Here is a 115,343-nt window from a genome sequence, read left to right as displayed (position 1 = left end):
GCCCTCTTCACGCTCGCCATCAGCCTGTGGCTGTGGTTTACCGTGCTGTTCGCCAACTTTGCTGAAGCGCTGGCAGAAGGCCGCAGCAAGGCACAGGCGAACAGCCTGAAAGGGGTGAAAAAAACCAGTTGGGCACGCAAACTGCGCAGCCCGCAGCATGATGCGCAGGTGGACCACATTCCGGCGGCCGATCTGCGTAAAGGCGACGTCGTGCTGGTGGAAGCCGGGGACATCATCCCTTGCGATGGCGAAGTCCTTGAGGGCGGCGCGTCGGTGGATGAAAGCGCCATCACCGGGGAATCCGCCCCGGTTATCCGTGAGTCCGGCGGCGACTTTGCCTCGGTGACCGGCGGGACGCGCATTCTGTCCGACTGGCTGGTCATCCAGTGCAGCGTTAACCCAGGGGAAACCTTCCTCGACCGCATGATTGCCATGGTGGAAAGCGCCCAGCGTCGTAAAACGCCGAACGAAATCGCCCTGACTATCCTGCTGGTAGCGCTGACAATCGTCCTGCTGCTGGCGACCGCAACCCTGTGGCCGTTCTCTGCCTACGGCGGCCAAGCGGCTAGCGTAACCGTGCTGGTAGCCCTGCTGGTCTGCCTGATCCCAACCACCATCGGCGGCCTGCTTTCCGCCATCGGTGTGGCCGGGATGAGCCGCATGCTGGGTGCGAACGTGATCGCCACCAGCGGCCGGGCGGTAGAAGCCGCCGGGGATATCGACGTCCTGCTGCTGGATAAGACCGGCACCATCACGCTCGGTAACCGCCAGGCCTCCGCCTTCCTCCCTGCCCCTGGCGTGGATGAAAAAGAGCTGGCCGATGCCGCGCAGCTGGCCTCACTGGCGGATGAAACGCCAGAAGGCCGCAGTATCGTGGTGCTGGCAAAACAGCGCTTTAACCTGCGTGAACGCGACGTGCAGAACCTGCAGGCAACGTTTGTGCCGTTTACCGCGCAAACCCGTATGAGCGGCATCAATATTCAGGACCGCATGATCCGCAAAGGTTCTGTGGATGCCATCCGCCGCCACGTAGAAGTGAACAACGGCCACTTCCCGGCCCAGGTCGACACGCTGGTTGAAGGCGTGGCTCGCCAGGGCGGTACGCCGCTGGTGGTTGCCGAAGGCGCTAACGTGCTGGGCGTAATCGCGCTGAAAGACATCGTGAAAGGCGGCATTAAAGAGCGTTTCGCACAGCTGCGCCAGATGGGCATCAAAACGGTGATGATCACCGGGGATAACCGCCTGACCGCCGCGGCGATTGCCGCCGAAGCCGGGGTGGATGACTTCCTTTCTGAAGCCACACCGGAAGCCAAGCTGGCGCTGATTCGCCAGTATCAAGCCGAAGGACGTTTGGTGGCGATGACCGGCGACGGCACCAACGACGCCCCTGCCCTGGCGCAGGCCGACGTAGCGGTAGCCATGAACTCCGGGACTCAGGCAGCGAAGGAGGCCGGGAACATGGTTGACCTGGACTCTAACCCAACCAAGCTGATTGAAGTGGTGCACATCGGGAAACAAATGCTGATGACTCGCGGGTCACTGACCACCTTCAGTATTGCTAACGACGTAGCGAAATACTTCGCCATTATCCCGGCGGCGTTTGCGGTGACTTACCCGCAGCTGAACGCGCTGAACGTGATGCACCTGCACTCCCCGGCTTCGGCCATCTTGAGCGCGGTGATCTTCAATGCGCTGATCATCATCTGCCTCATTCCGCTGGCGCTAAAAGGCATTAGCTACAAGCCGCTGAGCGCTGCCGCGATGCTGCGCCGCAACCTGTGGATCTATGGCCTGGGCGGCATCGTCGTGCCGTTTATTGGTATCAAAGTGATTGACGTGATCCTGACCGTACTCGGTCTGGTCTAAGAGGAAAAGAACATGGCTACGTTACGCCCCGCTTTATTACTGCTGATTATCCTGACGCTGATTACCGGAGGGGTTTATCCCCTCCTCGCCACGCTGCTGGGGCAATGGTGGTTCCCGGCTCAGGCCAACGGCTCGTTAATCGTTGAAGACGGCAAGGTTCGCGGTTCAGAACTGATTGGTCAGGACTTCACTAACGCAAAATATTTCCAGGGCCGCCCCTCTGCCACCTCGGATAGCCCCTATAATCCAATGGCATCCGGCGGCAGCAACCTTGCGGCCAGCAACCCGGAGCTGGACAAAGAGGTTAAGGCTCGCGTTAGTACGCTGCGTGCGGCTAACCCGGAGGCTAATCCAGCGGTACCCGTTGACTTAGTCACCACCTCCGCCAGCGGCCTGGACGGGCAGCTTTCTCCTGAGGCGACCGCGTGGCAAATCCCGCGGGTAGCGAAAGCCAGAAATCTGCCGGTGGAGCAAATCGCTCGCCTGGTGGCGGAAAACACCACCACGCCGCTGGTGAATTTTATCGGCATGCCGGTAGTGAATATCGTTAAGCTGAACCTGGCGCTGGACCATCTCCAGGCGAAGTAAAAAGGACGTGTTATGACCGAGGAGCCGCTGCGCCCCAACCCCGATAAGCTGCTGGAGAAAGTCAACCGCCAGCCGCGTGGGAAACTGAAAATCTTCTTCGGCGCCTGTGCAGGCGTCGGGAAAACCTACGCGATGCTTCAGGAGGCGCAGCGCCTGCGGGCGCAGGGCCTCGATGTGCTGGTAGGCGTGGTGGAAACCCACGGCCGCCAGGAAACTGCCGAACTGTTAAAGGGGCTGACGATTCAGCCCCCTCGTCGTATTCACCACCGGGGGCGTCTGGTTCAGGAGTTTGACCTGGACGCCGCCCTCGCCCGCAACCCTGCCCTGATTCTGATGGACGAACTGGCGCACAGTAACGCGCCAGGCTCGCGCCATCCTAAACGCTGGCAGGACGTGGAAGAGCTGCTTGAAGCCGGGATCGACGTCCTGACATCCGTCAACGTTCAGCATCTGGAAAGCCTGAATGACGTAGTGGGCGGGGTAACCGGGATCCAGGTACGCGAGACCGTCCCCGACCCTATTTTCGACGCCGCCGACGAAGTCGTGCTGGTTGACCTGCCGCCGGACGATCTGCGCCAGCGCCTGCACGAAGGCAAAGTTTATATCTCCGGCCAGGCCGAACGCGCCATCGAGCACTTCTTCCGTAAAGGCAACCTGATAGCGCTGCGAGAGCTGGCCTTGCGACGCACAGCCGACCGCGTTGACGATCAGATGCGCGCCTGGCGGGACAACCAGGGGCAGGAAAAAGTCTGGCACACGCGGGACGCCATTCTGCTGTGCATCGGCCATAGCAACGGCAATGAAAAACTGGTTCGCACCGCCGCTCGCCTTGCCGCCAAGCTCGGCAGCGTCTGGCACGCCGTCTACGTCGAAACGCCGCAGCTTCACCGCCTGCCGGAACATCAGCGCCGGACCATTTTAAGCGCTCTGCGGCTCGCCCAGGAGCTGGGAGCCGAAACCGCCACGCTTGCCGACCCTAATGAAGAAAAAGCGGTGTTGCGCTACGCCCGCGAACACAATCTCGGCAAAATCATTATTGGCCGTCATACCACGCGCCGCTGGTGGCACCGTACGTCTTTCGCCGACCGGTTAGCCAAACGCGCTCCGGACCTCGATCTGGTGATTGTTGCGCTGGATGAAAAACCGCTCCCCTCCCCGACCAGAGCACCGGACACCAGAACGCTAAGCGAGAAATGGCGCATTCAACTGCGCGGCTGCGCCGTGGCGGTGGTGCTCTGTGCGTTTATTACCTTTATCGCCAATCAGTGGCTGGTGGCCTTTGATGCCGCCAACCTGGTGATGATCTACCTGCTTGGTGTGGTGATGGTAGCGCTGTTTTATGGCCGCTGGCCGTCCGTCCTCGCGACGGTCATCAACGTGATTAGCTTCGACCTGTTCTTTATTGCGCCGCGAGGCACGCTCGCCGTGTCGGATGTTCAGTATCTGCTGACCTTCGGCGTAATGCTCACCGTCGGGCTGGTGATCGGTAATCTGACCGCCGGGGTACGTTATCAGGCACGCATCGCCCGCTACCGGGAACAGCGCACCCGTCATCTGTATGAAATGTCTAAAGCTCTGGCCGATGACCGCACGCCGCAGGACGTCGCCGCCACCAGCGTGCAGTTTATTAACAACACCTTCCAGGCCCGCAGCCTGCTGCTGCTGCCGGACGATCACGGGAAACTCAGCCGTATCGCAGCCGAAGGGGAACCCGCTCAGTGGGATGAAGCGATTGCCCGCTGGAGCTTTGATAAAGGCCAGCCCGCCGGTGCCGGAACGGACACGCTGCCGGGCGTGCCCTACCGCATCCTGCCGCTTAGCACCACGGAAAGGACCCTGGGTCTGCTGGTCGTTGAGCCGGAGAATCTGCGCCAGCTGATGATCCCCGAACAGCAGCGCCTGCTGGAAACCTTTACCCTGCTGGTGGCCACCGCGCTCGACAGGCTGCTGCTCACCGCCAGCGAAGAACAGGCCCGGCTTTCCAGCGAACGGGAGCAAATCCGCAACTCGCTGCTGGCCGCGCTTTCGCACGACCTGCGCACGCCGCTGACCGTGCTGTTTGGCCAGGCAGAAATCCTCACGCTGGATCTCGCCAGTGAGGGATCAAAACATGCCCCGCAGGCCAACGAAATCCGTCAGCATGTGCTGAACACCACCCGGCTGGTGAATAATCTGCTGGATATGGCCCGCATTCAGTCGGGCGGTTTTAACCTTCGCAAGGAGTGGCTGACGCTAGAGGAAGTCGTCGGCAGCGCGCTGAAGATGCTCGAACCGGGCCTCGGCGGCCGCCATATCGCCCTTAATTTGCCTGATCCGCTGATGCTGATTGAAGTCGACGGCCCGCTGTTCGAACGCGTGCTGATCAACCTGCTGGAGAATGCGGTTAAATATGCCGGTTATAAAGCCAACATCGGTATTAAAGCGACCTCGACAGCAGACAAGCTGGACCTGGAAGTTTGGGACAGCGGCCCGGGGGTTCCCGCTGGTAAAGAGCTGCTGATTTTTGATAAATTTGCCCGCGGTAACAAAGAGTCAGCTATTCCAGGCGTTGGGCTTGGGCTGGCTATCTGCCGGGCGATTGTTGAAGTTCACGGCGGCACAATTTATGCGCTTAACCGCCCGGAAGGCGGTGCCAGCTTCCACGTTGTGCTACCTTTATCGCCTCCCCCCGAACTCCCTGAAATGATTGAGGTGCTGTGACAACGGTTCTGATAATTGAGGATGAAAAAGAGATCCGCCGCTTTCTGCGCACCGCGCTGGAAGATGAATCGTTGCGCGTGTTTGATGCCGAAACCCTGCAGCGCGGCCTGATTGAAGCCGCCACCCGCAAGCCGGATCTGGTGATTCTGGATCTCGGCCTGCCGGACGGCGACGGCATCGATTTTATTCGTGACTTTCGCCAGTGGAGCCAGACGCCGGTCATCGTCCTGTCGGCCCGGAGTGACGAGCAGGCGAAGATTGCCGCCCTGGATGCTGGCGCAGACGATTTTCTCAGCAAGCCGTTTGGCATCGGTGAACTGCAGGCCAGGCTTCGCGTCGCCCTGCGCCGCCACGCCAGCACCGTTCAGCCCGATCCGGTTTATCAGTTTTCCGAAATTCGGGTCGACCTCGCCTCGCGCCGTATTACCCGCGGCGAAGAGGAAATTCACCTGACCCCCATTGAGTTCCGCCTGCTGGCAACCCTGCTGAATAATCACGGCAAAGTCCTGACCCAGCGCCAGTTGCTTAATCAGGTTTGGGGCCCGAATGCCGTGGAACACAGCCACTATCTGCGCATTTATATGGGCCACCTGCGCCAGAAGCTGGAGAGCGACCCCGCTCGCCCTCGCCATCTGCTCACCGAAACCGGGATCGGCTACCGTTTTATGCTCTGAAGGAGTAATCTCTGGCTCGTTCAAGAGGAGCCCGTTATGAGCGCATGGTTAGTCTACGCCCTGTTGTCTGCCGCTACGGCAGCGCTGGTCGCTATTTTTGGCAAAGTTGGTTTGCAGCATCTGGATGCCAATACCGCCACAGCCGTTCGCGCTGTGGTCATGGCGTTATTTTTAGTTGGGGTGGTCGTCGTTCAGGGAAAACTGAATCTTGTTAGTACGGTGTTTGCCGATAAAAAAGCGCTGCTGTTTATTTTGTTAAGCGGCGTGGCCGGGGCGCTGTCCTGGCTGTTCTATTTTATGGCAATCAAAAGTGGTGACGTGTCGAAGGTCGCCCCTATCGATAAGCTAAGCGTGGTGTTCGCGGTTATTCTGGCGGTGATTCTGTTTGGTGAGAAAGTGTCGCTGATTGCCGGGATAGGCGTGGCGCTTATCACCTGCGGCGCACTGATGGTGGCTTTGGGTTAAAAGAGAAAGGCTCCCTGGGGAGCCTTTTTGCATATTACTTCGCGCTTTTCAGCACTTCGCTGACAATCTCTACCGCTTCTTTCTCGATCTGCTCGCGGTGCTCTGCGCCGAAGAAGCTTTCACAGTAAATCTTGTAGGCGTCTTCGGTGCCGGACGGACGAGCGGCAAACCAGCCGTTCTTGGTCATCACCTTCAGGCCGCCAATGGAAGCGCCGTTGCCCGGAGCCGCCGTCAGACGCGCGGTGATCGGGTCACCTGCCAGCGTGTCTGCACTCACCATTTCAGGTGACAGCTTGGACAGCGCGGCTTTCTGTGCAGAAGTGGCTGGGGCCTGAATACGGTTATAGCTCGGTGCGCCAAAGCGCGCGGCTAACTCATCGTAATGCTGCTGCGGGTTTTTGCCCGTCACGGCGGTGATTTCGGCCGCCAGCAGACACATGATGATACCGTCTTTGTCGGTCGACCATGGGGTGCCGTTGAAGCGCAGGAACGATGCCCCGGCGCTCTCTTCGCCCCCGAAGCCGAAGCTGCCGTCGAACAGGCCGTCAACGAACCACTTAAAGCCAACCGGGACTTCCACCAGCTTGCGGCCCAGATCTTCTACCACGCGGTCAATCATCGCGGAGGAAACCAGGGTTTTACCGACGGCCACATCTTTGCCCCACAGCGGACGGTGCTGGAACAGATAGTTAATAGCCACAGCCAGGTAATGGTTCGGGTTCATCAGGCCCGCCGGCGTGACGATGCCGTGGCGGTCGTAATCCGGGTCGTTGGCAAACGCCAGATCGAATTTGTCGCGCAGCGCCAGCAGGCCCGCCATCGCACATTCGGAGGAGCAGTCCATGCGGATTGCGCCGTCTTTATCCAGGTGCATAAAGCGGAAGGTCTGGTCCACCTGATCGTTCACGATGGTCAGATCGAGGTTGTAATGCTTCGCGATACGGTGCCAGTATTCGATCCCGGAACCGCCGAGAGGATCAACCCCCAGCTTCAGGCCCGCTTTTTGAATCGCGGCCATGTCGACGATATCCACCAGCCCTTCGATGAACGGCTGAATCAGATCCTGCGCCTGAACGTGACCGCTTTCCCAGGCTTTATCCAGCGTAATGCGCTTCACGCCTTTCAGGCCGTCGGCCAGCAACGCGTTAGCGCGATCTTCAACGACTTTGGTGACGTTAGTATCAGCCGGGCCACCGTTTGGTGGGTTGTACTTGATGCCGCCGTCGTCCGGTGGGTTGTGGGATGGCGTGATAACAATCCCGTCCGCCTGAGGGCCGCCCTTTTGGTTATGCACCAGGATGGCGTTAGAAATCGCAGGCGTCGGCGTATAGCCGTTATCCTGCTGCACAATGACGTCCACGCCGTTAGCGGCCAGCACTTCCAGCACGGAGATAAACGCAGGTTCGGACAGCGCGTGGGTGTCTTTGCCCACATAGCATGGACCGGTGATCCCATTCTTTGCGCGTTCTTCAGCGATAGCTTGCGCAATCGCCAGAATATGAGGTTCGTTAAAGCTATGCCGTGCTGCACTGCCGCGGTGGCCGGAGGTCCCGAATTTCACCGCGTGTTCGCTATTCCCCACCACTGGCTTAAGCACGTAATACTGCGCCGTAAGCTGGGCTACGTTAATCAAGTCGCTCTGTTGTGCAGGTTGGCCCGCACGATAGTGGTTAGCCATTGGCTCTTCCTTACTGACGCCAGGTTTTTAAATAGTGCCGCAAACCTTTTCAATCAGCTCCGCAGGGAACTGCATTGACTGCATGATGTGTTCGATCATGCTGCATTTACGACCAGTATTCGTATTGGTGATCACCCAGTATGGGGTGCCCGGAACATGTTTCGGCTTGGTTTGATTGCCGTTTGCCAGCAGAGTTTGCTCATCGCCAGCAAAATAGACGCGGGTGCGACCATGCAGCGATTCAGTGGCTTCGCCAAAGGTTTTTGCATCCAGCATATACAGCGTGGACAGCACCATCATAAAGCGGTTTACGGCTTTATTCTGGGCAGCGTACTCGTCGGAAAGCAGCAGCTCACGAACGGCACGCACGCGATTACGAGCGGTGTTCGCAGGTTTTTCTTCAACAACGGGAGCCGCAGCGCGCTCAGGCGCAGCGGGCGTAGAAGTGGCTGCTGGTGTTTGCCCGGCGGTAAATTTAAGCATACGCCGTAAAATGTCTGACGCGCTCTCGCCGATGTGTTTAGTCTGGCTGGCAATATAGCGGTAAAGCTCGTCATCAACTTCGATTGTTTTCATCTTAATCCAGTGCGATATCTTTTCTGAATACAAGTCGTTGGGATTATAGGGTCAAATCCCAACAGCGAACAGGAGAGGCGACTCAAAGTCAGAGTAAACTGAATATTTGCCGCACGCCCGCGAGAATGCCAACATGATACCCTAACCAAACGAACCAAAATAAAGAACTTTGCCATGAAATTAAATGCTCGCCTGCAAACTGCGCAACAATTGAATAGCAATTCCCCTATCGTACTGATCCACGGCCTGTTCGGCAGCCTGGATAACCTGGGTGTCCTGGCACGTGATCTGGGTAAAGATCATGCGTTGCTGCAGATCGATCTGCGCAATCACGGGCTGTCACCGCGCAGTGATGATATGAGCTATGCCGCAATGGCCGGGGACGTTCTGGACACGCTGGACGAATACGGCATCGAGAAGGCCACATTTATTGGCCATTCCATGGGCGGCAAAGTGGTGATGGCGCTTACCGCAATAGCCCCTCAGCGTATTGATAAGCTTGTGATGATAGATATTGTGCCGGTTAACTATCAGGTTCGCCGTCACGACGAAATTTTCGCGGCTATTCGCGCGGTCACCGAAGCGGGCGTAAAAACTCGCCAGCAGGCGGCGCAAATCATGCGCGACCACGTAGCTGAGGAAGGCGTCATTCAGTTTCTGCTGAAATCCTTTGCTGACGGCGAGTGGAAGTTCAACGTGCCCGTGCTTTGGCAGCAATACGAAACTATCGTTGGCTGGCGGCCTGTTCCGGCCTGGCCATATCCTGCACTATTTATTCGCGGCGGGAATTCTCCATATGTTGATGAAAGCCACCGCGAGGCGCTGCTAAGTCAGTTCCCACAGGCCCGTGCTCACGTCATCGCTGGAGCGGGTCATTGGGTTCATGCGGAAAAACCGGATGCCGTTCTACGGGCGATCCACCGATTTATCGACGCAGAGTAGAAAAACTGATTAAAAACAGACCGACCGGGCAGCTGAAGTCGCTAACGCGTTGGCGCGAATGGCGCGCTGATGTATGATGGCGCGCTTAATTGCACCGGCACCCTGCCCCTGCAGCCAGAATTTCCTGTCAGTATTCTAATCATGGCAAAAGAACAAACGGACCGTACTACATTAGATCTGTTCGCGGACGAGCGTCGCCCCGGGCGGCCGAAAACTAATCCGCTCTCGCGCGATGAGCAATTGCGTATCAATAAGCGCAATCAGCTGAAGCGCGATAAAGTGCGTGGTTTGAAGCGGGTTGAGCTAAAACTGAACAACGAGGCGGTCGATGCCCTCAACCAGCTGGCTGACGCCCGTAACATCAGCCGCAGCGAACTGATCGAAGAGATGCTGCTCGAGCAGCTTAAAAATCTCGGGTAACGCCTTCAGCCACCCTGCGGGTTATCTGAAATCTCAAAAGGGTGAGCAAAACCATGTTGCAGACTGTGCACCCGGGCGTGATAGCTGTTTCCGCTGCTGGAGCTGTTCTGCTATGATTGCCCTATACGTGGGCATTGAACGGCCAGCATACTATTAAGTTTCAAGAGGTTATTTTACTCATGGCAATCGTAGGCATTTTTTTCGGCAGCGACACCGGTAACACCGAAAATATCGCGAAAATGATTCAAAAACAGCTCGGTAAAGACGTTGCTGAGGTGCATGACATTGCTAAAAGCAGCAAAGAAGATCTCGAAGGTTTCGACATTCTCTTGCTCGGCATCCCGACCTGGTACTACGGCGAAGCCCAGTGCGACTGGGATGACTTCTTCCCTACGCTTGAAGAAGTCGATTTCAACGGTAAACTGGTGGCGCTGTTCGGCTGCGGCGACCAGGAAGACTACGCGGAATATTTCTGTGATGCGCTGGGCACCATTCGCGACATTATCGAACCGCGCGGCGCGGCGATTGTGGGCCACTGGCCAACCGCGGGCTACCACTTTGAAGCCTCCAAAGGCCTGGCGGATGACGACAATTTTGTCGGCCTGGCCATCGATGAAGATCGCCAGCCGGAACTGACCGCTGAGCGCGTTGAGAAGTGGGTTAAACAGGTTTCTGAAGAACTGAATCTGTCGGATATCATTAACGCCTGATTTCTCTGGCGCAAATACAGCATTTGCGCCATCTTGATAGATTGTAGCAATGAAAATAATTGCTACAAGTTTGTAACTTTCTCGTACATCCCTGTACAATGTCTTCCTGATAGCTTGGCTGATAATTACTGTAAATGGCGACGCCGCCACGATTTTTCAGCCTTATTTTGCACCATACTTGCGGTTCCCATTTAGAAGTAGCAGTTCTATAATGAGACGCATTACTCTTTACGCTCACTGCAGTTTGAGCGAATCGTTAAGCAACAGGACACTTTCCGCATGACTGACAACAATACCGCATTAAAGAAGGCCGGCTTGAAAGTCACGCTTCCGCGATTAAAAATCCTCGAAGTGCTGCAAGAGCCGGTAAATCATCACGTCAGCGCGGAAGACTTATATAAACGTCTGATCGACATGGGCGAAGAAATCGGCCTGGCGACCGTCTATCGCGTGCTGAACCAGTTTGATGATGCAGGGATCGTGACCCGCCATAATTTTGAAGGCGGCAAGTCCGTTTTTGAGTTGACCCAGCAGCATCACCACGACCACCTGATCTGCCTCGACTGCGGTAAAGTGATCGAGTTCAGCGATGATTCTATTGAATCCCGCCAGCGTGAAATTGCCACTCGCCACGGCATCCGCCTGACTAACCACAGCCTCTATCTGTACGGACACTGTGCTGAAGGTGACTGCCGCGAAGACGACACGGCCCACGATCCTAAATAAGTAATCCGCATTAACAAACGCTGCTTCGGTGGCGTTTAAAAGCAAAAACCGGCAGGTTTCCCTTGCCGGTTTTTTTATTGACTGAAAAAGGCTATCAGCTGTTATTGGCGCGAATCTCCTGCCAAATCTTATCGCAGCGTACCTTCGCGGCTTCATCATTGCCGCTCTTTCTTGCCTGGATACATTTCTGGTAATCCAGCACGTTCACCGTCTCTTTCTCAACAAACGCTTTATGCTGTTTTTCCTGGCGCAGTACGTTCAGCACGCTCTGGCAGGCTTCAATTTTATCCGGATTGCCTTCCGCCGTATTGATACAGGCGCTATAGGCCTGCTTCAGGCGTGAATCTTCCGGAGGTGCAGGAGGTTGAACGCAGGCAGACAGCGTGAATACAGCGGCGGTAATCAGCAGAATCTTTTTCATGTTCGGTTCCTTATAAAAAAACGGGCGCTTGCGCGCCCGGTTTCACATCAGAAGATGGTGAACGGAGCAATCACGATGAATTTCACGTCACGCTCATCCTGGAAGATGTTGCCGTACCCACCGCCCCAGCTTGGGATGTCGGAGTGGTTGTCGTACTGAGTGAAGTGCAGTTTGAACAGCGTGCCTTTCGCACGGCCTTCCTGCACGGTATACATGGCGTCGAGGCTGTAAGAAGACTCTTTGATCTTGTTGGAAGCGAGATCCTGGCGGTTACCGGAAGCATCAAGCGCCCATGTAGATGGTTTTGCGTCCCATGCATAAACGTAAGAAGCACCGACTGCCCAACCCGGCAGGTTCCAGTTGCTCAGGTCATACATTGCACCGAAGAACACGGCTTTTTCACCGTTGGCGTTGAAGTCAGAGCGGTTATCCCACCACACATCCAGACGACCGTTGGAAGACGCGTAGGTTGGCGTCATACGCTGCAGGAAGTAACCCTGCTGGCCTTCTGCCTTCACCATGGTCCCTTCCAGACGCAGGTCGACCTGGCCAATTTTATAGCCAAATGTCAGCGCCTGGAGCCATGCGGTGCCATCGTAGATATCATTGATGGTGTTGTTCGCGGCTTTATCACGGGTGCCGTAGAACTGGTAGCTGGTGCTCAGCGGGCTGCCTGCAACGTCGAATTTGTAGCTGGCTTTAGCAAAGTACTGATCAACAAAGCCCTGAGCCTGACCGAATGCGGCTTCCAGAATCAGATCGTTTTTGAAGTCATACTTCGCGCCGATGGAGTGCAGATAGTCAACTTTGGTCTTTTTATCGTTCTGGTAGAACTTGTCGGTTTCAAGGTGCCATGGCGCCTTGTACTCGTTAGTCCACATGTAGGAGAAGCTCAGCGCACCGGCATCACCGTAGTCAAATGCAGCTCCCGCTTCAGCCCCCTGATAAGTACCAGGCATGAAGCTCCAGTGTGGTGCTAACAGCGTTTGACCGGTTGGCTGAATGTAACCTGCGCGAGCCCAAACCGGGCCGTATTTGAATTTGGCCGCCGCTTTATAAAGGCTGATGCCACCTTTATCGCCGGAGTAGTCTTCGTCGTAGGTTTTATTTTTAGAGGAGAATGCGATTTCGTTCGGGTGACCGCTGGCGCTGTCTTCGGCCATTTCAATGGCGGTGAAAGCGGCAATATCAAAACCAAACATATCGGCCGCATAGCCAGACTGGAAGTCGAGGTTGGCGTTCCAGGTTGAGTGCGACAGGTTAGTTTTGTACTTACCGTCGGACACGTCTTTACGGTCACGTTCACGCTGCCAGTAATAGATGCCGCCAGTCAGCGTGGAGTCATCAACAAAGCCCGCGGCGCTAGCCTGCGGAGCCACGACAAAACCTGAAAGAGCGGTAACGCTTGCAATAGCAAGAGCAAGCGCACTACGTTTGCCACTAAACGTACGCATAGTTAAATTCCTCTTTGACGTAAAAATCATCGTCTGACGTGAAAAGCGCCAATGACGAAAAAAAGTAAAATTGCCTGACGGCTAAAAGCGGTTTTTGCCTAACACACCCGCATTACTGCTGCTCATAGACTATTTTTCGCGACGCGAATTATCAATGACTTTGTATCAGAGATTTCCTGGAGTATGACAGAGAGCACATAATCTATGTGCATTTGTAACAAAATTGCGCAGCAGATTATTAACCCTGATTACGATTGATTTTAAGAATAAAACTTCATTGAGAGCGCTTTCATTATAAGCATCAGGAGATTACGGGGAAGGCATGACTTCCTGTGAGGAAATTTTCACAGAAATGTGAATGAGAATTAATTCGCATCGCGAATGTGTATATAAGGTTAATGACTGGTAATCAAAAAGAAAAAACGCCGCATTTAGCGGCGTTTTCATCAGGCAATAAACGGCAATTATTCGCCGATTTTAGCCCAGGTATCACGCAGGCCAACTGTGCGGTTAAACACCAGTTTTTCCGCCGTCGCATAGCGGCTGTCCAGGCAGAAGTAACCTTCACGCTCGAACTGATATGCCTTACTTTTTTCCGCGTTCTGCAGACTAGGCTCAGCGAAGCCCTGGCGAATGACCAGGGAATCCGCATTAATGGTAGACAGGAAGTCTTCCGCAGCCCCTGGATTCGCGACGCTAAACAAGCGGTCGTACAGACGAATTTCAACCGGCAGCGCGTGTGCCGCGCTCACCCAATGAATAACACCCTTCACCTTGCGACCGTCCGCCGGATCCTTGCTCAGGGTTTCCGGATCATAGGTGCAGTAAAGTTCGGTGATATTACCTTCTGCGTCTTTTTCTACGCGTTCGGCTTTGATCACATAGGCATTACGCAGGCGAACTTCTTTACCCAGCACCAGGCGCTTGTACTGCTTGTTTGCTTCTTCGCGGAAGTCAGCGCGATCGATATAGATCTCGCGGCTGAACGGCACTTCACGGCTACCCATTTCAGGTTTGTTAGGATGATTCGGCATGGTAACCGTCTCTTCTTCACCTTCAGGGTAGTTAGTGATAATAACTTTTACCGGATCCAGCACGGCCATTGCACGCGGCGCATTCTCGTTAAGATCGTCACGGATGCAGGATTCCAGAGAAGCCATTTCAACGGTGTTGTCCTGCTTGGTTACGCCAATGCGCTTACAGAACTCGCGAATGGATGCTGCGGTATAGCCGCGGCGACGCAGGCCGGAGATAGTCGGCATACGCGGGTCGTCCCAGCCTTCTACAATCTTCTCGGTCACCAGCAGGTTCAGCTTACGCTTGGACATAATGGCGTATTCGAGATTCAGGCGAGAAAATTCGTACTGACGCGGGTGAGCAGGAATGGTGATGTTATCCAGCACCCAATCATACAGACGGCGGTTGTCCTGGAACTCCAGGGTACACAGCGAGTGCGTAATGCCTTCCAGCGCATCGGAAATACAGTGGGTGAAGTCGTACATCGGGTAGATGCACCACTTGTTGCCGGTCTGGTGGTGATCGGCAAATTTAATGCGGTACAGCACCGGGTCGCGCATAACGATGAACGGCGAGGCCATATCGATTTTGGCACGCAGGCAGGCGGTACCCTCGGCAAACTCACCGTTGCGCATTTTCTCGAACAGCGCGAGGTTTTCCTCAACGCTACGATCGCGGAACGGGCTATTTTTACCGGGCGCAGTCAGAGAGCCACGGTATTCACGAATTTGTTCCGGACTCAGCTCATCAACATACGCCAGTCCTTTATTTATCAGCTCAACGGCATAATTAAAAAGCTGGTCAAAATAGTCAGACGAATAACGCACGCTGCCGGACCAGTGGAAGCCCAGCCATTCAACGTCGTGCTTGATGGACTCTACGTATTCGATGTCTTCTTTTACCGGGTTTGTGTCATCGAAGCGCAGGTTGCATTGCCCCTGGTAATCCTGGGCGATGCCAAAGTTCAGGCAAATAGACTTGGCGTGACCAATATGCAGATAGCCATTTGGCTCAGGCGGAAAACGGGTGCAAATACTGGTGTGCTTCCCGTTCGCCAGGTCTTCATCAATAATCTGACGAATAAAGTTAGTTGGGCGGGCTTCAGCCTCACTCATCGCGGGTTCCTCAAAGCGTGTACCTTAGTTAACGGCGTATGATCTAATAAGCGGCCTCGGGAAACAACCTTTAGTTGCATAAATTAGGGTTATCCATGTCGGCTAACGGCACGCAATAAAAAAGCGGCTGACGATTTACGTCAGCCGCTTAAGGCACAAATGCTTACTCAGGAGCGATTATTTGCCTTTAATCTCATACAGTGGCGTTTGGCCTGCAACCACCTGACCTTTAGCCTGGATAACCAGACCGCTGAAGTCGTCGATGTTGCTGCAAACTACCGGGCTAATCATGGAGCGTGCGTTAGCGTTCAGGAAATCGAGATCCATTTCCAGAATCGGCTGGCCGGCAACCACTTCGGCCCCTTCTTCCACCAGACGCGTGAAGCCTTTGCCACCCAGAGCAACGGTATCGATGCCCATGTGAACCACAATCTCTGCACCTTTTTCTGTTTCAAGGCAGAACGCGTGGTTGGTGTTGAAGATTTTCACGATGGTCCCGGCGGCAGGAGAAACCACGGTTTTGTCCGTTGGCTTAACGGCTACGCCATCACCGACTGCTTTGCTGGCGAAAGCTTCGTCAGGCACCTGATCCAGCTCAACCACGTCGCCAGTGACTGGAGAAACCAAAGCGGCAATAGTTGTGCTGGTCGCGTTTGGAACAGCCTGTGGTTTAGCCGCAGGAGCCGGTGCCGCAGCAGCAACAGGCGCCGCTGCTTCTACAGTGCCAGCTGTTTTCATTGCGTTAGCAATTTTTTCTGCAGCAAAGCCAACGATGATTTGCACGCTGGTTTTGTTCAGGCGAATAACGCCTGTCGCACCGAGACGCTTAGCCAGCGCTTCGTTAACAACGGAAGAGTCTTTCACGCTCAGGCGCAGACGAGTGATACAGGCATCAATACCGGTCAGGTTTGCAGAGCCACCTACCGCAGAGATGTACTGACGAGCCAGACCAGAAACGTCCTGGTTTGCGTCACCGCTCACGTTCACGTCCTGACCATCAGCTTCGTCACCGGCTACAGCCAGTTCACGGCCTGGCGTCAGCAGGTTGAATTTGGTGATAGTGAAACGGAACACCACGTAGTAAAGAACGAAGAACACCAGACCCTGAGGGATCAGCATCCACCAGTGGGTTGCCAGCGGGTTACGGGAAGAAAGCACCATATCCACCAGGCCCGCGGAGAAGCCAAAGCCCGCAATCCAGTGCATGCTTGCTGCGATAAATACGGAGATACCGGTCAGCACTGCGTGAATCACGTACAGTACCGGTGCAACGAACATGAAGGAGAACTCCAGCGGTTCGGTGATACCGGTGAAGAACGCAGCGAAAGCAGCGGCCATCATGATACCGGCAACTTTTGCTTTGTTTTCAGGACGTGCACAGTGGTAGATGGCCAGCGCTGCACCCGGCAGACCGAACATCATGATTGGGAAGAAGCCCGCCTGGTAGCGACCGGTGATACCGACAACCGCTTTACCTGCTTCGATGGACTGAGCGCCACCCAGGAAGTTAGGGATGTCGTTAATCCCTGCCACGTCAAACCAGAACACGGAGTTCAGAGCGTGGTGCAGGCCAACCGGGATCAGCAGACGGTTGAAGAAGGCGTAGATACCTGCGCCCGCAGAACCCAGCTTCTGAATGTGCTCCCCGAAGTTCACCAGACCGTCGAAGATCATCGGCCAGACGTACATCATGATGAAGGCAACAACAATCATCAGGAATGAGGTGAGGATAGGAACCAAACGGCGACCGCTGAAGAACGAAAGCGCTTTCGGCAGCTCAACGCCGCTGAAGCGATTGTACAATTCCGCAGAGATAATACCGACCAGAATACCTACGAACTGGTTTTCAATTTTACCAAATGCCGCCGGAACCTGATCCACCGGAATTTTCTGGATCATAGCAACCGCTGCCGGTGAGCAGAGGGTGGTCAGAACCAGGAAGCCAACAAAGCCGGTCAGTGCCGCGGCACCGTCTTTGTCTTTGGACATACCGTAAGCGACGCCGATGGCGAACAACACGGACATGTGATCGATAATGGCGGAACCGGATTTAATGAAGAGCGCGGCTAACGCGTTGTCTCCACCCCAACTAACTGGGTCAATCCAGTAACCAACCCCCATTAATATTGCTGCTGCTGGCAGTGTAGCCACCGGCACCATAAGTGCCCGGCCCACGCGCTGTAGATAACCTAGAATACTCACTTTATTCCCCCTATGAGACCCCGTTAAGGCTCGCTCAAGCAGTGTTTTTATTGTCTTACTTACATTGAATACACGGCGACGATTCACATCACACGGTGAAGTGTGAAAAAAATTAATTCGTACCGCAAATTAAACGCACCTTTTTTGTGATATTTATCACCAAATATCGCTTCAACCCTCCCCCTTCACTGGCTATCTCCGAAAACTTATTTTATGATTCAAAAAATCAAGGCGGATTGATCCCTGTCGGTTCAGTATAAAAGTGGTTTACCCTTATGCTTATCGAGATCGATTCAGCTAACCCTATTTTTACTCTTAAACTACGAGGTGAATGATGAGACTGATTCCCCTGGCTACCCCGGCACAAGTCGGCAAATGGGCAGCTCGCCATATTGTAAATCGCATCAATGCATTCAAACCGACCGCGGACCGTCCTTTTGTTCTGGGTCTGCCAACCGGCGGCACGCCGCTGGAGGCTTACAAAGCTCTGGTTGAGATGCATAAAGCAGGCCAGGTTAGCTTTAAGAACGTCGTTACCTTCAACATGGATGAATACGTCGGCCTGCCGAAAGAACACCCGGAAAGTTATTATACTTTCATGCACCGCAACTTCTTTGATCACGTTGATATCCCTGCAGAAAATATCAACCTGCTGAACGGCAATGCGGAAGACGTTGATGCAGAGTGCCGCCGCTACGAAGAGAAAATTCGCTCCTACGGTAAAATTCACCTGTTCATGGGCGGCGTGGGTAACGACGGTCATATCGCGTTCAACGAACCAGCGTCTTCTCTGGCTTCCCGCACCCGTATTAAAACCCTGACCCATGACACACGCGTGGCAAACTCCCGCTTCTTCGGCGGCGACGTGACTCAGGTACCTAAATACGCGCTGACCGTTGGCGTAGGCACCCTGCTGGATGCAGAAGAAGTGATGATCCTGGTGCTGGGTGGCGTCAAAGCGCTGGCGCTGCAGGCGGCCGTGGAAGGCAACGTTAACCATATGTGGACTATCACCTGCCTGCAGCTGCATCCGAAGGCGGTGATCGTGTGTGACGAGCCGTCCACCATGGAGCTGAAGGTGAAAACGTTGAAATATTTCAACGAGCTGGAAGCAGAAAACATTAAAGGCCTTTAAGGCCTGGTCGGCCACTGATGCGTCTCAAACGGCAACCGCTGAGGGCGTCAGTAGCTCTGGAAAATCAATGCATTGGTTTTCTAAAGTCAGTCATAAAGAGGAAGGTGTTTCGGCTTTTCCTCTTTATTAGCGATCTTACAGTCTTAAAGCACGACGTTATTACCGGGGGTAGGATATGTATGCATTAATCCACGGTCGGATTTATACCGGCCACGAAATTTTGGATGACCAGGCGGTAGTTATTGCCGATGGCCTGATTGAGCGCGTTTGCCCTGTTGATGCACTGCCAGCAGGTATCGAAACGCGCGATGTGGGCGGTGCCGTCATTGCCCCCGGTTTTATTGATGTACAGCTGAACGGCTGCGGCGGCGTGCAGTTTAACGACACCGCAGAAGCCGTTTCCGTTGAAACGCTGGAAATCATGCAGAAAGCAAACGAACGCTCAGGCTGCACCAGCTACCTGCCAACGCTTATCACCACCAGCGACGAGCTGATGATGCAGGGCGTGAAAGTCATGCGCGACTATCTGGCGAAATACAGCCATCAGGCGCTGGGCTTGCACCTTGAAGGGCCGTGGCTCAACATCGTGAAAAAAGGGACGCACAACCCAGGCTTCGTCCGCAAGCCGGATGCGAAGCTGGTTGATTTCCTCTGCCAGAATGCCGATGTGATCACCAAAATCACCCTCGCACCTGAAATGGTTGAGCCAGAAGTCATTCAGAAACTGGTTGCTGCAGGCATCATCGTTTCTGCGGGTCATTCCAATGCAACGATTAAAGAAGCCAAAATTGGCTTCCGCGCAGGGATCACCTTCGCAACCCACCTTTTCAACGCGATGCCTTATATTACCGGCCGTGAACCTGGCCTTGCGGGCGCAATTTTTGATGAAGCCGACGTTTACTGTGGCATCATTGCTGACGGTTTACATGTGGATTATGCGAACATCCGCACCGCAAAACGCGTGAAGGGCGATAAACTGTGCCTGGTTACCGACGCAACCGCGCCGGCAGGTGCCAACATCGATCAGTTCATTTTTGCTGGCAAAACAATATACTACCGTGACGGTCTGTGTGTAGATGAGAACGGTACGCTGAGTGGGTCTGCATTGACCATGATTCAAGGCGTTCGCAATTTGGTGGAGCACGCGGCCATCGCACTGGATGAAGTTCTGCGAATGGCAACCCTCTACCCAGCTCGCGCCATGGGCGTGGATAAACACCTGGGCGCAATCGAAGCCGGTAAAGTGGCCAACCTCACCGTGTTTAACCGCGACTATAAAATTATCAAGACCATCGTTAATGGTAACGAGGTCGTAACTGAGTAAATAGCATGACGACTGGCGGACAAGCCCAAATTGGTAACGTTGACCTGGTAAAACAGCTGAATAGCGCGGCGGTCTACCGCCTGATTGATCAGCACGGTCCTATCTCGCGCATCCAGATTGCCGAACAAAGCCAGCTTGCGCCCGCCAGCGTCACAAAAATTACTCGCCAGCTTATTGAGCGCGGCCTGATAAAAGAAGTCGATCAGCAGGCCTCCACCGGCGGCCGCCGCGCTATCTCTATTACGACTGAAACACGTAACTTCCACGCTATTGGCGTGCGTCTTGGTCGCCACGACGCCACTATCACCCTGTTCGACCTGAGCGCGAAATCCATCGCCGAAGAGCACTATCCGCTGCCGGAACGCACACAGGAAACGCTCGAGCATGCGCTGCTTAACGCCATTAGCCACTTCATCGAAACCTGGCAGCGTAAAACCCGCGAACTTATCGCTATTTCCGTCATCCTGCCAGGGCTGGTTGACCCCGAAAGCGGCGTGATCCGCTATATGCCGCACATCGCCGTCAACAACTGGGCGCTGGTCGACAGCCTGGAAAAACGTTTCAAGGTGACCTGTTTTGTCGGCCATGATATTCGCAGCCTGGCGCTGGCCGAGCACTACTTCGGTGCAACCCACGACTGCGAAGACTCTATTTTGGTGCGAGTCCATCGCGGCACCGGGGCGGGAATTCTGTCAAACGGGCGGATTTTTATCGGCCGTAATGGGAACGTGGGTGAGATTGGCCACATTCAGGTCGATCCGCTGGGCGAGCGCTGCCACTGCGGTAATTTTGGCTGCCTGGAAACCATTGCCGCGAACGCCGCCATTGAAAAACGCGTCCGCCATTTGCTGGAGCAAGGCTACAACAGCCGCCTGACGCTGGATGATTGTAGTATTCAGGCCATCTGCAAAGCGGCCAATAAAGGCGATGCGCTGGCCTGTGAAGTGCTGGAACATGTTGGCCGCCATCTGGGGAAAGCCATCTCCATCGCCATTAACCTGTTTAACCCGCAAAAAGTCGTCCTTGCCGGCGAGATAATCGAAGCCGAAAAAGTGCTGCTGCCTGCCATCGAAGGCTGCATCAACACCCAGGTATTGAATGCCTTCCGTAAAAACTTGCCTATCGTCTGCTCAAAGCTGGACGACCGGTCGGCAATTGGCGCCTTTGCGCTGGTTAAGCGCTCAATGCTAAACGGCGTCTTGCTTCAGCATTTGCTGGAAAGTTAATGCTGCCCAGGCAGCATTTTACGCTATAGTTACCGACTTCATTCCGTGAGCCAGAGTTGTTAATGACCACCATCCAGAACGTAATTTGTGATATCGACGGCGTGCTAATGCACGACAACGTCGCTGTGCCGGGCGCTAATGAATTTCTGGCACGTATTCTTGAAAAAGAAATGCCGCTGGTGCTGCTAACCAACTACCCTTCCCAGACCAGCCAGGATCTTGCCAACCGCTTTGCCTCCGCGGGCATCGACGTGCCGGAGAGCGTGTTTTACACCTCGGCCATGGCCACGGCTGATTTCCTCCGTCGTCAGGAAGGTAAGAAAGCCTACGTCGTCGGTGAAGGGGCGCTGATTCACGAGCTCTATAAAGCTGGATTTACCATTACCGACATTAATCCCGACTTTGTCATCGTCGGTGAAACCCGCTCTTTTAACTGGGAGATGATGCATAAAGCCGCTTACTTTGTGGCAAACGGGGCGCGTTTTATTGCCACCAACCCTGACAGCCACGGCCACGGATTTAGTCCGGCCTGCGGCGCGCTTTGCGCTGGCATTGAGAAAATCTCCGGGCGCGAGCCGTTTTATGTCGGCAAACCAAGCCCGTGGATTATCCGCGCGGCGCTTAACAAAATGCAGGCGCATTCCGAGCAAACCGTTATCGTCGGCGATAACCTGCGGACGGATATTCTCGCGGGCTTCCAGGCCGGTCTTGAAACCATCCTTGTGCTGTCTGGCGTCTCCAGCCTGAACAACGTTGACGATATGCCCTTCAGGCCGAGCTGGATTTACCCCTCTGTGGCTGAAATCGATATCTTCTAATTCAGAATGCCGGCCCAGAGCCGGCATTTTTATATCGATAAAAAATCGCCGCGTAGCAGAAGCAAACCTCAGTGCGAATTGTTAAAAATTGACGATCCGTTAATTTTAACGCCCAAAACATCGTCATTTTTCATCAATCAGCAATCCTCACTGCACTATTTATTAGCTGAAAGCTAAAAGCCTTGCATTCCCTTCAGCGATTGAGCATTTTCATTACTAAGCAACGCAGCAAAGCCGCAGTAAAAGCAAAAATCGGCAACGCAGCACCACAACTCAAATCGCTCAGGCAAGTGTACGGAGAAGTTATATGTGTTCTATCTTTGGCGTTCTGGATATCAAAACTGATGCAGTTGAATTGCGCAAAAAAGCGCTGGAATTATCGCGCCTGATGCGCCACCGTGGTCCGGACTGGTCAGGTGTTTACGCCAGCGATAAAGCGATTCTTGTGCACGAACGTCTGTCCATCGTTGACGTCAACGCGGGTGCTCAGCCGCTGTACAACACCGAAAAAACTCATGCCCTGGCGGTTAACGGCGAAATCTACAACCACCAGGCTCTGCGCGCCGAATACGGCGACCGCTATACCTTCCAGACCGGTTCAGACTGTGAAGTCATCCTGGCGCTGTATCAGGAAAAAGGCCCTGACTTCCTTGATGAGCTGCAGGGGATGTTCGCCTTCGCACTTTACGACAGCGAGAAAGACGCTTACCTGATTGGCCGTGACCACATTGGTATTATCCCGCTGTATATGGGCCACGATGAACACGGCAACCTGTACGTCGCTTCAGAAATGAAAGCCCTTGTGCCTGTTTGCCGCATCATCAAAGAGTTCCCGGCGGGCAGCTACCTGTGGAGCAAAGACGGCGAGATTCGCAGCTACTACCAGCGCGACTGGTTCAGCTACGAAGAAGTAAAAGACAACGTCACGGACAAAAACGCGCTGCGCCAGGCGCTGGAAGATTCCGTCAAGAGCCACCTGATGTCCGACGTGCCTTATGGTGTTCTGCTGTCCGGCGGGCTGGACTCTTCCGTGATTTCCGCGATCACCAAGAAATTTGCCGCACGTCGCGTAGAAGATGAAGAGCGCAGCGAAGCGTGGTGGCCGCAGTTGCACTCCTTCGCCGTCGGCCTCGAAGGTTCTCCTGACCTGAAAGCCGCGCAGGAAGTCGCTAACCACCTGGGCACGGTTCACCACGAGATCCATTTCACCGTGCAGGAAGGTCTGGATGCTATCCGCGATGTTATCTATCACATCGAAACTTACGATGTGACAACGATCCGCGCTTCAACACCGATGTACCTGATGTCGCGTAAGATTAAAGCGATGGGCATCAAAATGGTGTTGTCCGGGGAAGGCTCTGATGAGGTATTCGGCGGTTACCTGTACTTCCACAAAGCGCCAAATGCCAAAGAACTGCATGAAGAAACCGTGCGTAAACTGCAGGCTCTGCACATGTTTGACTGTGCCCGTGCGAACAAGGCGATGTCTGCCTGGGGCGTTGAAGCCCGCGTCCCGTTCCTGGATAAAAAATTCCTCGACGTGGCAATGCGCATCAACCCGCAGGACAAAATGTGCGGCAACGGCAAAATGGAGAAGCATGTCCTGCGCGAGTGCTTCGAATCCTACCTGCCGGCAAGCGTGGCGTGGCGCCAGAAAGAGCAGTTCTCTGACGGCGTGGGCTACAGCTGGATCGATACGCTGAAAGAAGTGGCCGCTGAACAGATTAGCGACCAGCAGTTGGCGACCGCCGCCTACCGCTTCCCGTACAACACTCCGGGCTCGAAAGAAGCCTATTTGTACCGCGAAATCTTTGAAGAGCTATTCCCGCTGCAAAGCGCGGCAGAATGCGTACCTGGCGGCCCGTCAGTAGCCTGTTCTTCCGCAAAAGCAATCGAATGGGATGAGTCGTTCAAAACCATGAACGATCCATCAGGACGCGCGGTAGGTGTGCACCAGGCCGCCTATTAATCGCTGATTTAGCTTAAAACAACGGGCCTTATGGCCCGTTGTCGTTTCTGTATTCCTGTCGCGGCTTTATCCCTGTTTTTAAGCGGAATTAAAAACAAAAACGTGCGTTATTGTCGATATTTCAAGCAAGCTGTTCGCAAGTCATTCAAACGAGCATTCTGAGCGGGTTTTCGGGAAAAAACTAGTTGACGCTGTAGAGTCAACTCAGCATAATGCGCCCCGCAACGCCGATAAGGTAGCGCGTAAAAAGATGGCTACGTAGCTCAGCTGGTTAGAGCACATCACTCATAATGATGGGGTCACAGGTTCGAATCCCGTCGTAGCCACCATCTTTTTTATGCGGGAGTGGCGAAATTGGTAGACGCACCAGATTTAGGTTCTGGCGCCGCAAGGTGTGCGAGTTCAAGTCTCGCCTCCCGCACCATTTATCTCTCGCGTTGCACGGATGGGGTATCGCCAAGCGGTAAGGCACCGGTTTTTGATACCGGCATTCCCTGGTTCGAATCCAGGTACCCCAGCCATTATTTTTCGATACATGCGGTTCACCGCGACAGTTATTGGGGTATCGCCAAGCGGTAAGGCACCGGTTTTTGATACCGGCATTCCCTGGTTCGAATCCAGGTACCCCAGCCATCGAAAAATATGATAGAGTTTGGCTACGTAGCTCAGCTGGTTAGAGCACATCACTCATAATGATGGGGTCACAGGTTCGAATCCCGTCGTAGCCACCATACAAAGGAATTATTGATTAACTTCGATAAATCCAAAAAAATTGTTGGGGTATCGCCAAGCGGTAAGGCTCTGGTTTCTGATACCAGCATTCCGAGGTTCGAATCCTCGTACCCCAGCCAATTTCAAAAGTCGTTCACTCTGTGAGCGCACCCTGTTGGGGTATCGCCAAGCGGTAAGGCTCTGGTTTCTGATACCAGCATTCCGAGGTTCGAATCCTCGTACCCCAGCCACACACTGAAAAGCCCGCGCAAGCGGGCTTTTTGCTATCTGGCATTTAGCTAGCATGAGCAGAGCGGGAAACCGCCCTGCTCATCTTCATTATAATCCCAGGGCGTATTTCAGCGCTTTACGCTTCAGGCCACCGGCTCTTTCCGCCGCCATCAGCCCAATATTTCGCACCACGCGCAGCGGCCCCAGGTTATTGCTGAATCCCGCATAGAACAGATCCATTCCACTCTGCATCAGGAAGTTATCCGCCTGACGGCGCCTCTGATAACGTTTCAGTATAGCCTCGCTCGCCCAGGCTTCCGCATGGCTACGGGCACCGATCAGGACATCAAGCAAAGCATCCACGTCACGATATCCCAGATTAACGCCCTGCCCGGCCAAAGGATGAATCGTATGCGCTGCGTCCCCTATCAGCGCCAGCCCTGGCTGGACGTACTGCAAAGCGTGTCGACGAGTCAGCGGAAATGCCCCACTGGCAACCGGCGTAACCGCCCCGAGTCGCTGAGGGAAAGCGGCCGTAATCGCTTTTTGCAGCTGGGGCATGTTCATTCCCTGCAGCTGCCGAATACGTGCCGGGGTGTCATACCAAACCAGAGAGGCCCAGTTATCGAACAGCGGCAGGAAAGCGTGCGGCCCTGTCGGCGTGAAATGCTGCCAGGTGCTGTCCCCCGGCTCAAACTCGCATTTAACGGTAATCAGCATACAGGCCTGACGATACTGCCAGGCATGTACGCCAATCCCCGCCCATTTTCTGACCTGGGAATTCGCGCCATCCGCACCAATCACCATTTCAGCATTGAGTGAAGCGCCGTCATCAAACTCGAGCGTCCAACCTGCTGCCTGGCGATGGATTTGCCGCAGCCTCGCCGGGCAGCGTAAAGAGATATTCGGATGCGCCTCAAGCGCTTGCCAAAGCACGCGCTGCAGCACGTTATTCTCGACCATGAAGCCCAGCTCGGGTAAGCCCAGTTCTTCGGCATTAAAGCTAACGTGTGCGCTCTCCCATTCCCAGGTTTCCAGCCGGCGATAAGGATGTGCGCGCATCGCTAAAACGCTGTCCCAGACGCCAAGAGACTTGAGCAGGCCAACCGATGCGCTGCTGATGGCCGAAATGCGGACGTCAGGCTGGCAACCTGGAACAAAAGCCTCAGGGGCATGATGTTCAATCACCGCCACACGAAAACCGTGCTGTGCCAGCCCCAGCGCTGCCGCCGCGCCGACCATACCGCCGCCAACAACGGCTACTTCAATTGGTTGATTTACCATAAGTCTCTTTCCTTCATTCATCTTTGCTGATTCTACTGGCTTTTCCCAGGCTGGTCACATCCATAGCAAAGCATTACACTATCCGGCTTAATTCCTGACTTCACCTTGAGCAATGGCAAGTCGATGACAAAAAAACTCCATATAAAAACCTGGGGCTGCCAGATGAACGAATACGATTCATCGAAGATGGCCGACCTGCTGGACAGCACCCACGGCTTTACGCTGACCGATAACGCGAATGAAGCGGACGTTCTGCTGCTGAACACTTGTTCTATTCGCGAAAAAGCCCAGGAAAAGGTGTTTCACCTGCTGGGGCGCTGGAAGCATATCAAAGCCAAACGCCCGGACGTGATCATTGGCGTCGGCGGCTGCGTTGCCTCTCAGGAAGGAAAAAAAATTCGCCAGCGGGCGCACTATGTAGATATCGTCTTTGGGCCACAAACCCTGCACCGCCTGCCGGAAATGATCAACCAGGTTCGCGGCACCCGCAGCCCGGTGGTGGACGTCAGCTTTCCGGAAATCGAAAAATTTGACCGCCTGCCGGAGCCAAAGGCCGACGGCCCGACCGCCTACGTCTCCATCATGGAAGGCTGCAACAAATATTGCACCTATTGCGTGGTGCCTTATACCCGTGGCGAAGAAGTGAGCCGCCCTTGCGACGATATTCTGTTTGAAATCGCTCAACTGGCGGAACAGGGTGTGCGTGAAGTTAACCTGCTGGGTCAAAACGTTAACGCATACCGCGGCGCGGCTTATGACGGCGGCATCTGCTCGTTTGCCGAGCTCCTGCGTCTGGTTGCCGCGATTGACGGTATCGACCGCATTCGCTTCACCACCAGCCACCCGATTGAATTTACCGATGACATTATCGAAGTCTACCGCGACACGCCGGAGCTGGTGAGTTTCCTGCACCTGCCGATTCAAAGCGGCGCCGACCGTGTGCTGAATATGATGGGGCGCACGCATACCGCGCTGGAGTATAAATCGACTATCCGCAAGCTGCGCGCAGCGCGCCCGGACATCCAGATCAGCTCAGACTTTATCGTCGGCTTCCCAGGCGAAACCAGCCAGGACTTCGAGCAAACCATGAAGCTGATTGCTGACGTCAACTTTGACACCAGCTTTAGCTTTATTTTCTCCGCTCGTCCGGGCACCCCGGCGGCCGATCTGGTTGATGACGTGCCGGAAGAAGAGAAAAAACAGCGCCTTTATATCCTACAGGATCGTATTAACCAGCAGGTAATGGAATGGAGCCGTAAAATGCTGGGTACGGTACAGCGTATTCTGGTGGAAGGGACTTCGCGTAAAAGCATTATGCAGCTGTCCGGCCGTACCGAAAATAACCGTGTGGTGAACTTCGAAGGGACGCCGGATATGGTAGGGAAATTCGTGGATGTCGAAATCACCGAAGTCCTGACTAACTCCCTGCGCGCGAAGCTGGTGCGCACAGAAAGCGAAATGGGCCTGCGTATTGCTGAAACCCCGGCTTCCGTTATCGCTCGTACCCGCAAAGAGAATGACATTGGCGTTGGGACTTACCAGCCTTAATTCTCTCCACGGCCTGCCGGAACGCTAATTCCACGTCCCGGCAGGCCGTCTCATTGTTTGCACTTGCATTCTGAAGGCATCACCCAAATATCAATTGTGACGCTTGCGCCATCACGCTGCGGGATAAATAATTTCCCTGTAGCCGAACCGTATTTTCGGCTACGCGAGACCGTTTACTCTAACTGGCCCCGAGTGACCAAGAGGATAAGTTTGAATATCGAAACACGTGAATTAACGCTGGAACCGGCGGATAACGCCCGTCTGCTTAGTCTGTGCGGCCCTTTTGATGACAACATCAAACAGCTGGAACGCCGACTGGGGATTGAAATCAACCGCCGTGACAATCACTTCAGGCTCACCGGTCGTGAGCTTTCCGTTAACGCCGCGGCGGATATTCTGCGACATCTGTACGTAGACACCGCGCCAATGCGCGGCCAAAGCCAGGATATCGACCCGGAACAAATTCATCTGGCTATTAAAGAAAGCCGGGTGCTGGAGCAAACGGCCGACAGCGTGCCGGATTACGGTAAAGCTATCCATATTAAAACTAAGCGTGGCGTCATTAAGCCGCGAACGCCTAATCAGGCGCAGTACATCGCGAATATTCTCGACCACGACATCACATTCGGCATAGGGCCGGCAGGGACAGGGAAAACCTATCTTGCCGTTGCCGCCGCGGTTGATGCGCTGGAGCGCCAGGAGATCCGCCGCATTCTGCTGACCCGCCCGGCGGTTGAAGCGGGCGAAAAACTGGGCTTCCTGCCCGGCGATTTAAGCCAGAAGGTTGACCCATACCTGCGCCCGCTGTACGACGCGCTGTTTGAAATGCTGGGCTTCGAGAAAGTCGAAAAGCTGATTGAGCGCAACGTTATCGAAGTGGCCCCGCTCGCCTACATGCGTGGCCGAACCCTGAACGATGCCTTTGTCATTCTCGATGAAAGTCAGAACACCACCACCGAACAGATGAAAATGTTCCTGACCCGTATAGGCTTCAACTCCAAGGCGGTGATTACCGGCGATGTGACGCAGATAGACCTGCCACGTAACCTCAAGTCCGGCTTACGTCATGCTATCGACGTCCTGTCCGAGGTGGATGAAATCAGCTTCAACTTCCTTAACAGCGAAGACGTGGTACGCCACCCGGTTGTGGCCCGCATTGTTAACGCCTATGAAGCCTGGGAAGCCGCCGATCAAAAACGCAAAGACGAGCTTGCCGCCGAGCGTAAACGCGAAGCCCTTGCCCTGCAGGCTACCGCTCAGGAGAGCAAATGAGTCAGGTTATTTTAGATTTACAGGTTGCCTGCGAAGCAGAAAGCGGCCTGCCGGATGAAGCACAAATTCAGCGCTGGCTGGATGCGGTTATTCCTCAGTTTCAGCCAGAGTCTGAGGTCACCGTTCGTCTGGTAGACGAAGCCGAAAGCCACGACCTGAACCTGACCTATCGCGGGAAAGATAAGTCCACCAACGTGCTTTCTTTTCCGTTTGAAGCCCCGCCAGGGATCGAGCTTCCGCTGCTCGGCGATCTGATCATCTGCCGTCAGGTGGTTGAGCAGGAAGCCAAAGAACAAGAGAAGCCGCTGGAGGCCCACTGGGCACATATGGTTGTACACGGCAGCCTGCATCTGCTCGGTTACGACCACATCGAAGACGATGAAGCCGAAGAGATGGAAGCGCTGGAAACAGAGATAATGCTTGCTCTTGGGTATGCCGATCCGTACATTGCCGAGAAAGAGTAGTCGGCTCAGGGCTTTCCCTTTGCCGCCGTCACGCGCAGGCAGTGCACCATCAGGCTGCCTGTTAGTTTTTGATTTATATGAGGCCTAAAACCTAACGCCATGAGCGACGACAATTCACAGAATAGTGACACGCCGGAAGCCAAAAAGGGATTCTTCTCCCTCATTCTCAACCAGCTGTTTCACGGTGAACCGAAAAACCGTGACGATCTGCTGACGCTTATTCGTGATTCTGAGCAAAATTCTCTGATAGACCAGGACACCCGCGACATGCTCGAAGGGGTGATGGATATCGCCGACCAGCGCGTCCGCGATATCATGATCCCGCGTTCGCAGATGGTGACGCTCAAACACAACCAGACGCTGGACGAGTGCCTCGATGTCATTATCGATTCCGCTCACTCCCGTTTCCCGGTGATAAGCGAAGACAAAGATCACATCGAAGGGATTCTGATGGCGAAAGATCTGCTGCCGTTCATGCGCAGCGACTCTGAGCCTTTCAGCATGGAAAAAGTGTTACGTCAGGTGGTTGTCGTGCCTGAAAGCAAACGGGTTGACCGCATGCTGAAAGAGTTTCGTCAGCAGCGCTATCATATGGCGATTGTCATTGATGAATTTGGCGGCGTTTCAGGTCTCGTGACGATCGAAGATATTCTCGAACTGATTGTCGGGGAAATCGAAGATGAGTACGACGACGAGGAAGACGGTGATTTCCGTCAGCTGAGCCGCCATACGTGGACGGTGCGCGCCCTCGCCTCTATTGAAGACTTCAACGAAACCTTCGACACGCACTTTAGCGATGAAGAAGTCGACACCATCGGTGGTCTGGTGATGCAAGCCTTTGGGCACCTGCCAGCCCGTGGCGAAACCATTGAAATAGATGGTTACCAGTTCAAAGTCGCCATGGCCGATAGCCGTCGTATTATTCAGGTTCATGTCAGAATTCCGGACGACTCGCCGCAACCTAAACTGGACGAATAACTCAGCTATGGCTATAGCTCAACTTCTTCAACGCCAGCGCGTTCGCCTGCTGCTGGCGCTTTTCTTTGGGGCCTGCGGAACGCTGGCTTTTTCCCCTTATGATTTCTGGCCTGCAGCTATTGTTTCTCTTGCTGGCTTGCAGGGCCTGACGCTTAACCGTCGCCCGGTACAAAGCGCCGCGATTGGCTTCTTCTGGGGGCTTGGGCTGTTCGGCAGCGGGGTCAACTGGGTCTATGTCAGCATCGCACAGTTTGGCGGCATGCCGGGCCCGGTGAACGTGTTCCTGGTGGTTCTGCTGGCCGCTTATTTGTCGCTCTACACAGGTTTGTTCGCCGGTATTCTCAGCAGGCTGTGGCCAAAAACAACGTGGTGGCGCGTAGCTATTGCCGCGCCGGTCGTCTGGCAAATTACCGAATTCCTGCGTGGCTGGGTACTGACCGGCTTCCCCTGGCTGCAGTTTGGCTACAGCCAGATCGATGGCCCACTAAAAGGCATCGCGCCGATTTTGGGCGTCGACACCATTACCTTCCTACTGATGATTATCAGTGGCCTTCTGGTGTACGCCCTGCAGGCACGGAAATGGGCTCCTGCGGTGGTTTCTGCGGCTTTACTGTTATTACCCTGGCCACTGCGCAACATTCAATGGTTCCAGCCTCTGCCAGAGCGTTCCGTTGACGTAGCGATGGTACAAGGCAACATTCCCCAGTCTCTGAAGTGGAATGAAAGCCAGCTGCTGGACACGCTGAAAATTTATCTGGATAAAACAGAGCCGGAGATGGGCAAAGCCAAGCTTATCATCTGGCCGGAATCGGCTATCTCCGATCTGGAAATTAATCAGCAGCAGTTCCTCGCCATGATGGATGACCTGCTGCGGGCAAAACACAGCTCATTAATTACCGGTATCGTCGATGCGCGTCTGAATAAGCAAAACAGGTACGATACCTACAACACCATTATCACGCTCGGTGAAGGTAGCCCTTACAGCTACACCAGCAGCAATCGCTACAACAAAAACCACCTTGTGCCATTCGGTGAGTTTGTGCCACTTGAATCGATTCTGCGCCCACTGGCCCCGTTCTTCGATCTGCCCATGTCATCATTCAGCCGTGGGCCCTATGTTCAGCCGCAATTGCTCTCTAACGGCGTCAAGCTGACGGCGGCAATCTGCTACGAAATTATCCTGGGTGAACAAGTTCGGGACAATTTCCGGCCAGACACTGACTTCCTGCTGACTATCTCCAACGATGCCTGGTTCGGTAAATCCATCGGCCCATGGCAGCACCTGCAAATGGCGCGTATGCGCTCGCTGGAGCTGGGGCGGCCTTTGCTGCGCAGCACTAACAATGGCGTAACTGCCGTGGTCAACGCCGAAGGTGAGATCACTAACATCATCCCGCAGTTCACTCGCGAAGTGCTGGAAGCGAAAGTCACACCGACCACTGGCTTAACGCCTTATGCACGCTTCGGCTTCTGGCCGCTGTGGATGGTGACCGCTTTATTCGGTTTCACCGCACTGGTGATAAGCCTGCGTAACCGCAGCAAAAAGTAGCACACCCTTCTCGCTCATAGAGGCCGGCAAATTTGCTGGCCTTTTTCATTTCTGGCACAAGCTTTGCTAGATATAAACAGTTGAAATCAAATAGCTGGCGCAAAGACGCCCTGTGGCCTGGCCGTATCGGGCAGTGAAAAATGCATGCACCAAAAAGCGACATCGCAAGCACCGTTATAGTGCACTGGCATATCTTTGCCTTTGAATGGTGCGGCGCGCTTCGCAAAAATAAACATCTTATTAGCAATTTCTTTACATTCAGCTAGGTTAGATGCTAACAAAAGGGCATTGCATGACGCTTTTAGCAGCATGAAAAAACAACAAAACACAACACTCACATCGGATACCGGTGCCTCCTCTGGCACTAAGATTAAGGAGTTGGATATGCAACTACGTAAACTGGCCACGGCAATGCTGGTGATGGGCATGAGCGCCACAATGGTTCATGCAGAAGACGCGACGCCTCAGCAGTCAACGCTGGATAAAATCAAAGCCAACGGCGTTATCGTGGTCGGCCACCGTGAATCATCTGTACCTTTCTCTTACTACGACAATCAGCAAAAAGTGGTTGGCTACTCTCAGGACTACTCTAATGCCATCGTAGAAGCGGTGAAAAAGCAGCTGAATAAGCCCGATCTGCAGGTAAAACTCATTCCTATCACCTCTCAGAACCGTATTCCGCTGCTGCAAAACGGCACTTTCGATTTTGAATGTGGTTCCACCACCAACAACGTAGAACGTCAAAAGCAAGCCGCATTCTCCGACACCATCTTCGTTGTCGGCACCCGTTTGCTGGTGAAAAAAGGCGGCCCAATTAAAGACTTCCCTGATCTGAAAGGGAAAACCGTTGTTGTGACCTCTGGCACCACTTCCGAAATCCTGCTCAACAAGCTGAACGACGAGCAGAAAATGGGCATGCGTATTATCAGCGCCAAAGACCACGGTGACTCCTTCCGTACCCTGGAAAGCGGCCGTGCCGTTGCCTTTATGATGGATGATGCCCTGCTGGCCGGTGAACGTGCGAAAGCTAAACAGCCGGATAACTGGGAGATCGTCGGCAAGCCACAGTCCCAGGAAGCCTACGGCTGTATGCTGCGTAAAAATGACCCAGAGTTTAAAAAGCTGATGGATACCACCATTGCGCAGGCACAAACCTCCGGTGAAGCCGCGAAATGGTTCGATAAATGGTTTAAACAGCCAATTCCACCGAAAAACCTCAACATGAACTTCGACCTTTCTGACGAAATGAAAGCGCTGTTCAAGGAACCAAACGACAAAGCTCTCAACTAATTAGAAACACAGGGGCTGGAAAAATCCGCCCTCCCGATTGACGAACTGAAGCCAGGACAGACTATGCGTTGGTGGGTCGTTCCCCCACCAGCGTGAAGGTGCCCAAAAATGCAGACAAAGATCTGCTTCAGGGCACCGGCTTCTCATCAATCTTCGAGGGTAGCCTGCGCTACCCTCTTTTTTTATCTCGGAGTAAGTTATGTCTATAGACTGGAACTGGGGAATCTTTTTACAGCCCGCCCCGTTCGGCAACACAACCTATCTGGGCTGGATTTGGAATGGCTTCCAGGTCACCGTCGCCCTGTCAATAACCGCATGGATCATTGCTTTTCTGGTCGGGTCTCTGTTTGGTATTTTGCGTACGGTCCCTAACAAATTCCTGTCCGGGCTAGGTACGCTCTACGTTGAACTCTTTCGCAACGTTCCCCTGATCGTCCAATTCTTTACCTGGTATCTGGTGGTGCCTGAACTGCTGCCGGAAAACATTGGCATGTGGTTTAAGTCCGAGCTGGATCCCAACATTCAGTTCTTCCTCTCGTCAATGATTTGCCTCGGGCTGTTTACCGCCGCTCGCGTTTGTGAACAGGTACGAGCCGCCATTCAATCCCTGCCTCGCGGCCAGAAGAACGCGGCTCTGGCAATGGGACTGACGCTGCCTCAGGCCTATCGCTACGTGCTGTTGCCTAATGCCTATCGCGTTATTGTGCCGCCGATGACCTCCGAAATGATGAACCTGGTGAAGAACTCGGCCATCGCTTCAACCATTGGTCTGGTGGATATGGCGGCGCAGGCTGGCAAGCTGCTGGATTACTCGGCACACGCCTATGAATCCTTTACGGCGATTACCCTTGCCTATGTACTGATCAACGCCGTCATCATGGGCGTGATGTATGTGGTAGAACGTAAAATTCGCCTGCCTGGCAATATGGGGGGCAAATAATGCTCAATCTTGACTGGAGTTCTATTCTTCCTGCCCTGCCTTACTTAATGCAGGGGCTGGTCATTACGCTCAAAATCACCGTTACCGCCGTGGTGATCGGTATTGTCTGGGGCACGCTGCTGGCCGTCATGCGCCTGTCGAGCTTCAAGCCGATCGCGTGGTTTGCTACCGCTTACGTGAACGTTTTCCGCTCCGTGCCGCTGGTGATGGTACTGCTGTGGTTCTATCTGGTGGTGCCTGGCTTCCTGCAGTCGGTGCTTGGCCTGTCGCCAAAAACCGATATCCGCCTGATTTCCGCGATGGTCGCCTTCTCCATGTTTGAAGCCGCCTACTATTCGGAAATCATTCGCGCCGGTATTCAGAGTATTTCCAGAGGGCAGTCAAATGCCGCCCTGGCGCTGGGCATGACCCACTGGCAGTCGATGAAACTCATCATCTTGCCGCAGGCCTTTCGCGCGATGGTGCCGCTGCTGTTAACCCAGGGCATCGTTTTGTTCCAGGATACCTCGCTGGTGTACGTTTTAAGCCTGACAGACTTCTTCCGCACCGCCTCCACCATTGGCGAGCGTGACGGTACACAGGTCGAGATGATCCTGTTTGCCGGCCTGGTCTATTTTGTGATTAGCCTCAGTGCATCGCTGTTGGTCAGCTACTTGAAGAAAAGGACTGTGTAATGATTACCCTGAAAAATGTTTCTAAATGGTATGGTCACTTTCAGGTGCTGACCGAGTGCTCCACCGAAGTGAAGAAAGGCGAAGTAGTCGTCGTGTGCGGGCCTTCTGGTTCAGGCAAATCCACGCTGATTAAAACCGTCAACGGCCTTGAGCCCGTACAGAAAGGCGAAATCCTGGTGAACGGCACCCAGGTGAACGACAAGAAAACTAATCTGGCGCAGCTCCGCTCCCACGTTGGCATGGTGTTCCAGCACTTCGAGCTGTTCCCTCACCTGTCGATTATCGAAAACCTGACGCTTGCCCAGGTCAAAGTGCTGAAACGTGATAAAGCCGCTTCCCGCGCCAAAGGGTTAAAATTACTTGAGCGCGTAGGGCTGGCCGCACACGCCGATAAATATCCGGCGCAGCTTTCCGGCGGCCAGCAGCAGCGTGTGGCGATTGCCCGCGCCCTGTGCATGGATCCGATCGCAATGCTGTTTGACGAACCAACCTCAGCGCTCGATCCGGAAATGATCAACGAAGTACTGGACGTTATGGTTGAGCTGGCCAATGAGGGCATGACCATGATGGTGGTGACCCACGAAATGGGCTTTGCCCGCAAAGTGGCAAACCGCGTGATCTTTATGGATGAAGGGAAAATTGTCGAAGACTCAAACAAAGACGACTTCTTCAATAATCCTCAGTCTGAACGTGCCAAAGACTTCCTGGCGAAAATCCTGCACTAAACGTAACGCGCCACAGTAAAAAGCCTTCCCTGCGGAAGGCTTTAATGTTGATGACAAAGAGGAAAAAAGCGTGGTTTTTCCCTCTTTGTGGTTATCAGCCGAAAATCAATGAATTGATTTTCCAGTTGTTTAACGAGCCGCCGGCTGTTTTTTCTCTCGCCAGAGGTTTGCCATTCGTCTGAAAGCCTTCCTTACGGAAGGCTTTTTTTTAAGGCTCAAACGGCCGACGATGAAACTGATTATGGCCGCATTTCGGGCAAACCGGCAGCACATCAGGCGTGTAAATCGCAATGTGATGATGACAGTTTTCACACACCAGATTGCCTAACCCAACAACTTCCCCGCTGTGATACACCCCGTGATGGCTGAGATCTTTAAACACTTCCCGCCACTCAAGCTGCGTTTTGTCGGTAATGTCCGCCAGCTCCTGCCATAAACTCTCTTTAATCACCCGCATAAAAACGCTGTCGGTGAACTCTTCCTGACTTTCCCCGTAGCTACGAGCAAACTCTTCAAGGTCACGGCGCACCGCACGCGTTACCTCTTCTATCTCCGTTCGGGTCAGCTCGCCTGTATCATTCATCTGCTTACGGGCGCTGGCAACCAGCGCATCAATATCGCGCTCACCCTTGCGTAGCCGTTCACTTAGCGATTCGACCAGTTCCCGATAAAATTGAGCAACCTTGTTCATCGTTAGCCTGCCTCCTTGAAGGATTCCCGCGTTTGCGGCGTGGTAACTGACTCTAATAGTAGACGTTAATCCGGCAACGCTTTGTTAGATTAGCCACACCCTGGGTAAAAAACTGCAAGCGTTACGGAACGGTGAAATGGTTACTGAGGGCGTTGAAAGGCTGTTTTGCCGCTGTCGAATCGGCTATGCTATGGCGATCTAAACTCGAATTCATTAAAGGCTACGTTTCGTAGCCGTCTTTCATACACAGGACTACTGGCTGCCATGCAAGAGCAATACCGCCCGGAAGAGATAGAATCCAATGTCCAGCAACACTGGCAAGAGAACCGTACTTTTGAAGTGACCGAAGACGAAGGCAAAGAGAAATACTACTGCCTCTCCATGTTGCCCTATCCTTCCGGCCGACTACATATGGGCCATGTCCGTAACTACACCATCGGCGACGTTATCGCACGCTACCAGCGTATGCTGGGTAAAAACGTCCTGCAGCCGATCGGCTGGGATGCCTTCGGCCTGCCGGCTGAAGGCGCCGCGGTAAAAAACAACACCGCGCCAGCCCCGTGGACCTACGACAACATCAATTACATGAAGAACCAGCTGAAAACGCTGGGCTTCGGTTACGACTGGAGCCGTGAACTGGCTACCTGTACGCCTGAATACTATCGCTGGGAACAACAGTTCTTCACTCAGCTGTACAACAAAGGTCTGGTTTACAAAAAAACCTCCGCGGTTAACTGGTGCCCGAACGATCAGACCGTGCTGGCGAATGAGCAGGTTATCGACGGCTGCTGCTGGCGCTGCGACACCAAAGTTGAGCGCAAAGAGATCCCGCAGTGGTTCATCAAAATCACCGCCTACGCCGACGAACTGCTGAACGACCTGGATACCCTGGATCACTGGCCGGATCAGGTTAAAACCATGCAGCGCAACTGGATTGGCCGTTCCGAAGGCGTGGAAATCACCTTCGACGTACAAAACAGCGCCGAGAAGCTGACCGTTTACACAACTCGCCCTGATACCTTTATGGGTGTGACTTATCTGGCCGTTGCCGCCGGTCACCCTCTGGCGCAGCAGGCTGCAGTCAATAACCCTAGCCTTGCCGAATTCATTGAAGAATGCCGTAACACCAAAGTGGCCGAAGCCGACATGGCGACCATGGAGAAGAAAGGCGTCGCCACCGGCATTAACGCCATTCATCCGCTGACCGGCGAAAGCGTTCCGGTTTGGGTGGCCAACTTCGTGCTGATGGAATACGGCACCGGTGCCGTAATGGCCGTTCCAGGCCACGATCAGCGTGACTGGGAATTCGCCACAAAATACAGCCTGCCAATCAAGCCGGTAATTCTGAATGCCGACGGCAGCGAGCCGGATCTTTCCGCCTCCGCAATGACCGAAAAAGGCGCGCTGTTTAACTCTGGCGAGTTCGACGGTCTGGACTTCCAGCAGGCGTTTAACGCCATTGCCGATAAGCTGGCCGCTAAAGGCGTGGGCGAGCGTAAAGTGAACTTCCGTCTGCGCGACTGGGGCGTTTCCCGTCAGCGTTACTGGGGCGCCCCCATCCCAATGGTCACCCTGGAAGACGGCACAGTGATGCCAACCCCGGAAGATCAGCTGCCGGTTATTCTGCCGGAAGATGTGGTCATGGACGGTATCACCAGCCCGATTAAAGCCGATCCTGAGTGGGCGAAAACCACCGTCAACGGCATGCCTGCGCTGCGTGAAACCGACACCTTCGACACCTTTATGGAGTCCTCCTGGTACTACGCGCGCTACACCTGCCCTCAGTACGACAAAGGCATGCTGGATTCCAAAGCTGCTAACTACTGGCTGCCGGTGGATATCTACATCGGCGGGATTGAACACGCCATCATGCACCTGCTTTACTTCCGCTTCTTCCACAAGCTGATGCGCGATGCGGGCATGGTGACGTCCAACGAACCAGCCAAACAGCTGCTTTGCCAGGGCATGGTGCTGGCGGACGCCTTCTATTACACCGGCGTTAACGGCGAGCGTAACTGGGTTTCCCCGGTCGACGCTATCGTTGAGCGCGATGATAAAGGCCGCATTGTCAAAGCCCGTGACGCAGAAGGCCGTGAACTGGTCTATGCTGGCATGAGCAAAATGTCGAAGTCGAAAAACAACGGCATCGACCCACAGGTCATGGTTGAACGCTACGGCGCGGATACCGTGCGTCTGTTTATGATGTTTGCTTCACCTGCAGACATGACGCTTGAGTGGCAAGAATCCGGCGTTGAAGGCGCCAACCGCTTCCTGAAACGCGTCTGGAAACTGGTCTACGAACACACCAACCGTGGTGCTGCGCCAGCGCTGGACATTGCTGCCCTGGGCGAAGATCAAAAAGCCCTGCGTCGCGATGTGCATAAAACCATTGCTAAAGTGACCGACGATATCGGCCGCCGTCAGACCTTCAACACCGCCATCGCTGCCATCATGGAGCTGATGAACAAACTGGCAAAAGCACCGCAGGACGGCGAACAGGATCGTGCGTTGTTGAACGAAGCACTGCTGGCCGTTGTACGTATGCTGTATCCGTTCACCCCGCACGTTTGTTTCGATATGTGGCAGTCGCTGGGCGGTGAAGGTGATGTGGATAACGCACCGTGGCCGCAGGCTGACGAAAAGGCAATGGTCGAAGACTCTCGCCTGGTGGTCGTTCAGGTTAACGGTAAAGTACGCGGTAAAGTCACCGTGCCTGCCGATGCCACTGAAGAACAAGTGCGCGAGCGCGCCGGTCAGGAACATCTGGTCGCGAAATATCTTGAGGGTGTAACCGTACGTAAAGTGATTTACGTTCCGGGTAAACTGCTCAACCTGGTTGTGGGCTAAGCGCAGGAGGAAGCGTGCGACATCCCTTTATCACCCTGTTAGTAACCCTGGCGGTGCTGGTCACCGCTGGATGTGGTTTTCACCTGCGTGGCAACACGCAGGTCCCCTCAGAGATGAAGACGCTGATCCTCAACTCTGGCGATCCTAACGGTCCGCTAACGCGTGAAATTCGTAAACAGTTGCGCTTAAACGGCGTCACGATTGTTGACGATACCGGCACTGGCGTGCGTAAGGATATTCCGTCCCTGCGCGTGGGCGCCTACGGTCTTAGCCAGGACACCGCTTCAGTATTCCAGAACGGCCAGACCGCGGAATACCAGATGGTGATGGTTGTTAATGCTCAGGTCCTGATCCCAGGGCACGACATTTATCCGATCAGCGCGAAGACCTACCGTTCGTTCTTTGATAACCCACTGACTGCCCTGGCAAAAGACGCCGAGCAGGATTTGATTATCAAAGAGATGTACACCAACGTTGCCCAACAGCTGATCCGTAAACTGATGGCAGTACACGCGGCCGATCTTGCAGCAACGAAAGACGAAGTAAAGCCCGTTAGCGCAGAGAAACCAGCCGTACCTGCAGGCCGGGTGTCCACCACTCTGCCGGCAACCTCTGGTAGCAAATGATCCGAGTGTATCCGGAACAACTCCACGCGCAGCTCAATGAAGGGCTGCGCGCGGCGTATCTGCTGTTAGGTAACGATCCTCTCTTATTACAGGAAAGCCAGGATGCGGTGCGCAAACACGCCCAGCAAAACGGCTTTGAAGAACATCACGCCGTTCAGATAGATGCCTCCACTGACTGGCAGGCTCTGTTTGCTATTTGCCAGGCGCTCAGTCTGTTTGCCAGCCGCCAGACGCTGCTCTTATTGCTGCCGGAAAACGGCCCAAATGCCGCCATTAACGCTCAGCTAGAAACGCTGGTGAGCCTGCTTCACGACGATATTCTGTTACTGGTTCGCGGCAACAAACTGACCAAAGCGCAGGAAAATGCCGCCTGGTTTACCCAACTGGCAAACCGCTCCGTGCTGGTGACCTGCCAGACGCCAGAACAGGCCAATCTGCCCCGCTGGGTATCTCAGCGCGCAAAACAGATGAATCTGACGCTGGACGAGGCTGCTAATCAGCTGCTCTGCTACTGCTATGAGGGCAATTTGCTGGCGCTTTCTCAGGCATTAGAGAGGCTGTCGCTCATCTGGACAGACGGTAAATTGACGCTACCGCGCGTTGAGCAAGCCGTAAACGATGCCGCCCATTTCACGCCTTTTCACTGGGTAGATGCGCTGCTTGCCGGAAAGAGCAAACGAGCACTGCATATATTGCAGCAGCTTCGTCTGGAAGCCAGCGAGCCGGTCATTCTGCTGCGAACCCTGCAGCGGGAACTGCTGCAACTGGTCAATCTCAAACGTCAGTCGGCAACGACGCCCTTACGGACGCTGTTCGATCAGCAACGCGTGTGGCAAAACCGCCGCCAGTTGGTTACTGAAGCGCTCAATCGCGTTTCTTCGGAACAGCTTTATCAGGCTGTTCGTTTACTGACGCGTATCGAACTGACGCTGAAGCAGGACTACGGGCAGTCAGTCTGGGACGAACTCGAAGGCCTTTCTCTGCTGATCTGCCATAAAGCCTTACCGGAAATCTTCATTGATGCCTGATTCATCTCTTCTGGCGCTGTATGGCGGCACCTTTGATCCTATCCACTACGGTCATCTGAAATCCGTTGAAGCCCTTGCCAGGTTGGTGAAGCTGAAAAGCGTCACCATCATGCCCAATAATGTGCCGCCGCATCGCCCACAGCCGGAAGCGAGCAGCGCGCAGCGCAAAGAGATGATTGAGCTAGCAATAGCAGGCAACCCGCTTTTCACGCTGGATGACCGGGAGCTGAGCCGGTCGACACCGTCATGGACCGTGGAAACGCTGGAGCAGATTCGCGCCGAGCTGGGGCCAAAACAGCCGCTGGCCTTTATTATTGGCCAGGACTCATTGCTCAGCCTGCACCGCTGGCACCGCTGGGAAACGCTGCTCACGCTGTGCCACCTGTTGGTCACCCAGCGGCCCGGCTATCCGCTAACCATGGAAACGCCCGAACAGCAAACGTGGCTCGCGCAAAACGTCACTGATTCAGTCGTAACACTGCACCAGCAGCCCGCCGGGAAAGTCTTTCTAGCCCCAACCCCACTCTACGATATCTCCGCAACCACCATTCGCCATCGGCTTGAGAGCAATCAGCCTTGCGACGATCTGCTCCCGCCTGATGTACTGGCTTTTATTCTCCAGCACGGGCTTTATCGCTAAGCGTTGGGGCTCGTCTAAATTACGGGAGGAGAACAGTGAAGCGCACTGGATTACGCTATTATGATTCACCGGGAAAGCCAGCCATTGACACCACTTCTCAGGCTGTTATGCTCCGCTGCCATAATTTCCTGCCCGTAATCCGGCTTTTCTGAAATAGTTTTACAAAAATGGCAATGCAAACTCCGGCGCGCAATGGGATGATAGCCCGCGATTCACGCTGGTCGGCCAATTTTTCAGCCAAAGCCGCCTGCCCTGCTGGTCCAGGGTTATTACGGGCTAAACCAAACACTCTCATTCTCTCAGGGGGAACACTTGCAGGGTAAAGCACTTCAGGATTTCATTGTCGATAAAATCGACGACCTCAAAGCCCAGGACATCATCGCAATTGATGTTAAAGGCAAATCCAGCATCACCGATTGCATGGTTATCTGCACCGGGACATCCAACCGCCACGTCATGTCAATTGCTGAACACGTTGTGCAGTCCTCCCGCGAAGTTGGCCTGTCGCCGATGGGCGTGAAAGGCATCAACGCTTCCGACTGGGTTGTTGTCGATCTTGGCGAAATTATCGTTCACGTCATGCAGGAAGAGAGCCGTCAGCTGTACGAACTGGAAAAACTCTGGAGCTAACGGGTGAAGCTGCAACTGGTGGCCGTTGGAACCAAAATGCCTGACTGGGTGCAGACAGGCTTTACCGAGTACCTGCGTCGCTTCCCGAAAGATATGCCTTTTGAGCTGGTAGAAATTCCGGCTGGAAAACGCGGCAAAAATGCCGATATCAAACGTATCCTCGAAAAAGAGGGTGAAATGATGCTGGCCGCCGCGGGCAAAGGTAATCGAATCGTGACGCTGGATATTCCCGGTCAACCGTGGGATACCCCCCAGCTTGCCACGCAGCTCGAGCGCTGGAAGCAGGATGGCCGCGATGTCAGCCTGTTAATCGGTGGCCCCGAAGGATTAGCACCAGCCTGTAAGGCCGCTGCCGAGCAAAGCTGGTCGCTCTCCACGCTAACCATGCCTCATCCGCTGGTCAGAGTGCTGGTGGCGGAAAGTCTCTATCGGGCGTGGAGCATTACCACCAACCACCCTTACCATCGTGAGTAAACCTGAGCGGGTAATACTAAGCAGCGAATGAAATTACAGAATTCTTTTCGCGACTATACTGCTGAGTCTGCGCTCTTTGTGCGCCGGGCGCTGGTCGCTTTTATCGGCATTTTGCTGCTTACCGGCGTGCTGATCGCCAACCTTTATAATCTGCAAATCGTTCGCTTTAACGACTATCAGACGCGGTCCAATGAAAACCGCATCAAGCTGGTGCCCATCCCGCCCAGCCGCGGCATTATTTACGATCGTAACGGCACCCCGCTGGCGCTAAACCGCACCATCTATCAAATCGAGATGATGCCGGAGAAAGTCGATAACGTTCAGGATACGCTGGAGGCGCTGCGCCCGGTGGTTGACCTGACCGATGACGACATCGCGAATTTCAAGAAAGAGCGTGCCCGCTCGCACCGCTTCACCTCCATTGCGGTCAAAACTAACCTGACGGAAGTTCAGGTTGCCCGCTTTGCCGTAAACCAGTACCGCTTCCCGGGTGTGGAAGTGAAAGGCTACAAACGCCGCTTCTATCCTTATGGCTCCGCGCTAACCCACGTCATTGGCTATGTTTCTAAAATCAACGACAAAGACGTTGAGCGCCTGGATAAAGAAGGCAAGCTGGCCAACTACGCCTCGACCCACGACATCGGCAAGCTCGGTATCGAGCGCTATTACGAAGATGTCCTGCACGGGCAAACGGGCTACGAAGAGGTTGAGGTTAACAACCGTGGCCGCGTCATCCGCCAGCTTAAAGAAGTGCCGCCTCAGGCCGGGCATGACATTTATCTGACCCTCGATCTGAAGCTGCAAACCTACATCGAAACCCTGCTCGCAGGGAGTCGTGCTGCGGTGGTCGTTACCGATCCGCGTACGGGCGGCATTCTGGCACTGGTTTCTATGCCAAGCTATAACCCGAACCTGTTCGTCGACGGTATCTCCAGCAAAGACTACTCTGGCCTGCTAAACGACCCGAACACGCCGTTAATTAACCGTGCGACTCAGGGTGTGTATCCACCGGCCTCTACCGTGAAGCCTTATATGGCAGTTTCTGCATTGAGCGCCGGAGTGATCACCCGCAACACCTCGCTGTTTGACCCCGGCTGGTGGCAACTGCCCGGCTCGGAAAAACGCTACCGCGACTGGAAAAAATGGGGCCACGGCCGCCTGAACGTCACAAAATCCCTGGAAGAATCGGCGGATACCTTCTTCTACCAGGTCGCCTATGACATGGGGATCGACCGCATTGGCGAATGGATGAGTAAGTTTGGCTACGGTCACCTGACGGGCATCGACCTTTCAGAAGAGCGCGCGGGCAACATGCCGACGCGCGAGTGGAAGCTGAAGCGCTTTAAAAAACCGTGGTATCAGGGTGACACCATTCCGGTCGGTATCGGCCAGGGTTACTGGACGGCCACGCCAATCCAGATGAGCAAGGCAATGATGATCCTGATCAACGACGGCATCGTTCGCGTTCCGCACCTGCTGATGAGCACCACCGAAAACGGTAAACAGGTTCCCTGGCAGCAGCCGACTGAAGCGCCGGTGGGCGACATCCACTCGGGCTATTGGGAAATTGCCAAAGACGGGATGTATGGCGTAGCCAACAGGCCTAACGGTACTGCGCATAAATACTTCGCGAATGCGCCTTATAAAGTGGCAGCAAAATCTGGTACTGCGCAGGTCTTTGGCCTGAAAGCCAACGAAACGTATAACGCGCATAAAATTGCCGAACGCCTACGTGACCACAAGCTGATGACAGCATTTGCGCCGTATGACAACCCACAGTACGCCGTGACCATGATTCTGGAGAACGGCGGCGCAGGCCCGGCCGTCGGGAGCATCATGCGTCAGATCCTCGACCACGTCATGTTAGGGGATAACAATACGGTACTGCCGTCGGAAGCACCGGCCGCCTCGGCCGCAGAGGATCAATAAGCATGACTGACAATCCTAATAAAAAAACAATTTGGGATAAGGTTCACCTCGACCCGACCTTCCTGGTGACCATCCTCGCGCTGCTGGTGTTCAGCGCCCTGGTGGTATGGAGCGCCAGCGGCCAGGATATGGGCATGATGGAGCGTAAAATCGGCCAGATCCTGATGGGGCTGGTGATCATGGTCGTCATGGCGCAAATTCCGCCTCGCGTCTACGAAGGCTGGGCGCCCTATCTCTATATCTTCTGTATTATTCTGCTGGTGGCGGTTGATGCCTTCGGGGCCATTTCAAAAGGGGCCCAGCGCTGGCTCGATCTGGGCTTCGTGCGTTTCCAGCCTTCGGAAATCGCCAAGATTGCCGTTCCGCTAATGGTTGCCCGCTTTATTAACCGCGACGTTTGCCCGCCCACGCTGAAAAACACCGGCATTGCGCTCGTCCTGATCTTCATGCCGACCCTGCTGGTCGCAGCCCAGCCGGACCTGGGCACCTCCATTCTGGTCGCCGCATCGGGCCTGTTTGTGCTGTTCCTTTCCGGCATGAGCTGGCGACTTATTCTGGTTGCCGTTCTGCTGGTAGCCGCCTTCGTGCCGATCCTGTGGTTCTTCCTGATGCATGACTACCAGCGCGCGCGCGTGATGATGCTGTTAGATCCAGAAAGCGATCCGCTCGGCGCGGGCTATCATATAATTCAGTCCAAAATCGCCATCGGCTCCGGGGGCCTGCGCGGCAAGGGCTGGCTGCACGGCACGCAGTCGCAGCTAGAGTTCTTGCCCGAACGTCATACGGACTTTATTTTCGCGGTGCTTGCGGAAGAGCTAGGCTTAGTCGGCATTCTGGTGCTGCTGGCGCTCTATCTGCTGCTGATCATGCGCGGCCTGTTTATTGCCGCTCGGGCACAGACCACCTTTGGCCGCGTAATGGCCGGCGGGCTGATGCTGATCCTGTTCGTCTATGTATTTGTAAATATTGGCATGGTTAGTGGTATCTTACCGGTGGTCGGCGTACCGCTACCGCTCGTCAGCTACGGGGGGTCGGCGCTAATCGTGCTGATGGCCGGGTTTGGTATCGTCATGTCGATACATACTCACAGAAAAATGTTATCAAAAAGCGTGTAACTGGATGAGGTGCGCAATGGGTAAGCAAAAACGGTGGGCTGGCGTCTGCATCGCAGCAGCGTTACTGGCAGCATGTTCGTCAAATGATGAGAGTCAGCAGCCGGTTAATCAGGCGCCACAGCCGGCCGTGTGCAACGGTCCAGTCGTGGAAATCAGCGGCGCCGAGCCACGTTACGAGCCGCTGAATACGTCAGTTAACCAGGATTACCAGAACAACGGCAAAAGCTACAAAATTGTTCAGAATCCGGCAAACTTCAGCCAGGCAGGCTTCGCGGCTATCTACGACGCCGAACCGGGCAGCAACCTGACCGCCTCTGGCGAAGCGTTCGATCCTAATGCGCTGACCGCAGCACACCCAACGCTGCCTATTCCAAGCTATGCGCGAATCACTAACCTCGCGAATGGCCGCATGATTGTGGTTCGCATCAACGATCGCGGCCCTTACGGCAACGATCGGGTGATCTCGCTGTCTCGCGCGGCAGCAGACAGGCTGAACACCTCAAACAATACTAAAGTCCGTATCGACCCTATTATCGTTGCACAGGATGGCACCATGTCCGGTCCAGGTACGGCCTGTACGACTATCGCCAAACAGACCTATGCGCTGCCGGCCCGTCCGGATCTTAGCGGCGGCATGGGAAGCGCCTCCTCCCCTTCTCAGCCAGCGGCACCACAGGGCGATGTGCGCGCCATCAGCAACTCGACGCTGCAAAGCGCAGATACCACCGGCGCACCTGTTCAGAGCAGCGGTTTTCTCGGTGCTCCTACGCCACTTGCGGCAGGCGTGATAGAAACACCTGATGCTCCGGCCACGGCTGCAGCAGCCCCCGCGACGCAGCAACCTGTCGCAGCAACAGCGGCACCAGCCGTGGCGCCTACTCCGCCAGTAGCCCCACAGCCAGCGCCGATCGTTGAGCAGCCAGCGCCTGCCGTTTCTGCGCCAGTCACCGCACCAGGTTCAACTCAAGGTCACGTTCAGCGCAGTGCAGCTACAGCAAGCGTACCCGCCAGCAGCGGCCGTTACGTTGTTCAGGTCGGTGCCGTGAGCGACGGCGCACGCGCCAGCCAGTGGCAGCAAAAGTTAAGCCAGCAGTTTGGCGTGCCGGGCGCAGTGTCTCATAACGGCACCGTGTATCGCGTTCAGCTTGGCCCGTTCAGCAGCCGCACTGAAGCCACCGCCCTGCAGCAGCGCCTGATGTCGGAAGCGCAACAGCAGTCATTTGTGACCAACGCTCCCGCTATGTAAAGCTATGACTGGCCTGTTTCTTGCCCGTAAATTTGTGTAAAGACCATTAACAAACTCACGCGCAAAGTCAGATGCCAGTCAAAAATGCTTTTGCTATAGTAAGGCACTTTTTTTAATTCCATCACGGACGTCGTAGTTCCATCATGAATACAGCTCCTTCTGCACGTTTTGTTAAGCGCCTGGCGCTCACCTCGGCTTTCGCTCTTGCGACTATGGCCTCTGCTCAAGCTGACGACCTCAACATTAAAACTATGATCCCGGGCGTCCCGCAGATTGATGCAGAAGCGTATATCCTGATTGACTACAACTCAGGCAAAGTGCTGGCCGAATCAAATGCTGACGCACGCCGCGACCCGGCCAGCCTCACCAAGATGATGACCAGCTATGTCATTGGCCAGGCGATGAAAGCCGGTAAATTCGACGACAATGCGATGGTCACCATCGGCAAAGATGCCTGGGCCACCGGTAACCCGGTGTTTAAAGGCTCCTCGCTGATGTTCCTGCAGCCGGGTATGCAGGTACCGGTCAACAAACTGGTTCGCGGTATTAACCTGCAGTCAGGTAACGACGCCTGTGTGGCGATGGCCGACTTCGTCGCCGGCAGCCAGGATGCTTTCGTAAGCCTGATGAACGGCTACGTTTCTGCCCTGGGCCTGAAAAACACCCACTTCCAGACCGTGCACGGCCTGGACGCTGAAGGTCAGTACAGCTCCGCGCGTGATATGGCGCTGATCGGCCAGGCGCTGATCCGCGATGTGCCGAACGAATACGCTATCTACAAAGAAAAAGAGTTCACCTTCAACAACATTCGTCAGACCAACCGTAACGGTCTGCTGTGGGATACCAGCCTCAACGTTGACGGCATTAAAACCGGCCACACCGATGCCGCAGGCTATAACCTCGTGGCTTCCGCTACCGAAGGCCAGATGCGCCTGATCTCTGCGGTTCTTGGCGGGCACACTTACAAAGGCCGTGAAACAGAAAGCAAAAAGCTGCTGACCTGGGGCTTCCGCTTCTTTGAAACGGTTTCTCCGCTGAAAGCCGGCAAAGAGTTTGCTTCTGAGCCAGCCTGGTTTGGCGATAACGACCGTGTTTCTCTCGGCGTGGATAAAGACGTTTACCTGACCATTCCTCGCGGCCGCATGAAAGATCTGAAAGCCAGCTACGTGCTGACCACCACTGAACTGCATGCCCCGCTGCAGAAAAACCAGGTTGTGGGCACCATCAACTTCCAGTTGGACGGTAAAACCATCGAGCAGCGTCCGTTAGTTGTGTTGCAGGAAATGCCGGAAGGGAATTTCTTCAGCCGAATCATTGATTACATCAAGCTGATGTTCCACCACTGGTTCGGTTAATTATTGAACACTTGAAAGTGTCGAACCTGACCCCATATACTTAGCATCAAAGCAACTCCCGCCCGCCGGCGGGAGTTATTATTTTTATTGCCGTAACGCTGGAGCTACCATGAAAACCAAACTGAACGAACTGCTCGAATTCCCCACCTCTTTTACTTACAAAGTAATGGGCCTGGCGAAACCGGAGCTGGTTGATCTGGTCGTTGAGGTGGTGCAGCGCCACGCCCCTGGTGACTACACGCCGCAGGTTAAACCAAGCAGCAAAGGGAACTACCACTCAGTTTCTATTACCATCAATGCCACCCACATTGAGCAGGTTGAAACCCTGTATGAAGAATTAGGCAACATCGAAATCGTTCGTATGGTGCTGTAATCTGATAACCCGGCTCAGGCCGGGTTTTAGCTGTGATATACTTCCCGCCACCCTTTTCTCCCGGAGACGTTGTTTTGTCTCAAGACACTATCCTGATCCGCACCCTTGGCCTGCAGCCTTATGAACCTGTCTCGCAGGCAATGCATGACTTTACCGACACCCGTGATGAGACGACGGCCGACGAGATCTGGCTGGTTGAGCATCCTCAGGTTTTCACCCAGGGCCAGGCTGGTAAAGCCGAGCACGTCCTGATGCCGGGCGATATTCCCGTTGTGCAAAGCGATCGCGGCGGCCAGGTGACCTTTCACGGCCCTGGCCAGCAGGTTATGTATTTCCTGCTGAACTTAAAACGACGCAAGTTGGGCGTACGGGAACTGGTCACCATGCTGGAACAGACCGTGGTGAACACGCTGGCAGAATATGATATTGAGGCTTACCCCCGCGCCGACGCGCCGGGCGTGTATGTCGACGGACGCAAAATTTGCTCTCTGGGGCTTCGTATTCGGAGGGGATGTTCCTTCCACGGTCTGGCGTTAAACATCAACATGGATTTATCCCCTTTTTTGCGGATTAACCCCTGCGGCTACGCCGGGCTGGAGATGACCCAGGTCAGCCATTTTGCAGAAGGCATCACCGTAGCGGATATCCAGCCCCGGCTGGTAGAAAACTTTATCTCCCTGCTAAACCATCCGCCATACGAATACCGCGAAGTGGAGTAAACGTCAGGCCTGCCTCCCGCAGGCCTGATATTGTCTTTTTATCACTTTTTCGCCCATCGGTTATAATCACTAATTGGATAATTCAGCAACGTCATTATTTAAATAATATGACAGCTGGGAATAGCTTCTGAGGCTTAATTTTTCTCATTCGTGCTTGGGTTGGCAAAATAACTATGCTAATTCCCCCAAACGGTCTATTTGTATCTATAAATATAATATTCTTTATTTTTTAGCGGAGACCTGACATGGGGCAAAACCCACTGTCTGAGAAAAAAATCGTGGATCGCGATGGTGAAAACAACTATCCCGTATTCAAGACATTACGCAACATAGATTTAAACTTGCTGACCATTTTTGAAGCTGTCTACATTCATAAAGGCATCGTCAATGCAGCCAGAGTGCTAAATCTCACGCCCTCGGCTATCAGCCAGTCTATCCAAAAGTTGCGCTATATTTTTCCCGATCCTTTATTCATTCGCAAAGGCCAGGGCGTCACGCCGACGGCGTATGCGGCACACCTGCATGAATATATCAGCCAGGGCCTGGAATCCATTCTCGGCGCGTTGGATTTCAACAACAGCAATGACCAGCAGCGCACCATCACCATTGCCACCCAGCCGTCTATTGGGGCTTTAGTTATCCCCAAAGTCTATTCGGCGATCCGCAAGGTCAATCCAAATCTGCTTATTCGCAATGTGCCCATTAACGATGGTGAGTCCCAGCTCAGCCAGTTTCAAACCGATTTGATTATTGACACAAGTCGCCACTATGCACGCACCATCACCAGCGTGCCGCTGTATCAGGAAAGTATCGCCGTGGTCTGCCGGGAAGGTCATCCCTGTCTTGAACAGCGGCTCACTCGCGAAGATCTGCAAAATATGGAGCACACCTTCCTGATCATGCAGGATGATTTGCTGCGCGACCTACGCCAGGAGATCAGCGAGCGGCTGCCCAACAGGCAGATAGCGTTTAGCAGCTACAACTATGTCACCCTGTCTTCATTACTTGGCAGCAGCGATTTGCTGGGTTTCATGCCCTGGCGGCTGTACGAAATGTTCAAAGAGACCTGGAACCTGCGAGCCGTTGATTGCGATCTGTTTGCTGATAAAACAATGGAAACCAGCATGCATTTTAACAAGCTAAGCATCCGGGACACGGTTCTGCAGGAGATAATCAAAGCCATTCACACCGAGTTCGCTTGATCCTCAGTGGTTTTCACCTCTTGCCGGACGTTTCAGAGGTGAACACCATGCCCGTTAACCTCGTATTTAGCACAAAACAACAACCCATTTACAATTCTTTCTCCATTTCACGTTGGGGTATACTGATTCTCCCTGGCCGTGATGATATACTTCCGGCCATTAATTCAAAAATAGTTGATAGATCCTAACTTAGCTTGAATTAGCCTGACTTCATTATCCGCAACTGGAACACGCACCCTATGAGCAAACCCATTGTGATGGAACGCGGCGTTAAATACCGCGACGCCGATAAAATGGCTCTGATCCCGGTTAAAAACGTGGCGACAGAGCGCCAGGAGCTGTTGAGAAAACCAGAATGGATGAAAATCAAACTCCCGTCTGACTCAACCCGTATCCAGGGCATTAAAGCGGCGATGCGCAAAAATGGTCTGCACTCCGTTTGCGAAGAAGCTTCCTGCCCTAACCTCGCTGAATGTTTTAACCACGGCACCGCGACCTTCATGATTCTGGGCGCCATTTGTACCCGCCGCTGCCCATTCTGCGACGTAGCACACGGTCGCCCTGTTGCGCCAGATGCTAACGAGCCCGAAAAACTGGCACAGACCATCGCCGATATGGGTCTGCGTTACGTCGTAATTACCTCCGTTGACCGGGACGATCTTCGCGACGGCGGTGCCCAGCACTTTGCTGACTGCATCCGCGCTATTCGCGAAAAGAACCCGACCATCAAAATCGAGACGCTGGTGCCTGACTTCCGTGGGCGTATGGACCGTGCGCTGGATATTCTGACCGCAACGCCGCCGGACGTGTTCAACCACAACCTGGAAAACGTACCGCGCGTCTACCGCAACGTTCGCCCAGGTGCTGACTACAACTGGTCTCTGAAGCTGCTTGAGCGCTTTAAAGAAGCTCATCCGAATATTCCAACCAAGTCCGGCCTGATGGTGGGCCTGGGTGAAACGAACGAAGAGATCATCGAAGTGATGCGCGACCTGCGTCGTCACGGCGTAACCATGCTGACGCTGGGCCAGTATCTCCAGCCAAGTCGTCACCACTTGCCTGTACAGCGTTACGTTAGCCCGGATGAGTTTGAAGAGATGAAAGCCGAAGCGCTGGCCATGGGCTTCACCCACGCCGCCTGTGGCCCGTTTGTTCGCTCCTCTTACCATGCGGACCTGCAGGCAAAAGGGATGGAAGTGAAGTAAGACTGGTTACATCTTGTTACTTATAAACTGACATTCATAAAAAAACCGGCCATTCTGAGCCGGTTTTTTTATTTTGCCGTCGTCGTTCAGTCTTTATGAACGATGCGTTGCTCTGCAGCGGCTTCAGCTTCGGTATCGGGCTTTTTGCCATTGTCGTCTTCAGCCATCGCTTTCTTAAAGCCTTTGATGGCAGAACCGAGATCGCCGCCCAGCGTGCGCAGCTTCTTGGTACCAAACAGCAATACGATCAGCGCGCCGACAACCAGCAGCTTAGTAATACTAATCTCTCCCATACCTACCTTCTTTTGTGATGCGTGCCGTGGCAACGGCGAATAAAAGACCTGATTGCATTAACGGACATTTGTCCGCGCGACACAATAGCAATCTGTAACAAGGTGAATCAAGATTTGATTAAAAAAACATCATAACATTTGCGGTGGCGCAAACCGCCGGTTACGCAGCACCGGCAGCATTTGCCTGACGTCCAGCACTCGCTCTGCTGTCATCTCGGCAAAAATCAGCGCAGGCACCTCGGCTGCAGCCGCAACGGTCACGCCCAGCGGGTCAATGATTCGGCTCTGGCCGATATTTTTATTGCCGCACTCCCCGGAAGCAACCATGTAGCAGGTTGAATCCAGCGCGCGAGCGGCGAGCAGTGTCGCCCAGTGAGCCTCTTTATGCGGCCCTTTTAGCCACGCTGCAGGCAAAACCAGCACTTCTGCTCCGCTAAGCGCCAGGCTCAACGCCATGTCAGGAAAACGAAGATCGTAGCAGGTCATCAGCCCGACGTTCATGCCGGCAACCTTAATCAAGGGGGCCAGGCTTGCTCCGGCATCCACCTGCTTAGATTCCTGCACGCTGAAAGCGTCATACAGATGAACCTTCTGGTAGCTCGCCACAATCTCACCGCCACGAATGGCCAGCAAAGTGTTTGCCGCCCGTCCATCACGGGTAGGGACATGCAGCGTTAGCACCGTTGTCATCTCGTTCTTCCGGCTTTCAGCCCGCAGCTGTTGTACATAGCCGTCATCCAGCTTCTGCGCGGACTTGACTGACATATCCGGGTCAGTATCACTCCGGGCTAGCACCGCTTCGGGTAAGACTAACAAATCGGCCTCTTTGGCCGCCGCTTGCGCCATAAGACTGACGCAGGTCGTCGCATTTTCCTGCCAGACTGGCCCCACCACAAACTGCCCGACCGCCACCTTCATATTCGCCTCGCCGTTCAAAGGATTAATTACAGCACATTGGGTATAAATCTCCCGACCTGAACGCTACACTTTTCCCATTGTTGATGTTTAATAAGGATTAACCGTGATTCAGATGCTATTCGCCGTCTTTATCGGCGGCGGGATGGGCAGCGTAGCACGCTGGTTTCTTAGTATGAAGTTCAATCCCCTGCATATGGGGATCCCCATCGGGACGCTAATCGCTAACCTGACCGGGGCGTTTATCATCGGCCTTGGGCTGGCGCTGTTCAGCCGCTTCAGCAACGTCGATCCGATGTGGAAGCTGCTGATAACCACCGGTTTCTGCGGCGGCCTGACCACGTTTTCGACGTTTTCTGCGGAAGTGATTTTGCTGCTGCAGGATGGGCGATTGATGTGGGCCAGCATGAACGTCCTGCTCAACCTGGCCGGCTCGTTTATCATGACCGCGCTCGCATTTTGGCTGGTTTCTCTCTTCGTGACCCAATAAGCCCTGAAGCGTTAATGTTAGCTTAATTTTTCTCTGCCACTATCCCAGCCATATCTTTGGGGGAGCGGGCAATGAAAGAGCAAATAACCGGCTGGGCGAGCGTGCTGATAAGCGTCGTTATCGTTGGGCTGTTTTTGAAAACTTATCTGTTTGCCTAAAATCACAGGCAAAAAAAAACCCGCCTTGGCGGGTTTTTATATTCTACTGGTAATGACTTAGATAGGCATTACGTTTGCAGCAGAAGGGCCTTTGGCACCGTTAGTGATTTCAAACTCAACGCGCTGGCCTTCAGCCAGGGTTTTGAAACCATTGCTCTGGATTGCAGAGAAGTGTACGAACACGTCTTTGCTGCCATCTTCCGGAGTAATGAAGCCGAAGCCTTTGGATTCATTAAACCACTTAACGTTACCTTTAATCTTAGACATCAAAATTACCTTTACATGAAAAAACGACACAAATGCTGTGTCGGGCATCAGTACAACAATTGTGGTGGCTTTTGTCCAGTCCAGAATTGCTAAAAAGTGATAAAAGTCGCTAACTTTTTACTAGCTTGCGCATTACACCTTGTTTTTTAAGGGGTATAAAAACCCTCAGTTTTCACCGGCTTCAGGCCGACAAAATCAGAACTGGAAACGCATCCACGCGAAGTAGACGTTACCGTTGTTATAGGTGCCTGGAATGTAGGTCATCTGGAAGGTTGCCGGGCCGTAGCCAATAGACGCCAGCGGCAGCACTACCGGGATTGGGATGTATTTCCAGTTGTCGCGAGCAGTAACCCCGACGGTGTACCCCAACCCTAAATGGAAATTATCATCGCTCAGCGGGCGCCAGGTTTTCTCCCAACCATAGCCGCCGATTGGCTCCCACTTATTGAAGGAGTCCTTGAACGCCATCAAATAGATGCCGTTCCAGTTACCATTCTCATCCCAACGGGACTGGCCAAAACCCGCGCCCCACGGCCGCTCGTTGTAGCGATCCGTTTTTTCTTTGTCATAGGCAAAGCGGGCGTGCCAGGTAATCGCCGGCACGTAAAGATCGTAGTGTTCTGGCTCACTCCAGGTTTTAGACACCTGGCCCGAGAAAGTTTCCCATGCATTGCTGAAAAAGCCGCCTTCCGCAGCGGCAGAAGCGCTCAACCCAAGCGTGCAAACAAAAATCAAAATTGAGAACAGTTTATTTGCGTAAGTCACGTCTTTATTACCATATTAAAATTCGACAGGTACCTTACTGAATTATATCTCAATGAAAGCTAAATCAGCACATGACTTGTAAAGAAAATTGTCCACTGCCTGTTGTCAATACGCTGAATTCCCAAATAGATGTCAGACAACGTTGAATAAAATTGCAAGCCGGAGCGCATAACTATATCCGCCCCGGCGAACAACACTTATTTCCGTTTTTTAATCAGCATATATACCGCAGGGATAACCAGCATCGACAGCAATGGCGCCGTCACCATCCCCCCAATCATCGGGGCGGCAATACGTCGCATCACTTCCGATCCGGTCCCGTTGCCCCACATAATCGGCAGTAAACCCGCCATAATAGTGGCCACCGTCATCACCTTCGGCCTGACGCGCAGGACAGCCCCCTCGTGAATGGCACGCCGCAGCATACCGTCATCCTGTACCTCATCGGCTTTTTGATGCTTAGTCAGTGCCTGATTTAAATAAAGTACCATGATCACGCCAAATTCAGCGGCAACCCCCGCCAGGGCAATAAAGCCTACGGCTCCGGCCACCGACAGGTTATATCCCAACAGGTAAAGCAGCCACACGCCGCCAATTAGCGAGAACGGTAAAGTCCCCATAATTAATAGCGCATCCTTCACTCGCGAGAAGGTGACATATAACAGTACAAATATGATTAACAAGGTAAAAGGCAGAACAACTTTTAATTTCGCCGTCGCACGTTCCAGGTATTCAAACTGCCCTGACCATGAAAGAGAAACGCCTTCTGGTAATTTCACCTGCTCGGCCACCGCACGCTGCATATCCTCCACGGCGGACTTCAAATCACGGCCACGCAGATCGACATAGATCCAGTTTGAAAGACGCGCATTTTCGCTTTTCAGCATCGGCGGCCCTTCTGTAATCGCAATATTTGCCAGCTCAGAAAGCGCCACCTGGCTGCCGTTGGAGGTAATAACCGGTAAATCACGCAGTTTCTGCAGGTTATCGCGCAGTTCACGCGGGTAGCGCACATTTATTGGGAAACGCTCACGCCCTTCGATAGTTTCACCCATGTTTTCCCCCCCGATAACCGTGGCAACCAGCGACTGCAGTTCTTTAACCGAAACGCCATAGCGCGCCGCTTTACGCCTGTCGATGTCAATGTCCACATAGCGCCCGCCGCCCAGGCGCTCAGCCAACGCGGACGTCACACCCGGTACCTGCTTGACCACATGTTCAATCTGCTCGGCAACCGACTCAATGGCGGCAATATTATTGCCGTTCACCTTTATCCCTACCGGACTTTTAATCCCGGTGGCCAGCATGTCCAGTCGGTTACGAATAGGCGGCACCCACACGTTGGCAATGCCCGGCACCTTCACCACGCTGTCCAGCTCATTCACCAGCTTGTCCATCGTCATTCCCGGCCGCCACTGGTCGCGTGGCTTAAAGCGAATGGTGGTTTCAATCATTGTTAGCGGCGCAGGGTCGGTGGCCGTTTCGGCGCGTCCCGCTTTGCCAAAAACGGTTTCAACTTCCGGCACCGTTTTGATCAGGCGATCGGTCTGCTGCAGCAATCGTCCTGCCTCACGCGCCGAAATACCTGGCAACGTGGAAGGCATATACAGTAAATCCCCCTCATCCAGCGGCGGCATAAATTCGCTGCCCAGTTTGCTCAGCGGCCAAAGCGTGGCGACCAGCAACACACCGGCTACCGCAAGCGTGGTTTTCGGCCTGTCGAGCACCTTTTCCAGTACAGGCTCGTAGGCCGCAATCAGCCAGCGGTTAATCGGGTTGGCCTTTTCATCGGGGATCTTGCCGCGAATAAACCAGCCCATCAGCACCGGCACCAGCGTAATTCCCAGCCCCGCGGCCACCGCCATAGAATAAGTCTTGGTGAAGGCCAGCGGCGAAAACATCCTTCCCTCCTGCGCTTCAAGAGAGAACACCGGGATAAACGACAGGGTAATAATCAGCAGGCTGCAAAATAATGCCGGCCCCACTTCTACCGCCGCCTGCTGGGAAATTTGCCAGTAATCTTCGCTGCGCGGCTGCTCTCCCGGATGATCGTGCCGCCACTGCTCAAGCACTTTGTGCATGTTTTCAATCATCACTATCGCCGCGTCGACCATCGCGCCAATGGCAATTGCTATCCCGCCCAGCGACATGATATTGGCGTTCACGCCCTGGTAATGCATGACGATAAACGCCCCTAAAATCCCCAGCGGCAAAGTAATAATCGCCACCAGCGCAGAGCGGAAGTGGAACAGGAACAGCGAACAAATAATGGCGACCACGATAAACTCTTCCAGCAGCTTGTGGGAGAGCGTTTCAATCGCGCTTTCAATCAGGTGCGAGCGGTCGTACACCGGCACAATTTCAACGCCGGCGGGCAAACTCTTCTGCAACTGAGCCAGCTTTGCTTTTACCGCGTTAATCGTTTCAAGGGCGTTTTTGCCGTAGCGCATCACGATAATACCGCCGGCGACTTCGCCTTCACCGTTAAACTCCGCCACGCCCCGACGAATTTCAGGCCCAAGCCTCACGGAAGCGACATCGGAAAGCAGCACCGGCACGCCGTCCCGGCTGGTGATAACAACCTGCTTGAAGTCATCCAGATTTTTGAGATAGCCAGAGGTCCGCACCATATACTCGGCTTCGCCCATCTCGATCACCGAACCGCCGCCTTCCTGGTTGGCGCTTTTCACCGCGTTAATAATCTGCTCATGGGTAATATTCAGCGCCTTCATGCGCTCCGGATCGAGCACAATCTGGTACTGACGCACCATGCCGCCGACGCTTGCCACCTCAGAGACGTTGGGCACGGTTTTCAACTCAAACTTCAGCGTCCAGTCCTGAAGAGCTCGCAGATCCGCCAGGCTGTGCTTGCCGGTTCTGTCCACCAACGCATATTCGTATACCCAGCCAACCCCGGTAGCATCTGGCCCCAGCGAGGCTTTAGCCTCCGGCGGCAGCTGAGACTGCACCTGGCTCAGGTATTCAAGTACCCTGGAGCGCGCCCAGTAAGGATCGGTCCCATCGTCGAACAGAATGTAGACATAAGAATCGCCAAACATGGAGAAGCCACGCACCGTTTTGGCTCCCGGAACGGACAGCATGGTGGTGGTCAGCGGATAGGTGACCTGATCCTCCACGATTTGCGGTGCTTTACCCGGATAGCTGACCCGCACAATTACCTGCACGTCGGAGAGATCCGGCAGCGCATCCAGCGGCGCTCTCTGCAGCGACCAAAGCCCCCACGCCGCCATAATGATGGCGGCCAGCACCACCAGCAGACGATTTTTAAGCGACCAGCGAATAACGGCGGCAATCATTTGTGCGCCCCCGCCATCGGCATCAGGTGAGTAATAACGGCCCCTTTTTCATCGTCCATTGTAAAGCTGAACATGACTGCATCACCCGGTTTCAGGCTGGTCGGCGATGTCAGCGCGAAAGGCATCACCATAGCGCCCCAGTTCAGCGCGGGGATAGGATGATGGGCAATAGTAATAACGTCCGCGCTCACCGCCTTGACCACGCCTTCGCCGTCGTAGGTCTTTGCTGCAGGCGGCGCTTTTGGCTGAGCGTCTGTTTCAGGCAACGCGCTGCGCAGGCTCGCCTCTGAGTCGATAAGGAACTGGCCGGAAGTGACCACTTTCTCGCCCTCATTCAGCCCGGAACGAATCTCCACCCAGCCCTTGTCGCTGATGCCCGGCACCACGTTCACCGGGCGGAAATGGCCGCCGTCTTCGGCAACCAGCACGCGGCTTTGGCTTCCGGTTTCAATCAGCGACTCCTCCGGCACGGCCAGAACCGCAGCGCGGGGCTGCTGATTTGCCAGATGCACACTGAGGTACATGCCGGGCTTGAGCTTCATTTGCGGATTATCCAGCACAATGCGCGCCTTCAGCGTGCGGGTGGTGGTTTCGAGGTTCGGCAGCAGTTCGCTTACTCGCCCGTGGAATACCTCTCCAGGCCAGCTGTCGGCGGTCGCCACAATCTCGCTTCCCGGCTGCAATGCCTGAGCCTGAGACTGCGGGTAATCCACCACAATCCAGACGGAATCAAGGCTTGCCACTTCGAACAGCGGGGCATTCGCGGTCACCTGCTGCCCTTCCCGCGCCTCCAGTTTATTTACATACCCGGCAAGCTTTGCGCGAACGGTAACGCGGGTTTGCGGCTTGCCGCTACGCTCAACCTGGCGAATCACTTCCGTGGGCATAAACTGCAGCTGAAGCCGCTCTCTGGCCGCCGCGGTTAAAGCGCTGTCTCCAAGCTTGCGCACCGCCAGAAACTCCTGCTGTGCGGCGGTCCATTCCGGGAACCACAGCTGCGCCAACGGTTCCCCGGCTTTCACGTACTGCTGAGGGGCTTTGACATACAGCGTTTCCACAATACCGTTAGCGCTGGCCGGGATGATTTGTACGCTGCGTTCGTCCAGCGTTACGGTGGCAAAAGCGGCGAATGGCACGCTCAGAGCCTTGCGCTCAACGGCGGCAGTCTTAATGCCCAGGTTTTGCTGCTGGCGGTTGCTGACCGTCACGCCGCCATCGTTGGCCACTTCATCGGCATAGCGCGGGACCAGCGCCATATCCATAAACGGCGATTTCCCCGGCTTGTCGAACCGCTGACCGGGCACCATAGGATCGTACCAATACAGCACTTTGCGGCCGCTTTCCTGCTGGGGCTGAGCTTCGGCATGTTGGTGAAAGGTTGGCTGCTTCCCGGCGTAATATCCCGCGGCCAGCGCGGCAACAACCGCCCCTGCCAACAGGGAAAAAGTGAGTAATTTTTTCATTGGTTAACGTCCTGAGGCGTAAGGTAGCGGATCGCCGCCCAGTTGGTGGCCACGGCTTTTTCCGCACTGCTGGCGGTCAGCTCGGTGTCCAGAAGATCCCGGCGAGCGGCCAGCAGCTCAGTCAGAGAGGATTGTCCGGCGCGGTACTGCGACGCCAGCAGAGACAGGCGTTGGCGCTGAAGCGGTAAAGCCTGATCCTGCTGCCGCTGCCAGACGCTTTGCGCAGCCTGGTAATTAGCCACCAGCGAGTGAACCAGCGCAACACGCTCCCGACGAGCCAGTGCCAGTTGATCGTTCGCTTCCATCGCACGGGAAACGTCGGCGGAGTAATCTTTATCCTGCCGCTGAGGCTTAAACAGAGGCAGATCGACGGTGAACATCACGCCCGCCATATCGTCATAACCTTCAGCGCGGCGTCCGTAATACACCTCAATCCCAACATCAGGTTTAGCGGCTACGGCGGACTGGGCTGATTTCGCACGAGCAACGTCGGCTTCACGGGCGGCTTCAATCACCTCCGGATGCTGCATCACGCCTTCTTCAAGCACTGCCGGATCGGCCGGTAACCGCTGGTAGCGGGGCAATGTCCCCACCACGCTATCGACCGTCTGCCCGGTCAGCTGCAGAAGCCGGGTCTGCGCCAGGGTGACATCCCGCTCGGCAAGCGTGACTTTGTCCTGCATGGAGAGCAGCGTCATACGAATATCTACCACGCCGGAAGCGGGCGAGCTGCCGCTGGCCACGGTGGCTTTCTGGACGCCAATCTGCCGCTCGGTTTCGCTCACCAGCTTACGGGCAGCCGTCAGCACTCGCTCAGATAAAGCAAGATCCAGCCACGCCTGCGCGGTATCGCGCTGAAGGTTGGCGCGAATCACCTCCGCTTTGGCCTGGCTGCTGGCCGACTGCGCCAGAATAGTGTCCGCTTTACGGTCGCGTTTATCTTCGCTGACGTAGTCCTGCATGATGCCGATACGCTGCATGGTCATGCCGTCACGGCTAAAGCGATGGTTATTACTTCCCCCCACCGGCACGTTTTCGATACCAAACTTCAGCTTTGGATCGGGCAATTGCCGGGCAGAGTCAGCCATGGCGTTCAGCGCATCGCTCTGATTACGGTTGGCGGACAGCGCCGCAGAATAGTGCTCGGCGGCCAGCAGAGTCTGTTGCAGGCTGAGCTCCGCCGCCTGAGCGGCGGAGACAGACGTAGCCAACAGCACCCCACCAAGCCAGAGGCTCAGGGTGTGTTGTTTCATAGCAACCTCGGTTAGTTAAGCGGGGTTGCGGAAGCCAGCTGATACCCGGCCGCATGCTGGGTGAAAGAGAAGGCAATCTTCTCCCCCACCTTAAACGCCGGCAGCGAACCGTCTTTCGGCAAAGTGAACGTCATCGTCATGGCTGGCCAGCCAAGCTCGGCGACGGGATGATGGGCAATAGACACGCTATCGGCGGTGATGGTCTTCACCACGCCTTCGGTTTTGTAGACCTTGATCGCCGAACTCGCATCAGAAGACATCGTCATGCCAGGCATGTCAGACATCCCCTTCATAGAGGACATATCGTGGGAAGTTTCAGCGGAAAAAGCAGGGAAAGCGGCAACAACAAGCAGCGCACCGGCCGCAGCAGAACGAATAGCGTTAAACATGATTTATCTCCAAAACACAGTCAAAAAGGGAATGGGCAAAGCCCCAAAACATTGACGGTGCTGGAGTTATTCTCTAAAGCGGCAAAAACGAATGGTTGCCGGAGGTCCTGTTGCGGGAGGGGTAACATAAGGGGCGGATTCAACGACCGTTGAACACTGAGGCTCAACCAGCGCAAGGGTATCTGCAACCGGTAACGCCACCAGCGAGCTATGCCCGTTGTCTTTTTGCATTACGTCAGGCACGCAGTGTTTTTCACACAGCGGGTTACTGAGTTTCGCCTGCATCGCCTTGTCAGGCATCTGCATGGTGTCGGCATGCGGGGCTGCCATGGGGCCAGCGGTCATATCAACCGGGCAATTGTAGGATGCTATCGCCACCTGACTGTTGACAAAAAACCAGCCCAACGCCAACAGCAGCATCAAAAGATGCTTCCTGATAAAGCGCCAGCGGCTTGTCGACCAGAGGGAGGTGTGCAGCATAAAAACCCCGACATAAAAGAGATCGGCAGTATAGGCGGCAGCCTGTCGCGTTTTAAAGTTTTTTTTAACTGCTTTACGAAAAAGCCATTCGTTAACAATCAGGCAAAACAATCATTGTTTTTACATAACCGATCGCCGGTTATACCGCCAAAACTCGCACAATTTTTATGCCTTATTTTTTATCGGCCACGTCGATAAATGTAATGCAGCCAACAAAAGCTTTGCCTAAAGTTGATCCGTTGCAACGAAAGTTGATGCTTATCAGAAACTCCAAACGGGTTCTGAGGCAAATTCTTAGCCCTTTACAGTCGCCTGTAAAAAATCACTATTTTAATTTCTGAGAGAAAACCACTTACAGCCGCAAGCGTAAGGACGCCGAAGAGCGCCTTAGCGTATCAGGGGATATCATGCTTACCATTCTGGAACTTATTATCGGGGTCGTGGTGATTGTGGGCGTTGCCCGCTACATCATCAAAGGCTATTCCGCCACCGGCGTGCTGTTCGTCGGCGGGTTATTGTTACTTATCGTCAGCGCGTTGATGGGGCATAAAGTGTTGCCCGCCAGCGCGGAAAGCACCGGCTACACCGCCACAGACATCTTTGAATACGTCAAAATCCTGCTGATGAGCCGCGGCGGCGATCTTGGCATGATGATCATGATGCTCTGCGGGTTTGCCGCCTACATGACCCATATCGGCGCCAACGATGTGGTGGTCAAACTGGCCTCTAAGCCGCTGAAATTCATCAACTCGCCTTACTTACTGATGATTGCCGCCTACTTCGTCGCCTGCCTGATGTCGCTGGCGGTCTCTTCCGCAACCGGGCTTGGGGTGTTGTTAATGGCTACGCTGTTCCCGGTCATGGTCAATGTCGGTATCAGCCGCGGAGCTGCCGCAGCCATTTGCGCTTCTCCGGCGGCGATTATTCTGGCTCCAACGTCCGGAGACGTGGTGCTGGCCGCTCAGGCTTCTGAAATGTCGCTGGTCGATTTTGCCTTTAAAACGACCATTCCTATCTCCATCGCTGCCATCATCAGCATGGCCATCGCGCATTTCTTCTGGCAGCGCTATCTCGACAAGAAAGAGCACATCAACCACGAAATGCTGGACGTGAGTGAAATTCAGACTTCCGCGCCCGCTTTCTACGCCATCCTGCCGTTTACGCCGATTGTCGGGGTACTCATTTTCGACGGCAAATGGGGCCCGCAGCTGCATATCATTACTATCCTGGTGATATGTATTCTGATTGCCGCGCTGATTGAGTTTTTCCGCAGCTTCAATACGCAGCACGTCTTCTCCGGGATGGAAGTTTGCTATCGCGGCATGGCGGACGCCTTTGCCAACGTGGTGATGCTGCTGGTTGCCGCCGGCGTTTTTGCCCAGGGCTTAAGCACCATCGGCTTTATTCAAAGCCTGATCTCTATTGCCACCTCGTTTGGTTCCGCAAGCATTATTCTGATGCTGGTGCTGGTGGTGCTGACCATGCTGGCGGCCATGACCACCGGCTCCGGTAACGCACCGTTCTATGCCTTCGTCGAAATGATCCCGAAACTGGCTCACTCTTCCGGGATTAACCCGGCATACCTGACCATTCCGATGCTGCAGGCTTCCAACCTGGGCCGCACCATTTCTCCAGTTTCCGGCGTGGTAGTGGCCGTTGCCGGGATGGCAAAAATCTCACCTTTCGAAGTGGTGAAGCGTACCTCTGTGCCGGTCGCCGTCGGTCTTATTGTGGTGATTATCGCCACGGAGATTCTGGTTCCTGCTGCAGCGATCGTTCACTAACCCGCAGCCATCATTGTTTCAAGCGCCTGCATCAGGCGCTTTTTTTATGCCTATAATAAGCCCGCCTCCAGGACAGATAAGAGAATAATGATGAATTTCACACCGCGACATTTACTGCTTTGCACGCCGCTTTTACTTAGTCCACTTGCGTTTGCCGACGCCCTGCAGCCCAGCCAGTACGGGGATTTTGATCGCTACGTACTGGCGCTCTCCTGGCAAACCGGCTTCTGTCAGAGCATGCACGACCGCAATCGCAACGAACCCGCGGAGTGTAAAGCCCAGCAGGAACAGGCGGATAAAAGTGCCTTCCTGACCGTTCACGGCCTCTGGCCCGGTCTGCCAAAATCTGTCGCGTCACGCGGCGTCGATGAAAAACGCTGGATGCGCTACGGCTGCGCCACTCGCCCGGTGCCGAATATGGCCGAAGCCAGGGCTTCAAACAAATGCGCCGCGCCGGATACCGGGCTTTCCGTTGAAATGGCCTCAAAGCTGGCCGGCGTGATGCCCGGCGCCGGGGGCCAATCCTGCCTGGAGCGCTACGAATACGCCAAGCACGGCGTTTGCTTTGGCTTTAACCCCGACGATTACTTCGGCACGATGGTGCGCCTGAATGGAGAAGTGAAACACAGCGCTTTTGGCCAGTTCCTGGCTCAGCACTACGGCCAGGTGGTGACGCGTAAGGCGTTTAACCAAGCCGTGAAGCAAACCTGGGGCAGCGATGCGGTGAATGCTATCAAGCTAACCTGTGACGGTAATCCCGCCTACCTCACGGAAATGCAGATCTCCCTGCTGGCAGACAAGATTAACCAACCGCTGCAAACCGCCTCCTTTGCCCCGCAAAAACACCCCGGCAACTGCGGGAAGAGCTTCCGCCTGGACGCAGTTGGCTACTGACAGAATAAATACTGAAGTCAAAAATTAATCGCATCACTATTTGTTCCGGTTTTTTGATTATAGCCTTCAGGTAACGAACCTGGAGGTGACCATGAACAGAACAAAACGGTACTTACTGCAGCTGAGGGCGCAGTTCGAGCGTGAAGGCAGCCAGCAAAAACTGCTGGGGTTTATCTGGCTCTCGCCGCAGCAGCGCTATGAAATTCTCAAAGAGCTCTTGTTGCCGATAGCGGAACACCCTGCTCGTTAAAAGCAGCCGGGCCCCGTGCTACACGGTGGCCCCCGCAGTATTTCGCTCCCTGATGGTGTAAGTCAGGCGCGTGTCAGACTTTTCCCAGCCAAACAATTCCCCCGCTCACCTTTCGCACTGATTATTTTGATTGTTTGAACTTCGTCCCAGAATGTTAACAAACATTACAGAGTTCATTTACAGGCAACCGGATGTTACCGATATCATGTTACCGGTATCAGCATCACCCAATAACACGCTTTTGGTGCATTCATCTGAGAATTTGCCACTGGGGAAATAAAATGACCGAAATAACAACAAGTTTAGGCGCAGGAAGCCTGCTGGGTATTGCCGCCTGTTCCGTCGTGCTCCTGCTCGTATTGATCATGCGCTTTCGCGTACATGCCTTCCTGGCGCTGACCCTGGTCAGCGTCATTGTGGCACTCGTCACAGGCGTGCCGTTCGACAAAATTGTACCCACGATCCTGGGTGGCTTTGGCAGCACCCTGGCAGGCGTCGCTTTATTAGTTGGGCTCGGCGCCATGATTGGCCGCCTGTTGGAAATTTCCGGCGGCGCAAAGGTGCTGGCGGACACCCTGGTTGGGACCTTTGGCGCTCACCGGGCACCTTTTGCCCTTGGCGTCGCGTCACTGCTTTTTGGCTTCCCGATCTTCTTTGACGCGGGTCTGGTGGTGATGCTGCCGATCATCTTCAGCGTCGCCAAGCAATTCGGCGGCTCAACGCTGAAATATGCGCTCCCGGCGGCCGGTGCTTTTGCGGTGATGCACGCGCTTCTGCCGCCGCATCCAGGCCCGGTGGCCGCCAGCGAACTGCTGGGGGCGAACATCGGCCTGCTGGTTGTGGTAGGGCTGATTATCGCCATCCCGACCTGGTATCTCGGGGCCTATCTCTTCGGGCTGTATGCCGGGAAGAAATTCGATATTCCTCTGCCGAGCTCTTTCCTCGGTAAAGTCGAAGTGGATCAGAATCACCAGCCGCCGTCATTCGGCATGGTCATGACAATTTTACTGATGCCGCTGGTGCTGATCTTCCTCGATACCGGCCTCAACACCGCCACTGTGCTCGGCTGGGTCAGCGCCGACAATACGCTGGTGAACTTCTTGCGCATGCTGGGCAAAACGCCTATTGCACTGCTGATTACCGTCTTTTTTGCCCTGATGGTCTTCAGCGGCAAACATAGCCGCCAGCATCTTGAAAAGGTATGTGACGGCGCACTCGGCCCGATTTGCGGCATTATCCTGGTGACCGGAGCGGGCGGTATGTTCGGCGGCGTGCTACGCGCAAGCGGCATTGGTGACGCGCTGGCTGGCGTCCTCTCAGACACCGGCATGCCGGTTATCGTTGCCGCCTTTGTTATCTCGACTGCGCTTCGCGTTGCTCAAGGGTCAGCCACCGTTGCCCTGACCACTACCGCCGCGCTGGTCTCACCGATGGTCGAAGCCACCACGGGCCTGAGCCAGTTTGACCTGTGCTTTATCGTTATCGCGATTGCCGGGGGCGCTACCGTCCTGTCTCACGTGAATGACTCCGGCTTCTGGCTGGTGGGGCGTTTCCTGGAAATGGATGAGAAAACGACGCTGAAAACCTGGACCGTGATGGAAACGCTGATCGGCACCATCGCCTTCCTGCTGGCGGCGCTGGGGAGCGTGATTCTGTAAGGGAATCGGGGGAAGTCAAAATGTGACTGATCTCGCTTTCAACTCCGGGCTAAGCTCAGTATCATCGGTCCTACGTGAACAACCCTCGCCGGTTTCGGTGGGGGTTTTTCTTTGTACGATTTCAGCACATGAGTGCCCTGCTTTTTTACACGGAGAGAACTATGTCCAGACCTGCCATCATCATTAACGAACTAGACGCCGAACGCCTTGACCGCCTGCTGGAACAGCCGCAGTACGCCAAAGCCCCGGTGGCAGAGGCGCTCAACGCCGAACTGGATCGCGCGGAGATGTGCAGCCCGGAGAAGATGCCGTCGGATGTGGTGTCCATGAACAGCCGCGTAGAGTTTCGCGATTTAAGCACTCAGGAAGTCCACGTACGCACGCTGGTTTACCCGGCGAACCTGACCGACAGCGATAACCAGCTTTCTGTTATGGCTCCAGTCGGTGCCGCGCTGCTCGGCCTGCGGGTTGGCGATAGTATCAACTGGACGTTGCCAAACGGCAGTCAGACTCACCTTGAAGTGCTCGCTTTGCACTACCAGCCTGAATCTGCCGGTGAATTTCACCGCTAATTCAATTCGCGGCGGCGGTCTCTCTTTCGGGAGGGACGGCTTCTTACCCTCTCCCTAAAAGGGAGAGGGGAAAGATTGCGTCCTGTCCCGCCCTGTTATTTTCCCCCTCTCCCTCTGGGAGAGGGCCGGGGTGAGGGGTCTGACCTCACAGAACAGCCTCCTCGGTCAAAATACGCTTCGCCCCCAGGAAATGATCCTGCCAGTAATTGTCTGCCAGTTGGCTGATGCGGATATTCAGCCCGGTTCTGGGCGCCTCGATAAACTGCCCTTCTCCTAAATAAACCCCGACGTGATCGGCGCGATCCTGGCTTTTGATACTGAAAAACACCAGATCGCCACGCTGAAGCTGGCGCTGACTTATTCGTTTTAATCGCCGATCCTGAAACATACCGTTGGCGGTACGCGGCAGCTTTTGGCTAAGCAGCTTGTTATAGGCGTAATAGATTAGCCCGCTGCAGTCGAAGCCCTGCTCGGGCGTCTGTCCACCCCAGACATAGGGTTTGCCCAACTGTTGCTTGAGCCGCGCTATCACTTTGTGGAGAGTGGCTTCCACACGCGGGCTTACCATCTCAGCCATAAGCGCTTCGGTCGCCAACGGCCACAGACCTTCTGAGCCCCCCATCAGCCCAGGACGCCAGCGAGTGTGCATGGCGAGCTGCTCACGGTTCAGGGCACGAGCGACCAGTTTTTCAGCAGCCTGACGCTTTTTCTGTTCGGGCGTAGGCGGGACAACTGCAAGGCGATTTTTGGCACGGGTAAGCAGCCTTGCACGATTTTTCATCCGTTCACGGGCTTCTTTACTCTGCGGCTGCGCGATCTGTGTGCGCTTCACGCTTGCTTTAGACTTTTTCGCGGGTGAAGCCCAGGCCAGGGACGAAAACAGGACGAATAGCAGCAGAAAAAAAAATCCCGCCCTACGCCGGGAGAGTTCGGACGCAGGCGAAAAAGTGGAGACAATTGAGGTGGAAATAGACTTAAGCAACACAAATACCTGAAAACTTAGCGTGCCGCGGAGGGCTGCTGCGCCACGCGCTCGGCCAGCGGCTTAAGCACTTTTTCGCCATGCTGACCAAAGAATTGATACAGCGAAGCGCTAGCGGAATGGGTCAACACCATGATTTCAATACGGCGGTTGGCCGAACTGAGCGGATGGTCAGGATCGAGCAACATCTGGTCAGCCATCCCGCTAACCTGCAGCACTTTTCCGGTATCCAGCCCGCCCTTCGCCAGCGCTTTGCGCGCCTGCATGGCACGCTCGCCGGAAAGGTTCCAGTTGTTGTAAAGCTCCTGGTCACGAAAACGCGTCGCATCGGTGTGTCCGGTAATAATAATTTTGTTGTCAATGGCGTTCAGCGCCGTAGCAAACTCCGTCAGCAGGCGGTTAAAAAAGGGAGTCAGAATGGCGCTGCTGCGCTGGAACATTTCTCGTTTTTGATCATCCTGCACCAGAATACGCAGCCCCTGCGGCACGATCTCGATTTGCAGATTAGACTGCGCCTCATAGGCTGAAGTGATCTTCATGATCACCCGGGCCAAATCTTCAATTTCCTGCTCTGAGCGGCGGTTCACGTCTTCCAGACTTTCCCCCTGGCTTGCCGCATTGGTCAATGCCTGTAGCGCAGCAACATCCTGCTGAATAGCCTGGCTGGCATCATCCGGCTTTGGCTTCCCGGCCAGAACAGTAACGCTGCCTCCGGAGCCGTTTAGCTGGGTAATCGGCATCCCGGACATGCCGTCAAACAGCGAGTCGCTGTTAAGCAAAGAGACAATCTCTTTCCGCTCTTCTTCGGTGACCGCCCCCATAATTAACTTCGTGGTGGTCACCAAAGGCGCAGAACGTATTTCTGAAGTGTCCGCCCGCTTTACCCTTGACGCCCTGCCCGGCAAACAGATGGCGATCGATGCCGACCTGAATGCCGGATTAATCAATCAGCAACAGGCCAAAACCCGGCGTAAAGACGTTGCCAACGAAGCCGATTTCTACGGCGCGATGGACGGGGCCTCAAAGTTCGTGCGCGGCGACGCCATTGCCGGGATCATGGTGCTTATCATCAACGTGATCGGCGGGATTTGTATTGGTATTTTTAAATACGATCTTGATGCCAGCCACGCCTTCCAGCAGTACGTGTTGCTGACGATTGGTGATGGCCTGGTCGCGCAGATCCCATCCCTGCTGCTGGCGACTGCGGCCGCTATTATCGTGACCCGAGTAAGCGACGACGCCGACGTTAGCCACGAAATTAAAACGCAATTGCTCGCCCGCCCGAACGTACTTTATACCGCTGCGTTCGTGATGTTTATTCTGGCCATCGTGCCGGGTATGCCGCATATCGCCTTCCTGAGCTTTACCGCTCTGCTGCTGTTTGCCGCCTGGCGGCAGAGCAAAGTGGTACAGCCTGCGCAGCAGCAGGATGATGACATTCTGGCGATTCAGGAGGCGCTCAGCCCCGACACGGAACCTACCGTCAGTTGGGACAGCATTCCGCTGGTCGAGCCGATTGGTCTGAACCTTGGCTACAAGCTGGTTTCGCTGGTGGATACCGCCAAAGGCAGCCCGCTTTCGCAGCGTATTCGCGGGGCGCGACAGGTTATCTCTGAGACCTGCGGCGTGCTGTTGCCAGAGATCCGCATCCGTGAGAACTTCCGCCTCAAACCCGCCCAGTACGCCATCCACATCAATGGTATTCGAGTGGCGCTGGGGGAAGTTAACTCGGAAAAACTGATGGCGATCCCCGGCAGCGAACTGTACGGCGAGATTGACGGCGTGCTGGATACCGATCCGGCTTACGGCATGGCTATCGTCTGGATTGATCCCGACCAAAAAGCGCGGGCGTTAAATCTTGGCTATCAGGTGGTGGATTGCGCCAGCGTGGTGGCCACGCACGTCAACAAAGTGGCGCGCCAGCATTTGCCCGATCTGTTTAATTATGACGATATCACGCATCTCCATGCGCGCCTGGCGCTGCAGGCTCCCAAGCTTGCGGAAGACTTAAATGCTGCGCTGAATTTCAGCCAGTTGCTGAAAGTGTACCGGCAGCTTCTGCTGGAACAGGTGTCGCTGAAAGACATTGTCACCATTGCCGCCACGCTGCTGGAAAGCGCCGCGGTGACCAAAGATCCGCAGCTGCTGTGTGCCGATGTGCGTTACGCCCTGCGGCGCGCTATTTTGCATAACATCAACGGCGACCGCGGTCAGCTTGCCGCCTACACCATGGATAACGAGCTGGAAAACCTGCTGCTGAACGCCCTGAATCAGGCCCAACAGGCCGGGAAAGTGGCACTGGACAGCTTCCCGGTTGACCCCAATATTCTGTCGCAGCTGCAAAATACCATGCCGATGATTTACGAGCAGATGAGGGCGAAAAGCCTGCCGCCTTTGCTGCTGGTTACCCCACAGCTTCGCCCGATTCTGGCGCGCTATGGCCGCCTGTTTAGCACCGGGCTGCATGTGTTGTCTTATAACGAGGTGCCGGACGACAGTGATTTGAAGATTGTCGGGACATTGGCGTGATTTCCCCCTCACCCCGGCCCTCTCCCCATAGGGGAGAGGGGGGAAACAAAAGCTACGGGAAACATTGTTTATCCCCTCTCCCTTCCAGGGAGAGGGTTAGGGTGAGGGTAACGACCTGAAGCGACGTTAAGTTTGAAAGAAGTGGCGGCTTGAGCAAAGCTACTTATCTAAAAACCGCAGCTTCCAGCCCCGGATAGTGCGCGGCAGCGGGTCTGCCTCATTGCTCTTCGAGCGGTAAAACTTGGCTTCCTGCCCCCCTTTTTTACCCGGCGACGTTCGCGCCGCCCACATTTTACCTTCCGGGGTGTACATGATAATTGCCGTATGGCGATTGGCTTCACCACGTACCCACATGGCAATCACCTTCGCGCCAATATTATCTATATCATCCTGATAGATATAGACATTTGCGGCATCCACAAAATTCTGGTAGTCATTGCCCACCATCTCTCTGAAGCGATTGTCGGTTTCAACATCCGGGAATATACCAATGGACAGCAACGTGGCTTTCGGACGTGGGTCCTTGGCGCTTTTCACATAGCGTCCGTCAACAAATACCCCCACCGGCATCGACAATTTACAGCCCCATTCGCCATTACTGTGCACCTGGATTGAGCCATTCTGCCTCGGGATAAGCAGCAGTTTACAGTTACTGGTGCTTTGTACTTTCTCCACTATCACCATGCCGTATATTTTCTGGGCCTCAGCGGTGAAGTCGTCATGGTTTATGCCAGCCCAGGCTCTGATATCAAGGGTTAATGACCATTCTGCATTACGGCTAAAGGTTAATTTGCCCCCGCTTCGATTAGCTGCCGTGATGTTCCACCATGTACCCTGCCAGTCAAAGCCCTCTTTCACCCCGGAAATTCGGCTGATGCCTTCATAGTAGGCTCGTTCAATACAGCCGTCGGTGGTACAGTTTTCAAGCGATTTTTCCCACTCCAGATAGTCTTTATGCACCTGCGCGCCATTACCCTTCACCAGCATAGAGCGATAAATGGCGCCCATCGTGCTGTCCAGCCAGTGCAGGGTGTCGTTATTGCAGATGGTGTTTTCCAGCGGCCTGGCCGCTCGCTGGCAATCAACCGCCAGCGCGTTTCCGGTATAAAAACCCAGCATTAATAATAGAGAGAGAAGAATTCGCTTGAGCATATTTAAGAGAAAATTCTGAAAGAGAAGCGACTATTCTGACCAGAATATATGCGGTTTGCAATCTCAGGCTGATTTCATGATTAATTGAAATAAAAATGAAAATAATGCGTTAATAATATGCCATTAATGTGGGTGGAAGGGATTAATAGCATAATAATAACGGACGGATAATATACTTCCCGTTATGCAGATTCGCGCGGCACCAGTTCACCAGAAATGATAATTCTCTGGGCAGGAAGTTCCGGCTGTTTAATTTTGCTGACAATTAATGCGGCGGCTTGTCGCCCGGTCTCTTCACTGGAGGCAGAAACATAGGTAAAGCTCGGCGAGGTCAGATTAATGTACATCATATCCTCAAAACCAATCAGCGAGACCTGCTGCGTTAAGAAAACGTCTTTCCCAACGGTACGACCCACTTGCTGAATACCGGTGATGGCGCCAATGATCGCCGCCGGAGAATGACACAGCATGGCGGTAATTTGGTTGCTCTTTTCCAGCATCAGGCGCGTGGCAAAAGCCGAAGCCGATGTGTCGTCCGCACATTCCGGCGCCCACTCTTCTCTGAACGGCAAGCCATACTGCTGCAGGGCGCTGCGGTAGCCAGACAGCCGCTCGGCGCGGATGAGACAGCTTTTTGTGCCTCCCAGCCAGGCAATATTGCGGTGGCCGCGCTCAATGAGAAAACGCGTGGCCTGGTTACCGGCCTGACGATTATCCCGCCCAATCACATCACGGGTGCTGGTAATGGTTGATTCAGAGATAACCACCGTGGGCAGCGGGCAGTCGGTAATGGCCTGGGGAACCTCAGCGGAGTGGCAGTCGGCGGCCAGATAAATGACCCCGGCTACGCCCTGCTGGCTAAACGAGGTCAGACAGTTGCGCAGCTGTTGCTCTCCGTCGCGCGGCTGGCCAAGAAACACCATGTAGCCTTGTTTTTCGAGCTGCTGAACAACGCTCGCGGTGACGTTGACGGAGAAAGAGTTGTTAAAGTCACGAATAATCAGGCCAATCAGGTTAGAGGTGCTGGAACGAAGGTTGGCGGCGGCAACGTTATGCACATAGCCGAGTTCCTTGATAGCGGCATTGACCTTATCAATGGTCGCCTCAGAGATCTTGCCCTTCTGGCGAAGCACCAGCGAAACCGTCGAAACCGATACGCCCGCAAGCTCAGCGACATCAATGATGTTGACCTTTTTCATTCCACCCCTGTAACCGCACATCCATAAATTTCAGCCCCCTGAAACATACAGGAGGCCGAAAGGTATTACATTATTTACCGATCATCGTCGACATTGTCTGTGCAATAAATTGCGCTCTGGCACCAAATATGACCTGGATACCCGAATCGCCGACGAATACCACGCCGCGAGCGCCCAGGCTGTTCAGGCCGTCCTTGTCGACCATCGAACTGTCGTCCACTTCAAGGCGCAGGCGGGTAATGCAGGAGCCCACAGAGTTGATGTTTGGTGCCCCGCCCAGCAGGCCGATGATATCGCCCGCCAGTTCGGTGTCGGTTTTGTCTCCCGCGTTAGCGGTGACTTCGGTACGGCCCGGCGTTTTCACGTCGAAACGGCGAATCACGAAGCGGAAAGTGAAGTAGTAAATCAGCGCCATCGGCACGCCCACGACCACCGCCATCAGGAAGTTAGTCTGGTAGCCGTTGAACGACGGCAGGATCCCGAAGGAGATGTAGTCGATCATCCCGGCGGAGAACGATTTGGCGATATGGGCATGCAGCAGGTACATGCACATATAAGACAGGCCGGCCATCACCGCGTTGAACACATACAGAATCGGAGCCACGAAGATGAAGGTGAACTCAACGGGCTCGGTGATCCCGGTGAGGAAGCAGGTCAGCGCCGCGGAGAACAGAATACCGGAGGCAATTTTCTTATTCTTGGTGTTGGCTTCATGGTACATCGCCAGACAGGCCGCAGGCAGCGCGAACAGCATCAGCGGGAACTCGCCCTGCATGAATTTACCCGCATTCTGGTAGCTGTCGCTGCTGAAGGACTTCACGCCCTCTTCCAGCATTTTGAACCAAATCGTCTGGTCGCCGTGAATCACCTGCCCTGTATGAGTGGTGTATTCCCCGAAGGAGTACCAGAAGGACGGATACCAGATGTGGTGCAGGCCCAGCGGGATTAAAGCGCGCTCAACCAGCCCGAAGATAAAGGTTGATGCGGCCTGATTATCCCCGTTAACCACCACCGACAGCGCATCAATACCGGACTGAATGTACGACCACACCCACGGCAGCACCATCCCCAACAGGAAGGAGAGAAACGCCGTCGCGATGGCGACAAAACGCTTGCCGGAGAAGAAGCCGAGGAATTCCGGCAATTGCATGGTGTGGAATTTGTTGTAGCACCACGCCGCCAGGATACCGGAGATTAGCCCGCCAAAAACGCCCATTTGCAGCGTCGGGATGCCGACCACCATGGCATATTTCCCGCCCGCAGAGGCCATTTCCGGCGTGATGTGCATGACGGTGCCAATGGTAATGTTGATGATAAACACCGACACCGCCGCCGACAGCGCGGCAATACCCGATTCTGCAGCAAGACCCACGGCAGAACCGATGGCAAACAGCATTGGCAGGTTATCGAAGATAACCCCGCCCGCATTCATCATCAGCGGTAAGTGAAACTTATCGCCGAACGCCAGCAGTAAACCTGCGGCAGGCAGCAGAGAGATAGGCAGCATTAACGCACGGCCAATCATGGAAAGCTTTGATAACGATTTAACAACACTGGACAACAGACTCATGGACGTTTCCCCCGGTGCAGACGCAGTAACCGCGTTTTGTCTGTTCACGCGTTTTTATGATAGGTAGAACGTTCTAGTAGAACGTTCTACCTAGAGTGCCGAAACGGTTTTTGCCCCGCAACTGAATTCTGCGCTGTTGCCATATTGTTATCGAATATTTGAAGTGACGCAGGTTTTTAAGCCTGGTATTGATAAGGTAATTTGGTTCTGAGGCGGGAAAGGCTCTGCAACTCTCCTTCACCCAAACGGCAAGGAGAGTTGATGCCAGCCCTTTTCGTTCTGAAAAGGGCGCGCGCGATTAAGGCTGAACGGTAATGCTCAGGCTCTCAAAGACGACGGTCTGCCCCGCCACAATTTTGCAGCGCTTGCGGGTTTCAACTTCACCGTCCACCTTCACGAGGCCTTCGGCAATCACCGCTTTTGCCTGCGCGCCGCTTTCACACCAGCCTTCCAGCTTGAGCAAGTCGCACAGTTCAACGTGAGGGTGTTTACCTAATGAGAAGGTCGCCATTATTACTCTCCATCAACATCATGATATTCCTCGCAGGCCTGCAAGGTATTCTGAATTAGGGTGGCAACCGTCATTGGGCCTACGCCACCCGGAACCGGCGTAATATACGAGGCTTTGGCGGCTGCTTCATCATAAATTACGTCCCCGACCACTTTCCCGCTTTCCAGACGGTTGATGCCGACGTCCACCACAATAGCGCCTTCTTTAATCCATTCACCCGGAATAAAGCCAGGTTTGCCCACGGCGACAATCACCAGGTCGGCGTTCTCAACGTGCTGGCGGAGGTTTTTGGTGAAACGGTGCGTTACGGTCGTGGTGCAACCGGCCAGCAGCAGTTCCATGCTCATCGGGCGACCCACGATGTTGGACGCGCCAATGATGACCGCGTTCAGGCCGTAGGTGTCGATGTTGTAGCGCTCAAGCAGCGTCACGATACCGCGCGGGGTACATGGACGCAGGCGCGGCGCACGCTGGCACAGGCGGCCAATGTTGTATGGATGGAAGCCATCCACGTCTTTGTCCGGGTCGATACGCTCAAGCACTTTGACGTTATCGATCCCGGCAGGCAGCGGCAGCTGTACCAGAATGCCGTCAATCTCGGCGTCCGCGTTTAGCGCATCGATCAGCCCTAACAGCTCCGCTTCGCTGGTGGTTTCCGGCAAATCATAAGAGCGGGAGACAAAACCAACCTCTTCGCAGGCTTTGCGTTTGTTCGCGACATAAATCTGGGACGCAGGGTTCGCTCCCACCAATACAACGGCCAGACCAGGGGCACGTTTTCCTGCGGCAACTCGGGCTTTTACTTTTTCAGCAACTTCAAGCCGGACCTGCTGCGCAATCGTTTTACCGTCAATAATCTTTGCTGCCATCAGAGAGAGAATTCCATCTGTAAACTTAAAGGAAGGGGGTTGCTGCTATTTTGTCAGATGCGCGGCCCGCTGTCAGGCACTGATGTAGGTTTATGCTCATTTGTCGCGCAGGTGGTTGAAAAGCCATTGACTCAAGAGGTGCTGACCGTATAATCCACCCCGCATCAAACCGTAATGTTTCTCTGCATTACTCCGTGCGCCCTTAGCTCAGCTGGATAGAGCAACGGCCTTCTAAGCCGTAGGTCACAGGTTCGAACCCTGTAGGGCGTACCATTTTGACGTCAACACACCTCTACTGAATTCTTTTTTTTCTCTGCCCCATTATCGTTCAGGCTCCCTTGTTGCAAGTCACTGTGAAACAACGCCACCACCGCATTGTCCATTCTTTTTTGCCAGAACGTCCTGCTGCATGGCCTTGTTAAGGCTCAAGCCTGCCCCCCTATTTAAGGCGAAAATTTTCCTCTTAGAGCAACCTATATGTTTCCGTTCTGAAGGAGAGTGAGACGTTTCCATTCTTACCCACCCGGCATTGAATTAAAAAGCAAGAACCAGGGTTTTTATTGCACAACCCGAACACAGGCTTACGGATAACCCGTTGAAATCATCCGACGACACACATCAGGAAAATTAACAGAAAGATTCATATTGAGATTCGGAATTTCATGAATGAAATGGGGAACGTTATGAAGTTACTTGCCGGTAAAGTCGTTGCTATTACTGAGCCTTCGGCCGGGCGGTTGCCGTTTTGTTTGCCCTGCCGGTTTGTCAGTTTTGATTAATGATGTTCCGACCCAGTATTTCAAACCGCCCCCGGCTATTCTGGCCGGGGGCATCCAGCCTTTATGGAAACCAGCGTCTGCGATGACGTGCCGTTGAGATCAGACCGTATGCACCACCGGCCTGGCTTCCCTTACTTGCTCTTCTGTAGTTAATCCTTTGATGTATCTGTTGTATTTCCACCATGCGAAGCCCAGGAAAATCACTATTCCCCCCACGTTATAGAAAACGATCGTCAATATATTGCCGCCGGTTGGGAACGTGGAGGCGATAAAACCGACGGTGAAAATCGCAATGAGCATTGAGACGATGGCCATGCCGGTTCTCTGCGATCCCATTTTAAAATCACGCGGCAGATGATCGTATTTACGGCGTAAATTGAGATACGCCAGCATGATGAACAGCGGGGGTAACATGGAAGCAGCGGCTGTCATGTTGATTATGGTGTTCATTAAATCCTGGACGGTGCTGGAGCCCAGCATGGGGATAATCATCAGCGGGATCACAATCAGGAACTGAATCCAGGCGGCACGCGCGGGCACGCCGTTTTTATTTAGCGCCACGGTTTTTTCACCAAAAATACCGCCGGGGATTTCCGAGAAGAAGATTTTCACCGGCGTTGCCGTCCACATCAGCAGCGACCCAAACATCGCGGTAAATGACACCAGGCCCACGAAGCGGTTGACCACGATTTCCGGGAGACCGAAATAGACCGCCATGCCGTGGAAAACCTGTACCGATCCCCCGGTAAATTTCAGCTCTTTACTGCTGATAAAAACATTAATCAGCACCGAGGAGACGGAATACAGTACGCCGATAAATATTCCGGCCAGGATTATCACTTTCACAAAGGATTTAGACCCGCCTTTCACGTCGTTGACGTACACGGCCACCGATTCGGCCCCGCCCGCCGCCATAAATATCCAGGTTGTGATCCCAAGAAATGCCCAGTTAAAGTTGGGAATCATCGCCTCTACGGAGATGGGGTCTGCCGGTTGAATACCGCCCACCAGCGCCGCCCCTGACAATAAGACATAGGAGAGCGTCAGCAGTAGCATCAGGGAAGATGTCACCGAGGTGATTGGCCCCAGCATTTTTGCCCCATTGGTTGAAACCCACGTTGATAAGGCGAACAGCGCCATGCTCAGCACCGTGGTGGCGACCGGCGTCAGCATGTATTCATACCCGAGGAACGCGTAGGATGCATAGGCGATAACGCGCGGCAGCAGAGAAGTGAAAAAGAACAGGTTAACAAACCAGTAAGTGTAGGCCGTAATAAAAGCCCAGCGGCCCCCCAGCGCGCTTTTAACCCAGGCATAAACCCCGGCCTCCGAGTTTTTATTCAGCGAAACAAACTCGGCGATGATTAAACAGAACGGAATGAAATAAAGCAGCGTGGCCAGGAAAAACATCGGCGCCGACGCTAACCCAAGCTCGATATTGTTATTAATGACGTTATTAAAACTGTACACGGCCGCGAACGTCAGGGAGAGCAGACCGAATTTACCGATAGTATTACGCTTCGTCTCAGACATAACACATCTCCACGCAGTCTTCAGGGCTGCGTTCTTTTGTAGGGAAGAGGACGTTAATTTTTAGAATTTATTTTGGTAAAAATTTAGTAAAAAACAAAAAACCAGTTTGCTTTAACCCCATCGCGAAAATGGCGGGAGGGTGAAGGCTTAGCCAGCCGCAAAACGGCTGGCCAGGGGCGGAATTATTTCGATGGTCGGGAGGCGAAATCCGGGCTGCTCTGCCGCTTTGCCTTCTGTTTATTCTCAAAGCGACTGATCCACCACCAGGCCAGGCCCGAGAATACTGCCGTCATAAAGACGTTAATAAAGAATGCGTTGACCAGATCGACCCCCGGTGGGAATGCCGAGGCGGTCATGCTGACGACAAAGATCAGCATCAGCATGGAGACAACGCCCATCCCCACTTTTCTTGACCCCATACGGAAATCTCGCGGCGTGTCATCGTGTTTCCAACGGAAGACAAAGTAAGCTGCCATAATAAATATTGGCGGCAGCATGGCCGTGCCCGCCGTCAGGTTAATGGCCGTGTTCATCATTTGCTGGACGCTGGCGGAGCCAAAACCGTTGACGATAAGCATTAACAGTACGAAGACAAACTGCCACCAGGCCGCCCGTACCGGCACGCCGTGCTCATTCAGCTCAGTGGTTTTCTTGCCATAAATGCCTTCCGGAATTTCCGAGAAATGGATTTTGACCGGCGCGGCGGTCCACATCATCATGCTGCCGAAAATGGCAATAAACAGAATAATGCCGACAAATCGCCCCATTAATGCTTCAGAAACATGGAAATATGCGCCCAGGCCGGTGAAGATTTCTACCATACCGGCCGCATAGGTGAGATCTTCCCGCGCGACAAAAACGTTCACCAACAGCGAGCCCAGCGCGTACATGCCGCCAATCAGCACTCCGGCGGTAATGATCACTTTGATGAAGGATTTCTGGCCCCCTTTGGTGTCATTCAGATACGCCGCAACGGTTTCTGCCCCGCCTGCCGCCTGAAAAATCCAGCACATAATGCCCAAGGTGGCCCAGTTGATGGTTGGTGCCATCGCTTCCAGCGTGATCGGCTGCGCAGGAACGTGCCCGCTGCCCAACGCCGTTAATGCCCCGACCACGTAGATAGCAAACAGCGCAAAGACACCATAGGCCACGCACTCTGAGATTTTCCCCAGCCACGTCGCCCCTTTGGTCGAGATATGCGTCGCCATCGCAAACAGCACAATCGAAATCAACGACGTGATCATCGGTGAGAACGGAATGGCGTAGCCCATGATGGCGTAGGAGGCATAGGCCACCACGTTTGGCAGCAGCGACAGGAAAAAGAACAGGTTCACAAACCAGTAAAGAAACGACCCCAGATAGGCCGCCCGCGTGCCCAGCGGCTGTTTCAGCCAGGCGTACATGCCTGATTCAGAATTTTTATTCGCCGAAACAAATTCGGCGATGATAAAGACGAAGGGAATGAAGTACACCACCGTCGCAAATAAGAAAATCGGCGCCGAGCTTAGGCCTAACTCAATGTTGTTATTGACGATGTTTCGTACGTTAAAGACCGCCGTAAACGCCATCGACAGCAGGGCAAACTTGCCTATTTTTGCCCGAATGGATGTGGACATACGTCCTCCGAAAATTCACATCCCCGTCATGGGGAGGGTACAGGGAAGACCAGCGGAGTATACCGCTGGCCGTGGTACGCATCGAAACTGGCGTTATTTATTAAGGAAATAGCCGTCTTCAATCGTGACTCTGAGGACCACTTTTTTTACCCACTCATCGCTGATGAAACGGTAAGCTTCCTCGGGGTCGCAGATCACCATCTGCCCTTCGGTCACCGTCACGATGTCGCCGATGCCTTTCAGGTATTCCCGGTCGGTTTCGTCCCGGTAGCAGGCCACCGTTTTCAACTGCTCTTTCGGCGCAAACTCAATTTTTTGCCGACCCTGCAGGTAGTAGTGCACGTCAAAATAGCGACGACTCCCCACAAACAGCGCGTCGGTGCAGCTGTCGGTACTCACCCGGTATGAGAGGGAATCACCAATGGAATGGGCCACGCCGGGACGAATGTTGTCGACGTTATTGATAGCTTCCACGCAGCGCTGCCACTTCCGGCCGCTGTGATAGATCTGCTTAAACTGTTCTAAATTCTCGAGAACTCTCATTGTTCAGCCTCGCTATGTGAAACAGGAGAAAAGAAATCTGCGCCGAAATCGTGATTAACCAGCGCCTGCGAGGTGTTACGCCCGCCTTCCAGCGGCAACAGCGTAAAACCGTAGCTGAAGGCGTGGAGCCACACGCGCCAGCTGTCCAGCACCTCGCTTCCCCACGAGTTGGAGCCGAGTCCGAGCAGTTGAACGTCAAGGTTTAGCGTGATGTCGTCGCTGCGCTGCAGCGCATTGCAGTGCTGCGCGGCATGCAGATTTTCAGCGGTGTAATGCCAGGCACTGAGGTTGATAGGCTGGCGCGGCACAACCAGCAGGCCGCTGCCGTGGCGATCGGTCAATGAAGCCCAGCGCACGTGCTGGCGATTGCCGTTATTCTGTGGGAAGGGATAATTGACGAACATGTCGTCCACGGTGGTATGCCAGAGGTCAATGATGTTGCTTTGCTGGCTGTCGGCGTAGTTCTCGCCCGGGCCACGGCCGTAATAATCCACCTGTTCAAAGGCGCCGTTAATCCCTAACGTAAAGCCAATGCACGGCACGATATGCGGGTAATCACCGTAGCGCTCGCCCTGCACTTCGACGTTGATATGCCCTTGCGGGGTGACCTGCCAGCGGTAGGTACAGCGCATACCAAAATCAAACACCGGCGGGGCGATGATAGTCTGCGTAACGATCGTCACGGCATCGCCGTGCATTTCAGCGCTGAATCCGCGTAAATGCTCCTGCATAATCGGCAAATGTGCCGGCTGCCACAGCCCCTCGAACTCCTGCTTGTGGTTATCTATCATGGGCTTGAAGAAGTTAATCTTCGGCTCACGCGTCACCTGTTCGACCCCATTGACCAGCCACGCCGTAAGCTTGCCGCTGACTTTTGAGAACACAGCCTGGAAATTGTGGCCGATGACACGATAGCTCAGGCGGTCATCAACGATTTGCAGCGGCGTCGCGCTGGTATTGCAGTGCGGTACTTTTGCCAACGTGCTCGCTTTTAACGGGAACTGATAAACCGCAATCGGGTGGTTGGCTTCGCTATAGAGCGTGCGGCAGTCTTTGGTCACGGTGATATTGACGAAGGTTTCGCGTTCGTCGAGCGCCGGCAATGTTATGGCTACATCGCGGCCGCTGTTGGCCGCCAGCCCCTCAACTTTTAGCCGCTGGCTGGAAAGTGTCTGGCCTTCGGCGCGCACTTCGACGTTCAGGGTGTAATCGTCCAGGCTTGAGAACCACAGTTTATTTTCAACGTGCAGCAAGCCGCGCGGAAGATCTTCGGCCCGGACTTTAACCGGCGCAATAACCTGTTTGTATTCCTGCAGCCCCGGCCCGGGCGTTTGATCGGAGAAAATCAGCCCGTCCAGGCAGAAGTTATAGTTGTTAGGGTAATCCCCATAGTCACCGCCGTAGTTGTACCGCACCGCGCCAGTTTCATCGGTGGCCTGGATACCATGATCGCACCATTCCCAGACGTAATGCCCCTGGATACTTTCGTGCTGATAAAAGACGTTCTGGTACTCCGTTAACCCACCGGGCCCGTTGCCCATGGCGTGGGCGTATTCACAGATAATGCGTGGTTTGGCATGGGGATATTCGCCAAACTCATTCATCAGCGGAACGCGGGTATACATGGTCGAGATAATATCGACGACCTCCGCATCACGATCTTCTTCGTAATGCACAAGCCGGGTGTCATCCAGCGCCTTTGTGGCGCGATACATCGCGCGGATATTGCAGCCGTAGCCAGATTCATTTCCCAGTGACCAGATGATGATCGACGGGTGGTTCTTCTGGGCATGGACGTGACGCACAATGCGCTCTACGTAGATGTGCTCCCAGGCGGGGTCGTCCGTGATGCGGCTCAGGTCACCGACGTTGGCAAAACCGTGCGATTCCACATCCGTTTCCGCCATGACGAACAGGCCATAGATGTCACACAGCTCATAGAAACGTGGATCGTTTGGATAATGTGCCGTTCGCACTGAGTTGATGTTGTACTGCTTCATTAGCTGCAGGTCTTTTTCAACGCGATCCATCCCCACGGCCCGGCCTTTGAGGTGATCATTGTCGTGGCGGTTAACGCCGTGCAGCATCACATAGTGATTGTTGATGTAGAAAAGGCCATCGCGCACCTTGATATCGCGGAATCCCACGCGCTGGGGAATGATTTCCAGCACCTCACCCATCGCATTTTTGAGCGTTATCACCAGTTGGTAAAGATAAGGATTTTCCGCCGACCACTGCTGAGGTGCTTTGACGTCAATCGAAAAGTCGATATTGAGCTGCCGATCAACCGTTAAATGCTCTTTCACCCCGCGATAAAGCGCGGTGTCGCCATCAAACAAGGTGTATTCCAGCGTGGCTCCTGCAGCCTGGGTTGTGAGGTTTTCCAGCATCAACTGGCAGGCAAGGGTCGCGTTGCGGTAGTCGTCGCTGAAATCGGTACGCAGCGTGAAATCCTGAACATGCAGGGGATGCTTCCCAACCAGGTAAACATCGCGGAAAATCCCCGCCGTCCACCACATGTCCTGGTCTTCAATATAGGTCGAGTCCGCCCACTGCATGACGCGGACAGCCAGCAGGTTATCGCCGGTTTTCACCGCCGCGCTGATATCAAACTCGGCCGTCAGGCGGCTCCCTTTGCTGAACCCAACGTACCGGCCATTCACGTAGACTTCAAAGTAAGTTTCTACGCCATCAAATTTGATAATCGTTTGTTTATCCTGCCAGTTTTCGCCCAGCGTAAACATCCGCTGGTACGCCCCCGTTGGGTTATCGCTCGGCACAAACGGCACATCAATAGGGAAAGGAAAACCTTCGTCGGTGTACTGCAGCTGGCCGTGGCCTTCCATCTGCCACATTCCCGGCACGGTAATCGTGCCCCACTCCGCCATCAACTCTGTGCTAAATGCCTCTGGAACTAAGAGCGGATTAGTAAAGAAACGGAAGTTCCACTGCCCGCTAAGGGACAAAAAGTGGCTACTGTTTTCACGTACAAACGAGCGGGCCTTCGCCAGTGAATCATAAGCGAAGAAATAGGCGCGCGGCGGCAGCCTGTTTTCATGAGTAAGTTGCAGATTTTCCCAGCGATTCATCTCGCCTCCCTGTACTGACTAAATAATTACGCTTAATTTTAGTAAAATTTTTACTAAATAAAACGAGCGAAGGCGATTTGCTTTAACTCGATCACAAAATGAGCGTTCAGGACAGGGGGATATCGACAGACCAGGGAGACCACCGGAAAACGATTGTTCTCCGGCGTGAAAGTAAGCTAGTGCGTGGTACCGCGTAGTTTAAGCACGCTGGGAACAAAGACATTGAGCGGCAGGGCTCGGCCATCACGGGCTTTTTCAACCAGCAGATTAACGCCCTGGCTGCCCATCATTTCGGAATGGATACGCACCGTGGAAAGCGGCGGGAAGGTAAAACGTGCGGTGGGGATATCGTTCACGCTGATCAGCGAAATATCGTCCGGGATCTTTAGTCCGCGCTCGTGAATGGCACGTAATACGCCAATCGCAATGGAATCAGATGCCACAAATAGCGCAGAGGGGTAATCTTCCTGGGCGAGCATCGCTTTTGCCAGTTCGTAACCTGATGAGCTCGAGAAACCACCGCGCCAGATGTCGTTCTCGGACACCACTCCCTTCAGGCGGCCATATTCAGCAAATGCTATCTCACGAATATCGGCTTTTCCCGGCCTATCCTGACCGCCAATAAAACCGATGCGCGACATGCCCTGGGCAATAAAGAAATCGATCACCTCTTTAGCAATACGCACCAGGTCAATGTCTACGGCATCGTACTGGCTACCCGGTTCATGGAAGTCAATAAAGCAGAGATTATCTGTCATCGCGCGCAAGGTTTCGCGCGTCGCGTCGGAAGGCTGGCCCACCACCAGGACGCCGGTCACCTTTTTCATCTCAGGCAAAGAATGCCCGAGATAACAATTCGTTAGTTCGATCCCGAGTTTCTCACATTGCGTCTCAATACCGTGGCGAATAGCCAGATAGTAGGGATCGTTAATTTCCAGATCTTGCTGATAGCTGTAGAGAGCCAAAAAATGATGCTGACCCACGGGATTAGCCAGCATTCTGCGCGAACTGCTGTTTTTGTATTCCAGCTTTTCCGCGATTTCAAGGATCCGCCGCTTGGTCTCTTCTTTCACATTCAGGCTGGGGTCGTCATTCAACACCCGTGAAACCGTCGCCAGCGAAACGCCCGCCTCAACCGCAATGTCTTTCAATGTCGCCATCTTTTTTCCTATCGGACGCAGCTCTTTGTTTGCCACATAGTGTAAAGCAAGCCAAGGGACATGCATCTGTTTTTAGTAAAAATAACCGTTTTTTCAGTCCTAACGGCTAGTAAACTCGACGAAAAAATACCGACGGTAAGCCTTTATGCATAGCAAACGGCGAAGTTATCTTTTTCACGGACTACTGCGCATAAATCGCCCCATTAAGACTCTTTTTTCCGATGATAAAAAAATAAGAATTATTTTTAACACCCTCACGTTGTTCCACCCGGTGCTTAAGACTAAACAGGGAAAATTAAGTTTGTATTTATTTACTGGTAACAATTTTATCGTTAAAGTTTAGCCCTGCTTAGGGTCATTAAAAAGGAGCCAATCATTAAAAAAACATCAAAAAGACTGAAGGCAATAAATAACAACTTCACCTGAAATTATCTGAAGGGAAATTATGCGGCATTACTTTCTATTAGATTCAATGCACTTATAAAGGCTTACAGTGTTTAAATATATTATAGAACCGTATTCACAGCCAGTGACAAACTGTAACACAGGCCGCATTATTGGCTATGAAATATTACTTAGGGTGATGAAGGAAACGCCCATTAAAAAACACCTATCACCAGACTCACTGGTACACACCTTCAAGTCAAACGTAGAATACAACCACTTGACGATATGCTTAATGAGCCATGTCAATGAGCGAATAGAGGAGATCACTGACAAGCTACCGCATGATGGCTTCATCAGCTTCAATATTATTCCCAATCAACTATTATCCACCTCTTTCATGAAGTATTTGCTCTCGTTCAGGAAAAAGATAAGAGAAGACATAAAACTCGTTCTGGCACTGGTGGAAGGCAATGGAGCAATACTGACAGATAGTATGATTGATGCAATAAAATCACTGTCAGAAAACAATATAGATATTGCAATTAATTTTTGCAACAACTCCATATCCATAAAATACATTGAAGCAATGGGGTTTTATATGCTCAAACTAGACAGGGAATTGTCTCTAACTCATGGTAACAGTCTGATTTATGAAAGTACGATAAAATCGTTAGTTTATTTATCCTCTCTGGTCAATACCATACTTGTTGCTGAGGGTGTTGAAACAAAAACCCAAAGAGATTTACTTCATAAATGCGGAGTAAATTATATGCAAGGATACTATTTTGGTGCGCCGGTATCAATTTAGAAGACACTACCATCCAGGTCAACTAAATAAATATATCAATGCAAAAAAAAATGGCATTCACTGAATAACAATGACATTCTAATTTAACATTAAGCAACACCATTTCATCACTATTAAATAAAAATTAAATATATAGAAAAAGACCACCCCACGCTTGAGGTGGCATAACGTGTTTTTTTTAAGAAAGCCTGAACTATAAATGAATGGAGCTATATTATCGCTTGCAGAAAAATACCGGAATCCCTCCTCTTAAAAAAAGGTAATCGTCTCCCTGAGGAAGAATATCATAAATCACACTCGACCCTTTGTTATAATAAAACTCCGGCAAAATCCTTTCAATCTTTTCTTTTTCATCACTTAGTTCAACTGTATTTTTTGTTGCAGTCAGTACAAATGATTCTTTAACCCTCTTAACATCAAACATTGTAGAAATAACAATATTACTGACTTTAGTTGAATCACTTTCGAGTACTCCACTTAGAACAGCCGTTCCTTCACTGCCGGAAAATGTCATTCGCGCATTAGCATGAAGCACAACGTCATTGTAGGATACAGAATATACCCCATTACAGCTAAAGTGATTGGCATGATAACGCCGTAGCCCGCCCACCGAGATGACAACAATAAGTAAAAAAACAAGAAATGATATCATCATTAAATATCGTCTATTATTCACACATCAACTCCCCACAAAAAAATAAGCTGACTTGCAACTATTTTTTTTATTGCTTCCCAGCGGCTGCGCACATGAAATAACAGAAATGTCAGAAAATAGATTACTGTAGGAAACATAATTCCATGGCGTTCTTTCACATTTGCTGATTAACTTATCGGTAACAAACTTGATATCTCTTTGTGTCGTTACTGAGGTATATATATTGCAACTATCATTATTAAGGTACGCATGATAGCTAAGAAAGTACGAAGACTGACGTGATGTACTGGAAACAAATAACGCCGAGGCAATGGTAGTCAAGACAGCCAATGAAATGATGACCATAGGATGGAGCATTTTATTTTTTACAACGTCGTTTGGAGCAACATTAACACCAGGAGCTGGCTCTTTTTTTACCTCTATCGGATTTTCATGGCGCTCATGGCTTTCATCATACTCAACTTTCTCCGAAGGAATTTTTTCAACTTTTATCTCGGTATCTATCGAAAAACCTATTCTGGGGATTGTTTTTATTAAATTGAGACCTGGACTTAACTTTGATAGCGCGCGGCGAATGAGCGAAATATTTTGATATAGATTGTTGGGTGTGATCATGCTCTCATTTTCACCCCAGACATATGAGTATATAGTTGCCTGGTCAACGATTCCGTTGCGTGATATTAGCAAAAGAAAGCATTTTGTTGTGGGGGTATTAAGAGTTTCAACATTGGCCTCGTCATCCACACGATACAAAACTCGCTTATCAGGATTGAAGATTATCTCATCATTTATCATATAGTTATATGAACCACTTGAGCTACACTGCTCCATTTCCACTTATCCTTAGTCTCCAATAGGCATGTATTCAACTCCGTGTACTATTCAATTATGAGAAACCACAATAGGCAACAGTACCGGAGAAAGGACCATACCCAAATAATGATCTTAACACAAAGACAAAAAGCTAAACAAGTTAAGGCCCATCTTAATTAAGAGCGGAAATTTAATTTCCTACCCATTCACTTTTACTGTTTTGATTAATAATGATTAATTAATAACATTTTCATTGCTAAGAAATACACCTTCCTGTCTAATTTCCCAACTAACGGATAATGGCGATTGCACTTGCCGGTCACAGACATGATAAATAAGGATCATAGCAATATCATTTCATGATTCTGATTCTGATTCTGATTCTGAGGATTTAGCTATAAAAACCTCAATAGCGTTGTTAAATATTTGTTTGTCATCGGTGTTTTCTTTCATAACACCGCATTTAAGAAATGGCTTCCAACGGCCTTGACGCTAACTGCATGGCTTTTTTTTGCTAAATAATGTTTTAACACTCAATCTTTTATTTAATGGATAAACTTATGAGCAATACACAACATAAACTGGATAAAGCTCGCCCACCGCGAGTACAAATTACCTATGATGTTGAAATAGGTGATGCACAAACGGCAAAGGAACTCCCTTTGGTTGTGGGTGTGATGGGTGATTTCACCCAAAGTTCCGATACATTGAAAGATCGTAAATTCATTAATGTTGATAAAGACAACTTTAATGAGGTTATGCGTTCAATGAAACCTGAAGCTGAGTTTTTGGTGGATCACACGCTTACAGGTACGGATGGAAAACTGGCCGTTTCGCTGACCTTTAATAGCATTGATGATTTTTCTCCAGACAATGTTGTACGCCAGGTAGAACCGCTTAAAAAGCTCATGGATTTACGTGAGCAGCTTAGCGATCTTAAAAATCGGGCTGCAAGTAATGAACGTCTAAAAGAACAACTCCTGGAAATGGCTACAGAGCAAAATACCTTAGCAGGTAAAACTGAGATAGGTGGGGACGATCAAGAATGAGCACCGAACAAATGCAGGAAGCAGTGGTAGAATCCTCGTTTAACGATGATTATCTTAATCAGGTTATCGATAATACCCAGGCTATTCGTCGTGAGTCCGACCGCGACCGTATGAAGTCTCAGCTGAATAATTTCCTGTCCGAAGTCCTTTCCGGCGAAGTTGTTATCTCCAGCGATCTGATTGGCAGTATTGAACAGCGAATTGCCGCTATTGACGCCATGCTGTCTGAACAAGTGAGCCAAATTATTCATGCTCCAGAGTTTCAGAAAAAAGAATCTTCCTGGCGCGGTTTGCATAAACTCATCCAATCCAGCGTAACTGAAAATACGCAGGTTCGCTTGCTGCAATGTACCAAGCAGGATCTGATTAAAGATTTTAAATCCGCCAGTGATTTTGACCAGTCGATGCTCTTTAAGTGTGTTTACGAAAGTGAGTATGGCACATTTGGTGGCACGCCTTTTTCTGCCTTTGTCGGTGATTTCCAGTTCGACAATACCCCTCAGGACATCTCTTTACTGGAGCAAATTTCGCACGTTGCCGCTGCGGCACATGCACCGTTCCTTAGCGCCGTAGCCCCTGGCATGCTGTCAATGAATGATTTCTCGGAGATCCCACGCCCGCGCGATCTTGCAAAAATGTTCGACACCACCGACTACGCCCGCTGGCGTTCTTTCCGTCAAAATGACGACAGTCGCTATATTGGCCTTACGCTGCCTCGCGTCCTTGGCCGACTCCCTTACGGTACAAAAACAATCCCGGCGGACACTTTCACTTTCGAAGAGTCCATCAAGGAAGACGCCGCAGGACAGGATTACCTCTGGATTAACTCCGCGTGGGAACTCGCGGGTCGTATTGTTGAATCATTTGAAGAATATGGCTGGTGTGCATCCATTCGTGGTGTAGAAGGTGGCGGACTGGTTAAGTCACTGCCGGCTTATACCTATGTTTCTGAAAGCGGAGAGCGCACTTTGCAGTGCCCAACGCAGGTAGCCATTTCCGATCGTCGCGAAAAAGAACTTTCCGATCTTGGTTTTATTCCCTTAGTACATTGTAAAGGCACCGACTATGCGGCCTTTTTTGCCGTACAGTCTATTAATAAGCCACGTCTTTACAACTCCGATGAAGCAAATGCCAACGCTCGCTTATCAAGCCAGCTACCTTATTTGCTTGCGACATCCCGTTTTGCGCATTACCTCAAATCTATCGTCAGGGACAAAGTCGGTAGCTTTATGTCCCGCAGTGAATGTGAGGAATATTTGCAGAAGTGGATCATGCAATATGTCGTCGCCTCAGATAATGCAGGCCCTGAAACCAAAGCACGTTTTCCACTCCGTGAAGCCCAAATTAATGTTGTAGAAGTACCAGGATTACCGGGTACCTACAAAGCAATTGCATGGTTAAAACCTCATTTCCAACTTGAGGGATTAAGTATGTCTCTACGCCTGGTAGCTGAATTGCCATCTGCTGCGGGCTAATTATTTCATGTTGTTAATATCACCACTAGAGGAAGTTTTTTATGGCTAAATTGCAAGACTGCCAATTTATTGAAGTTAAGATTGATGGAAAAACCATTGCAGGCTCTTCAGAAGAGAAGAAATACAGCAAATGGATGGAGGGCTACGCCCCTGCTGGTCTGAATACTTTTCTGGCCCTGACGGAACCTATTTTGACTCCGTTCAGATGTCTATTCTGGTAACGAAAGAAACCAGCAAGATATTTGAAAACTATCTAAAAAGAGGTCACAAAGACGTAACGATTACCATCGTACACCGTGGTTCTGATAAATTTGACGCGGACTATGAAATACAGCGCGCTGTATATTCCACTTGTACAATTCAAAGCCTTAGCTTTGAAATGCGTGACCAACTTTTCATTAACCTGACCTTCTCATTTGAAGGAATGGTTGAAGTTGTCTTTAACGTTGCCAATGCTACAGAATCAGGCCTCGATAAGATTGGGCCGATTAAATATAGCATTCCAGAAAAAGTGCTGAAATAAAATTCTCCCGCCCATAGTCCCTATGGGTGGGAACAGGAACGCCATAATGATACCTTCGCTTCTTTCCAGACTCAGTGATAATCATCCTTTTGAATTTGAGGATGATTACCACTGTGAAGAAAGGCCAGAGGATACATTATTAAAAGAGTTGATGATGCTGCTGACTTCCCGCTCACGCACTCCGGACATTGAAACGGTCCAGTATGTTAACGCATCGATATTAAATTATGGCATAGACGAATCATTCAGCAGAGTACATGAAGTAAATACGCGTAAATCAACAATAGAAAAACGCTTAATGAATACTATTGACAGATTTGAACCTCGTCTGACAAGCATTTCGGTAGCAAGCCATACGGGCAATAACCAAAACATTATTTTCACGCTGCAAGGATATTACGATCAATCCCCTGTGCTCTTCGAGCTGGAATGGGACGACTGTAACGGAAGATTTTATCTCCATGAATAAATTACTTTCTTATTATCAGAAAGAACTTCGGTTTTTAAAGGAACACGGAAAGGTTTTTGCATACCGTTTTCCGAAAATCGCGCGTCGTCTCGGATTTGTTGAAGGTGAGTCAGAAGACCCTCATATCAGTCGCCTCATTGAGTCTTTTGCACTATTAACATCCCGCATCCATCAACGGCTGGATGATGACATCCCCGAAGTTGTTGATGCATTACTCAACACCCTTGCACCTCAATTTCTACGGACATTACCGTCAACGTGTATTGTAACGATCACGCCGGATACTTTGCGTTCCGGAATTACTGACAAAAATAGGTTTGATGCAGGTACGTCTCTTTTTACACGACAAAGCCCAGAGCTACCTTATCAATTTCAAACAATCTATCCGGTAACGTTGTTACCTTTGTCTGTTAACGAGGCAAAACTTAGTTTTGACAGCGATGCGTTAAGCTGGAAGCTACAATTACTTTTCCAGGTTTGGCCTGGAGCAAAACTGGCTAACGAGCGAGTGCGTATTTATCTGCATGGTCCCGTTAATGCCGTAAATACGCTTTACACTTTACTCTGCTCTGAGGTTGAAAGGTTATTTCTCCGCCAAAATGATATCAGCATATCTTTAGAGCCCCATGTATTGTCCTCAGTGGGATTTGATGCTGGTGAAGCGCTGCTCACGCCAGATCCCCGGATCGCCCCCATTCATATCTTATTAATGGATTATTTCTGGTTTCCACAGAAGTTCTCTTTTATCGACATCCAGCTTCCTGATGGCTTCAGCGTACAGGGCAATGGGGTATTTGAATTACAGGCAGTAATAAAACGGAATGCATTAACTGAACGTCTGGAAAAACTGGCCGAATTAGTCGACAAAAACTTTTTCCGCCTCAACTGCACGCCAGCCATTAATCTATTTCCGCAGCGAGCAGAACCGATCACGCTGACCAATAGCCAGCCAGACTATCCCATTGTGCCCGATGCTCGTCATCAAAATCAGATTCATGTGTGGGCAGTGCATCAAGTTTCCCTGCAGCGGAAAGTGAATAACAGTATTGAACATCTGCCCGTGCAGCCTCTCTTAGAGAGCCACGTTGCCTCCGCCAACGAGCAGGACGCTGGACTTAGCTGGCAGGTATTACGTCGTGAACTCCCCACCGGAACCAGTCTGGAATTAAAACACTTTATCGCATTTAGCGAACACAAAACGCGTCAACCTTCTGAAAGCCCAGAAATTATTACCATCAACACGACCTGTACTAACCACGCGCTGCCACATCAACTGCAGTATGGTCATCATGAGGGCGATTTTGACTCCTCAGCCCCTATTGCAGGATTGAAGATTACCTGCCTCACGCACCCTACCAGCCCGATAAGCCCACTGGAAAAAAGCGCTCTGCGCTGGCGTTTCCTTTCACAGCTTTCACTCAATCATCAGTTGCTGGATGGCGCGCATGGGGCTCAACGCCTGAAAGATATGCTGGCACTTTACAATATTGCAGGAGACACCGAAAAAGCCCGCCTGGTCAATATGATAAAGCACTTATCCTGTGAACCCGTGACGGCCAGGCTGATTAGCAACGATCCTCACTCGCTTGCACGGGGAATATCAATATCCCTGACGTTTTGCCACGATGCGTTGGGAGAACCCGATTATTACCTGCTTTGCTGCTTACTCGATCGCCTGTTGGCGCTTTACGCACCGGTCAACAGCTTCACCCGCCTGACAACCGTCATTGAACAAGAATCACAAACCACGCGCATCTGGCCCGTGAGAGCGGGGAGACTGTCATGGCTATGATCCCCGTTATCAGCAAATTCAACTGGTACCAGCAGATCCGCTTGCTGCTACGTAAGCTGAGAAAGGGCAATATTCCTGATGAAAAGCTGCTTGATGAAAAACTGCGAATAACCTCCACGCTTTCGATGGATGCACCCGATGGGCAAGTCGAAGCCCTGAGTCAGGCCTCTGATGATGCCCCCATCGCAGTTAGTACCTGGATCAACGGATTAACGGGTGCAATGGGTGCACTTCCGACGGCGTATACGGAATGGATGATTGAACGCCAGTACCGTTACAGCGATCTCAGCGCTAAAGCCTTTATCGATCTCTTCGGGCACCGCCTTTACTGCCTTGATTACCTGGCATGGCAAAAGCATCACCTTTGCGCCCAGGCAGAATCTCAAGAGGAAAAACCGCTGCAGCTTGCGCTGCTATCGCTAACAGGCCTGCTGGCTGAAGCTAACGCGCAGGCGCTAACAATGCATGCCCCTCTTTTTTCATCCCCCGTGAGATCAATGGTGAATCTTGAGCGCTGGCTTAGCCAAAGATTTGGCGTTGAGGTCAGCATCGTGCCCTTCACTGGCGGATGGCGCGAAGTGAAAAAAGAAGAGCGCTGCCAACTAAATAACCCAACCCAAACATTATCCACGGCGCCAATGATTGGAAGCGCGCGCCTCGAAGTCCATTCCCATTTCGACGTGATACTTGGCCCCATGTCACCAGAAGTATCACGCCAGTTTGCCTCTTCAGGCCAGGCCAGAGAGGCCGTCTGGTCTTGCATCCGGGACTATGTCGGTCCCGTGGTGGATTTCTCTGTCTCTCTGGTAATCAGTAGCGCCAACCTGGCGCCGCGTGGGCTTGGTATGAGTGCCTTAGGGTTAGATCTCTGCGTTGGACAAAATAACGAGTCGCACTTGCATCTGGTACGGCTCCCTGCCCCTGTCCTCTCATCAGGATGTACTTCATGTTAAATAGCAATCAACTTAAAACGGATCAGGAAAACCACTTCATTCGGTGGAATGGGGATATTGCCAACGACCTGCGCCTCGTTTCTCTGGCTGGAAAGGAGTCGTTGTTCGTTCCTTATGAATACGAACTCCATTCGTTGACGCATAAAAAGGAAGCGGAATTACTGCGCTGGCACGGGCAGGAAGTTTCCTGCCAGATAGGGGGCGGCGGTAATGAACTCCCCCAGCGCGTTTTGCATGGCGTTGTGACCCGGATTCGCTATGCCCAACGTACATCTGAAGAAGGCGAATGCATCCTGACGCTCGAGCCTGCATTTTCTCAGCTGAAACACGGCCGGGGAATGCGCGTCTGGCAAAATATCAGCGTACCGGATCTGGTTCATGACTTGCTCAATGAACACAAGATTAGCCAGCTAGACCTTCAGCTCAACGGCACGTATGACAAACGCGAATATTGCGTGCAATACCGCGAATCGGCCTTTGACTTTATTCAGCGGCTTTTGCAAGACGAAGGGATCTACTACTACTTCAAACACAGTGAAAGCGGGCACACCTTAGTCCTGACCGATCACGCAGCCGGCCATAAGCCGACGCCTGGAAAAGCGTTACTCTGGCACCATCATGGCGATGTGATTTCTGAGGGCACCATCACCAAACTTGAGTCCTCGGCAACGCTGCTTCCTGGAGGCGTGGCGCTGCATGGCGTCAATATGCAGCAGTCTGCTGCAATTGAATATCTACAAAAAACCAGCGGCAAAGCGGCTAACAACGAGTCCGTCATGTTTGTCGACATCACCCCGCAGGGTGAACGCGCGCTGATTACTCAGGAAGCCAAAAACACCCTTGCGGCCTATGAAGCCAATAATCAGTTCTTTTCTGCAACAGTGCAGGCTCACTGGTTAAATGCAGGGGAAACGTTTGATCTTAAAGAACATCCCGCCGGAGACCAGGCATACCTTATCCACGCGATAAGCATTGTGGTAAGCAATAGTTTTGATGGCAGCAGCAGTAGCCAATGCCAGATTGAAGCCACCCACGCCGACAAGCCCTGGCATCCCCCTTTTCTCCACCAGCAGCCTCAAATCCCAGGCATTCTGACGGCCACCGTCGTCGGCCCCGACTCGGAAGAGATCCACACCGATGAGTATGGCCGTATCAAAATCCAGTTCCCCTGGGATAAAGAAAACAAAAACGACGATGCCAGCTCCTGTTGGGTGCGCGTGGCGCAAACCTGGGCCGGTGGGAAGTTTGGGGCGCAGTTTATTCCCAGAGTCGGTAGCGAAGTTCTGGTGAGCTTTATCCAGGGAAATCCCGATTATCCCCTGGTCACCGGTACGGTCTACAACGGTCAAAACAAACCACCTTTCGACCTGCCGGCGCAAAAAACACAGAGCGGATTCGTGACCCGCAGTGCAACAAAAGGCAGCGTCGAAGACGGGCACCGCCTGAGCTTCGACGACAAAAAGGGCGAAGAGTTAATGACCATTGTCGCTCAGAAGGATCTCGAGCTGACCGTTAAAAATGATGTTACCAGCACCATCGCAGCCAACCGCAGCACCGAACTCACCAAAGGTAATGACCTGCTGCTGCTGAAAGAGGGAAATTTGAACCTCACCCTGGAAAAAGGGAACTGGCAACAGGAAATCAGCGGGAACATCACCACCAAAATTAAAAATGGCCACTACATCCTGGACGTCGCAGGCGGCAGTGGCAGCGTCAAAGTGGAGAAAGCGCTAAGCATTGAATCCACACAGTCTATCGAACTAAAAGTCGGCAACAACAAGATAGCCATTTCAACCAGTGGCATCACCATCAACGGTGCAGCATTCAAGGTTGAAAGCAGCGCTGGCGCTGAATTGAAAGGCGCCATGGTGAAAGTTGAAGGCAGCGGAACCGTCGAACTTAAAGGCGCGATGGCCACCGTTTCTGGCAGCGGCATGACCACTATCTCTGGCGGCATTATCAACATTGGATAAAAACAAACCATGACACAGAACGAATTCAATCCAGACAAGCTGCTGGAGGAAGGTCGGTGGGAGGAGGCTCTAACATGCTGGGCACATTCCCTGCCCGCCAATCGACTCGGTTCGCAGCTCGTCGCATTGCTTCGCGAAGCCGTTCCGCCGAGCCTACATCCACTTCTTAGCGAGATGAATCAGCAGTTTAGCCAGTACGATAACGCGCGCAGATGGCGTATTTTTGAACAGGCTCAAAGCCAGGACCTTAACTCCCCCACAGGTGCCCTGGCACTTTCGCTGTTTTGGGCCAACGGTAGCATGAGCCCAGACGATCTGCCCCCGGTGTATCCCGAGCCGCAGCTTTCCTCCCGGATGCTTGAGTGCGCGCTCGTTATGCTGGCCGTCGAGCTGGGAGAAACTCCCGTTGAAGGCGCTCGTCACCTTATACAGCGATGCCTGACTAAGGAGGCTTCCTGATGGCTCAACCTGCAGCCCGCGTCTCTGACATGCATGTCTGCCCGATGGTCGCTCCGGGTCTCCCGCCTCTGCCTCATGTAGGCGGCCCCATTTTACCCCCCGGCGCTCCCACCGTGTTGATCGGTGGGTTACCCGCGGCGACGGTAGGTTCAATGGCAACCTGCATAGGCCCGGTGGACTCCATTGTGATGGGCAGCACAAAGGTGCTGATCGGCAAAAAACCAGCAGCGCGTATGGGCGATAGCTGTGCCCACGGCGGCACCATCGTGGCCGGATGTCCCAAAGTATTAATTGGATAATTGAGGTTCTCTATGCAGTCAGATTTTTCAACTCTGCTGGCACCAATATCGCTCGACAACCCTATGGGAAATCACCTCGAGTATGAACCCGTCTTCGACCAAATCCGCCAGGCGCGAGAAAGCGATGAGGACGATCTTCCCCAAGGTGATTGGGCCGTTAGCGAGCCTCGCCAGGCGGACTGGCATCTTGTTCAATCCTTGAGTGAACAAGCGCTGGCGGAACAAAGTAAAGACCTGCAGCTTGCGTGCTGGTTTGTCGAAGCAACATGCCACCAGAAAGGGCTGGAAGGCCTGCTGGGCAGTATTGATTTTCTGAGTGAGTTCATGACTCGCTTTTGGTATCAATGCTGGCCGTCGCTGGAAGAAGAAGGTCTCACCATCCGCCGTAGCAAGCTGGTGCGGTTGGATCGCGAGCTCAATCAAATTTTATTTACCCAGCCGATGCTGCGCCAGACCAACACCACCCTGGCAAAATGGCGGCAAATCCTCGCCTTTGAACACAAAATCAATAGCAACCCGGAGTCCCTTGATGCGCTGATAGAGCAAGAGGGGGATCTGACGATGGCGACCTTTGACAAACAGGCCACCGCATTTTCCTCCATTGAAATCAGTCAGCAGGCCGCTCGGGTAGAACAAATCACCACCCTATTGAAATCGCTGGAAAGTCGCTATGCCTCGCTGAGCCAGGATCAGGAGGGGGAATTATTTACCCTAACCCGCCAAACGCTGAGCGATCTTAGAGACTACCTTCAGCGCCTGACACAGCGTGCGATCCCACTTCCTGATGAAGCCCTCACGCTTACCCAAGTTCTTGAAGACTCTCCGCCGCAGTCAACAGAAGCGCCAGTGCGCCATTCACCACAGGCAATGAGCCGTGAGCTTGCCATCAGCCAAATGTTGGCGATCGCGGCCTATTTTCGCCAGTCAGAACCCTCCAGCCCGGTTCCTTTCCTGATGGAAAGAGCCGCACGCTGGGCAAACATGACGCTAACTGACTGGCTGCAGGAAATGATCGAAGACAGCGGCAGTATCAGGGAAATCAATAATGTACTGACAGGAAAAGTGGACTGATGCGCAGAGCAACCATGTTAATCGCGCTCCCCTCCGTCGTGTTACTAAGCGGCTGCGCTGCCGATGCCGACTCACAGGCATCTGAAAAACTGGCTATAGAGCAGGTTAAAGCACCTTTTTCATCCGGGGCCATCACGGTGCAACTTCAGGCGGATCCGGATCTCAATTCTCTGAATGGGATTGCAAACAGCTGCACCGTTTTGATTATTCAGGCAAACAAGGCTGAGACGCTAACACAGCTATTTTCAACGCCCCTGACGCTGAAAAACCTGTTCCGTGCCGCCGGCAGCCATAACGACATTCTCAAGATAGATCGCTACGCCGCCATGCCGGGGCAAAACGCCACTCTGCATATAGACCGCAGCGAGAATACGCGCTTTTTTGCCGTCGTGGCGGGGTATTACCCCTTTCCACAGAGTCAGCATATGGCCCTCGTACCCGTGCCCGTCACCAGCACAAAATCAGGCTGGTTGCGGCCTGGCTGGCAAGCACATCTGACCCCCGTCACGCTGAATATTCGGCTTGGCAGCGACAGTATTAGCCAGTTCTCCGGGGCAGAAAAAGCCCCCTTCACGCTCAATAACACCGCGCCAACGGACACAGGAGAATAACGTGTATCCAGAACTTCAACAGATCTACTGGTACTCCGGCGTGTACCTTCAGCCACAGCATCTACAGTCGGTCGATTTACACCACAACTATATGTTGGCGCGGCATCGCCAGCTGTCGCAACCTTGGAACACCGGCCTTATTCACTGTGATTTCAATCCTGAAACACTGGTGGACTTCACCCTCAAGATAGACCGATTGCAGGCTATATTGCCGTCCGGTGATTATCTCGAATATCCCGGAAATTGCTTTTTACAGCCTCGCATGTTCCGTGAAGCCTGGAAGCAAATTGAAAAGCCCTTCACGCTTTGGCTAGCTTTACGCCGGTTCGATCCAGGCCATGCCAATGTTGGGGACTCCCCCAACAGTCGATGGCTAAAACCTCGCCAGGAAGATGTCATGAAAGACGTTTACTTCAACGGCCCGGAATGTAGCGTATCCCGAATTTTATATAATGTTCAGATCCTTAGTGACGATGAAAAAGCCTCCGTCGTCGACTGCGAATTTTTACCTTTATTAAGGCTTCGCTATGAAAATGACAGGGTAGTCATCGATCCAAACTTTGCGCCTCCCGTAATCACGCTGAATGGGTCGCCGGCGCTAAAAACGCTCCTGGACGGTCTGTATGCTGAACTGGCTAATCGCGCGCACCAGCTAGCGGAGTACAAACGTTCGGATCAGCTCAAAAATGCCAGCTCGGGGGACATGACTCAACTGCTGGTCATGCGTTCATTAAACCGCGCTCTTCCTCTGTTACAGCATTGCTGCCGCGTATCCTCCATGCATCCATGGCACATTTATGGGCAGCTGTTGCAGCTTATCGGTGAGCTCTCCAGCTTTAGCGAGCAGTGTTCTTTCAACGGTGAGTGGGAAGGTGAAACCCCTTTACTGCCGTACGACCATTTCAACCTCTGCGCCTGCTTCACCAGCGCCAGAAAATTCATTCTTGCCCTTCTGAATAACCTGACGTTAGAAGACAACACCTGGGTGTCGTTAGTTGCAGACGAGCAGCGCGTTTTTTACGGCGATTTGCAGGCATTACCGTGGGAAAAAACCGGCAATGTTCTCTTAATGCTGAGTTCAGAAACCGCGTCCAACCCGGACAGTTCAAACTTTAAAGTTGCCGCAAAATCGGCCATTCACACCTTGATTCAGCATGCCCTACCGGGCATTCCAGTTTCCCGGCTAACGCCAACCCCACGAGGCGTACCTAACCGTAAAGATGCTTTCTACTTCATGATACAAAAGCAAGATGACCTATGGAAAAGCATTGAAAATCAAAAAAATATTGTTTTTTACTGGGATGACGCTCCCGACGATCTTGTGGTTCAGGTGATTTTTATGGGGGCGGAATAATGCAGCTCCTTGACAGCTATCTTCCGGTATTCAAGCAGGTATTACATATCACGGGGGGAAACGAGCTGACCGACTATGAGCAAAGCCGTCAGCTCTGCATCAAGCTGTTCGAAAAAGCAGAACAGGACGCTGCGTTACAGGATACCTGCGGGGATGAAAAAGAAGCGGCACGTATCGCCGTTATCGCCTGGCTGGATGAAGCCATTCTCAGTTCTGACATTCCCTGGCGGCATCACTGGAGAAGTGAGCTGCTGCAGCGGAAGTATTTAAATATCACAACGGCAGGAGAACTTTTTTTTACTCAGCTTGAGAAGCTTAACCCCGCGTATGGCCAGGCACGCAAAGTGTTTCTCTTTTGCCTGCAGCAAGGTTTTCAGGGCCAGTACAGCACGTCTGAAGACAAACAGCCTCTTCATATCGTGATCGAAGAACAGCGAAAACTTTGCTTGCCCGAAAAATGGCAAAAATGGCCGAATGAGGCGGAAATCATGCCGGAACGAATGCCAAAGTCCACCTCCATCTCCCAGCGGCTGCGCCCGCTTCTTTTGGCCGCGCTGGTCGTATTCCTGCTTTATTCGATTCTCTTTTTCGCCCTTTACGATATGTCCTGAATACTATGCTTAAAAAATTAGCGTGTTTTACCGGCTGGCTGCTGGTTATTTGTTTCTCGGTTTTATTTAGCTTTACCCTCGGCTTATGGCAAAACTGGAGTACAACCTCAATACTGGTCTTTTGCCTGTCAATGCTGCTCATTACCGTCTTGTTATGGTGCGCTGGGCATGGCCTTGTTCTGATAATAAAGGGCAAAAAAGGGCGACGCCTCTTTGAAAAATATCGTCTTTCCCGCCGTGAATTTGTGCTGAAAGCGCACTGGAAAACCGGGGCCAGCATTATCAAAGGGGCACGCCGTCAGCGAGAGACAGTCCCGCTATATTTGATATTGGGCGATCGCTGCGGAAAGAGCACGCTGTTGGCCAGCGCTGGTTTGCCAACATTTTATAATAGCGCCGATGATACCGAGATAAGACCAACCAGAACGCTGCGCTGGTGGTTCTTCCGCCAACTTTGCGTCCTGGACGTCTCCAGTAATTTTCTCTCCGGTTCACCAGCTATCGCCCAGGCATGGAAAAGGCTGGTGCAATGGTGCACAAGCATGCCAGCCCCCGCAGGCGTGATTATTGCGATTCCGGTAACTTCGCTGCTAAACCAGGATCTTAGCGCATTGCATTCACTTATCCGCCAGCAAAGAGCGCTTCTCGAGCCGCCGGTTCGTCGTTTTGGTGAACAGCTGCCGCTGCATATTTTAATTACCCAATGCGATCGTTTTCCCGGCTTCAGCCTTTGGGCTCAGCAGCTCTCCTCTGAGCAACGCCTACAGCCGTTGGGCTACACATGGAGCCAACCCCCGCATATAGATGGGCAAGATGAGCAGATCCTGCAACCGCTGTTTTCAGCGTTAAGACAGGGTATGTCACACATCAGGCTCAGCATGGGGCGCTCTGACGGTCTCACGGCAACTGAATACGCCACGCTACTCGACTTCCCGGAAGCGTTCTCCCGGCTGGAGCCTTCACTTTGCTATACCGTGGCGTCTTTGTGCGAACCCAACGCGTATTTTCGACACACCACTCTCAGCAGCATATGGTTCTGTGCGACGGAACCTTTAGAGGAAAATCGCAGCCGCCGGACGGGGCTTTTTATTCATCATCTACTGGCCCACCATTTAAAAGATCTTGGCCTGCGTCGGGGCAATCAACACTGGTTCCAGCGCTCCCATGCCAGAAAAATATGCTCCGTTGCAATCGCATTTATCGCAGTTTGGATCACGGCCAGCGCGTGGCTAAGCTTTGACTATCTAAACGCCAAAGCCCCCCAACAGTCCCCCGATAGCCTGGCGGCATTTTTAGCCAAAGATGAAGCGCGACATTCTCTTTCCCCTCGCTATCTGCCGTTTTTGCCTTTACTTGAGCAGCGGCGAGAGAAAGCAGAAACACGTTTAGTGCAGTCGCCATCCAGTAAACGTCAACCAGAGGCTGCTCTGGATGCCTATCAATGGCAGGTATTACGTGCGGCCCCTGAAGAGCAGCGAGCTCTTATCCTCTCCCTGGCCAATGCGGTAATTACCTGGCAGCAAATGCGGGCTGGCGCCACGCTTGATGAACTGCAAAAAAACGCATCGGTAAAAGAAGCCTTGCTGCAGCGTGATTACCCACAAACGCTCTCTCCGCTGACTGTTATGGCGATAGAACGCCACTTCATGCGCAGCCCGGACGGCGAAAAGTGGCTGCATACGGCCCAACGGCTGCTGGAGAGTTTAGTGAATCACGATCCAGCTCTGCAGTGGCTCGTTGCACCTGGCGCTATGCCATCCCCACTTCAGGCAGCGGCCTGGTGGCCGTCGCTCTCCGATTCGATAGCGCTCTCAAGTCTCTGGACACTCGAGGGTGAAAAAACCTATTTCGGGTGGATAAATACCCTGGAAAAAGCGGTCGCTCATCCCCTGCCTATTCTTACGCAGGAAAAAATGCGATGGCCGGCACGGCGACAGGATGCCTGGCAGCGATATCTGATTGAGGTGAGCGCCCATTTGTCTCCTACAACGCCCTCAAAGGTGTCGCATCCGCATCTCATCGCATTAGGGCAAAATAAAAGTGCGGCGATGCAATTTATGCACCGCACACTGAACGAACTTCAGGGCATAACGGCTGCCCAGGCGCAGCCATGGCTGCAAACGCTTCGCCAGCTTCAGCAACTGTCAGCCGATGCAAACACCAGTGCCATGGTACGCCGTACCAGGCAAATAGACAGGCAGGTTCGCCAGTCTTTTATCGCCTGGCTACAAGGCAGAAAAGATAACAACATCCCCGGCGGTTCCGCGCCCGCCGATCGGGCATGGCTTCACTGGCAGGACGTTCGAAACAAAGCCGTCAAAGAGGCCGTATCACAGGGGATCCCTGACGCACACCTGACCCGAGCCCTTTTTGCAAAAAATGATAACGGTGACGGTAATCCGCTAACCGATTTATTACCGGCTCTCACCGCGCTTCAGGAACACCTGACACCTCAGAATACCGACGCAGGAATCAACGCCGTATGGCTGTTTTATCAAAATGATGCCCGCCGCTTAGCGGCGAATGCCATCCATCAGAGCGCCTGCTGGCTTAATGAACAATGGAAAAGATCTGTCATCTGGCCCCTGGGGAAAAATAACGAAACCCGTGACTACGAACAGCAGCAGGCGCTAAGCCAACAGCTGGTAGGCGATTTTTTGCGTGGCCCCGCCAGCCCTTTCCTCGCAAAAGCTAAAAACGGCCTGGGGGCAGTCAGTTTTACCGGCATACAGGCTCCTCTGGCAGAGGAGTTTATTCATCTCGTCAGGCACAATTTTTCGGCAGAAAAGCTTCTGGAAGTTCAGGACCGGCAATCAACGCGAGACGGAGACCAAATGGCGGCGTTGGTGGCAAAAGTGGCCCCCCTGGAAGGCGAACAAACCACGCTGTCGAAAAAAATCTGGAAGCTCAATGTCGCCAGTATGCCAGCCTCCGTGCCAGGTGGCGCACAGCTAGTGCCTACCGGTACGCAGCTAACGCTGAGCTGCCAGAAGGGTGAACAGAAATTTCTCAGCATGAACTTTGCCGACAAACATGACTTTAGCTGGCAGCCCGGCCAGTGTACCGACGTCACTGTCAGCGTCATTTTCCCTGGGTTCACCGTCCACCATCGCCTTTATGGCGAAGACGCCTGGCCGGCCTTCATTCGCCGCTTTAATTCCGGCGAAGCATTATTCCAAAGCGATGAATTTGGCGACGATGAAGACTTGCTCAAACAGACCGGAATCAAACATCTGCTGGTGCGTTTTGCCCTCTCCGACACGAACCAACTGGAAACGGCCTGGCAAAGCTGGGATGCCCTGGCGCAAAACATCGACAGTCTTAACACGCAAATTGCCGACCTTGCCTTTCGTTCAGAAACACAACTTAGCAACCCTATTTCAGCGCTGCCCGGCGATATCGCTCAGTGCAATTAATACCTGATGGGAGAAATGATGAACCATTATTTAAAATCTATTATCAGCAGACTTAATACCGATACCCGAGCCGCGCTCGATACTGCCGTTAGTCATGCAGCCTCCCAGCAGCATACGGAGGTGACGCCAGAGCACCTGCTGCTGGCTATCATTCAGCAGCAAAGCACCTTATTTGAAACGCTAAGTTTGCAAACAGGTTTACCCGTCAGCCAGTTATTCAGTGCGCTGCAACATGCGCTGACCCGGGCGAATAAAGCGCAGGTGCCCACGCCGGTATTTTCCACCGAGCTGGTAGAGTGGTTAACGAATGGGTGGATGCTGGCCAGCGCACGGTGGGGAAGCGGCACACTAACGCCTGAAGCGCTAATTGCCAGCGCTTTCAGCGATATAGTTAAACCGCTTTTCACTAAACAGGTTCAGGATGCCCTGCACTGCGAATCGGACAAAGTTAATGAACTTCTTCGTGCTTCTTCGCCAGCCAGTTCCCAGCCAAATAATGACCACCTTGCCACGCAGTCTTCACTGAAAAAATATACCCGCAATCTGAGCGAATTGGCCCAAAAAGGTGCCCTGGATCCCGTGCTCGGACGTGAATCTGAAATAAGGCAAATGGTCGATATCCTGCTGCGACGCCGGCAAAACAACCCGATTTTGACGGGCGAACCGGGCGTGGGTAAAACGGCTATCGCCGAAGGGCTGGCGCTACGGATTGCCGAGGGCACGGTGCCGCCTGAACTGAGAGCGATGGAAGTTCTGACCCTGGATCTTGGGTTGCTGCAGGCCGGAGCCAGCGTAAAAGGAGAATTTGAAAACCGTCTTCAGGCATTGCTAAAAGAAATCACGCGTGCCCCCAAACCCATTATTTTGTTTATTGATGAAGCCCATATGCTGATTGGCGCCGGTGGCCAGGCGGGTCAGAACGACGCGGCCAATCTCCTGAAACCCGCCCTGGCTCGCGGCGAACTGCGCGTGATTGCCGCCACTACCTGGGCTGAATATAAAAAGTACTTCGAAAAAGATGCCGCATTAACCCGCCGCTTCCAGGTTGTCAAAGTCGCAGAACCTGATATCGAAAATGCGACAACCATGCTCAGAGCAATGTCTCCGGCAATGGAGCAACACCACGGTGTGCCCGTATTAGAAAGCGCGATCCATGCGGCGGTTACTCTTTCCAATCGCTATATCGCCGGGCGGCAAATGCCGGACAAGTGCGTCAGTCTGCTGGATACGGCCTGTGCCCGAGTCGCCGTGTCTCAAACCCACGAACCCAAAGAAATTGAAGCGCTCAACGTCCAGCTACGGGCGATTAGCAGTGAATGTGAAGCCCTGAGACGAGAAGACACAGCGCCAAAGCGCCTTGAAATATTGACGCGGCAAACCACAGAGTTAACGCAAAAGCTTGAAGCCCTTACCAAGGAATGGAGGGAACAAAATGACCTGGTTCAGCAATTGCTGAACAGCAAAGATGCCGCATTTATTTCCCACGGCCGGGAGAGACTGTCGGCCAGACATCAGCAACATGCCATGGTATTTGAATGTGTCGATGCGACCTGCATTGCAGATGTAGTGGCCGACTGGACGGGCATTCCACTAGGGCGAATGCTGGAGAAAGAGCATCAGCAAATCGATGCTTTATTTGAGCGACTGGCCGGAAGAGTGATTGGTCAGGATCACGCTCTCAAACAGATCGCGCAGCAGGTACGAATCAGCCGGGCAGGTATGGGGGACCCGCTCAAGCCAATGGGGGTCTACATGCTGGCAGGTCCATCCGGCACGGGAAAAACGGAAACCTCGCTTGCGCTGGCCGAATTGCTGTTTGGCGGTGAGGAAAGCATGGTGATCATCAATATGTCCGAATACCAGGAAGCGCATTCAATTTCCGGCCTGAAAGGCTCCCCTCCAGGCTATGTCGGCTTCGGCCAGGGTGGCGTACTTACTGAAGCTGTTCGTCGCAATCCCTACTCTGTCGTCTTGCTTGATGAAGTAGAAAAAGCCCACCCGGACGTTATGGAGCTATTTTATCAAATCTTTGATAAGGGCCAGATCGAGGACGCAGAAGGCCAGCAGATCAACTTCCGCAATACGCTGATTATTATGACGTCCAACCTCGCCAGCGAAACGTTGATGGCAACCTATGATTCAGGGGAAATCAGCCCTGAGGCGCTGTGTAATGCCATTCGCCCGGAATTTGAACGCGTATTTAGCCCGGCACTCATGGGGCGCATGACGCTGACGCCCTATCTGCCGCTCTCTTCTGACGCGATGAATGAAATCATTGGTCTTAAATTGCAGCGTTTGTGCCAGCGATACCAGAAAGCAGCAGATGCCTCCGCGCAGCCGGGTTACAGCAAACGAGCCGTCAGTTGGATTGCCGACCGCTGCCGGGTGGCTCAAAGTGGTGCCCGCGATATTGATCAGGTTTTGAATCAGCATCTGCTCCCGCTGATGGCCGACAGCGCATTGCATGGCGCGCCGGGAATCCCCTTAAGAATCGACGTCAGTAAAAAAGTCCTCACCCTGCGCGCAGAGAAGGTCACAACATGAGCGAGCCCATCCATTCTGAGCATACCCGCACGCTGAAAATTAACAGCCACGATCCGCGTGGCCATCATACTTTTCTCCAGTTCAGCAACGACATGCACCGCTGGAAGATTTATTCAGACGACGGTAACTGGTGGAGAGAACGGGAAAAGGACTGCAATCAGCTATTCCAAAAATTTGGCTACGACCTTCAAATTGGGATGTGGTACTGCCTGATTGCCTGTCAGCGAAATGGCTGGAAAGGTGTTGCCAGTGCAACCCAGGTCTTTACCAGTGGTTTTGCCAAACAGCATCCTCCCTGTTGGCCTCCCCTGTCAGCGCTCGATCTGCGTCGCCAAATGATCGATAGCTACTGCCGGTACCTAACGCCGTTAATTTATTGCCTTCCGCTACAGACGGACAACATCCCGGCGATGGAACAGTTGCTAATGTCATCGGGGATGTTAGAAGCCCAGGCCGTTGAGCTGCAATCTTCCCAGGGAGATGTTTTTCGGCAGCTCTCACTGTGGCTGGAGATGAACATCAAAATGCTCCAGCAGCAAACCCAGCAGAGCAAACCCGCCGTACCGGCAGCGCCAAAGCTGGAACCCACGATAACACACCTGCAGCTCCCCGAATCCCGGCCATTAACCTGGCCCAATAAGCTTTGCTGGAGTGCAGCTGGCGCAGCCTTTGCACTTTCCATTTTGTCCCTCTACCAAAGTGCCGATAATCCAGACGTACTGCGAGTGACCAACAGCATCTGGCAAGATAATCCGTTAGTCACTCAATGGAAAAACAAGCAGGAAATTGCCAGCAAATCTGCGCCGGCTAATACAATCTATGAAGAGTTGATTTCACAGCTTACAGCCATTGAAAAACGACTTTTAGAGGCGGAACAAAAACGAACCTCCTATATGACTATTTCCGAGTTAAAAACGGCAATATATCAATTACGTGAAACAGTTCACCGGCAGAGCACCATGGTAGAGAATCAGCTCAATCAGATCCAACGTTTAAAAGATAACGACAGGCAGATACCACCGGCGCAACTGTATGCGCTATCAGCCAAAATAGAAGGATTGAAAAGTAAATTCTTGCTATTGAAAATGGAAGATGGAATTTAATTAATAAATAACACTCAAAAAAACCCTTAATTTAAATAGCGTTAAGGGTTTCTCAGTGTTCAGATTATGAATATTTATCAACGCGCATTCATTCAATACGCTCCCTGCAGCAAGAAAGATAAAAATGCCATGTATTATCCACATGGCATTTAGCTTTCTTAATTTATCCTGCTTTATGCTTCAACCGAAAAACATTCACCGGCAACATTAAAAATATACACATCCGGGCGTAACGTAGATAATATTGTTTTGATTCTGCTTTCCGCGAACAAGACAGGTATTTGCCACGTCATCCGCTTTTTCGGCATTCGGCCAGATGTAATGCTTCCCCCGGCAGCTAAACTGCCCTGACATCACCTCATCCCCGGCGTTTATCGCTTTCATGAACATACAAAATTAATATTACCTGGGTAAATAAAACTCATATGCCACGACAATAACGGCAATTAAATTTATTATCACAGTAATAAAAAACCAGCGTCTGAACGGCTGTTTCTGAGTTTTATGGCGAAAACTTTGCTGAGCCAGAATCGCCCCGGGCCAACCGCCCGTCAGCCCAAAGAGAAGCAATGTTGCCTCCGGCACGCGCCGCCAGCCTTTTACCGCAGCCAGTTTGTCAGCGCCGTAAACCAGCAGCGTGAGCACATTCACCAGTACAAACCACATGCCCAAAGAGTGAGGCATAAAAGTGCTGCCCAGCGCGGCGAACATCAGAAGACAATAGCAGAAATGGTTAAGGGTCATCAGTTACCGCAGTAATATCCCATTGAAAATAAGACGAAATGATACCTAAAAATTGTTCATGGGTCCTGCCGGGTTGTTGGGCGGTTCAGTCACTTAATAAATCACGGCCATTATCATTAGCGAATTAATTATTTCACAAGAAACATATTTACTGTCTATCTTATTGAATAGTTTGAGATCGTCGGTAAGCAATTGTGGCAAATGACACGCTCTTTTACTTTTCCTCGCCAGCGCATATTTCTCGCCGCAGTAGACTTATCGGTACCGCCATCTCCTCCGGAGCTGGCGCCCAAAACGCTAATGTCAGCAGGTGAATAACATGCATAAAGCCATCAAAATGCTGCTTGCCAGCTCGATTTGCTTGCCTTTATTCGCCGCAGCGGCCGACCCCGTCATTCCCTGGGCCGACAACAGCGGTGGAACAGAAAGCCAGCACATCGCCGCCATGGGGCAAAACCTTAACGGCCAGCATCAGGCCATCAGCAAAACGCAGGAAGGTGTCTGGGCGGATAACAGCGGTTCGATAGGCGCTGACGAACAGGCTCTAAGCAGCAGTAAACCCGCTTTTGCCGGTGACCCAAAACTGATGCCTCATCAGGGCTAACTACGCTGCACAGGGCTTTACGCCCTGTGCCTTAAAACCGCAGCCCCCAGCCCTCAATCACGCCCGGCAATTGTGAAAGTAAATAGAGCACCAGTCCGACCGAGCCCCCCACCAGAGTGCCGTTAATGCGAATGAACTGCAGATCTTTGCCGATGTTGAGTTCAATCTGCCGCGACATGTCTTTTGCGTCCCAGCTTTTCACCGTGTCGGTAATGTGCCGGGTGAGAAAAGCTGAGAAATCCGGCGCGATATGCCGGGCAGCCTGCTCAAGGTGCTCATTCAGCGAGGCCCGCAGCGAAGCATCGGCCGTTAGCGTTTCCCCGAGCCATTGCCCCGCTTCGGCAATGCGCTTTTGCACCCGCGAATCATCGCGGGCGATATCTGTTTTCAGCCAGCCCCTCAGGTCATTCCAAAGCTCGCCGAGGTAGAGATTAAACTTCTCATCCTCCTTCAGGTAACTTTTGATCGTTTCCGCTTTAGCCGCCATTTCCGGGTCATTTTTCAGGCTGTCGATAAGCCGCTGCACGGCGCGATCGAATGCCCGGCGAAGCTGATGCGTTTTGTCCTGGCTCACGTCATCCAGCAGAGAGTTAACGGCGTCGGACACCAGCTCTGCGCTTTGCTCGCCCAGCCATTCGGTGGGCAGCACTCTGGCCTTAACCGGGTGCTCAGTTTCCAGCCAGTGGACGATCTGGCGGGCAATAAATTCCCGGCTGGCCGGTTTCTCGAGCAGCGCCAGCAGTTGAGCTATGACCGAGTCGAGCAAGGCCTGATGACGGTTGTTTTTGGTCAGGCTTTCCAGCAGCAGCGCGCTGGAATAACTGAGGTCAACTTTATCAATAGCTTTGTGCACCGCCCGGCGAATCAGCCCCTGAATCCGCGTGTCATCGGTCAGAGACAGCCAAGCCTCCATCACCTTGAGCATATGCCGCCCTACCTGCTGAGCATTTTCGGGCTGCCGGAACCAGCTCCCCATCATCTGCGCCGGCTCATGGCGACGAATCAGGTCAATCAGCGACTGAGTATCGAGAAACTTTTCCTGCACGAACTTGCCGAGATTCTCGCCGATACGGTCTTTATTACGCGGAATAATGGCGGTATGCCGGGCGATAAACGGGATCGGTACGCGACGAAACAGCGCCACCACAGCAAACCAGTCCGCCAGGGCGCCGACCATCGCCGCTTCAGAAATCGCTTTCAGGCCGCTGACCCAGAAACTGGGCGGCAAAAATAAGGTCGCAACAAACGTCGCGGCGGCAATCAGCAAAAGTGAGAGCGCCAGGCGTTTGGCGCGCTTTAATTCGGTGAGTTTTTCCATTACTTAAGCGTAGCGCCCGTCTCTGCCACCAGCCAGTCATGGAACAGCGTCACCTCGGGGCGTCGACTGGAGCGCTCTGAACGCACGATGAAATAGGACCAGGTCAGCGGCCATTTGTGCTGCGGGAAAAGCTGGCGCAGCTGCCCAAGATCGATCAGTTGCTGGACCAGCGCTTTGCGCACCACCGCCACACCACGCCCGCTTAGGGCAGCCAGAATAACCGCCGACGTAGAGTTAATGTGCAGGCCGTTTTGCTCACACAACGCCACGCCAATGTCCTGAGAAATCGTTTCCCACTCCGGGAAATTCGCCCCGGGATGCGGCGTATCATCGTAGATAAGTTTCTGTTTCGACAGCCAGTCAGCTTCGGTGACGCCAGTCAGCAAATGCGGACTGCAGACAATCACCGCCTCTTCGTCCATTAACCACGTTGACTGTAAACCGGGCCAGCTGCCGGGACCACAGCGTATGCCGACATCGGCCTCGCCGTGCAGCACATCGGTCAGTTTTTCCGTGACGTTAAGGCGCAGGTCGATGCTGTCATGCTCCTCGGAAAAGCGGTTGAGGCGCTCCATCAGCCAGTTCATCATCAGTACCTGAGAAGCGGTAATCACCACCACCGCGCGGGCTCTGGCACCTCGCAGCTTATTCAATCCCTGCTCCAGGCTGTCCAGCCCAACGGTAATGTCCTGCAGCGCCTCCCTTGCTTCCTCCACCAGCGTAAGTCTTTCTTTTCCGCTGCGCGTGCGGTGCAGCAGCGGATGGCCGACCCACTCTTCCAGGGAACGAACAAGCTGCCCCACAGCGGCGGGCGTTACGCCCAGCTCTTCCGCCGCGCCGGTAAAACTGCCGTGGCGCGCCGTGGCTTCAAAGGCGTGCAGCCATTTCAGGCGATTCAGCGATCTCATATTTTCTCTTCGACAAGGACGACATACCGACAAGATAGTTTTTCTTTCTCGATATGCAAGTTCTTATGCTTCGCCAGGCCGAAATAGGTTTGGCATTCTGTCGCCATTCCGAAGCGCCAGGCAGGCTGCTTCACCTTATTAAGCAAAGAGAAACGAGGTCATCATGTCTACATCATTCGCAGGTAAGAAACTTTTAGTTGTTGGCGGCACCAGCGGTATGGGTCTGGAAAGCGCCCGTCAGGTGCTGGAAAACGGCGGGAAAGTTGTGCTGGTCGGGAATCGCGCGGAGAAAGCCGAACAGGCACGCCAGGCGCTGTCTGCCCTCGGGGAAGTGTCCGTCATCGTCGCAGACCTGATGAGCAGCGAAGGGATGCATAAAGTGATGGACGTGATTAACGCCGAGCACCGCGACATCAGCCTGCTGGTGAACGCCGCCGGGGTCTTCTTCCCGAAAGCCTTTACCGAACACGAAGAGGCGGATTACGACATGTACATGAACATCAACCGCGCGACCTTCTTCATTACCCGCGAAGTGGTGAAAAACATGGTTGCCGCCGGCATCAAAGGCTCAATCGTCAGCATCGGTTCCATGTGGGCGCAGCAGGCCATCGGCGCAACACCATCTTCCGCCTACTCCATGGCGAAAGCCGGTCTGCATGCGCTGACGAAGAATCTTGCCATTGAGCTGGGTTCGCACGGTATTCGCGTCAACGCGGTTTCTCCGGCCGTGGTGCATACGCCAATTTATGAAGGCTTCATTCCTAAAGAGGATGTGGCGGGCGTGATGGGCAGCTTTGATAGCTTCCACCCGATTGGCCGCGTAGGTACACCACGCGACGTTGCCGAAGTAGTGAGCTTCCTGCTGTCCGACAATACCACCTGGGTGACAGGCGCCCTGTGGGACGTTGACGGCGGCGTGATGGCGGGTCGTAACTAGGCGCGATCGCCCCTCACCTCAGCCCTCTCTCCAAAGGGGGAGGGAGAAAATAAAAGCCTGGGAAACATTGGTTATCCCCTCTCCCTTCCAGGGCGAGGGGATAAATGCCTTATTTCCCCGCCAGATCACGGCGAAACCGCATCGTTAGTGCCAGAATGGTTGAAACGTTACCAAAAGGAGCTGAACGATGTATAAAACCATCTTAATGCCGGTGGATGTTTTTGAAATGGAGCTCACGGATAAAGCTATTCGCCATGCCGAATATCTGGCGAAAGAGTCTGAGGGCACAATCCACCTTCTGTACGTTCTGCCTAAATCCCCGCTGTTTAATACCCACGGTTTTTCCTCTGACATCCGTAAATTCGACGAATACCTGAAGAAAAACGCCGAAGAAAAGATGGAAGAATTGCGCGGGCACTTCTCACTGCCTAAAGAACGCGTCGTGCTGGAGATTCGCTACGGCTCGGTGAGGGACGAAGTGAACGAAGTCGCACAGGACATTCATGCGGATGTGATCATTGTAGGTTCGAAGAACCCGTCTATTTCCACCCACCTGCTCGGCTCCAACGCTTCCAGCATTATTCGCCATGCCCGCTTCCCGGTCTTTGTGGTTCGGTAAAGTGTCAATAAATAGCCTGCTTTTGCAGGCTATTCTACCTCGGATTAAATCACGCTTCCCCAGACTAAATTGCCCTGATGGAAGGTCGCGGTACGCGGCGAAATACGCGCCACCGCTTCCGCTGAGCATGATGCATCCACCAGCACAAAACTCGCCTCATCCTGCGCCTTCGGCCACACCTGTTTACCTTTATCATCCAGCGGCAAAACATTGCCGGTGGCAATGGCCAGCGAACGCGACAGGCTAAACTCGCTCGGGCGAACGTAGAGCTGCGCATACAGGTTGGCTTTTTCCAGCATGTCGCCTAGCCCGTACGGCGACCAGTGATCGATCACGCTGTCGGTGCCGGTCATCACCAGCACGCCTTTGTGCTGGAGCTGCTTCAGCGGCATATGCAAAGTCCCGATGGGCACCGTAGAAGCGAGACTGATCTGCTGGGCAGCCATGCGCGTGGCAATATCATCCACCTGCTGCGGCGTAAGGGTCGCCAGTGCAAAACCGTGGCTGATGGTCAGTTTTCCCTTAAGCTGCGGGGTTTTCTCAACCGTTTCCACCATGTAATTCACCGCCGCCACGCCCGCCGGGCTGGTTTCATGCAGGTGAATATCCACGCCTTTGTCGTAATCAAGCGCTATCTGGAACATGGTATCAAGGGATTTCTCCATCGCGCCATCCACGTTGGTTGGATCCAGCCCCCCTACGTAGTGGGCCCCGGCCTGCATCGCTTCGCGCATCAGCGGTTCAGATTTTGAAAGCAGCAAGCCATGCTGCGGAAACGCCACAATTTCACAGTTCAGACCTGACTTTCTCTCCGCCAGCACCGCCTGCAGGTTTTCAAGGTTTTTCAGCCCGGAAACCGGCTCAATGTTGCAGTGGCTACGGGCAATCGTCGACCCTTTGGACTGGATAAGATCGATAAGCTTGCCGGCGCGCTCGCGGGTGTAGGGCTGCAGCTCCGGCAGAATTTTACGCTCCCAGGCAATCATATCCATGATGGTGGTACCTTCCGGGCGGTTATGTACCTGCCACGGGCCGCCATAAAACGTCTTGTCCAGATGGATGTGCATATCACGCATCGCCGGCAGCAACAGCTTACTCCCGGCGTCATAGCTGTGCAGCGTGCCGTCAGGGTGCGATTTATTGGCACGAACTGCCGCAATTTTGCCGTCTTTGATTTCTAACGTGTGCAGTTCGGTGCGGGTACTGACGGCGGTTTCGCCTTCATAATTAAACCCGGTTTCCAGCAGCACATTGTCGAGGTAATAGTGTTTTTCGCTGATAGCATTCATTTGGTGGCTGCTCTCACAGGCGGTTGCAGGTGTTTTCACGGCCCAGGCTGCGGTGCCGCTAGCCCCAAACAGCGCGCAGGCTGCGGCGACCTTGCCGCCTCCGCTAATAAAGTCGCGACGGCTTTTCTCAATCTCAGTCATTATTATTTTTCTACCCAGAGTGTGATGGTGGTTGTCAGGCATACAGCGGCTAAGCGCCCGCCTCTCTCAGCAATTGAGCGATTTCGCGGTAGCCTTTTTCTTCGGCCAGTTCCCGCGGCGTTTTACCGTATTTATCCGTCATGTGCGGGTTGGCGCCGTGTTCCAGCAGCAGCGAGATAATCTCCTGCTGCTTTTTGCCGCCGTCGTTCAGCACGATAGCCTCAAGCAGCGGCGTCCAGCCGAGGAAGTTGGTGTGATTGACGTTAATCTCGGTATGCACCAGCAGCTCGCGCACAATCTCGACGTGGCCTTTCTCGCTGGCAGGCGTAATACCCACCCCGCCAAAACGCGTTAAGCGAGTCAGGTCAGGCTTCGCGGGTAGCAACAGGCGCAACAGCTTGAGATCGTTATTCAGGCAGCTAATCAGGAAGGGATTAAAGCAGGTTTCATCCTGCTGATTAATGTCCACACCCGCCTCAATAAGCAGCGCCACGCAGTCATATTTTTGGTTCAGACTGGCGATGGTGATGGCCGTTCTGCCCTGCCGGTTGGTGACGTTAATATCCACGCCCTGCGCCACGCATGCTTTCAGCGTTGACACGTCCCCGTTCAAAGCCGCCGTCAAAAACCCGGTTATCAGCTCGTTGTCAGACATCATGTTCTCCTGTCGTTCGCGGTTATGGTCGAAATTCGAGAATAACAACGCCCTGGCGGGAAAAACATCCGCTTAAAAAAGATTCATCGCTGATGCCGCTATTGTTGAATGTGTTTTAATAATCTTTTTCAGAATGTGTCAAACTCCCCGCATCACGCGTCATCGAAGGGAGCCCGGAATGCACTCCATCTTTACCGAAGAGAACCTGCAGGCTTTCACCTGCGCCGCCCGCTACGGCAGCTTCAGCCGGGCTGCCGAAGAGCTGGGCGTGACCACCTCCGCCATCAGCTACACCATAAAACGTATGGAAACGTGGCTCGATGCGCCGCTGTTTATCCGCAACACCCGCAGCATTGAGCTGACCGAATCCGGGATCTATCTCTACCGCAAGGCCAGCGACTTGTTGAATGATTTTCAAGGGATCCGGCGGGGCATTGAGACCATTTCGCAGGGCATTGAAGCGAAAGTCAGGATCTGCATTAACCATCTGCTGTACACGCCTCAGCACACGGCCAGACTGCTGAATATTTTGAAAAAGCAGTTTCCCGGCTGCCAGATTGCCGTCACCACCGAGGTGTACAACGGCGTCTGGGATGCGGTGCTCAACAATCAGGTGAATATTGCCATCGGCGCGCCGGATGCGCTGCTGGGCGGGGGCGGCATTGACTACACGGAGATTGGCGTTATCCGCTGGGCGTTCGCTATCGCGCCAGATCACCCTCTCGCCGCGGCACAGGAACCAATCCCCGAAAGCCAGCTCAGGCTGTATCCGAATATCATGGTGGAAGACACCGCCTCCACCATTAATAAAAAAGTGGGCTGGCTGCTGCACGGCCAGGAAACCCTGGTGGTACCGGACTTCCCGACCAAATGCCAGTGCCAGATTTTAGGCGACGGCATTGGTTTTTTGCCGGATTACATGGCGCGTCGCGAGGTAGAAAACGGCCTGCTGGTGACCCGCCAGGTCCATAACCCACGCCAGCATTCCCGCATGTTGCTTGCCACACAGCACGCGGCGACGGGTCAGGTTACTCGCTGGATCAAACAGCAATTTCGCCCCGGCGGCGTGCTCGCAGAGCTGTATCAGGACTTGATGCACCAGGCCTGACCTCCCCCACCTATTTTACCCGGGTATAATTGACAAGGTCGGGCTACCCCGATAGTCTGCTATTTTTACCCGGATAAAATAGGTCACCCATGTCTTATGTCACCCTTACCGCCTTTATGCAGCGGCAGTTGATTGCCCACGGCAGCCTGAACGAACTGTTGCGGCAGCTAAAGGCCACGCCAATCGGTAACGAGCCGGTGTTTATCTTCCATGATCAGACCGGCAAACGGCTGGATATCCACGTCCACGGGGACGAAGCCAGCGCCATTGCGGCTTACCCCGAGTTGGCCGAACAGCTAACCGAAGAGACCGCTGCGGTTAAAGCTCGCGGCAGGCCTAAGCTTGGCGTATCGGCGAAGGAGGTCACCCTGCTGCCCCGCCACTGGGAGTGGCTGGSCACGCA

The 115,343-nt window shown here is 53.3% G+C and carries 102 protein-coding genes, 8 tRNA genes and 1 pseudogene (1 of these 111 running past the window's edge); 75 read left to right on the top strand and 36 right to left on the bottom strand.

Annotated elements, in window-relative coordinates; translation table 11 throughout:
• The 5 genes in view from kdpB to A936_RS07190 are tightly spaced (at most 36 nt apart) and all read left to right on the top strand, a layout consistent with a single transcriptional unit that may run on beyond the window.
• Positions 1–1,866: the 3' portion of a potassium-transporting ATPase subunit KdpB gene (gene kdpB, locus A936_RS07210; protein WP_008456125.1), read on the top strand. The gene continues 183 nt to the left of window position 1, outside the view; 1,866 of the gene's 2,049 nt are visible here — the last part of the coding sequence; the start codon falls outside the window, past its left edge; it ends in the stop codon at positions 1,864–1,866.
• A gap of 12 nt (positions 1,867–1,878) precedes the next feature.
• Positions 1,879–2,454 carry a potassium-transporting ATPase subunit KdpC gene (kdpC, locus tag A936_RS07205; protein WP_008456123.1) on the top strand — a complete coding sequence of 192 codons (576 nt, stop codon included), beginning with the start codon at positions 1,879–1,881 and terminating at the stop codon, positions 2,452–2,454.
• A gap of 12 nt (positions 2,455–2,466) precedes the next feature.
• Positions 2,467–5,154, top strand: coding sequence for a two-component system sensor histidine kinase KdpD (kdpD, locus tag A936_RS07200; protein WP_008456121.1), 2,688 nt, complete (start codon positions 2,467–2,469; stop codon positions 5,152–5,154).
• Positions 5,151–5,828, top strand: coding sequence for a two-component system response regulator KdpE (gene kdpE / locus A936_RS07195; protein WP_008456119.1), 678 nt, complete (start codon positions 5,151–5,153; stop codon positions 5,826–5,828). The genes kdpD and kdpE overlap by 4 nt, the downstream gene beginning before the upstream one ends.
• Before the next feature lie 36 nt (positions 5,829–5,864).
• Positions 5,865–6,293: an EamA family transporter gene (locus A936_RS07190; RefSeq protein WP_008456117.1), complete on the top strand. Its 429-nt coding sequence runs from the start codon at positions 5,865–5,867 to the stop codon at positions 6,291–6,293.
• A 34-nt stretch (positions 6,294–6,327) separates the two neighbouring features.
• On the opposite strand, the gene pgm is transcribed toward A936_RS07190, so the two are convergent.
• Positions 6,328–7,971: a phosphoglucomutase (alpha-D-glucose-1,6-bisphosphate-dependent) gene (gene pgm / locus A936_RS07185; protein WP_008456116.1), complete on the bottom strand. Its 1,644-nt coding sequence runs from the start codon at positions 7,969–7,971 to the stop codon at positions 6,328–6,330.
• Positions 7,972–7,998: 27 nt separating this feature from the next.
• A complete protein-coding gene (gene seqA, locus A936_RS07180) occupies positions 7,999–8,547 on the bottom strand; it encodes a replication initiation negative regulator SeqA (protein WP_008456114.1) in 549 nt (182 codons plus the stop codon).
• A 174-nt stretch (positions 8,548–8,721) separates the two neighbouring features.
• On the opposite strand from seqA, the gene ybfF reads away from it, so the two are divergent.
• From ybfF to fur, 4 genes are all read left to right on the top strand, one after another.
• Positions 8,722–9,489, top strand: coding sequence for an esterase (gene ybfF / locus A936_RS07175; protein WP_008456112.1), 768 nt, complete (start codon positions 8,722–8,724; stop codon positions 9,487–9,489).
• A gap of 141 nt (positions 9,490–9,630) precedes the next feature.
• Entirely contained in the window at positions 9,631–9,909 is a 279-nt protein-coding gene (ybfE, locus tag A936_RS07170) for a LexA regulated protein (protein ID WP_008456110.1), read from the top strand.
• A gap of 179 nt (positions 9,910–10,088) precedes the next feature.
• A complete protein-coding gene (fldA, locus tag A936_RS07165; protein WP_008456108.1) occupies positions 10,089–10,619 on the top strand; it encodes a flavodoxin FldA in 531 nt (176 codons plus the stop codon).
• A gap of 279 nt (positions 10,620–10,898) precedes the next feature.
• Positions 10,899–11,345, top strand: coding sequence for a ferric iron uptake transcriptional regulator (fur, locus tag A936_RS07160; protein ID WP_008456106.1), 447 nt, complete (start codon positions 10,899–10,901; stop codon positions 11,343–11,345).
• 94 nt (positions 11,346–11,439) lie between these two features.
• On the opposite strand, the gene A936_RS07155 is transcribed toward fur, so the two are convergent.
• The 4 genes from A936_RS07155 to nagE form a co-directional block, all read right to left on the bottom strand.
• Complete coding sequence (locus tag A936_RS07155; protein ID WP_008456104.1) at positions 11,440–11,766, bottom strand: ChiQ/YbfN family lipoprotein; 327 nt, start codon at positions 11,764–11,766, stop codon at positions 11,440–11,442.
• 47 nt (positions 11,767–11,813) lie between these two features.
• Positions 11,814–13,220 carry a chitoporin ChiP gene (chiP, locus tag A936_RS07150; protein WP_008456102.1) on the bottom strand — a complete coding sequence of 469 codons (1,407 nt, stop codon included), beginning with the start codon at positions 13,218–13,220 and terminating at the stop codon, positions 11,814–11,816.
• Positions 13,221–13,684: 464 nt separating this feature from the next.
• Positions 13,685–15,352, bottom strand: coding sequence for a glutamine--tRNA ligase (glnS, locus tag A936_RS07145; RefSeq protein ID WP_008456100.1), 1,668 nt, complete (start codon positions 15,350–15,352; stop codon positions 13,685–13,687).
• Positions 15,353–15,529: 177 nt separating this feature from the next.
• The gene (gene nagE, locus A936_RS07140; RefSeq protein WP_008456098.1) at positions 15,530–17,554 is read right to left on the bottom strand and encodes an N-acetylglucosamine-specific PTS transporter subunit IIBC; all 2,025 of its coding nucleotides are present in this window, start codon (positions 17,552–17,554) and stop codon (positions 15,530–15,532) included.
• A 334-nt stretch (positions 17,555–17,888) separates the two neighbouring features.
• On the opposite strand from nagE, the gene nagB reads away from it, so the two are divergent.
• The 12 genes from nagB to A936_RS07080 all read left to right on the top strand — a co-directional run bounded on the left by nagB (position 17,889) and on the right by A936_RS07080 (position 24,988).
• Positions 17,889–18,689 carry a glucosamine-6-phosphate deaminase gene (nagB, locus tag A936_RS07135; protein WP_008456097.1) on the top strand — a complete coding sequence of 267 codons (801 nt, stop codon included), beginning with the start codon at positions 17,889–17,891 and terminating at the stop codon, positions 18,687–18,689.
• Positions 18,690–18,864: 175 nt separating this feature from the next.
• A complete protein-coding gene (gene nagA / locus A936_RS07130) occupies positions 18,865–20,013 on the top strand; it encodes an N-acetylglucosamine-6-phosphate deacetylase (protein ID WP_008456095.1) in 1,149 nt (382 codons plus the stop codon).
• Positions 20,014–20,018: 5 nt separating this feature from the next.
• A complete protein-coding gene (nagC, locus tag A936_RS07125; RefSeq protein ID WP_008456092.1) occupies positions 20,019–21,239 on the top strand; it encodes a DNA-binding transcriptional regulator NagC in 1,221 nt (406 codons plus the stop codon).
• A gap of 62 nt (positions 21,240–21,301) precedes the next feature.
• On the top strand, positions 21,302–22,057 hold the full coding sequence (locus tag A936_RS07120) for an HAD-IIA family hydrolase (RefSeq protein WP_008456091.1): 756 nt from the start codon (positions 21,302–21,304) through the stop codon (positions 22,055–22,057).
• Between the two features lie 307 nt (positions 22,058–22,364).
• The gene (asnB, locus tag A936_RS07115) at positions 22,365–24,026 is read left to right on the top strand and encodes an asparagine synthase B (protein ID WP_008456088.1); all 1,662 of its coding nucleotides are present in this window, start codon (positions 22,365–22,367) and stop codon (positions 24,024–24,026) included.
• A gap of 252 nt (positions 24,027–24,278) precedes the next feature.
• A tRNA-Met gene (locus tag A936_RS07110) sits at positions 24,279–24,355 on the top strand.
• 10 nt (positions 24,356–24,365) lie between these two features.
• A tRNA-Leu gene (locus A936_RS07105) sits at positions 24,366–24,450 on the top strand.
• Positions 24,451–24,472: 22 nt separating this feature from the next.
• Positions 24,473–24,547, top strand: a tRNA-Gln gene (locus tag A936_RS07100).
• A gap of 37 nt (positions 24,548–24,584) precedes the next feature.
• Positions 24,585–24,659: transfer RNA gene (locus tag A936_RS07095), tRNA-Gln, on the top strand.
• 21 nt (positions 24,660–24,680) lie between these two features.
• Positions 24,681–24,757: transfer RNA gene (locus tag A936_RS07090), tRNA-Met, on the top strand.
• Between the two features lie 45 nt (positions 24,758–24,802).
• Positions 24,803–24,877 (top strand) — tRNA-Gln (locus A936_RS07085).
• Between the two features lie 36 nt (positions 24,878–24,913).
• Positions 24,914–24,988, top strand: a tRNA-Gln gene (locus tag A936_RS07080).
• A gap of 88 nt (positions 24,989–25,076) precedes the next feature.
• Here the strand turns inward: A936_RS07080 and ubiF are convergent.
• A complete protein-coding gene (gene ubiF / locus A936_RS07075; RefSeq protein WP_008456085.1) occupies positions 25,077–26,252 on the bottom strand; it encodes a 3-demethoxyubiquinol 3-hydroxylase in 1,176 nt (391 codons plus the stop codon).
• A gap of 123 nt (positions 26,253–26,375) precedes the next feature.
• Between ubiF and miaB the strand changes: the two genes are divergently transcribed.
• From miaB to A936_RS07025, 9 genes are all read left to right on the top strand, one after another.
• Positions 26,376–27,800, top strand: coding sequence for a tRNA (N6-isopentenyl adenosine(37)-C2)-methylthiotransferase MiaB (gene miaB / locus A936_RS07070; RefSeq protein WP_008456083.1), 1,425 nt, complete (start codon positions 26,376–26,378; stop codon positions 27,798–27,800).
• Positions 27,801–28,010: 210 nt separating this feature from the next.
• Positions 28,011–29,072, top strand: a complete 1,062-nt coding sequence (locus A936_RS07065) for a PhoH family protein (RefSeq protein ID WP_008456082.1) — start codon at positions 28,011–28,013, stop codon at positions 29,070–29,072.
• Positions 29,069–29,536: an rRNA maturation RNase YbeY gene (gene ybeY / locus A936_RS07060; RefSeq protein WP_008456081.1), complete on the top strand. Its 468-nt coding sequence runs from the start codon at positions 29,069–29,071 to the stop codon at positions 29,534–29,536. The genes A936_RS07065 and ybeY overlap by 4 nt, the downstream gene beginning before the upstream one ends.
• A 99-nt stretch (positions 29,537–29,635) precedes the next feature.
• Entirely contained in the window at positions 29,636–30,514 is an 879-nt protein-coding gene (gene corC / locus A936_RS07055) for a CNNM family magnesium/cobalt transport protein CorC (RefSeq protein WP_008456079.1), read from the top strand.
• 7 nt (positions 30,515–30,521) lie between these two features.
• Complete coding sequence (gene lnt / locus A936_RS07050) at positions 30,522–32,063, top strand: apolipoprotein N-acyltransferase (RefSeq protein ID WP_008456076.1); 1,542 nt, start codon at positions 30,522–30,524, stop codon at positions 32,061–32,063.
• A 384-nt stretch (positions 32,064–32,447) separates the two neighbouring features.
• Positions 32,448–33,353: an amino acid ABC transporter substrate-binding protein gene (locus A936_RS07040; RefSeq protein WP_008456075.1), complete on the top strand. Its 906-nt coding sequence runs from the start codon at positions 32,448–32,450 to the stop codon at positions 33,351–33,353.
• A 199-nt stretch (positions 33,354–33,552) separates the two neighbouring features.
• Positions 33,553–34,293, top strand: a complete 741-nt coding sequence (locus A936_RS07035) for an amino acid ABC transporter permease (protein ID WP_008456073.1) — start codon at positions 33,553–33,555, stop codon at positions 34,291–34,293.
• Positions 34,293–34,967, top strand: coding sequence for a glutamate/aspartate ABC transporter permease GltK (gltK, locus tag A936_RS07030; RefSeq protein ID WP_008456071.1), 675 nt, complete (start codon positions 34,293–34,295; stop codon positions 34,965–34,967). Before A936_RS07035 ends, gltK begins: the two co-directional genes overlap by 1 nt.
• On the top strand, positions 34,967–35,692 hold the full coding sequence (locus tag A936_RS07025; protein WP_008456069.1) for an amino acid ABC transporter ATP-binding protein: 726 nt from the start codon (positions 34,967–34,969) through the stop codon (positions 35,690–35,692). The genes gltK and A936_RS07025 overlap by 1 nt, the downstream gene beginning before the upstream one ends.
• A gap of 208 nt (positions 35,693–35,900) precedes the next feature.
• On the opposite strand, the gene A936_RS07020 is transcribed toward A936_RS07025, so the two are convergent.
• Positions 35,901–36,383 (bottom strand): zinc ribbon-containing protein, encoded by a 483-nt coding sequence (locus tag A936_RS07020; protein WP_008456066.1) that lies wholly within the window; start codon positions 36,381–36,383, stop codon positions 35,901–35,903.
• Positions 36,384–36,647: 264 nt separating this feature from the next.
• On the opposite strand from A936_RS07020, the gene leuS reads away from it, so the two are divergent.
• The 14 genes from leuS (at position 36,648) to lipA (ending at position 51,772) form a co-directional block, all read left to right on the top strand.
• Entirely contained in the window at positions 36,648–39,230 is a 2,583-nt protein-coding gene (gene leuS, locus A936_RS07015; protein ID WP_008456064.1) for a leucine--tRNA ligase, read from the top strand.
• 14 nt (positions 39,231–39,244) lie between these two features.
• Positions 39,245–39,856, top strand: coding sequence for an LPS assembly lipoprotein LptE (lptE, locus tag A936_RS07010; protein WP_008456062.1), 612 nt, complete (start codon positions 39,245–39,247; stop codon positions 39,854–39,856).
• Positions 39,853–40,884, top strand: coding sequence for a DNA polymerase III subunit delta (gene holA, locus A936_RS07005; RefSeq protein WP_008456061.1), 1,032 nt, complete (start codon positions 39,853–39,855; stop codon positions 40,882–40,884). The genes lptE and holA overlap by 4 nt, the downstream gene beginning before the upstream one ends.
• Positions 40,877–41,524, top strand: coding sequence for a nicotinate-nucleotide adenylyltransferase (gene nadD / locus A936_RS07000; RefSeq protein ID WP_008456059.1), 648 nt, complete (start codon positions 40,877–40,879; stop codon positions 41,522–41,524). Before holA ends, nadD begins: the two co-directional genes overlap by 8 nt.
• A gap of 312 nt (positions 41,525–41,836) precedes the next feature.
• The gene (gene rsfS, locus A936_RS06995) at positions 41,837–42,154 is read left to right on the top strand and encodes a ribosome silencing factor (RefSeq protein WP_008456058.1); all 318 of its coding nucleotides are present in this window, start codon (positions 41,837–41,839) and stop codon (positions 42,152–42,154) included.
• A gap of 3 nt (positions 42,155–42,157) precedes the next feature.
• Entirely contained in the window at positions 42,158–42,628 is a 471-nt protein-coding gene (gene rlmH, locus A936_RS06990) for a 23S rRNA (pseudouridine(1915)-N(3))-methyltransferase RlmH (protein ID WP_008456055.1), read from the top strand.
• 27 nt (positions 42,629–42,655) lie between these two features.
• Positions 42,656–44,557, top strand: coding sequence for a peptidoglycan DD-transpeptidase MrdA (mrdA, locus tag A936_RS06985; RefSeq protein ID WP_008456052.1), 1,902 nt, complete (start codon positions 42,656–42,658; stop codon positions 44,555–44,557).
• A 2-nt stretch (positions 44,558–44,559) separates the two neighbouring features.
• Complete coding sequence (gene mrdB / locus A936_RS06980; RefSeq protein ID WP_008456051.1) at positions 44,560–45,672, top strand: peptidoglycan glycosyltransferase MrdB; 1,113 nt, start codon at positions 44,560–44,562, stop codon at positions 45,670–45,672.
• A gap of 16 nt (positions 45,673–45,688) precedes the next feature.
• Entirely contained in the window at positions 45,689–46,918 is a 1,230-nt protein-coding gene (rlpA, locus tag A936_RS06975; protein WP_008456049.1) for an endolytic peptidoglycan transglycosylase RlpA, read from the top strand.
• Positions 46,919–47,061: 143 nt separating this feature from the next.
• Positions 47,062–48,273 carry a D-alanyl-D-alanine carboxypeptidase DacA gene (gene dacA / locus A936_RS06970; RefSeq protein WP_008456045.1) on the top strand — a complete coding sequence of 404 codons (1,212 nt, stop codon included), beginning with the start codon at positions 47,062–47,064 and terminating at the stop codon, positions 48,271–48,273.
• Between the two features lie 109 nt (positions 48,274–48,382).
• Positions 48,383–48,646 carry a DUF493 family protein YbeD gene (ybeD, locus tag A936_RS06965; protein ID WP_008456041.1) on the top strand — a complete coding sequence of 88 codons (264 nt, stop codon included), beginning with the start codon at positions 48,383–48,385 and terminating at the stop codon, positions 48,644–48,646.
• 74 nt (positions 48,647–48,720) lie between these two features.
• Positions 48,721–49,365 carry a lipoyl(octanoyl) transferase LipB gene (lipB, locus tag A936_RS06960; RefSeq protein ID WP_008456039.1) on the top strand — a complete coding sequence of 215 codons (645 nt, stop codon included), beginning with the start codon at positions 48,721–48,723 and terminating at the stop codon, positions 49,363–49,365.
• Between the two features lie 245 nt (positions 49,366–49,610).
• A complete protein-coding gene (locus A936_RS06955; RefSeq protein WP_008456036.1) occupies positions 49,611–50,567 on the top strand; it encodes a YbeF family transcriptional regulator in 957 nt (318 codons plus the stop codon).
• 239 nt (positions 50,568–50,806) lie between these two features.
• Positions 50,807–51,772 (top strand): lipoyl synthase, encoded by a 966-nt coding sequence (gene lipA, locus A936_RS06950; RefSeq protein ID WP_008456035.1) that lies wholly within the window; start codon positions 50,807–50,809, stop codon positions 51,770–51,772.
• A gap of 86 nt (positions 51,773–51,858) precedes the next feature.
• Here the strand turns inward: lipA and tatE are convergent, their stop codons facing one another.
• Both tatE and A936_RS06940 read right to left on the bottom strand, forming a co-directional pair.
• Positions 51,859–52,065 (bottom strand): twin-arginine translocase subunit TatE, encoded by a 207-nt coding sequence (gene tatE, locus A936_RS06945; RefSeq protein WP_008456034.1) that lies wholly within the window; start codon positions 52,063–52,065, stop codon positions 51,859–51,861.
• Positions 52,066–52,194: 129 nt separating this feature from the next.
• Positions 52,195–52,983 (bottom strand): deaminated glutathione amidase, encoded by a 789-nt coding sequence (locus A936_RS06940; RefSeq protein ID WP_008456033.1) that lies wholly within the window; start codon positions 52,981–52,983, stop codon positions 52,195–52,197.
• Between the two features lie 103 nt (positions 52,984–53,086).
• Between A936_RS06940 and crcB the strand changes: the two genes are divergently transcribed.
• Complete coding sequence (crcB, locus tag A936_RS06935; RefSeq protein WP_008456031.1) at positions 53,087–53,470, top strand: fluoride efflux transporter CrcB; 384 nt, start codon at positions 53,087–53,089, stop codon at positions 53,468–53,470.
• A gap of 215 nt (positions 53,471–53,685) precedes the next feature.
• Here crcB and cspE read toward each other — a convergent pair whose 3' ends face one another.
• The 7 genes from cspE to A936_RS06900 form a co-directional block, all read right to left on the bottom strand.
• On the bottom strand, positions 53,686–53,895 hold the full coding sequence (gene cspE / locus A936_RS06930) for a transcription antiterminator/RNA stability regulator CspE (RefSeq protein WP_004100146.1): 210 nt from the start codon (positions 53,893–53,895) through the stop codon (positions 53,686–53,688).
• Between the two features lie 195 nt (positions 53,896–54,090).
• Positions 54,091–54,660 (bottom strand): lipid IV(A) palmitoyltransferase PagP, encoded by a 570-nt coding sequence (gene pagP, locus A936_RS06925; RefSeq protein WP_008456022.1) that lies wholly within the window; start codon positions 54,658–54,660, stop codon positions 54,091–54,093.
• 197 nt (positions 54,661–54,857) lie between these two features.
• Positions 54,858–57,977, bottom strand: coding sequence for an efflux RND transporter permease subunit (locus tag A936_RS06920; RefSeq protein WP_008456020.1), 3,120 nt, complete (start codon positions 57,975–57,977; stop codon positions 54,858–54,860).
• Positions 57,974–59,440, bottom strand: a complete 1,467-nt coding sequence (locus tag A936_RS06915; protein WP_008456018.1) for an efflux RND transporter periplasmic adaptor subunit — start codon at positions 59,438–59,440, stop codon at positions 57,974–57,976. Before A936_RS06915 ends, A936_RS06920 begins: the two co-directional genes overlap by 4 nt.
• The gene (locus A936_RS06910) at positions 59,437–60,693 is read right to left on the bottom strand and encodes a TolC family protein (protein ID WP_008456017.1); all 1,257 of its coding nucleotides are present in this window, start codon (positions 60,691–60,693) and stop codon (positions 59,437–59,439) included. Before A936_RS06910 ends, A936_RS06915 begins: the two co-directional genes overlap by 4 nt.
• Positions 60,694–60,704: 11 nt before the next feature.
• Complete coding sequence (locus A936_RS06905; protein WP_008456014.1) at positions 60,705–61,082, bottom strand: copper-binding protein; 378 nt, start codon at positions 61,080–61,082, stop codon at positions 60,705–60,707.
• 66 nt (positions 61,083–61,148) lie between these two features.
• Positions 61,149–61,562 (bottom strand): DUF2946 domain-containing protein, encoded by a 414-nt coding sequence (locus A936_RS06900; protein ID WP_336984883.1) that lies wholly within the window; start codon positions 61,560–61,562, stop codon positions 61,149–61,151.
• Positions 61,563–61,969: 407 nt separating this feature from the next.
• On the opposite strand from A936_RS06900, the gene dcuC reads away from it, so the two are divergent.
• From dcuC to rnk, 5 genes are all read left to right on the top strand, one after another.
• Positions 61,970–63,346: an anaerobic C4-dicarboxylate transporter DcuC gene (gene dcuC / locus A936_RS06895; protein ID WP_008456010.1), complete on the top strand. Its 1,377-nt coding sequence runs from the start codon at positions 61,970–61,972 to the stop codon at positions 63,344–63,346.
• A gap of 87 nt (positions 63,347–63,433) precedes the next feature.
• Positions 63,434–64,240, top strand: coding sequence for a ribonuclease I (rna, locus tag A936_RS06890; RefSeq protein ID WP_008456009.1), 807 nt, complete (start codon positions 63,434–63,436; stop codon positions 64,238–64,240).
• Between the two features lie 91 nt (positions 64,241–64,331).
• Complete coding sequence (locus A936_RS23430; RefSeq protein WP_157141387.1) at positions 64,332–64,490, top strand: hypothetical protein; 159 nt, start codon at positions 64,332–64,334, stop codon at positions 64,488–64,490.
• 281 nt (positions 64,491–64,771) lie between these two features.
• Positions 64,772–66,148: a GntP family permease gene (locus A936_RS06885; protein ID WP_008456007.1), complete on the top strand. Its 1,377-nt coding sequence runs from the start codon at positions 64,772–64,774 to the stop codon at positions 66,146–66,148.
• A gap of 161 nt (positions 66,149–66,309) precedes the next feature.
• Positions 66,310–66,720 carry a nucleoside diphosphate kinase regulator gene (rnk, locus tag A936_RS06880; protein ID WP_008456004.1) on the top strand — a complete coding sequence of 137 codons (411 nt, stop codon included), beginning with the start codon at positions 66,310–66,312 and terminating at the stop codon, positions 66,718–66,720.
• A 145-nt stretch (positions 66,721–66,865) separates the two neighbouring features.
• On the opposite strand, the gene A936_RS06875 is transcribed toward rnk, so the two are convergent.
• Complete coding sequence (locus A936_RS06875) at positions 66,866–67,702, bottom strand: C40 family peptidase (protein WP_008456002.1); 837 nt, start codon at positions 67,700–67,702, stop codon at positions 66,866–66,868.
• 17 nt (positions 67,703–67,719) lie between these two features.
• Positions 67,720–68,523: an OmpA family protein gene (locus A936_RS06870; protein ID WP_008456000.1), complete on the bottom strand. Its 804-nt coding sequence runs from the start codon at positions 68,521–68,523 to the stop codon at positions 67,720–67,722.
• On the opposite strand from A936_RS06870, the pseudogene A936_RS06865 reads away from it, so the two are divergent.
• Positions 68,522–70,231, top strand: a pseudogene (locus A936_RS06865) (flagellar biosynthesis protein FlhA); the annotation flags it as partial. The gene A936_RS06870 and the pseudogene A936_RS06865 sit on opposite strands and share 2 nt — an antisense overlap.
• 159 nt (positions 70,232–70,390) lie before the next feature.
• On the opposite strand, the gene A936_RS06860 reads toward A936_RS06865, so the two are convergent.
• The 5 genes from A936_RS06860 to folD form a co-directional block, all read right to left on the bottom strand.
• Positions 70,391–71,383 (bottom strand): lysozyme inhibitor LprI family protein, encoded by a 993-nt coding sequence (locus tag A936_RS06860; RefSeq protein WP_034808137.1) that lies wholly within the window; start codon positions 71,381–71,383, stop codon positions 70,391–70,393.
• A 182-nt stretch (positions 71,384–71,565) separates the two neighbouring features.
• The gene (malI, locus tag A936_RS06855) at positions 71,566–72,582 is read right to left on the bottom strand and encodes a Mal regulon transcriptional regulator MalI (RefSeq protein WP_008455994.1); all 1,017 of its coding nucleotides are present in this window, start codon (positions 72,580–72,582) and stop codon (positions 71,566–71,568) included.
• Between the two features lie 70 nt (positions 72,583–72,652).
• On the bottom strand, positions 72,653–74,152 hold the full coding sequence (locus tag A936_RS06850) for a PTS transporter subunit EIIC (RefSeq protein ID WP_008455993.1): 1,500 nt from the start codon (positions 74,150–74,152) through the stop codon (positions 72,653–72,655).
• A 298-nt stretch (positions 74,153–74,450) separates the two neighbouring features.
• Positions 74,451–74,663 (bottom strand): ribosome-associated protein YbcJ, encoded by a 213-nt coding sequence (ybcJ, locus tag A936_RS06845; RefSeq protein ID WP_008455991.1) that lies wholly within the window; start codon positions 74,661–74,663, stop codon positions 74,451–74,453.
• 2 nt (positions 74,664–74,665) lie between these two features.
• On the bottom strand, positions 74,666–75,532 hold the full coding sequence (gene folD / locus A936_RS06840) for a bifunctional methylenetetrahydrofolate dehydrogenase/methenyltetrahydrofolate cyclohydrolase FolD (protein WP_008455989.1): 867 nt from the start codon (positions 75,530–75,532) through the stop codon (positions 74,666–74,668).
• A gap of 196 nt (positions 75,533–75,728) precedes the next feature.
• Here folD and A936_RS06835 point away from each other — a divergent pair.
• A tRNA-Arg gene (locus A936_RS06835) sits at positions 75,729–75,805 on the top strand.
• A 605-nt stretch (positions 75,806–76,410) separates the two neighbouring features.
• Here A936_RS06835 and A936_RS06830 read toward each other — a convergent pair.
• The 5 genes from A936_RS06830 to ebgR all read right to left on the bottom strand — a co-directional run bounded on the left by A936_RS06830 (position 76,411) and on the right by ebgR (position 84,252).
• A complete protein-coding gene (locus A936_RS06830) occupies positions 76,411–77,844 on the bottom strand; it encodes an amino acid permease (RefSeq protein ID WP_008455986.1) in 1,434 nt (477 codons plus the stop codon).
• Between the two features lie 182 nt (positions 77,845–78,026).
• A complete protein-coding gene (locus A936_RS06825; protein ID WP_008455984.1) occupies positions 78,027–79,460 on the bottom strand; it encodes an amino acid permease in 1,434 nt (477 codons plus the stop codon).
• A 93-nt stretch (positions 79,461–79,553) separates the two neighbouring features.
• The gene (locus tag A936_RS06820; RefSeq protein WP_008455981.1) at positions 79,554–80,003 is read right to left on the bottom strand and encodes a beta-galactosidase subunit beta; all 450 of its coding nucleotides are present in this window, start codon (positions 80,001–80,003) and stop codon (positions 79,554–79,556) included.
• The gene (gene ebgA / locus A936_RS06815) at positions 80,000–83,092 is read right to left on the bottom strand and encodes a beta-galactosidase subunit alpha (protein ID WP_008455979.1); all 3,093 of its coding nucleotides are present in this window, start codon (positions 83,090–83,092) and stop codon (positions 80,000–80,002) included. Before ebgA ends, A936_RS06820 begins: the two co-directional genes overlap by 4 nt.
• Positions 83,093–83,268: 176 nt before the next feature.
• On the bottom strand, positions 83,269–84,252 hold the full coding sequence (ebgR, locus tag A936_RS06810) for a transcriptional regulator EbgR (RefSeq protein ID WP_008455976.1): 984 nt from the start codon (positions 84,250–84,252) through the stop codon (positions 83,269–83,271).
• 493 nt (positions 84,253–84,745) lie between these two features.
• Between ebgR and A936_RS06805 the strand changes: the two genes are divergently transcribed.
• A complete protein-coding gene (locus A936_RS06805; protein WP_071530472.1) occupies positions 84,746–85,447 on the top strand; it encodes an EAL domain-containing protein in 702 nt (233 codons plus the stop codon).
• Positions 85,448–85,661: 214 nt separating this feature from the next.
• Here the strand turns inward: A936_RS06805 and A936_RS23425 are convergent, their stop codons facing one another.
• Positions 85,662–86,123 carry a YqeJ family protein gene (locus A936_RS23425; protein WP_157141386.1) on the bottom strand — a complete coding sequence of 154 codons (462 nt, stop codon included), beginning with the start codon at positions 86,121–86,123 and terminating at the stop codon, positions 85,662–85,664.
• Between the two features lie 3 nt (positions 86,124–86,126).
• Complete coding sequence (locus tag A936_RS06800; protein ID WP_008455972.1) at positions 86,127–86,933, bottom strand: winged helix-turn-helix domain-containing protein; 807 nt, start codon at positions 86,931–86,933, stop codon at positions 86,127–86,129.
• Positions 86,934–87,475: 542 nt separating this feature from the next.
• Between A936_RS06800 and tssB the strand changes: the two genes are divergently transcribed.
• The 17 genes from tssB to A936_RS06720 are packed head-to-tail and all read left to right on the top strand — an operon-like array spanning position 87,476 to position 106,617.
• Entirely contained in the window at positions 87,476–87,964 is a 489-nt protein-coding gene (tssB, locus tag A936_RS06795; RefSeq protein WP_008455971.1) for a type VI secretion system contractile sheath small subunit, read from the top strand.
• 11 nt (positions 87,965–87,975) lie between these two features.
• Positions 87,976–89,439 (top strand): type VI secretion system contractile sheath large subunit, encoded by a 1,464-nt coding sequence (gene tssC / locus A936_RS06790; RefSeq protein WP_442892835.1) that lies wholly within the window; start codon positions 87,976–87,978, stop codon positions 89,437–89,439.
• A 41-nt stretch (positions 89,440–89,480) separates the two neighbouring features.
• Positions 89,481–89,660, top strand: coding sequence for a hypothetical protein (locus A936_RS23705; protein WP_237717571.1), 180 nt, complete (start codon positions 89,481–89,483; stop codon positions 89,658–89,660).
• The gene (locus A936_RS06785) at positions 89,645–89,962 is read left to right on the top strand and encodes a hypothetical protein (protein WP_008455969.1); all 318 of its coding nucleotides are present in this window, start codon (positions 89,645–89,647) and stop codon (positions 89,960–89,962) included. Before A936_RS23705 ends, A936_RS06785 begins: the two co-directional genes overlap by 16 nt.
• A gap of 46 nt (positions 89,963–90,008) precedes the next feature.
• On the top strand, positions 90,009–90,431 hold the full coding sequence (locus A936_RS06780) for a GPW/gp25 family protein (protein WP_008455967.1): 423 nt from the start codon (positions 90,009–90,011) through the stop codon (positions 90,429–90,431).
• Positions 90,424–92,223 carry a type VI secretion system baseplate subunit TssF gene (gene tssF, locus A936_RS06775; RefSeq protein WP_034808132.1) on the top strand — a complete coding sequence of 600 codons (1,800 nt, stop codon included), beginning with the start codon at positions 90,424–90,426 and terminating at the stop codon, positions 92,221–92,223. The genes A936_RS06780 and tssF overlap by 8 nt, the downstream gene beginning before the upstream one ends.
• Positions 92,214–93,176 carry a type VI secretion system baseplate subunit TssG gene (tssG, locus tag A936_RS06770; protein ID WP_008455961.1) on the top strand — a complete coding sequence of 321 codons (963 nt, stop codon included), beginning with the start codon at positions 92,214–92,216 and terminating at the stop codon, positions 93,174–93,176. Before tssF ends, tssG begins: the two co-directional genes overlap by 10 nt.
• Positions 93,170–95,149, top strand: coding sequence for a type VI secretion system Vgr family protein (locus A936_RS06765; protein WP_008455960.1), 1,980 nt, complete (start codon positions 93,170–93,172; stop codon positions 95,147–95,149). The genes tssG and A936_RS06765 overlap by 7 nt, the downstream gene beginning before the upstream one ends.
• 9 nt (positions 95,150–95,158) lie before the next feature.
• The gene (locus tag A936_RS06760) at positions 95,159–95,608 is read left to right on the top strand and encodes a DUF6931 family protein (protein ID WP_008455958.1); all 450 of its coding nucleotides are present in this window, start codon (positions 95,159–95,161) and stop codon (positions 95,606–95,608) included.
• Entirely contained in the window at positions 95,608–95,907 is a 300-nt protein-coding gene (locus A936_RS06755) for a PAAR domain-containing protein (RefSeq protein WP_008455956.1), read from the top strand. The genes A936_RS06760 and A936_RS06755 overlap by 1 nt, the downstream gene beginning before the upstream one ends.
• Positions 95,908–95,919: 12 nt before the next feature.
• Positions 95,920–96,978: a type VI secretion system protein TssA gene (gene tssA, locus A936_RS06750; protein WP_034808127.1), complete on the top strand. Its 1,059-nt coding sequence runs from the start codon at positions 95,920–95,922 to the stop codon at positions 96,976–96,978.
• Positions 96,978–97,589 carry a type VI secretion system lipoprotein TssJ gene (tssJ, locus tag A936_RS06745; protein WP_008455952.1) on the top strand — a complete coding sequence of 204 codons (612 nt, stop codon included), beginning with the start codon at positions 96,978–96,980 and terminating at the stop codon, positions 97,587–97,589. Before tssA ends, tssJ begins: the two co-directional genes overlap by 1 nt.
• Position 97,590: 1 nt before the next feature.
• Complete coding sequence (tssK, locus tag A936_RS06740) at positions 97,591–98,943, top strand: type VI secretion system baseplate subunit TssK (RefSeq protein WP_034808123.1); 1,353 nt, start codon at positions 97,591–97,593, stop codon at positions 98,941–98,943.
• The gene (locus A936_RS06735) at positions 98,943–99,554 is read left to right on the top strand and encodes a DotU family type IV/VI secretion system protein (protein ID WP_008455949.1); all 612 of its coding nucleotides are present in this window, start codon (positions 98,943–98,945) and stop codon (positions 99,552–99,554) included. Before tssK ends, A936_RS06735 begins: the two co-directional genes overlap by 1 nt.
• A 5-nt stretch (positions 99,555–99,559) precedes the next feature.
• On the top strand, positions 99,560–102,970 hold the full coding sequence (locus tag A936_RS06730; RefSeq protein WP_008455947.1) for a type VI secretion system protein: 3,411 nt from the start codon (positions 99,560–99,562) through the stop codon (positions 102,968–102,970).
• A gap of 18 nt (positions 102,971–102,988) precedes the next feature.
• Complete coding sequence (tssH, locus tag A936_RS06725) at positions 102,989–105,514, top strand: type VI secretion system ATPase TssH (RefSeq protein WP_008455946.1); 2,526 nt, start codon at positions 102,989–102,991, stop codon at positions 105,512–105,514.
• On the top strand, positions 105,511–106,617 hold the full coding sequence (locus A936_RS06720; RefSeq protein ID WP_008455943.1) for a VasL domain-containing protein: 1,107 nt from the start codon (positions 105,511–105,513) through the stop codon (positions 106,615–106,617). The genes tssH and A936_RS06720 overlap by 4 nt, the downstream gene beginning before the upstream one ends.
• Before the next feature lie 402 nt (positions 106,618–107,019).
• Here the strand turns inward: A936_RS06720 and A936_RS06710 are convergent, their stop codons facing one another.
• A complete protein-coding gene (locus A936_RS06710; RefSeq protein ID WP_008455939.1) occupies positions 107,020–107,361 on the bottom strand; it encodes a DUF1294 domain-containing protein in 342 nt (113 codons plus the stop codon).
• Between the two features lie 319 nt (positions 107,362–107,680).
• Between A936_RS06710 and A936_RS06705 the strand changes: the two genes are divergently transcribed.
• Positions 107,681–107,965 (top strand): hypothetical protein, encoded by a 285-nt coding sequence (locus A936_RS06705; protein WP_008455937.1) that lies wholly within the window; start codon positions 107,681–107,683, stop codon positions 107,963–107,965.
• Positions 107,966–107,996: 31 nt separating this feature from the next.
• Here the strand turns inward: A936_RS06705 and A936_RS06700 are convergent, their stop codons facing one another.
• Complete coding sequence (locus A936_RS06700) at positions 107,997–109,283, bottom strand: DUF445 domain-containing protein (RefSeq protein ID WP_008455935.1); 1,287 nt, start codon at positions 109,281–109,283, stop codon at positions 107,997–107,999.
• Positions 109,283–110,191: a LysR substrate-binding domain-containing protein gene (locus A936_RS06695; protein WP_008455932.1), complete on the bottom strand. Its 909-nt coding sequence runs from the start codon at positions 110,189–110,191 to the stop codon at positions 109,283–109,285. Before A936_RS06695 ends, A936_RS06700 begins: the two co-directional genes overlap by 1 nt.
• A gap of 163 nt (positions 110,192–110,354) precedes the next feature.
• Between A936_RS06695 and A936_RS06690 the strand changes: the two genes are divergently transcribed.
• Positions 110,355–111,128 (top strand): SDR family NAD(P)-dependent oxidoreductase, encoded by a 774-nt coding sequence (locus A936_RS06690; RefSeq protein WP_008455930.1) that lies wholly within the window; start codon positions 110,355–110,357, stop codon positions 111,126–111,128.
• A gap of 187 nt (positions 111,129–111,315) precedes the next feature.
• The gene (uspG, locus tag A936_RS06685; protein WP_008455928.1) at positions 111,316–111,747 is read left to right on the top strand and encodes a universal stress protein UspG; all 432 of its coding nucleotides are present in this window, start codon (positions 111,316–111,318) and stop codon (positions 111,745–111,747) included.
• A gap of 44 nt (positions 111,748–111,791) precedes the next feature.
• Here uspG and A936_RS06680 read toward each other — a convergent pair whose 3' ends face one another.
• Positions 111,792–113,177, bottom strand: coding sequence for an amidohydrolase family protein (locus tag A936_RS06680; protein ID WP_008455925.1), 1,386 nt, complete (start codon positions 113,175–113,177; stop codon positions 111,792–111,794).
• A 49-nt stretch (positions 113,178–113,226) separates the two neighbouring features.
• Positions 113,227–113,832: an ankyrin repeat domain-containing protein gene (locus A936_RS06675; protein ID WP_008455923.1), complete on the bottom strand. Its 606-nt coding sequence runs from the start codon at positions 113,830–113,832 to the stop codon at positions 113,227–113,229.
• A gap of 178 nt (positions 113,833–114,010) precedes the next feature.
• On the opposite strand from A936_RS06675, the gene A936_RS06670 reads away from it, so the two are divergent.
• Together A936_RS06670 and A936_RS06665 are read left to right on the top strand one after the other, a co-directional pair.
• Positions 114,011–114,940: a LysR substrate-binding domain-containing protein gene (locus A936_RS06670; protein ID WP_008455922.1), complete on the top strand. Its 930-nt coding sequence runs from the start codon at positions 114,011–114,013 to the stop codon at positions 114,938–114,940.
• Positions 114,941–115,029: 89 nt separating this feature from the next.
• On the top strand, positions 115,030–115,343 hold a 314-nt coding region (locus tag A936_RS06665; protein ID WP_008455920.1), incomplete at its 3' end, for a DUF2239 family protein.

Source organism: Enterobacter sp. Ag1, from assembly GCA_000277545.1.
In the GTDB taxonomy this organism is placed as follows: domain Bacteria; phylum Pseudomonadota; class Gammaproteobacteria; order Enterobacterales; family Enterobacteriaceae; genus Cedecea.
This window is presented reverse-complemented; position numbering and strand designations above follow the sequence as displayed.

What these genes read in the sequence shown, in the direction of transcription:
- A936_RS23430 (WP_157141387.1), top strand. Translation starts at nt 64,332, where the DNA reads ATGAACAGAACAAAACGGTACTTACTGCAGCTGAGGGCGCAGTTCGAG.
- ybeY (WP_008456081.1), top strand. Translation starts at nt 29,069, where the DNA reads ATGAGTCAGGTTATTTTAGATTTACAGGTTGCCTGCGAAGCAGAAAGC.
- corC (WP_008456079.1), top strand. Translation starts at nt 29,636, where the DNA reads ATGAGCGACGACAATTCACAGAATAGTGACACGCCGGAAGCCAAAAAG.
- tssF (WP_034808132.1), top strand. Translation starts at nt 90,424, where the DNA reads ATGAATAAATTACTTTCTTATTATCAGAAAGAACTTCGGTTTTTAAAG.
- mrdA (WP_008456052.1), top strand. Translation starts at nt 42,656, where the DNA reads ATGAAATTACAGAATTCTTTTCGCGACTATACTGCTGAGTCTGCGCTC.
- rnk (WP_008456004.1), top strand. Translation starts at nt 66,310, where the DNA reads ATGTCCAGACCTGCCATCATCATTAACGAACTAGACGCCGAACGCCTT.
- tssB (WP_008455971.1), top strand. Translation starts at nt 87,476, where the DNA reads ATGAGCAATACACAACATAAACTGGATAAAGCTCGCCCACCGCGAGTA.
- A936_RS06920 (WP_008456020.1), bottom strand. Translation starts at nt 57,977, where the DNA reads ATGATTGCCGCCGTTATTCGCTGGTCGCTTAAAAATCGTCTGCTGGTG.
- chiP (WP_008456102.1), bottom strand. Translation starts at nt 13,220, where the DNA reads ATGCGTACGTTTAGTGGCAAACGTAGTGCGCTTGCTCTTGCTATTGCA.
- A936_RS06780 (WP_008455967.1), top strand. Translation starts at nt 90,009, where the DNA reads ATGATACCTTCGCTTCTTTCCAGACTCAGTGATAATCATCCTTTTGAA.
- A936_RS06705 (WP_008455937.1), top strand. Translation starts at nt 107,681, where the DNA reads ATGCATAAAGCCATCAAAATGCTGCTTGCCAGCTCGATTTGCTTGCCT.
- A936_RS06830 (WP_008455986.1), bottom strand. Translation starts at nt 77,844, where the DNA reads ATGTCTGAGACGAAGCGTAATACTATCGGTAAATTCGGTCTGCTCTCC.
- A936_RS06735 (WP_008455949.1), top strand. Translation starts at nt 98,943, where the DNA reads ATGCAGCTCCTTGACAGCTATCTTCCGGTATTCAAGCAGGTATTACAT.
- ebgR (WP_008455976.1), bottom strand. Translation starts at nt 84,252, where the DNA reads ATGGCGACATTGAAAGACATTGCGGTTGAGGCGGGCGTTTCGCTGGCG.
- A936_RS06860 (WP_034808137.1), bottom strand. Translation starts at nt 71,383, where the DNA reads ATGCTCAAGCGAATTCTTCTCTCTCTATTATTAATGCTGGGTTTTTAT.
- asnB (WP_008456088.1), top strand. Translation starts at nt 22,365, where the DNA reads ATGTGTTCTATCTTTGGCGTTCTGGATATCAAAACTGATGCAGTTGAA.
- rlpA (WP_008456049.1), top strand. Translation starts at nt 45,689, where the DNA reads ATGGGTAAGCAAAAACGGTGGGCTGGCGTCTGCATCGCAGCAGCGTTA.
- rna (WP_008456009.1), top strand. Translation starts at nt 63,434, where the DNA reads ATGATGAATTTCACACCGCGACATTTACTGCTTTGCACGCCGCTTTTA.
- A936_RS06915 (WP_008456018.1), bottom strand. Translation starts at nt 59,440, where the DNA reads ATGAAAAAATTACTCACTTTTTCCCTGTTGGCAGGGGCGGTTGTTGCC.
- A936_RS06720 (WP_008455943.1), top strand. Translation starts at nt 105,511, where the DNA reads ATGAGCGAGCCCATCCATTCTGAGCATACCCGCACGCTGAAAATTAAC.
- A936_RS06730 (WP_008455947.1), top strand. Translation starts at nt 99,560, where the DNA reads ATGCTTAAAAAATTAGCGTGTTTTACCGGCTGGCTGCTGGTTATTTGT.
- cspE (WP_004100146.1), bottom strand. Translation starts at nt 53,895, where the DNA reads ATGTCTAAGATTAAAGGTAACGTTAAGTGGTTTAATGAATCCAAAGGC.
- A936_RS06675 (WP_008455923.1), bottom strand. Translation starts at nt 113,832, where the DNA reads ATGTCTGACAACGAGCTGATAACCGGGTTTTTGACGGCGGCTTTGAAC.
- ebgA (WP_008455979.1), bottom strand. Translation starts at nt 83,092, where the DNA reads ATGAATCGCTGGGAAAATCTGCAACTTACTCATGAAAACAGGCTGCCG.
- A936_RS06885 (WP_008456007.1), top strand. Translation starts at nt 64,772, where the DNA reads ATGACCGAAATAACAACAAGTTTAGGCGCAGGAAGCCTGCTGGGTATT.
- A936_RS07035 (WP_008456073.1), top strand. Translation starts at nt 33,553, where the DNA reads ATGTCTATAGACTGGAACTGGGGAATCTTTTTACAGCCCGCCCCGTTC.
- fur (WP_008456106.1), top strand. Translation starts at nt 10,899, where the DNA reads ATGACTGACAACAATACCGCATTAAAGAAGGCCGGCTTGAAAGTCACG.
- ybfF (WP_008456112.1), top strand. Translation starts at nt 8,722, where the DNA reads ATGAAATTAAATGCTCGCCTGCAAACTGCGCAACAATTGAATAGCAAT.
- uspG (WP_008455928.1), top strand. Translation starts at nt 111,316, where the DNA reads ATGTATAAAACCATCTTAATGCCGGTGGATGTTTTTGAAATGGAGCTC.
- fldA (WP_008456108.1), top strand. Translation starts at nt 10,089, where the DNA reads ATGGCAATCGTAGGCATTTTTTTCGGCAGCGACACCGGTAACACCGAA.
- ubiF (WP_008456085.1), bottom strand. Translation starts at nt 26,252, where the DNA reads ATGGTAAATCAACCAATTGAAGTAGCCGTTGTTGGCGGCGGTATGGTC.
- A936_RS07040 (WP_008456075.1), top strand. Translation starts at nt 32,448, where the DNA reads ATGCAACTACGTAAACTGGCCACGGCAATGCTGGTGATGGGCATGAGC.
- A936_RS06765 (WP_008455960.1), top strand. Translation starts at nt 93,170, where the DNA reads ATGTTAAATAGCAATCAACTTAAAACGGATCAGGAAAACCACTTCATT.
- A936_RS06760 (WP_008455958.1), top strand. Translation starts at nt 95,159, where the DNA reads ATGACACAGAACGAATTCAATCCAGACAAGCTGCTGGAGGAAGGTCGG.
- glnS (WP_008456100.1), bottom strand. Translation starts at nt 15,352, where the DNA reads ATGAGTGAGGCTGAAGCCCGCCCAACTAACTTTATTCGTCAGATTATT.
- tssA (WP_034808127.1), top strand. Translation starts at nt 95,920, where the DNA reads ATGCAGTCAGATTTTTCAACTCTGCTGGCACCAATATCGCTCGACAAC.
- dacA (WP_008456045.1), top strand. Translation starts at nt 47,062, where the DNA reads ATGAATACAGCTCCTTCTGCACGTTTTGTTAAGCGCCTGGCGCTCACC.
- tssC (WP_442892835.1), top strand. Translation starts at nt 87,976, where the DNA reads ATGCAGGAAGCAGTGGTAGAATCCTCGTTTAACGATGATTATCTTAAT.
- lnt (WP_008456076.1), top strand. Translation starts at nt 30,522, where the DNA reads ATGGCTATAGCTCAACTTCTTCAACGCCAGCGCGTTCGCCTGCTGCTG.
- A936_RS06710 (WP_008455939.1), bottom strand. Translation starts at nt 107,361, where the DNA reads ATGACCCTTAACCATTTCTGCTATTGTCTTCTGATGTTCGCCGCGCTG.
- tssJ (WP_008455952.1), top strand. Translation starts at nt 96,978, where the DNA reads ATGCGCAGAGCAACCATGTTAATCGCGCTCCCCTCCGTCGTGTTACTA.
- mrdB (WP_008456051.1), top strand. Translation starts at nt 44,560, where the DNA reads ATGACTGACAATCCTAATAAAAAAACAATTTGGGATAAGGTTCACCTC.
- A936_RS06850 (WP_008455993.1), bottom strand. Translation starts at nt 74,152, where the DNA reads ATGAGTCTGTTGTCCAGTGTTGTTAAATCGTTATCAAAGCTTTCCATG.
- pgm (WP_008456116.1), bottom strand. Translation starts at nt 7,971, where the DNA reads ATGGCTAACCACTATCGTGCGGGCCAACCTGCACAACAGAGCGACTTG.
- A936_RS07020 (WP_008456066.1), bottom strand. Translation starts at nt 36,383, where the DNA reads ATGAACAAGGTTGCTCAATTTTATCGGGAACTGGTCGAATCGCTAAGT.
- A936_RS06955 (WP_008456036.1), top strand. Translation starts at nt 49,611, where the DNA reads ATGGGGCAAAACCCACTGTCTGAGAAAAAAATCGTGGATCGCGATGGT.
- ybeD (WP_008456041.1), top strand. Translation starts at nt 48,383, where the DNA reads ATGAAAACCAAACTGAACGAACTGCTCGAATTCCCCACCTCTTTTACT.
- A936_RS06820 (WP_008455981.1), bottom strand. Translation starts at nt 80,003, where the DNA reads ATGAGAGTTCTCGAGAATTTAGAACAGTTTAAGCAGATCTATCACAGC.
- nagB (WP_008456097.1), top strand. Translation starts at nt 17,889, where the DNA reads ATGAGACTGATTCCCCTGGCTACCCCGGCACAAGTCGGCAAATGGGCA.
- nagC (WP_008456092.1), top strand. Translation starts at nt 20,019, where the DNA reads ATGACGACTGGCGGACAAGCCCAAATTGGTAACGTTGACCTGGTAAAA.
- A936_RS06910 (WP_008456017.1), bottom strand. Translation starts at nt 60,693, where the DNA reads ATGAAACAACACACCCTGAGCCTCTGGCTTGGTGGGGTGCTGTTGGCT.
- tssG (WP_008455961.1), top strand. Translation starts at nt 92,214, where the DNA reads ATGGCTATGATCCCCGTTATCAGCAAATTCAACTGGTACCAGCAGATC.
- A936_RS07025 (WP_008456069.1), top strand. Translation starts at nt 34,967, where the DNA reads ATGATTACCCTGAAAAATGTTTCTAAATGGTATGGTCACTTTCAGGTG.
- A936_RS06825 (WP_008455984.1), bottom strand. Translation starts at nt 79,460, where the DNA reads ATGTCCACATCCATTCGGGCAAAAATAGGCAAGTTTGCCCTGCTGTCG.
- A936_RS07155 (WP_008456104.1), bottom strand. Translation starts at nt 11,766, where the DNA reads ATGAAAAAGATTCTGCTGATTACCGCCGCTGTATTCACGCTGTCTGCC.
- A936_RS06690 (WP_008455930.1), top strand. Translation starts at nt 110,355, where the DNA reads ATGTCTACATCATTCGCAGGTAAGAAACTTTTAGTTGTTGGCGGCACC.
- ybfE (WP_008456110.1), top strand. Translation starts at nt 9,631, where the DNA reads ATGGCAAAAGAACAAACGGACCGTACTACATTAGATCTGTTCGCGGAC.
- leuS (WP_008456064.1), top strand. Translation starts at nt 36,648, where the DNA reads ATGCAAGAGCAATACCGCCCGGAAGAGATAGAATCCAATGTCCAGCAA.
- nadD (WP_008456059.1), top strand. Translation starts at nt 40,877, where the DNA reads ATGCCTGATTCATCTCTTCTGGCGCTGTATGGCGGCACCTTTGATCCT.
- holA (WP_008456061.1), top strand. Translation starts at nt 39,853, where the DNA reads ATGATCCGAGTGTATCCGGAACAACTCCACGCGCAGCTCAATGAAGGG.
- A936_RS06680 (WP_008455925.1), bottom strand. Translation starts at nt 113,177, where the DNA reads ATGACTGAGATTGAGAAAAGCCGTCGCGACTTTATTAGCGGAGGCGGC.
- A936_RS06900 (WP_336984883.1), bottom strand. Translation starts at nt 61,562, where the DNA reads ATGCTGCACACCTCCCTCTGGTCGACAAGCCGCTGGCGCTTTATCAGG.
- lipA (WP_008456035.1), top strand. Translation starts at nt 50,807, where the DNA reads ATGAGCAAACCCATTGTGATGGAACGCGGCGTTAAATACCGCGACGCC.
- folD (WP_008455989.1), bottom strand. Translation starts at nt 75,532, where the DNA reads ATGGCAGCAAAGATTATTGACGGTAAAACGATTGCGCAGCAGGTCCGG.
- tssH (WP_008455946.1), top strand. Translation starts at nt 102,989, where the DNA reads ATGAACCATTATTTAAAATCTATTATCAGCAGACTTAATACCGATACC.
- nagA (WP_008456095.1), top strand. Translation starts at nt 18,865, where the DNA reads ATGTATGCATTAATCCACGGTCGGATTTATACCGGCCACGAAATTTTG.
- A936_RS06700 (WP_008455935.1), bottom strand. Translation starts at nt 109,283, where the DNA reads ATGGAAAAACTCACCGAATTAAAGCGCGCCAAACGCCTGGCGCTCTCA.
- tatE (WP_008456034.1), bottom strand. Translation starts at nt 52,065, where the DNA reads ATGGGAGAGATTAGTATTACTAAGCTGCTGGTTGTCGGCGCGCTGATC.
- A936_RS06695 (WP_008455932.1), bottom strand. Translation starts at nt 110,191, where the DNA reads ATGAGATCGCTGAATCGCCTGAAATGGCTGCACGCCTTTGAAGCCACG.
- A936_RS07190 (WP_008456117.1), top strand. Translation starts at nt 5,865, where the DNA reads ATGAGCGCATGGTTAGTCTACGCCCTGTTGTCTGCCGCTACGGCAGCG.
- A936_RS23705 (WP_237717571.1), top strand. Translation starts at nt 89,481, where the DNA reads ATGGCTAAATTGCAAGACTGCCAATTTATTGAAGTTAAGATTGATGGA.
- A936_RS06755 (WP_008455956.1), top strand. Translation starts at nt 95,608, where the DNA reads ATGGCTCAACCTGCAGCCCGCGTCTCTGACATGCATGTCTGCCCGATG.
- A936_RS06670 (WP_008455922.1), top strand. Translation starts at nt 114,011, where the DNA reads ATGCACTCCATCTTTACCGAAGAGAACCTGCAGGCTTTCACCTGCGCC.
- A936_RS06800 (WP_008455972.1), bottom strand. Translation starts at nt 86,933, where the DNA reads ATGGAGCAGTGTAGCTCAAGTGGTTCATATAACTATATGATAAATGAT.
- dcuC (WP_008456010.1), top strand. Translation starts at nt 61,970, where the DNA reads ATGCTTACCATTCTGGAACTTATTATCGGGGTCGTGGTGATTGTGGGC.
- A936_RS06905 (WP_008456014.1), bottom strand. Translation starts at nt 61,082, where the DNA reads ATGTTTAACGCTATTCGTTCTGCTGCGGCCGGTGCGCTGCTTGTTGTT.
- kdpD (WP_008456121.1), top strand. Translation starts at nt 2,467, where the DNA reads ATGACCGAGGAGCCGCTGCGCCCCAACCCCGATAAGCTGCTGGAGAAA.
- seqA (WP_008456114.1), bottom strand. Translation starts at nt 8,547, where the DNA reads ATGAAAACAATCGAAGTTGATGACGAGCTTTACCGCTATATTGCCAGC.
- miaB (WP_008456083.1), top strand. Translation starts at nt 26,376, where the DNA reads ATGACAAAAAAACTCCATATAAAAACCTGGGGCTGCCAGATGAACGAA.
- ybcJ (WP_008455991.1), bottom strand. Translation starts at nt 74,663, where the DNA reads ATGGCGACCTTCTCATTAGGTAAACACCCTCACGTTGAACTGTGCGAC.
- kdpC (WP_008456123.1), top strand. Translation starts at nt 1,879, where the DNA reads ATGGCTACGTTACGCCCCGCTTTATTACTGCTGATTATCCTGACGCTG.
- gltK (WP_008456071.1), top strand. Translation starts at nt 34,293, where the DNA reads ATGCTCAATCTTGACTGGAGTTCTATTCTTCCTGCCCTGCCTTACTTA.
- malI (WP_008455994.1), bottom strand. Translation starts at nt 72,582, where the DNA reads ATGAAAAAGGTCAACATCATTGATGTCGCTGAGCTTGCGGGCGTATCG.
- A936_RS06870 (WP_008456000.1), bottom strand. Translation starts at nt 68,523, where the DNA reads ATGGGGGCGGTCACCGAAGAAGAGCGGAAAGAGATTGTCTCTTTGCTT.
- A936_RS06785 (WP_008455969.1), top strand. Translation starts at nt 89,645, where the DNA reads ATGTCTATTCTGGTAACGAAAGAAACCAGCAAGATATTTGAAAACTAT.
- A936_RS06940 (WP_008456033.1), bottom strand. Translation starts at nt 52,983, where the DNA reads ATGAAGGTGGCGGTCGGGCAGTTTGTGGTGGGGCCAGTCTGGCAGGAA.
- A936_RS07120 (WP_008456091.1), top strand. Translation starts at nt 21,302, where the DNA reads ATGACCACCATCCAGAACGTAATTTGTGATATCGACGGCGTGCTAATG.